Consider the following 115,343-nt stretch of genomic DNA (forward strand, 5'->3'; position numbering starts at 1 on the left):
TCCCGCTAGTCACGATTTTCGATATTCCGAACCCAAATAGGATCACTGCGGTGCTCGGAGTGTGCGTGTTGATTTTCGAGGGCGTCCAGCAATTGAACCAATACCAGCAAATTTGGACGACGTATCGCTCAACCTGTGAAGCGCTGAAACACGAAAAATATGCATTTCTCGCGCTTGCCGGCCCGTACGTTCATGCCGAGCTCCCGCTGGCAGTGCTCGCCGACCGCATCGAGGGACTGATATCACAAGAACACGCTAAATGGTTGTCGACGCAAGAGCGGGTACGCGAATCTAAATAAATTGACGGCACTTCGTGAAGTCGATCAGGCTACGCAAGAGGAATCGTCACAGGCTGCACCGCCAGGGAATGTGACATCTATGGCTGACTACCAATGTCAAAATGGCCAATGATCCCACGGTCAACCTTGCGTGTGTGAACTGGGTTGAGTGGTATTCGTAACCAATCGAAAGCGGCCGCTCGGCGGCACCAGGAAGGGGGGCGTGCGAGCGTGGGCGCCACGGCCGAGTATGAGGCAGCCGACGTGACAGTACGGAGGTCCGTTGTAGCTTGTGAGCGGTCGTCGTGCCGGCGCAGTCGCGTATGACCGAAGTGGGTCGAGAGTGCGAGTTCACCAATGCAGAAAGCTGCCGTCCGCGTGCTCAACCCTGTCGCCGTCAGCAATACGCCGCATTGCTGACGTAGAATCCAGCTCATCCCAACGACGGCTCAGGCCGAAAAGCAGCCCCGCCCAAACTCTTTCCGAGGCTCGTGGTGCAACAAATATCCGTGGTCGATATTTCAAAGCTCAGCAACCCCACCCCGTTCGCCCCCTCCGCCCCGCTAGCTAGCAACCTCACAAACACACCCTCGCCACCCGATCCCGGAACTCCAGGTAACTACTCATCACCGCACCTGGCGCCTGAACTTGCGGATAGTGCCCCACACCGGCCAACTCCGAAACATCCGGGCGCGGCACCACTTCGCGATACCGGTTGGCCATATGACTACCAGAGATGGGGTCAACCGAACCAACAATCAGCTTGAGCGGAACTCCCGTCTTCTGAAGCCCACCCACCCACCGATCCCGATGCTCAACGCGTTCCGGAATGTAATGAATCAGCTTATGCATGATTCGCTCGCCATGCTGCAGACGCAACATATCCCACATAGAATCGAGAGTTTCACTATCCAGCGGATACTCCTTCCCGAACACAGCACTCATGTTCTGAGAGAGCTTTTTCCTGTTCGTCAGCAACGACACAAGCGGCCCAATCGGCGAAAGCAAAAGCGACTGAAGCCGCACCCGTCTATGCGTCTCAGGAAAGAGGCCGCCATTGAGAAAACATACACTCCTGAGTTCCGGCCGATCGGATCGTGCGAAATCCCGAGCAATTAGCTCCTGCGCTACCGTATCACCATAGTCATGCGCCAGAATATGAAAACTGCTGACGCCGCGCAACGCCAGAAGCTCGTCGTAAATGTCGGCCTGGTCCATGATCGAGTACGTGTAATCACGCGGCTTGTCTGAGTACCCGAAGCCGATCATATCAAGGGTAAGCAATCTATAACGCTTGAGCAGGTCCGCCCAAACGGGCTCCCAGTCCCACGAGGCCGTGGGAAAGCCGTGGATCAAAAGTAGAGTCGGCGCATCCGCCCGGCCCTCTTCGCGCCAGAAGATATTCTGGCCGCGGTGGGTAAAGTACTTTCCCTTGGATTTCCGTGCGTCTGTACTTTGTGTCATGTCTCGCTGTTCCAACACACATTTGGCTACACGGGGGAGAAATGAGAAAGGGAAGATCTGCCCCCTTCTCGAAACGATAGGTCGTGTCCGTCCACGACCGCTTCGCCTACGAACGGTAACTGTCGTCAATACGGTCGAGTTTGCGGATCAGCGCCGGCCATACAAACGAACCTCCAGTGCCACCCGTCTGAGCATGCGCAGCCGACGCCGCGCCAGCCAGAATTTCCCGGTCTACATGCATCAGGTCTCCCCCCGTCTGCGCCGACAACTGGATCTGACATGAGGTTTCGAAGAGGTACATATGAAGGAAAGCGTCCGCAACGGTCTGGCCAACCGTCAGCAGACCATGGTTCCTGAGCATCAGGTAGTTTGCACTGCCAATGTCTTCCTGCAGACGCGGCTTTTCTTCATCTCGCAGCGCTACACCCTCGTAATCGTGATAACCGAGCGAGTCAAGCACGAAAGTTGACTGCTGGGAAATCGGCAACAAACCGCCCTTCTGCGCGCTGACCGCTACGCCTGCGCGAGTATGTGTGTGCAGTACACACTGCACATCCTCGCGTGCGGAGTGAATCGCGCTATGGATGACGAAACCCGCGCGGTTCACCTCAAACTCCGAATTCGACAGTCGGTTGCCTTCGGTGTCGACCATGATGAGCGACGAGGCGGTTATTTCGTCAAACATCAGCCCGTACGGATTGATCAGAAATCGATGGTCAGGCCCTGGCATCCGCGCGCTGATGCATGTGAAGATCAGATCGGTCCAGCCGTGAAGCGCCACAAGTCGATAACATGCTGCGAGGTCGCAGCGGAGTTGCCACTCGTCGGCGCTAACGGTGTTTTTCAACGATGGTATTTGCATGATGTTGGCTCCTTGGAATTGTGGAGCTCGCACTCAGAAAGAATCAGACAAGCACAACGCGGTCGCGCTTGCGGTCAACTTGACAACAGAATACAAAAACGCCTATTTGCAGACTGCAAAGTATCTTCCGTTTTCCGTGTTTTTTTGCGCGCCATTACCCTTCACTACGGCCGCATACAGATACTTTCAAGAGAGACTTTACTGACGTTCCAGAAGGACGACTGACGAACACTCTCGCACGCCTTCGGATTCCTAGGCTGGTTCGCCCGGGAAATATCGGATCTCACCGGGCGAAGCGCTCTTATCTGGGTGAGTCAGTTTTCATCCGAAGCATCACAGCGCTGGACACTACCAGGATTCCTGAGCAGCAGTAGAGTCCGTAATTGAGGCTTCCTGTTGACGTCTTGATTAGACCGATTGCGTACGGACAGATGATTCCGGCAACACCGCCCAAGCTCGTAATGATTGCGATACCGACCGCCGCCGACTCCTTGCGAAGCACCGAAGTCGCGACCGCCCAGAAGACTGGGAGCGAAGAGATCACCGCAGCCAGGGAAACGGAAATAAGTGCGACAGACGTCCACAGCATTCCTTCCGTCCAGTTGCACAGAGCGAGCGCTACGGCACCAAGCAGCACGGCGAACGCGAAGTGCCATCGACGTTCTCGCGTCCTGTCGGAGTGGCGACTGTACCCAATCATCGCCAATACTCCGCACGCATAGGGAATGATAGAGATTGAGCCGATTCGTTGCATGCCGACAGTTCCGGCCCGCTCAATCAACGACGGCATCCAGAAGCTCAGTGCATAAGCGGCGCAACTCATCGAGAAATAGAGTGCCGAGAGCCTATAGACTGCCATGCTGCGAAACGCTTCACGGTGCGAAACGCTCTCCTCTGGAACGTCGCGCGATCCCTCCGCGAGATCTCGCGTAATCGCATGTTTCTCCGCGGTGGAGAGCCATCTCGCATCTGATGGCCCATCGTCCAGCGATAGATACGAAACGATGCCCAAAAGAACACTCGGGAAGCCCTCTAGCAGAAACATCCATTGCCACCCTTGCAAGCCATGAACGCCGTTCATGTTTTGCAGAATGTAGCCCGAAACTGGACCCGAGATCATTCCCGCCGCGACTGTGGCGGCCATAAAGAAAGCGACAATGCGAGCCCGGCGGTCAGCCGGAAACCATAGCGTCGGGTAAAACAGAATACCGGGGAAGAATCCTGCTTCGAAAACGCCAAGGAAAAACCTCGCCACATAGAATTCAAGCGGACTCGCAACGAACATGGTGCTCATGGAGACGGCTCCCCAGCACAACATGATGCGAAGCATCGTTTTACGTGCTCCGATTTTCTTCAGGATCACGTTACTTGGCACTTCGAACAGCACGTATCCAACAAAAAACATGCTGGCGCCCAAACCGTATACGGCGTCCGAAAAATTAAGCTCGGATCTCATCTGTAACTGGGCGTAGCCGATGTTGATACGATCGAGGTAGGCCAGCAGATAACAGACAAAGAGCAAGGGAACAACTCTTCGAGTCACCTTCTGATACACCGTTTCCAGATCGGTTGACGAGCGTGTGCTCGGTAGTGTGACAATGTCTGACATGGTGGCGTTCGTAGCTAAAGGTGGGGCGTGTGCGGCGCGCATGGGTGAACAGCGCACCAGGCGGCGTTCGGGTTGTCTCGGCGCTCCTTTTCCGTTTCTTGAGGCAAGAGTAACGTTCGCCCGGAATCACAACTGCAAGAAAGCTTGCAAACTGGGGTTTGTCCGGCGTTGCTGCCCGTCAACCGGGAGCCGACCCGCGCCTCGCCGCCTATGACCTGACTCAGGCCACCACGCTCGCTTCATGCGAAGGCAGCCGAACTTTACTGATAGCAGCCAACGCCGCAAGACTAACAATCGCCGTGAACATCAGGTAAAAGCTGGGTGCTGCCTTGCTACCGGTTGCACTGATTAGCCAGATAACGATGGCGGGCGTAAATCCGCCGAAGACGGCCACCCCCACGTTATAGGCAATTGACATCCCCGTAGCGCGAGTCGAAACCGGAAAGCTTTCTGCCATCAGGGCAGCCAATGGCCCAAAGTAAATGGCTTTTAGCAGCCCGAGCCAACCGACCAGCGCGAATAGCGCGACCACTGAGACATGCGAGACAACATATGCGGAGGTCGGGTACCCGGTGATGAGACATAACACCGCTGCCCACGACATCTGTCTAAGGCGCCCAATCCGGTCCGACAAGTGGCCGGCGAAGGGCGTGACCACCGTCAGCACTGCTCCGGCCAAAGCGCTCGCGGCGAAGCCTGTCGATGCGTTCAGGTGCAGTTCGCGCATCGTGAACGTTGGCACATACTATAGTAGATGGTTAACGGCAGTCGATAGGGTCAATGCTCCGATCGAAACCAATAACATCGACTTCTGCCTGCGAAAGACGTCACGGATAGGAGTCCTGGTGTGTTCGGCTTTTAGATAGACCGGTCCGTCCTCAACGAAGCGGCGAAGGTACAAACCGACCGGACCAATTAAAAGCCCGAAAAAGAAAGGCAGGCGCCATCCCCAGGACGCCAGTTGGGCGGGCGTAGCAAACGCGGTGAGCGCGAAGCCGAAGACGGAAGCGAGCACCAAAGCGAGACCTTGGGTCGCAAACTGCCAACTCGAGAGGAACCCACTGCGATGCGGTGTCTGTTCAATAAGCATCGCTGTTGAAGCACCAAACTCACCGCCGGCCGAAAAGCCCTGAATCAGTCTCGCAGCGAAGATGCCGATGGGTGCAACGAGCCCGATCTTTGAATAGGTGGGAATTAGCGCGATGATCGCCGTACCCACCATCATCATTCCGACCGTGAGTAGCAACGCGGACCTGCGACCGCGCCGGTCCGCGTATGCGCCGATAATCATGCCACCTAGCGGGCGCACCAGATAAGATGCGCCGAACGAACCAAACGTCAAAAGCATCGACGCGGTTTCGCTGGTCATCGGGAAGAAGCTCTTCGCAATGAAGACGGCAAAGGATGCGAATACGAAAATGTCGTACCACTCAAGGACATTGCCGATCGAGGTCGCAACCACGATCTGCGTCAAGCTGAGACGCTTTGTTTGCATGATGGAGGCCTGATAGACGCGACGCGCAACGTAAAACGTTAAGCACGCGCCGAGCGAAGCGCTGTGTCTGGGCGAGCCCACGCCGACGCAATTTCGGCCTGGTCGTGAGATACGCTCTGTCGCTTACTTGAATCAGGCACGACATCAGTAGCTGCTGAAAACCTTCTGGATAACGGAGGAAGATGTCATGTCTCAGCACCTTTTATATAACACTATCGTCATAAGTACAGATATTATTCAGGCTTACTAATTTGGCGATTTGTAAGCCATTCCCCTAACCTCGCGTAATGTGATCCACCGCATATTTCCGCCGCGAGCGTGCTGCACGTCGTCATGCAGCCCGCCGGTACCCGTTCATCGCGGGCCGCTCGGCCGCTGGGGGAAACACGTTCCATGAACCGTCGTCATGACGGAAGAAGACGATCGAGAGTACGCCACTCGGGCGCGACGTCTCGACGCACACCGCGCATCCGCGACGCGCAGCCGTCCGGCAAATGCGGGTAACGCGTGCCGGCATCGCCGGAGTTGGTGCGAGCCACTTGTCGACGATCCAATGCAAAGACTTTTCCGCGGCATACATGTCCTTCTCCTTCGAAACTTCAGGCCCTCGGGCCTCAAATGGTTTGCAGCCTTACTTTCGCAAAACGCGATCAGGCGATACGAGCACCCGCATACGCGCCCTTCAATTCCGCTGCGACAAGCGCCTTGAACAGACGCATCAACACACGCAGCCCTGCATGCGGATGCGCGAGGCAAGTCTCGACCTGCTGGCTGCGACTCTCGCCGGACAGGCACCACGCGCAGAAATGCTCGCAATTGTTCGTCAACAGGCGATAGCGGTTTTCGCCCAGACGCGAACGAGCCCGCTGTACGGCTTCGGTGCCCATGTACTGCGCACAGGGATGAAGGCGGATGGCAATCGCGTTACCGGCGGCAAAGCAGTCCAGCGTGACTTCGACAACAGGACCGCGGCAGTGCCCCTCGGCAAATCCGGCATAGTGAACGACCTTGCCTGCGCCTGCGTAGATGCCGTGGTGTTCGTAGCCACAACGGCTCGTCACGAGATGCGCACCGAGTGGCACGTCGTGTTCGTCCGTGAACGGAATATCAGACGGGGCACCAGCCGCGCCACGCATTGCGCGTTGCCGTTCAATACGGACTTCTTGTTGTTTGCTGTTCATGGCTCGCCTCTGTGTTCCGGGTTCATGGAAGCGCCGCTTGGGGCACATATCCAACACTGTTGCGAGCTGTATTGCATCAACCGGACCAGCGCGTCCAAGTCATTGATTTCCCTAAATAATCGGCAAACGTTCGAAAACAACGGGTGTCCCTGTGTCAGCGGATGGCCAACACTTTCCGCTTGGAACTGTCGGAGGCTGCCCGGCACATCAGGAGCCCGAAGCATGCCGCCGCGTCGGCCCCGATGTGTTGGGTCGCCAACCCAGGTGCTGCCGCTAGTGTTGGCGAAGTTCCCACATTCCGCTTCGCCAGGTGCTCCGCCCCGGGCCGGCCCGAGCGAATAACTCCCGCTCAATCAAAGGCTTACAGGAAAGGGCCCGCGGCACCGCGAAGCTAGCACGTTAATTGCAACGTATCGGCCATCAACCCCGTGACCCGCGGTCGCGACTCAGCGCGACCCTTCCGGAGACTCGACATGGCTTCCATTACGATTCACGACCTTCCAGACAGCTTTGCGCTTGACCACAAGGCAATGGCGAAGATCCGCGGCGGCGACGGCGCCGGCTGGCTGTACGGCTGGATGGTGCCGTACACACCTCCCGTGTCCAGCGTGGGTCCGGCTGTCGCCAACCTGTACCAGATCACGAACAACTTCTATGCTGGACAGATGATCAACCAGTTCCAGTCGATCAATGTCAACAACACCGGAACGAACGCAAACATCAACGCTTCCCCCGACGAACGCAGCACGAACCATGCGGCGTAAATACCGTGACCTGTGCCAGCCAATTCAGATGGGTATCGTCGGCCCGCTCAGATGTGGGCCGCGTGCGCGAGCACAATGAAGACGCCTGTCTCCAGCAGCCCGAACGGGCTTGCTGGGCAGTCGCCGACGGCATGGGAGGCCATTCCGTCGGTGATCTCGCGAGCGGCTTGATTGTCGATGCGCTCAGCCGCCCATCTGCGCCCGATAACCTTGCCCGCTGCCTCGCGGACGCTAGCGAACGTCTGCTGAGTGTCAATCAACGGCTTAGGGACGAAGCCGCAAGGCGGCAGGTATCCGTAATCGGCAGCACAGTCGTTGCGCTATTCGCATGCGATAGCTACTGCGGCTATCTGTGGGCGGGCGACAGCCGACTGTATCTGTGCCGCCAGGGGCACCTGCAGCAGCTGACGCGGGATCACAGCCAGGTTGAGGAGCTCAAGGCGCTTGGCCTTCTGACCGAAGAGGAAGCGATCAATCATCCGGCCCAGCACCTGATTACCCGCGCGGTGGGCGCCACCGATCAGCTTGAACTCGACAGCAATACGATGGCAGTGGCCGACGGTGACGTGTTCCTGTTGTGCAGCGACGGGCTGAGCAACGAACTCAGTGCGCAGGAAATGCAGGTTGCGCTGACCGTGGCCGATTGTGACGTGGCCTGTAACGCATTGATCGAAGCTGCTCTCGCGCGAGGTGGCCGCGACAACATCACTGCTGTCGTGATCCGTGCCGAAGACACCTACGCCACGGACAAAACCCTCCTGAATCCGGCGCCCTAGCCTTGCAACCGGCATCAGCCGTTGTCGGGCTCCTTGTCGCGTGGCTGCCCGTTGCGATGACGGAAGTCTTTTGAATGCAGTCCATGTTTCTTGAGCAGCATCTGCAGGTGCGACCGGTTCATGTCGACACGCCGCGCCAGTTCGGCGACGGTGCCGCCCACTTCCTGAAGACCGCGTTCGAGAAACACCTTCTCGGCCTCGTCGCTGGCCGCACGTTTGGCGTCGCCGAGCGACATCAGGTTCGACACCACGCTCACAACAGGTGCGGCTGCTGGGGACGCCGAACTAGGCCGCACATCCACCGGCAAGTGCTCGATATCCGCGGTATCGCCCGCGAGGCACGAGATCCGGTAGATGACGTTGCGCAGTTCGCGGATGTTGCCGGGATAGGGATAGGTCAGCAGGAAATCGCGCAAACGCGGTGTCAATCGAACCGGACGGCGCTTCAGGATGCCGGCCGCTTCGTCGCCGAAGTACGCAAGCAGGAGCGGAATCTCATCGCGCCGTTCGCGCAGGGGCGGCAAGGTAATGTGTATCACGCTAAGCCGGTAAAACAGGTCCTCGCGAAACTTGCCCTCTTCGCTCAGGCGCCGCAGGTTACGGTTAGTCGCCGCCACGATTCGCGTGTCGACCGCAATCGTCTCGTCCGAACCCACCCGTTGGATTTCATGCGCTTCCAGCACGCGCAACAGCTTGACCTGGCCCGCGAGCGGCAGCTCGCCGATCTCGTCGAGGAAAATCGTCCCCATGTGCGCACTTTCGAACTTGCCCTTGCGATCGCCCGATGCGCCGGTGAACGCCCCCTTCCTGTGACCGAACAGCTCCGACTCCAACAGGTTCTCAGGAATCGCACCGCAATTGACCGAGATAAACGGCTTGTCCGCGCGGCTGCCGTTGGCGTGAATCACCTTCGCCATCAGTTCCTTGCCGGTACCGCTTTCACCGTCGACCAGCACCGGCAAGTCAGTAGGTGCAGCCTTCTCGGCGATTTCGAGTGATTCGAGCAGTTGCGGATTGTCGCCGAATGTCCCCTCGAAAATGAAGCTGCGCGCCAGCAACGCCTCGCGTCGCGCACCCCGTGACTGCTCGACACGCGCCGGCTCCGCCACCGCCTGCACGAAACGCTCCTTGTGCGACAGTTGCATCACCTCATCGCGCAGCGCGCTCGCCTGCCTGAGCACTTTTTCGATGTCGGCGCGCTCGAGCTTCGACGCCCAGCGCAGCATGGAACGCAGGATTTCGATCTTCTCGATTAATCCGGCGTAAGAGATGGCGGGGCTCGGGTCCTCAGCCTGATCAAGTATCTTCATCCGGCACTCAGCTGTTTCTGTACGAGCTGGTAGTACATCCCCTTGCGCTGAACCAGTTCCTCGTGACGTCCCTGTTCGACGATAGCGCCTTCGTACAGCACGAGAATCTTGTCTGCGCGCATGATCGTACTCAGGCGGTGCGCGATGATCACCGCGGTACGCCCTTTCAGAATGTCGTGCATATTGCCGAGAATATTGCTTTCGGACTGCGTATCGAGCGCCGAGGTTGCTTCGTCGAACACCAGCAGCTTCGGGTCGTGGTACAGCGCCCGCGCAATGCACAAGCGCTGGATCTGGCCGCCTGAGAGTCCAATTCCGCGCTCGCCCACCACCTGCTCGTAACCGAGCGGCATCTTGCTGATGAAGGCGTGCGCGTCCGCCATCTTTGCGACCTCTTCGATGCGACGCCGGTCCGGCGCATCGTCGCCACTTGCGATGTTGTCCGCGATAGTGCCCGAAAACAGCAGATTGGTTTGCATCACGTAGCCGATCTGCGTGCGATAACACGCCTTGTCGATCACATTGAGGTCGTAGCCGTCGACCGTCATCTTGCCCTCGTTGGGGCCGTAAAAACCAACCAGCAGCTTGGCGAGCGTCGTCTTGCCGGAGCCGCTGCGACCGACGATCGCTACGAGTTCGCCCGGCTTGATATCGAAGCTGATGTTCTCGAGCACATATTCGTTTTCGCTGCCACCGTAGCGGAAATACACACCGCTCAAGCTGATCTCGCCCTGCAGGTCCGGCAGAATCACGCGCGCGGCCAGATCTTCCGGTTTCTGTTCAGGCTCGATGTCGAGTACATCGCCCAGCCGCTCCATCGCGACGCCCGCGTCGTTGAGCATGCTCCACAAGCTGACCAGACCCATCAGCGGACCCAGCACGCTGCCCATGAACGCGTTGAAGGCGATCAGTTGGCCGATGGTCAATTCACGCGCGAGAACGAGATTCGCGCCCACCCACAGGATCGCGATGGTGGTCGCCGCATTCAGCAACTGGCTGCCGAGGCCGACCAGAATGTTGAACGCCTGCGAGCGGTACTGCACTTCGAGCGCCTTCGCGTACTTCTTTTCCCACCTGAGGCGAACCGGACGCTCCATGCCCATGCCCTTGATCGTCTCGACCCCGGCAAGCGCTTCCATCAGGAACGCTTTGGAATCCGTCGACGCGGAGAACACCTCACGCGCATAACGCTTGATCTTCGGCGTAGCGAGCGCGGTCAGCGCAACGATTGGAATCACGAAACCAATCAGAACCAGCGTCATCTTCACGTTGTACACGAACATGATCGTGAAGTAGATAAACACCATCAGCAGATTCAGCGCGGTCGTCACCGTCGATTCGGTCAGGAACGCGCGAATGGTCTGGTTCTCCTGAAAGCGCGCGAAGATATCGCCGGTTTTGCGGCTGGCGAAGAAGGAAAACGGCAACGACATCGTATGCCTGAAGAACTGCGACATCATCGCGAAGTCCATGTTGCGCACCATGAAATTCGCCAGATAGGCGCGCACTGTCGACATCAGTTGCGAAAATACATAGGCGACAATCAGCCCGGTAATCAGCAATTCGAGCAGGCTGACGTTCTGGTGCACGATGACACCGTCGAGAATGTTCTGGATGATGAGCGGTGGAATCACACCGAGCACCTGGATCACGAAGGTCGCCAGAAAGAGGTGCGCAAGAATTTTTCGGTACGGCGTCAGATATCCAACAAAGCGGATCCACGGCGAGCGCGACGCGGCCATCTGCGCCAGGTTCGGTCCGGACGTAAACAGCAGGCACGTTCCGCTCCAGCCTCGTTCGAAGTCCTCCACACTCAGCTTCCGGAAGCCGAGCGCCGGGTCGGCTATCCACACCCAGTCCTTCGAGGTGCCGTATACGATGATGTAGTGGTACCCCTCCCAGTGCACGATAAAGGGCAACTCGAAGCCGCGTAGCGACTCATAGATGCACTGCACGCCGCGCGTTGTGAAGCCGAGCGATTCGCCGGCGCGGGCCAGACTGTCCAGCGTCGCGCCCATGGTCGTCACGTTGCACAGGTCGCGCAGCTTGCCAAGCGTCATCGAGATGCCGTAGTGCCTGCAGATCATCGCGAGACAGGCCGCGCCACAATCCATCTCCTCGGCCTGCTCGACGAGCGGAAAACGCCGGATGACCTTTTCGCCGGACTCGGGTTTCGTATGCAGGTCGAGCACCACTGGGTGCTTGCGTCTTTGCTCTATGCGCTTTTGCCTTTCCAGTTCCCGTTCGGCAAAGCGGATCCGTTCTTCGAGCGCCTCGCGCAGTTTCGGATTGCGCTCCAGAATGAAGTGCACCGTCTTCTCGGGGATCACAAGAAGCCGTGTCTCGGTGTTCGCAATGACCGATACCATCTGCTCCTGACGCAGCAAACAGGCCTTCTCGCCGAAGATCTCGCCTTGCCGCAAGGTTGCCAGCACGTAATCGCTGCCCTCCTCGTGCCGCACAATGCGCACCTCACCTTGCCGGACTACGTAGAGCCGGCGATCCTCCCGTGCACCCTGCCTGAGGATCTCCTTCTCCGCACTCATCCGTTTTGCACCGACGCTGCGCACGCACTCTTCGAGTTCAACCTTGTTCAGTTTGCTGCGCAGATCGAGCAGTTGGGTGACAAAACCTCCCGCCGAACTGATTGCGACGTAGCTCGTCACGAACGCCAGCGCGTCAGGGTTGCCGGCTATCACCGGTTCGATTGCGGTACGTGGGATAAACAGCAACTCGGTCTTCGCCGATGCGCGCACCGACGACTCGTGCAGATAGTTGCGCAGCATCGCGATGTCGGCAAAGATCTCGCCCGTCTTGCGCACCCCCATGCTGATTTCTTTGCCCCGTTCTTCGGTAAAGATGCGCACCGACCCGGACTTGATCACAAACAGTCCGTCCGCGGGTTCGCCGGCATTGCATACGGTTTCGCCGAACGCGAAATGCCGGGACTCGGCATGCGCGGCCAGCCGTTCGAGTTCGTCGCGCGAAAACGGCGACAAAATCTCGACCGTCGACAGGAAGTCGACCGCGGGCGAAGCTGTCTGTGGTGCATCCATATGCTTGCGAACCTCGACGTTACCAGCGCAGGGTCTAACGCACTTCGATCACATGTTCCTGCGCCCGCGACATGAGCCACTCTTCGCGCAACAGACGCTGGATCTCGGCCTCGACGTCCTCATCGAGGGTGGCCGGATACTTCGCGGTCACCGCGAAAATCTCATAGCAGGAGCCGTCGGGTGACGCAAACGGCCCTAGCAGGTCGCCTGCTTCGGCATTGAAAATCTTCGCCTCGATCTCGGGCTTGAGCGAGCCGCGCAGCACCTTGCCAATCACGCCACCCCGCTCGCGGGTCTCTGCGATTGAATGTTCACGCGCCATCTCGGCGAAGCTGTCGGGATCGTCCTGCAGCACCGAGATCATTTCGCGCGCTTTGCCCTCGCTGTCCAGCACGACATGGCTGACCTCGATCGCGTCGAACCTCGGCGAGTTCAACGAGAAATACTCTTCCACAGCGGCGCGGCCGCCGATGGTCGAGAGCATCTTCTCCTGGTACAGGCCATCGGTGATGAAGCGCTCGAACTCGTCCAGACTCACCCCAAGCGCATCGAGGTAGTGATTCATGTCGGCCGCGCGATGCAGGCCGCGCACCCGGCGAAACTGGTCGGCGCGCGCCTGTATCTCGTCCTCGGACAGGCGCACGCCGTGTTTTTTTGCCGCGTGAACCGTGAGCTTTTCCCGCACGACCTGCTCAATCAGGCTCTCGAACTGTCCGCTCAGTTTCAGTAGACGTATGAACTCCGCGACGTCTACGACTTCATCATCGATTCGCACTATCGCGGTCATCTCTTCCGCTCCTTGAATTGAGGTCTGCGTGCTGCCTCGCGTCATCCGGCCAGCTGCCTGAACGGGTCGAGGCCGAGATCGATCAGACGCCGCTCACGCACGACGATTTCGGCATTGGCGGTCATCCCATAGCGCAACGCGTACCGGCTGCCCGCTACCTGGTAGTAGTTACGTTCGAGTGCAACCCGTCCTTCGTAGACGGGCTGCTTGTCCTGTGTGGAGGGTTTCGTCGTCGGCGAGATGTATTCCAGGGTGCCGTTGATCAACCCATAGCGCTGATACGGAAACGCATTGAACTTCAGCTTGACCGACTGGCCTTCGTGCAGAAAGGCCCGATCGCGCTCGGCAATCTCGATCTTCAGCACCGGTCTTGCATCCTTCGGCGCGATGGCCCCGAGCGGCGTGTTGGCCTGAACCTTGTCGCCGGGTTGCGTGGAAGTCACATCCGTGACGACGCCCGACACGGGCGCCACAATCAGCAGGAAATTGTCCTTGTCGATATTCTCGAAGCGAATCCGCGCGGCGGCATCCGCCACGAGGCGGGCACTCTCCAGTTCCAGCCGCACCTTGTCCTCGGCTGTGGCGATATCGCGTACTGCGGAATCGTATTGAAGCTGCAGGTTGGTGGCCTGTTCGCCGCTGGTCGCGAGTTGTGCATTCGCCTGTGCATATTGGTGACTCAACTCGAAATCCAGTTCGGAGAGCTTAGATTGAGCGACACGGTAGGCATTTTCCGCCTCCTGATAGGCGTTTTTCTTCGCTTCGACCTGAAGCTCCGCAACGCCCCCGCCACCCGGCTGCGAGAACAGGCGCACATACTTATCCTGTTCGTCGCGCGCCGCATCTCGTGCATGCCGCGCGTTGTCGAGATTGCTGCGTGCCTCATCGAGCTGCGCGCGCTGTCCTTCAGCGAGTTTGGTCGTCCCCTCGGACATGCGATTCTGGTGCAGACTGGATTCCACTTCCATCTGTTCCTTCAACGCCGCAGCCTTGCGTTCCATCAGCGCCTTCTTCTCAGGAAACTCCCGCCACTCGCGCTCGGCCTCCTCGAGCTTGAGCTGCGCCTGCAAGGCGTTGCTCGCCGCCTCAATCGCGCCGCGGGCGTTCAGGCGCGCAATCACGTCCCCCTTCGAGACCGGCTGACCCTCGGCGACGTAGAGATCCGCAAGTTCACCGTCGATGGGCGCGTAGAAGCGGCGCACCTCCGATTCGGGCGCAAGCGCGCCTTGCGCACTCACGATCACGTCCGCGCGCCCGAAAAACGACCAGAGCAGACCGGCGATCACGAGCCCGACCATAAGGAGCACGAGCGCGCGCGCAAGCCGCACTGGCTCTGCAGTCAGGATCGCGATACCTTCGGCGCTGTGATCTTCCAGCGCCTCGGAGAGCGGCTTAAGGTGAATTTCCCGCTTCACTGCCCGTGCCTCCGATCAGGGTAAGCTTGGCCCTCAGCAGGTCCGGATCCAGTACCATGCGCAACTCCTGCAGCGAACGTCGCTGCAATTCGACCTCGGCGTTGATTGAAGCCAGCAGGCTGTCCCAGTCGCCAGAATGATCTGCGTGTAACTGCGTATAGATGCGCATCCCCTGTTGAGCGTTCGACTGCGCGTCCGACAGCAATCTGGCCTGGCTGCGAAACGTAGCGGAGATGCCGGCCTCGAGCCGCTCGGCACCGCCGATCGCACCGTTCTCGCGATATTGACGCCACAGGGCCAGCGCACGCGTGAGCCAGTCCTGCGCGCGCGCCAGCGCCTTGTCGCGTATCGAGGACACGTCAGCGCCGATGGCCTGCACGAACCAGGCGTCATCGACGGGATCTAGCGCGCCGTAGAACGTCAGCAATTGCTCGTCGTAGTTCTTCGTGCCGCGCGCCTTTTGCAACGCGCCGAATTGATCGAGCACGGCCTGCTTGTGCGTCTGCTCCTGCGCGAGCACGTCGGACCATGGCGAAGGCGGCATCGACTGCAAACCGGCGAGCGCCTGCTGCCCATCGCCGCGCTGCCACGCCGCCGCGACGAGGTCGTGCTGCCGTATCACCTCATCCGAAGGAAGCTGCGTTGCGGCGAACTGCCGGTATTGTTGCTGGAATGGCGGTGTCGCAAAGTGAGCGGATTTCATCAGCGCCAGCAGGGGCCCGAGCTTTCGCGCACGCGCCTCGCCGGCGAGCGCCGCGTACTGCTGAAGATCCGCTCGCAACTGGTCCAGACCGGCAAGACGTGGGTACTTATCGGCGTAGTCGCTAAACATCGCCCGCAGCGTGTCGAAGTTTCCCCGCGGCAGCTCGGTGGCGATCGCCGCGTTCAATCGCGCAATCGCGGGCAGATATACGGAATTGTCGCTTTGTAGAGCACGCAAATGGCTCATCGCCTGCGCGTACGGCTCGGCGAACTCAGGCACGTATGACGAAATCCGGTCCAACGCATGTTGATGGGCCTGCGGGTCTGCGTTCCAGCGCGCGAGCAGATCGGTGATGCGATTCTCGTCCGCGTCCATCCGGATCGGCGCCTGCGGACCGCCCCTGCCTACGACGAAGCTTTCCAGATCACCCACCCATGCCAGTTCATCGACGAGCGGCCTTGCGTCCGCGTTGGGCTCGGCCAACGTCTTGGCACCCGCTAGCGTGGCTGCGGCATGATCGAAATTGCCTCTGCGCAATGCCGCGAGCCATTGGGGTACCGTGGCCTTCATCAGCGCTTCGCTCGCCAACGCCTGCATCTGACTATCGGAAGGGTGACGTTCAAGATCCTGGTTCGCCACCGTCACGGCATTGGAATAGTTGCCCTCCGTGAGCAGCGCCTTCACCTCACGCGGCGACGCACCTCTCATATACAGCGCAATCGAAACAACCAGCACGAGCAGCACGCCTGCGATGCCCCATCCCGCACCGCGCCGGATCGCCGCACGATCGCCGCCCGAAAACGTTCGCATCAGCTCAGCAGCGAATACGCGCCACTTGTGCCGGCTATGCGGGGGTTGGGCGTCGTGCGCGGTCGAGTCTACAACGCGGGGCGACACCGCCTCATTGACCTCATCCTCGCGCTGCATGACCTGATCAATGCAAAAGATCTCGAGAAATGAATGTGCAGCGCCGACAAAGGTGGTTTTGTCAGTATCGAGCAGTTCGTACTTGGCGGGGTCGGAAACGGATATCACTGTCACAGTAGCCTCGAGGTCTGACGCTTTGTGCAATTGCACCTTGTAGACGAAGTGATCCCCGCCGAATGCAAGAACATCGCCTTCATGTAGGGAAACTGCCGATTCGTCTAGCCTCTTACCGGCGACGAAGGTGCCATTCGTGCTGCCCAGATCCTCGATGCAGGGAACACCCTCCTTCAGAAAGATATGCGCGTGACGCCTCGAAATGTAATTGACCTGATGCGGAAAGCGCGTCTTATAGCGCGCGAACAGTTCGTCCATCTTGCTGACAAGAAATGGGAAGCTGCGCACTTCGATGGGCTGAAGCTCAAGGTCGCCGCGCTCGGGTACGAGCACCAGGGTCACAGACTGTGCGGTATAAGCCTCGGCATGCGCACGTGGTTCGATGCCAACGCGATAGCACAGCGTGCCGCCAAAACATAGTTCATCGCCGTCACGCAGGCGGTGCGGGGTTTGCCGCACGCCTGTGCCGCTGACGGACGTACCGTTCTTGCTGTCGAGATCCGCGATATAAGCGGCCCCGTGCTCGACGAAGACTCTGGCATGTCTGCGCGAAAGCGCGGAGATCAGCTCGCCAGGATAGCCGGCAAAGGGCGACTCGCCGCGGCCGACTGCAAACAGGCTATCGCCGATACGGATCGCGCCCAGCTCCGGGTGTGAGACAGGCGAGAGCACCACATCGAACTCCCGTTCGTGGGTCACCCTCAACTCTGCAATCGGAGCCTCGCCGGGATTCATTTATCTTCATCACGAAGCGTTGATCCGCTGCCACGAATGGTGCAGCGAAGGGCCGGCGAAGCGCGCGGCGCCAATGTTTTGGCGCGATGAGCCGCCGGACGGGCGATGACAAAAGAATTGTAAGACACGCATCGCGGGAGTCAATTATCGGTTTGCCGCTGCTGTTGTTTGCGCGTCGCTTGCGTGTTACCTGAGTATTTCATTAGTTTTCCTTTACTTCGACCTGTACATCGACCGCGGGCCAACCACCGCCCAGCGCCTTATAGAGCAGAACGGTATCCGAGAGAATCTGCTGATGATTAGCCAGCAGCGCGAGTTGCGCTTCGAGCAGCGTGCGCTCCGTCTCGAACACCTCGAGCTGCGAGACCACCCCTTCCTTCAACTGTGCTTCGATCTGATCAGCAACGAGGCGCAGGCGCGAGACTTCCTGCTGCAGCTCCACACGTTGCTTGCGATGCGAGTCGAGATTGACGAGCGCGTTCTCCACCTCTTCGAATGCGCCCATCACCGTGCGGCGATATTGCTGCTCGGCGACGTCCCCCTGTGCCTTGCTTGTCTTCACGTGGGCGCGCACGCCGGGATCGAAAATCGGAAAGTCGATGCTGGGCATCAGGCCATACGTGAACGCCTTCAGCAGGGAGGACAGCGCAAAGCTCGCGGTGCCGGCGTGTCCCGTCAGACTGATGGTGGGCAGTTGCGCAAGCTTCGCCTGACCGACCAGGTCATACGCTTCGAGCACGCGGAATTCCGCGGCCACGACGTCCGGCCGGCGCGCCAGCAACTGGGCGGGCAAGCCTGCGGGAACCGGTGGCAGCTGAACGCGTTGCTGCAGATGCCCGTCCGGTAGCTGAAACTCGCCCGCCGGCACGCCGACCAGCGTGGCCAGCGCATTGTTCGCGAGATCGCGTGAGCGGCGCAGCTCGAGCAACTCGTTCGTCAACCTGTTGATCTCGGCCTGCTGGCGCACGACCTGAGTTTGAGGGATCAGACCATTGCGGCTTTGGCCGTCGTAGATGGCGAGTATCTGCCGGTTGGTGTCCAGCGTCTTCTCCTGCTGTGCGATCTGGTCGTCGTACTGCAGAATCTGGAAATAGGTAATGGAGACGTTGGAGACGAGTTCCAGATAACCGGCGCGCCAATCCGCTTCCGTAGCATGAAACTCGGCCTTCTGTGCCTGCACGCCCTTCTCGACCTTGCCCCAGATGTCGATGTCCCAGTTGACCTGGGTCCCCAACATGTATTGCTGCTGGAACGGCACACCTGTGCTCTTCTGGAAGTTGCCGCCTGCGCCTGCGTCCAGGGTGGGCAGCGCGCCCGCCTGTGCCTCGCCGATCTCGGCACCTGCCACCTGAATACGTGCGGCGAGGATCTTGATGTCGAAATTGCCGGCTGTCGCCTTCGCAATCAACGAATTCAGGTATGGGTCCTGGAAGCCCTTCCACCAGTCCGGCTCGATCGTGTCGGCGGCGGATACGGCCACGCTTGTGTTAGACCACGAATCCTTCGCCGGCGTATCGGGGCGCTGGTAGGCGGGCATGCTGACATCGACACAACCGCATAGCAGTAATGCACACAGCGCCATGGCCCCCAGCACCCGCCGCGTTGTGCCGCGACGCTCGACGTCTACACCGTTACCGGACTCTTCTTGCGGCGTTGCCGCGACCGGCGTGCGATGACCCCCTGCCACACAGAACAAGGCAGACACGATTTTCTCCAGTAAGCGAGAGAGCGTATGGACAGAACGATCAGCGCCAGACGCCTTTTGATTGGCCCAGCGGCCGGGACGCGCCGGTCAGACGAAGGTGATGCTGTTATTGGCGGACTGATGTGGCGTGATGGTCGAAGACACACCCGTGTCGAAGGCCGTGTCCATACCATTGTAGTTCTGGATGTTCAGACCTTGACTGATCAGCTGCGAAGGGCTGATCGTCGCGCCGTTGCCAAATTTGAACGGGCTTGACGAGAGAAGGAGAGGCATCTCGGTGCCTGCGCCTGTCGTCACGCCGCCGCGCACGGCGCGCATCGTGTTGCTGTCGAGTTCTTCGGTGACGGCCAGGTCTGAGATCATGAGCGTGTTCATTGCGGTTCTCCGTGGGGCTGTGAGGCGCTTTGCCGATGGTGGGAGCATCTCTGTCTGCTCGCACCCAGCTTATGCATAGGCCGTGCCAATCCACCCCTGTGCTTTGGAAAAGCATCCAGGCCCTTGAAATCACGGGGTGTTCAGGAGGTAGCGACACGCTGTCGGGGGAATCGCCAGGATAGGCAAATCACGATGTGATCGGCGCCGTCCAACATGATGACTTCACAGCGTTGGCATCGCACCAACAGACAGCCCGCTCGTCGCTGATTGATGTATCTACTTGATGTAGATCGTGATCTTCTTCGAGTAGACCGGCGGAACGTGCGGTACATGCATGTAGTCGCCCATCAGTAACTGAAGCGTGTGCTTCCCGGGTGGCAGCACCAGCGTCGTCTCAGTTTCGCCCGCGCCAAAATGCAGATGGCTACGATCGGAAGGGATCTCCTGATCGAGCGGCGGCAAATCGGTATCGATCAGCAGGTGGTGGTGGCCGGTGTTCGGGTAGTTGACGCCTTTAGGCGCCACACCCATGTTGCGCAGGCCGAACCAGACGCGAAACGGCTTGCCGGCGGGCAACGTTTGTCCGTCGTTCGGGTAACCGATATAGCAGAAGGCACTGGGCGGCGACGGCGTACCAGCCGCAAAGGCTGGATTCATCAGCCAGACCATGGCGGCCAGTGCCGCGAGAGCGATTATCTTCTTCATCGTGGGTGCTCTCCGTCCTCGCAGACCGATGTATACAAAGCGGTCCTAACGTACGTAAATGGTGATCTTCTTCGAATAAACCGGGGGGACCTGCGGAACGTGGTTCTGGTCCCCAAGCAGAAGCTGCAACGTATGGGTGCCTGGCGCAAGCTCGACGCGCGCGTCAGTTTCGCCAGCGCCGTAGTGCAGGTGGTTCCGGTCGGAAGGGATCTGCTGGTCGAGCGGCGGAAGATCGGTATCGATCAACAGATGATGGTGTCCGGTGTTGGGAACGTTGACGCCCTTCGGACAGATCCCCATGCCGCGCAAGCCCATCCGCACCCAGAGCTTGCCGCCGTGAATCACGGCACCGTCGGGCGGCCAGATGATGTACTCCTCGGCACCAGGCGGAGACGGTGATTGCTGCGTGGCTGGCGCCGCAGCAGTCAGGAATATCACGGCCAGAACACTAAGCGCTGTTCTTACTGGCATGTTGCGCCTCCTCCGGGAGAGTGGCTCTCTCGCCCGCTGCCAAACCACACGCTGACCGCGCGGTCAGCAGCAGGTTCGCCAGCGGCGTGCGCATCCGCGTATCGAGGCATCTGGCAAAGCGCCCCGAACCGGACCTCGTATTTCGTCCTTTAGCTTAGGACGTAACTTCATAAAAAGATACGGACCATTCGTTAACCTTGTGACGCAGGTACTGCGTGCTATCGTTGTTTACGACTGTCGCGCTACTGCCAACACAATTCGCATGTAAGCCGCTGTGCGGTGCGTCACCGCGCCCGATGCCAGAGCGTTCGTCGTCGGATAGCGGATTCGGTACGGACAACCAGGATTTGAATATGTGGCGAAAATTCCTGTTCATGTGCATAGCCGGGGCCCTACACACGGTGTGGACGGATGCCCACGCTGTCACGCAAGTTGGCAACAGCACAATTATTCAGACGACGGCGGGCGAGCGGCGCATTGCGCTCGTCGTCGGCAATGGCGACAGCGGAGCTATCGCGCCTGACAACGCAACGAACGACGCCCGCAGCATGGGTGCGCAGCTCGTCTCGCTGGGCTTCGAAGTGAGCGTCCTGGCGGATGGAACGCCGCAACAGATGCGGCAGGCGCTAGCCGCGTTTCGCGCGCGTCTTGCGGGCGGCGGCGTCGGTCTCTTTTACTTTGCTGGACACGGTTTGCAGGTCGGCAACGAAACGATCCTGGTACCGGCGGGCATCGACGGTCGATCCCCCCCCTCTCTTCTCGTCAATGGCATCGATCTGAGCAGCGTGCTCGCAGCGATGTCTGCGCCCCGTGCCGACAAGACCAATCTGGTGATACTCGACACCTGTCTGGAAAACCCATTCCATTCCGCCGATACGGAAAAGCCGGGCTTGCCGTTGCCTGAGCAGACATTTATCGCGTACGCTACGGCCCGTGGCGGGTTTGCGGCCGACGGTATCGGCCACGGTGTCTATACGCGCGCTCTATTGCGTGCGCTCGCCCAGGCTCCGGAACGCGACATCGACGGGATGATCCGTGGCGTTGAGCGAGCCGTACGCGCCGACACCGGCGATGAGCAAAAACCCTGGGCGGTGTCGTCGCTCGACCGCGATTTTCGCTTTGCACGCTATGCAGGTGGCGACGTGACAAGCCCGGCAAGTCTGGAACTTGCCGACGCAACGATTGTCGCCCTGCATAGCCGCGGCATCATGCCGAAGGACAGCGGCGAACAATACGAACTGACGTTCTGGGATTCGATCAAGAACAGCAACTACGCAAGCGATTACGAGGCGTACCTGAAGGCCTACCCCAACGGCCGCTTCGCAGCACTCGCGAAAGCACGGATCGAGCGCTTGCAGGCCGCGGCTTCCGCGCCCGCGCCCAATGCCGCACCGGGTGCTGCGCCACTCGCACCGCCCGCCGCATCGAAGGCTCAAGCGGCCGCGGCGCCACCGGCGCACACGGTTGCACCAAGTCAACCCGCCCCCGAGCATCAGCACGCGGCTTCAGCCATGGTGGCCACACCCCAACCCACGCCCGCTCCTGCGCCCGCACCCGTAGCCACCACTCCCAAGACGCCGGACAAATCCGCAGCCAACGTCCCAGCAGCCGGCGAGAGCAAGGACTGCGCAACCTGCCCCGTGATGGTGTCACTACCCGCCGGCTCGTTCACGATGGGCAGCAATGCGGGTGATATCTCCGAGAGGCCGCCGCATCGTGTCACGATCGGCGCACCGTTTGCGATCGGCAAGTACGACGTAACCGTCGAACAATGGAATGCCTGCGTAGCCGCCAATGCCTGCCCGAAGCTCTCGGGCGAAAACGGTCCGGCCACCAACGCTCCCGCTCGCGACCTCAGTTGGGACGAGGTCCAGCAATACATCAAATGGCTCAGCAAGGTGACCGGCAAACCCTACCGCCTGCCGACTGAGGCCGAATGGGAATACGCCGCACGGGGCGGCACGGCGACGACGTACTGGTGGGGCGAGCAGATGCGCAAAGGCAACAGCAACTGCAAGGGCTGCGGCGATCCCTGGCACGACGAAAGGCCGGAAAACGTCGGAACGTTCGCAGCGAATCCCTATGGTCTGTACGACATGGGCGGCAACGTCTGGCAATGGGTGAGCGACTGCTGGCACAGCTCGTACAAGGACGCCCCCGCCGATGGCCGCGCCTGGGATTCGGCCGGCTGCGACATGCGGGTCATTCGCGGCGGCTCGTGGCGCGAAGGCGCCGACTACATGCTCGCTTCGACGCGCTTCAAGTACAGCCAGAGCGTGCGCCAGTCGCAAAACGGCTTCCGGGTTGCCAAAGATCTCAAGTGACCTGAAGCGGCGGCGAGCGATGAGCGTGACGCCGAAGAGGGCCGTGAAGCGCAGCGCTCAATGCTTGCGAGCGCGGCTGTTGATCTCGGCCACATCGGCCACGATGCGCTCCGTACCGTACTTGCCCGCAATCTGCCCAAGCCGTGTATCCAATGCGCGCAGATAATCCGCGCGCGCTTCGCTTTCCGGCCGCACTGCGCTGAACAGCGGCGCCGGCGTGATCAGCAGTACTACCAGCTCGGTCCCGAACGGTTTGGCAATCACCCAGTCCCCTGCGCTGCCAACGGTGGCCGCGTAATTCGGCGGCGCCTGGTTATCCGGTGCCCGTGGACTGGGCACCATATGCACGACGCTGCCGTCTAGCTGGTAATAGTCGATGTTGACGTACGAATCGTAGCCCGGCGTCGCCACGCTGACCACTAGCGGCTCGCCTTCGACGAGTTGCCCCTCAGGCGCCTTCACCCGAAGCGCGGCGGGGTGACCGGCCTGCCAGTTGCGGGTCCAGTATGGCGCGAAGAACTGGATGACATCGCATTTGTCTGCCGCCAGCGGTGTCACGTCGACGTTCAGCGTGCTGACGCCTGGCAGCGCATTCAGGCGATCCTTGAGCGCGGCGATGCCGTTCGCCTGCGGCACGAATCCGTGCACTTTTACCGCGTGCCCCTCGACCGACGCGGCCAGCGCAGAACATGGCATCTGCGCAAGCGCTGCGGTGACCGACGCGAGCGTCAGTGGAGGCGACGGCGGCTCCGCTGACGACGGCGCCACCGCTGACGCCAATGCCGCTTGCGGTACTGGAGTCTCCACGCGATCCGTCACCTCTTTCGAAGTTGCCGGCGCAGCCGCAATCAGCGGCGCCGATGATGCAGGCGGAGCGCCGGTGGAATTGTCCGTTGCCCGATACCACACGAATCCAAGCACGACCACGCCCAGCCCTGCGAGTGCAGCGCCCCCAGCAACCAGCATGCGTTGTTTCGTGACTCGCGGCTGCGCAGTAAATTCGGCGACGAATCGGTTGACGGTTGGCATACGCGTCTGGCGCTCAAACGAGAGCGCTGCGCGCAAGGCGCGCCATGGGCGGTTCCCCAACCCTTCGGGACGCTGCGGCTTGAGGTCGGCGCTGCGTGCCTGAGTCGCCGAGAGCCGGTTGAACGGATGATGTCCCGTCAGCAGCTCATAGACAATGCAGCCGAGCGCGTACATATCGTCGCGCGGATCGGGTTCGAGATGCTCGATCATCTCGGGGCTCGCATAGGCCGGTGTCAACGCGCCGAGCGTGCCCGGATCGAACACGGTTGCATCGCTCTCCTCTTCAGGGCGCTGAAAAACCCGGGCGATACCGAAGTCGATCACCTTGACCTCGCCCTTGTCCGTCAGCAACACATTGCCTGGCTTGAAGTCGCAGTGAACGAAACCATGCTCGTGCGCATAGGCGAGCGCATTCGCCATGCCTTTGACGATCGGCAATGCCTCGCCGTACGGCATGCCCTTGAAATTCTTGTTGCGCAACAGATGGCTGAGCGGCTTGCCGGACAGATATTCCATCGTCAGGTAGACGATCGCACCGTCCCGGTCGAAGTCGTATACGGCGACGATATTCCGGTGCGCCAGCACCTGGGCTTTCCTGGCTTCGCGCTGCAGCGCGATCAGCGACTGCGGATTGCCGCGGAACTGTACGTTGAGAACCTTGATTGCGACATGGGGCTTGCGGTCGGACGCCTCCAGCTTGCGCAGGTCAAGTGCCTTGTACACGGTGCCCATGCCGCCAACGCCGAGACACTCCTCCAGCACGAAGCGATTATTGAGCGTATCCCCGACGCCTTTGACAGACTCGGAGCCGCTGGTGGACTGAGGACCCGCAGACGTACCCGACTGCCCCACGCTTACTGCTGGTCCCCGCGGGACGCCAGCAGACGAAGCGGGATATCGGGGCATTGTCTGCACGCGGGTCTCGCCGCCGCCCAACGTCAGGTTCGTACCGGCCATCCGCTCGATCCTGCGCTGAACTTCCGCGTACACCTCCGGCGGCAGCGGCATGTGGGTATGGGCCTCGCCTAGTATCTCCAGCAGCCGCGCCGATCCCACACTGTCCTTCGTCAGCGTACTGTCGAGCTGTGCAATGAACTCATCTTGCGAGAGCCCGCCACTCTGGAATTCGCTAATCGCGTGCGCAAGGTTCGCCATTTTTGTAAAGCCACGCAGCTCCCGATAAACGTAGAAAAACCTGTCGTAAGAAGTTACATGCCCACGACCGATACTAGCCCGCACCCAAGCCTTCCGCAATTCAGGATTGCCCAACAATGTGCGCGTCGTGCAACAGGTTTCGCGCGACAGGTGTTGTGCCGCACCTGACAGAATCACCCCCTTGTGTTGGTTCCAGCCCATCACTTCCCGAGCATCGCGCCGAGCGCATCAGTGCATAGCAAAACACGTGCGAACGATGCATTGTCTATACTGTTTCGTATCAATCCCTTCTGGTCACAACATCAGGAACAGCCATGGCCTCCATCGCAATCAAGGATCTTCCCGACAGTGTCGAACTCGACAGACTGGCAATGGCCGCCATCGTGGGCGGCGCGCGAAGCGGCGCCCGTTACGGTTCGCTTCTGCAGGCGGCATCGAGCCCCGCTCGTCTTGTCGACTATCCACAAGGCTTCCCATCCGCGCGTCAACCCGTTCCGGCCGCCACTACAAAATCAGGCGTGCGACACGAATAATCATCGGCCCATTAGCCCACTTTCTGTCGAGCGGCCTCATGAATGGCCGCCCGGATGCGCGGATAAGTGCCGCAACGGCACACCACGTTCGACATCGCATCGTTGATATCCTGGTCGCTTGGCTTAGGCTTCAGCTTTAGAAGTGCGGATGCCGCCATGAGCTGGGCGCTCTGGCAATAGCCACATTGCACCACGTCGATGGTGCTCCAGGCGGCCTTGAGCGCAACGGCCTCGGCACCTTGAAGTCCTTCTATGGTGGTGATCTTGCGGCTGCCAAGATCGGAAATGACCACCTGGCACGCCACCTGCGCTGCGCCGTCTACATGCACCGTGCAAGCTCCGCACACGCCGATTCCACAGCCAAATTTGGTTCCGGTCATGCCCAGTTCGCACCGCAGCACCCAAAGCAGCGGCGTATCCGGGTCCGATTTCACCAGCACCTGTCTGCCGTTGATGTTCAGCGATAGCATGTTCTCCCCCGCCGCTCACGCGAGTTTCAATGGCAGCGTACGCAAACGCTGGCCGCTCAGTACAAAAACCGCATTGGCCACGGCCGCGGCAATGGGTGGAGTGGCGATTTCCCCCACCCCTTGGGGCTCGGCCTCACTCGGCATGATTTCGGTGTCGATGACCGGACAGTCGTCCATGTGCACGATCGGGAAGTCCGAGTAGTACTGCTGCTGTACCTGGCCGTGATCGATGGTGATCGCTTCGTACAGCGCGGCCGACAGGCCGAATACAATGCCGCCTTCCAACTGCTGGCGGATCAGATTCGGGTTCACCGGCGTACCGCAGTCGACCACGCATACCACTCGCTGCACGCGCACGCTCTTGTCCGCACCAATAGAAACCTCCGCCACTTGCGCGACGATGCTGCCAAACGCCTCGTGAAGCGCGACGCCGCGTGCGCGTGCCGCGCCGTCGGGGCCCCGCGCAAGCGGACGCCCCCAGTCCGAAAGCGCGGCGGCACGCTGCAACACGGCAAGATGGCGTGGATGATGCTGGAGCAGACTCGCACGGAAAGCCACTGGATCCTTGCGCGCGGCCGCGGCCAGTTCGTCCATGAAGCTCTCGACAAAAAACGCCTGATGAGAATGCCCCACCGAACGCCAGAAACCGACCGGAACCGGCAGTTCGACCGTAGTCTGCGCGACCCGCAGATTGGGCCATTCGTAGGCCTGATCGAACGCGCCCTCCACCGTGGTCCGGTCGATCAGAGGATCGGGCACACCGTAGTTGCGCTTGAGCGAAGCGGCAACGGCCGACTGGCTGGCCGATGTGTTTCGCCACGCCACCACCTCGCCTGCGCTATTCAGCCCGGCCTTAAAGCGCGACACGCAGGCTGGCCTGTAGAAGTCGTGCGTCATGTCTTGAGGTCGGCTCCAGAGCGTCTGCACGGGCCTGCCGTCCGCCTCGAGAGCGATAGCCGCAGCCTGCGATACATAGTCCACTTCCAACCGCCTGCCGAATGCTCCGCCGAGGAGTTGCACCTGCACGTCCACCTTGTCGGTGTCCAGGTGCAACACCTTGGCCACGTGCTTGCGCGCGAGCGCGGGGACCTGGGTGGAGACCCAGACCGTGGCGCCGTCGTCCTTGACCTGCACCGTGCAGTTGAGAGGCTCAAGCGGCGCATGCGCGAGATACGGAGCACGGTATTCGGCGCTCACGACCTGGGCAGCGGTGTTCAGCGCGCCATCGATATGGCCGCGGCTGTAGTAAACATGACCTTCCGAATGGTCCAGTGCATCTGCGAGGCTCCGCATCATGTCCGGATCGGAGACGTCGGCTGCTGCGCCGTGATTCCATTCAATCCCCAAAGCGGCTATCGCATCGAGTGCGTACATCGCAATGAAGACATTCTCGGCAATCACCGCTATGCCGCCGGTGCCGCCGTTATAGGCGTCGACCTTCAGCGTCTTGACGACACCAGGTAGTGCGCGAGCCACCGAGTCGTCAAAATGACTGACCGTTCCCCCGAGCGTTGGACACATCAGCACGCTTGCGTACAGCAACCCGTCCGGCAACGCGTCGATACCGAACCGCGCGTTCCCGTTGAGCTTGGACGGCCCATCGATGCGCCTGAGCGGCTTGCCGATCATCCTGAACTGGGCGGGGGTCTTGAGCACGACGTGAGCGTGCAGCGATTGCTGGCCGGCGAGTTCGGCCAGTTCTCCGAAACTTGCCGAGCGTCCAGACGAATGCAGCACGCGACCGCTCTCGGCGCGGCATTCGCCTGCCGGCACATGCCAATTATCGGCCGCCGCGCCGCACAACATCGCGCGTGCCCCTGCGCCGGCTTCGCGCATCGGCAGCCACAGGTCATTGATGCTGGTGGAACCGCCGGTGATCATCGTGCCGAAATCGCGCGAAATCTTGCGTGTCATCCAGACAGTCAACTCCTCGATGACACTGTGATCATCGGGGCGAAACGGCAGATCGCCGGCGACGTTATCCAGATTGTTGTAGATGCCGTCGATAGGCGACTGTTCGACCTTCACCTGTGCCCAATCGGCATCCATCTCTTCCGCCAGCAGCATGGCAGCTCCTGTATAGATGCCCTGACCCATTTCCGCTTTGCACATCATCACGGTCACGCTGTTGTCCGATGAAACCTTGACCCAGCCGTTGAGCGGCACCTGTGTGCCCTGCACCGGCAATGGCGCGGAGCCCACCAGACGCTGGCGTGGCGGTAGCGCCGACCACCCTACGACCAGTGCGCCGACAGCGCCAAGACCGCCGATCAGGAAGGTTCTGCGCTTTAGCATGAGAGGTTTCAGAGCCGGTAGGTCATCGTCGAGCAGTCCTGTTGCGGCGTTGGCTGGTGTGTGTGTACCGGCCATCAATAGAAGAACGCGCACGCCTGCGGACAATTGAAATGCGGGAGTCCAGATCGTTTTGAAAAGAACAACGCTTCCTGCAAATGGAAACGCCAATGGCACGACCAGGGGCATCCGCTAGTACCGCGAGCACCGGAATCACCTATATTAGTCTGGGCAGTGGCCCGCCGAAACCGGCATTCACACCAGGCTTGAGGTTTTCAACGCACCGCACGCTACCGGCAGAGCCCGCATAGCAACGCCACGCAGAGGTCGCCGATGCTCGTTGATCTTGTACACGATGTGCTCTATCGCATCGCCCCCGCCTGGGAAGCCGTTCTCGCACGTCACGGCCTCGACCTTCACGCGGCCGACACCGCGAGCGAACTCGCCCGGGCACTGAAGATTGACTGGACCGATCCCCTTGTCGCCGATTTGTGCCGCTCCACGTGCCGGGCCATCGAACCCGGGGACCCGGCACGCAGCCTGCTTTACCACCTGCTCGCTCGCCCAGCGGACGGGTCCGCGGCCGAAAGTGTCTCGCCCGATGAGCTGGATCTGCTGGAGAACTATCTATATTCGCGCGCGAGGCCACCCGACGACTGGCAGAAGCTGGAGATCGCGGTGCTCGCTTACCAGTATCGTCCGGCCCGCCGCACCGGCCACCAGGTGCATGCGGACACGGTGTTCTCGCGGCTGGGCATTGCCCGCAATGGCGATCGCGAGGCCAAGTTCGATTCACCTGGCCGCTGCTTTTCCCCGGATGCCGGCGACGCCGCGCATGTTCGTGTGCTGCCGGCACGCTTCGGCGCGTTCCTCGTGCGTCGCCGCCAGGGACCGCACGCGCTGGCATTGATCGAAGGCGAGCAAAGCGGCGATCATGAACGCGACTTCGTGACACCCGTCTACAAGCTGTTCCAGGGCTCTGAATGCCTGCCGGGAATCTCTGTATCGCTGTCCTTCGTCCATCGCCATGTTGGCGACAAGCTCAAACGCGCCGCGCAGGCGCGATGGGGCATTCCGGTGCCGCCTTCAGTAGACCTGAACGCGCCGCCGTTCACCATGACAAGCAGCGGCCTGGCTGCAGATACAGTGGGACTGGTGCAATCCGGCTCCGCCGTGCTGGTCATGCCCAAGCCTCTGCCGCTCATCGAGTCCGTGCAGGCCGCGACCCCTCCAGTGGATGGCTTCAAGGTTCCGCGTCAGTGGCCGTGGCCGTTTGCGTTGGTCAACCGGCGCTATACGACGATGCGTATCGTCAATTCCCTGTCCAAGCTGTTCCTCGCCCTGCTCGACGAAGTTCGACAACTCTATTTCCCGCACTTCGCACCGAACTGGCTGCGCTACCCCGAGCCCCGCAACGCGCCGGAATACATCAACATCCGTCACCCCGCGAAACGCGGCAACGGATTGGCGCCGAACATGTGCTTCCACCCGGAAACCCGTGAGAAATTCCTGGAGGGAGTCAAACACGGTGGATACGAAACCCGCTTTTTCATCGACCATTGCGCCGAGGGCGTGATCAGCGTCGCGCTGAACGAGCCGGCTGGGCTGCCCGTTCTTCCCGCCTATTCGATCGTAGCTGCGCCCGATTTCTATCCATACGCCGATCAGGTCGAGTTGCAGCGCTGGTTTCAGCAATCGCGTACCGATCCTAAATCGCAATTCAGAAATGGCGGCCCCTCGTCGCTAAGCGGCGAACGCTTGACCGCCAACCCACAACACAACGATCCGCTCACTGGGAAGCCAGCATTCCCTCGCACCGACACCACCATCTCCGTTGCATTCAGCCTCGCCGCCCGTACCGAACATCACACGAGTCCGGCGGCGCCCGAGGCGAAAATGGTTTCATTCCTGTCGGACGCTTCGTCCAATGTATTCGCGCCGGGCTGGGACGTGACCTACGCGAGCGATCGCGGCGGCATATTTCTCGCCACACATGGACTCGGCAGCCCGTTCGCCGAAGACGTCAAGCTCTGCGCGGCATCGAACAGCTTCTGGCCCGCGCTGAGCCCGGACGCCTCACGCACCTTCAATCGTGCCGACGCCCCAACCGCAATCCCGATGCTGGACGAGGAAATCGGCCTGCATCCTGAACATCCGCTGGTGCTCAAGGGCATAGCCGAGGAGTGCCGCGGATGGGATGGCGAGTATGGCCCTTATCTGACGCCAGACGGCATGGCCGAATACGCCGACATCTATCGTTCGGATTACGTATCGAATGCGCTGGCGGGCAACATGCTGTTCGGCGCCTTGCAGCACGTCGACGCTGCGGAGCTGATCCGGCGCATCAGAGCGCTACGTCACGCCGTGGCTGCTTGCGATCATGGACAGACGCCTGCCCATACCAAGTTGTGGCTCATCTCGGCACGGCGTGTCAACGACAGGCCAGCGGCTGCGCAGACCGTTTACCGTTTCCTGTTTGTGTTTCCGCTCGACCACGCTCCGCAACCGTTGCAAACCGCACCGGGCCGCTTGCGCGTGCCCTATGCGAAGGCGTTGTGTTGCGACGCGACCGCGACCGAGCGGCTGGCCCACGTTCGCACCGCCGCGCCCGGTGCCGATGCGTTGGCGCTTTATCTGCGCGAAAGGTGACGCGCGATGTGCGGCGAGTCATACGCCAAGAGTACAGAACGATGAGTAACGCCGACATCATCGTCATTGGCGACGGACCGGCCGGTTGCGCTGCGACCATTACGGCCGCGCGAGCGGGACTCGAGGTCGTCATGCTCGGCCGCGGCCGTTCGAGCGGCGCGCCGGAGTATCTCTCACGCGCGTCCCTGATGCTGCTGGCTGAGCTGGCTCCGCGTCTGTCGCGTGAAACCGGCATCTGGCTGGACCCAGAACCTTTACCGCAGTCAGGTCGCGCCCTGCTGCGCGGCAAGTTCGATCCACGCTTCAGGATCGAAGCCCTGGATGCGGGCGCCCGATACGTTCCCCTCGCGGCGGGACGCGTTGAACCGCATATAGCACGAGGCAAAATTTGTGGCGTGCATTGCGGGGCGTCATCGATCGCCAGTCCCGTCGTGATCGACGCCAGCGGATCAAACGGCTGGCTTCGCCGGGCCATGCAACTCGAAGAATCAATCGGCTCTCCAGCATTGTGGCTGGAACGTGGACTCGCCGCAGCGCACAGCCATGCACCGGACCATCACTGGCAAATTGCCCAGCAAGGGTGGTTATGGATCAATACGACCTCTGCGGGAATGATCTGGACATCCCTGTCGACCCAGCGTGATACCACCGTACATTGGCCCGATGGCGTGTGGCCCACCGGCAAAAGATGGCGCGATTGCCGCCGTTGGCGTTGCCTTCAGCAGGCAGCCGGCCCCGGCTACTTCGTATGCGGCGACGCCGCGGTGCAACTCGATCCCGCCACAGGCGACGGATTCAGATTTGCTGTCGAATCCGGCGCCTGGGCGGCATCGCTGGCGGCACAGCTTCTCCGCCACCCCGAAGGCTCCAGTGTGCTCGAGGCGTTGTACTCGGACTGGATCGTGCAGTTTTATGTGTCCCGCAAAGCAGCGCTCGCAGAATGCTACGCGAACGCCTCAATGCTCTGAACGGGATAAAGCGCGTGTAGTTACAACGCTTGCAGCGTGCAGCGTCCCCCTCCCCGAAGGGCGACACCGCACACCGCTACAGCGCGCCCGACTGATAGCCGCCGAAGTTCTCGATGCTCGGAACGCTGACATTCACGTGCTGGCTCGCATCGGTGGTCGTCACGATCGGCCCAATCTGGATACCGATGGTGGGGCTGGCAAAACCGCCGCCGCCGAACACGTTGCCGTAATTTCCGCCGACACCGGCGAGTGCGCTGCCACCACGGATAGCGGACATGTCCTTGCGGTCAAGGGTTTCGCTAGCGGGCAGATCTCTGATCATAAGGGTCGATTGCATGACTGGCTCCTGGAGATGAGCGGGTAGGTGCCACCCTCCACGAAGGGTGGCACGCGGACGTGTTACACCAACGCGCCTTGCAAGCCGCCGAAGTTCTGGACGGTGGGGATGCTCAGATTGAGATGCGAGCTTGCATCGATGGTGTTGACGGTCGCCCCGACTTGCTGGCCCGTCGTCGAGGTGACAAATCCACCGCCGCCCAGGACGTTTTGTGTGTTGCCGCCAACCACCGAGGTGGCGCTGCCGCCACGCACGGCGGACATTGCCTTGCTGTCGAGTTCTTCGGCGATGGGCAGATCTTTGATCATGAGGTTCGAGTGCATGATTGATTCCTTTGAGAGAAGATTTGATGTGGCCACCCCGTCGTGGGGTGGCACGCACATTGTTTAGATAACCAGCTGGTTGCCGCCGAAGTTCTGGAACGTCGGGATGCTCAGATTGAGATGCGAGCTTGCATCAGTCGTGTTGACGGCCGGCCCGACCTGCAGACCCGTCGTCGAGCTGACAAAGCCGCCGCCGCCGACTACGTTCTGGCTGTTGCCGCCCACGATGGAGGTTGCGCTTCCGCCACGTACGGCGGACATTGCCTTGCTGTCGAGTTCTTCGGCGATGGGCAGGTCTTTGATCATGAGAGTGGATTTCATGGTTAATACTCCTAAGGTGTTATGCAGTTTGGTTGAGGTGAGCATCTGGTCGCGCTCACACCACATAACGCATAGGGTGTGCCAGGCGAGAGGCCGGCGTGTTCAATTTGGCTTCAGCGCCTTATGGCACAAGGGAAAGGGCGTGTTGCGCCGACCTCGGGATGAGCGGCCAGGGCCTGCAGGGAGGCGGAGGGGTGTTGTGCGGGGCCAGACAGAGGGGCGAAAACAGTTCGCCGACGACAGACACCAGCCGCGAATAGCCGGTGCAACAACGGGCGGAGGGTTCGGACCGCCCGTTCGGTAATGGTTTTCGCCAGCTTCCGCGCGGAGCTAACCGCCGTACTTCTCGGTGAACTCGACCGCGCTGAGCGCGCGGAAATCGGCCAACGCAGCGTCGATTTGCGGGGGGTTCCAGTCCCACCAGGCGATCTGCTGCAACCGCTCCGCAATCTGCGGCTCTACACGAAAGCGCAGCACCCGCGCCGGTACACCAACGACAATCGCAAACGGCGGCACGTCTTTGGTCACCACAGCCCCCGACCCAACGGCCGCCCCCGTGCCAATCTTGACCCCTGGCATGACGATGGCGTTATGTCCGAGCCACACATCGTGTCCAATCACAACCCGATCCTCCGCCCGCCATTCGAAGATGCTGGCGTCGTCATCGAGCGAGAGCCCATAAGAGCGCGACCGATACGTAAAGTGATGATTGGTCGCCCGCCACGTCGGATGATTGGGCGGGTTGACACGTGCACCGGTGGCAATGTTCACGAACTTGCCGATCACCGCATGAGCGATCTGGTTGTCGCCCATCGCATAGCCGTAATCGCCCAATATGGTTTGGGCAACATGGCTGCGTGGGCCGAGATAGGTGTAGCGGCCAAAATCACTGGCTCGAACAACCGCGGTCGGATGTATCTCCGGATTTTCCGACATGACGCGGCCTTGCGTCCACGGATCTCCCCCGACGCCATGATTAATCAACATAGAAATTTCGAAGTTAAATGATGAGGGGATAAAGATAGCAGCGACTGCGCACTCACATGACGAGGCCGCGCAGCCAGGCAGACACGCGCTCGGCGCACGCGACCAGCAGGAACGTGGCAATCAGCAGAAACGACACAGTCTGGTACTGGAACAGATTCATCGCAGTCAGCAGCTGAAAGCCGATTCCGCCCGCGCCGACGAAGCCCAGCACGAGCGAGGAACGCAGATTTTCGTCGAAGCGGAACAGCCCAATGCCGAGCAGCGACGGCAACACGCCCGGCACCACCGCATGGCTCAACACCTGCAAGCGGCCGGCGCCCGTGAGCGTCAGCGCTTCGACTGGACCCATGTCCATGTCTTCGATCACTTCCGCAAACAGCCGTCCAAGCATGCCAACCGAATGGACTGCCAGTGCAAGTGCGCCCGGAAACGGTCCGAGCCCAACAGCGGTCACGAACAGCAGTGCCCATACGAGGTCGGGCACCGCGCGCGTGACGCCGATCACCGCGCGGGAAATGACATACAGGGGTTTGGCCGGCGTGACATTCGCGGCAGCCAGAATGGCCAGCGGGAAAGCCAGAATGACGCCGAACACGGTGCCAAAAATTGCCAGATCGATTGTCTCGAGCACCGGCCAGAGATTCGGCACGAACTGGTCGAACGCGGGCGGCATAGCGCGCGAAATGATGTCGGCCATCCCGTGCGCGCCCGTCACCAGATCCTGCGGACGCGCCTGAACGACTATCCACGCCTGCACGAACAGGGCCAGTGCGATAACAATCGCACACACCGTCCAGAACGACCGTGCGCCGGGCGAGCCGACCGGCGCACGCATTTCAAGAGCCTTGTTCATGAAGCCTCGTCCACGTAGAGCTGCGCGATCTGCTGACTGGAGACTTGCGATGCCGGCCGGTCGAACTCCATCTGGCCACGACGCAAACCGACCAGCCTATCGGCATAACGCGCCGCCAGTTCCGGCTGGTGCAGCACGCAGACCACTGCGAGGCCGTCTTCGGTGGCGAGGCGGCGCAACAGGCGCATGACTTCATCGGCGGCTTCGGGGTCGAGGCTCGCGACCGGTTCGTCGGCGAGTAACACGTGCGGACGTTGCGCGAGGGCTCGCGCAACCGCCACGCGCTGCGCCTGTCCGCCCGAGAGCGTGCCGGCGCGCTGGCCAGCCAGATGCAGCAGGCCGACTTCGTCCAGATACGCGCGTGCCGGTTCGATTTCCTCGCGTGGCACCCGACCCATCGCTGTCGCCAAGGTCCGGTGGCGCCCCAGCGTGCCGCAGCAAACGTTAGCCAGCACACTGCGCCGCCTGACGAGATTGGCGTTCTGGGAAATCAGCGCGAGCGGCAGACGCGCCCGGCGCAGCGCTTTGCCCGAAAGCGCGGCCAGATCGCGTCCTGCAACCTCGACCGAGCCGGCGGTCGGCCGGTTCAGTCCGACCACGCACTTCATGAAGGTCGACTTGCCGCTGCCATTGCTACCCAGCACCACGACCATCTCGCCAGCGTCCACCGAGACATTGAAATCGCGCAGCGCCGTATGACCGTTCGCATACCTCATCGTCAAGTTGTGGACGGCCAGCTTCACGCCGGGTGCGAGTGTGGTGCGCGGCGCTGTCGCGCGTGTGCTGGCCGCCGCGGCCGCGAAGGCGGCCACAGGGTCCAGCGGCAGATCGCCGGATGCGCTGAACTGGGTACTCACAGTTTTGCCAGATCGATATGGAGCGTCGCAACCAGATCGCGGATCTGGTTGTACGAAGCATCCGATTGCGGCACGGTCTTCAGTTCCGGCGTTTCGTTCGCTGCCATGAACTTCTGATCAGCCTCCGGCAATTGACGCAGGTCGAGCGAACTCAGCACGCTCGCTAAACGAGCCTTGAAATCTGCGGGCAAGTCACCGCGCACCGCGAAGGGATCGAGCGGGATGGGCTGCGATTGCCACAGGGTCACGTACGCGGCCGGATCGTATTCATTGTGCATCTTGGCGCTGGCGATTTCCTCGCTGTTCAGCTCACCCGCTTCGACCTTGTGGTTGCGCAGCGCTTCGAACGATGCCGTGTGGCTGCCCGCGTAGATTGCCTTGACGCCCTTGTCAGGGTCCACGCCGTTCTTGCTCAGGCCATAGGCTGGGAACAGATGACCCGAGGTGGAAGCCGGATCTGCGTAAGCGAACGAGTGGCCGTTGGTGTCGGCCAGCGTCTTGATGCCCGAGCCGGGCCAGGTGACGATGGACGCGTAGTAGGTGGCCGGTTTGCCTGCCTCGCCGGCGAACGTCGCAACAGCCTCGGCATGCGCGACCTGGTGTGCGAGCACGTAGCCAAGCGGGCCGAACTGGCCGAATTCGAGCTTGTTATTGCGCATCGCCTCGATCTCGGCGTTATAACTGGTTGCCACGTAAAGCTGGACAGTGCAGCCGAGCTTGTCGCCGATCATCTTGGCGAGGTCCGTATAGACCGGCAGCATGCGTTGCGCCGATTCGTACGGCTCGACGCCGAAGCGAACCACACCGTTGTTCGGACAGGCGCCCTCTGCATGTGCTGCACCGGAGGCAAGACCCGCCGCAAACGCCACGGCTGCTAAAACTTTGGATACCTTCATGTTTTCCTCAGAATAGGTTTAAAGCGTAGCGTGCGATTCAACGACGATTTCCAGCTTCCGCGCCCGCCTTCCCTGACGATGTTCGGCGCGGTCCCGCTATCCAACCTGGCGCATTCTAGAAATCACATGTGACACATCCATGTATGCATGGAGACGTCTAGATGAATCGATTTCCGTTGCCCTGCCCACGTGCCTGACCGGTGCGTGGCGTGCATCAAACGACGCGCTCACCCGCCCGCCATGTTTCGCGGGGTACGGGCAGCGCTTCATGCATCCGCACACGCACAAAGTCAGCTCGCAAACCGGGGGCTATCGCGCCACGGTCGTGCAATCCCGCTGCGCGAGCCGGTGCGGCGGAGACGGTTGTCATTGCACGCGGGAGCGTCCACCCAGCCTTATCGACGAGTTCAAACGCAGCGGTCAACAAACTCGATGGCACGTAGTCAGACGAAAGAATGTCGAGCAAGCCGGCTTGCGCGAGTTCGAGCGCCGAGACGTTGCCGGAGTGCGATCCGCCCCTCACGATATTGGGTGCACCCATGATCGTTGCGATACCGTGTTCGCGCGCGGCTTGCGCGGCAATACGGGTGGTCGGGAATTCGGCCAGCGCGACGCCTTCGGCGGCTGCCTGTTCGACATGCTCGACCACCGTATCGTCGTGGCTCGCAACCGGTATGCCGAGCTTCGCGCAGCGCGCCACGATTTCGCGGCGGTGCTGGTCTGCGTAGCGTTCCTGTCCATCGGCAAGCTCGGCCACCACGGCGGCGAAACGTTCGTCAGTCAGCTTGCCGTGACGTTCCTGCCAGCGGCGCCATTGACTCGCATCCTGCCATTGCCGCTGTCCCGGCGTGTGATCCATGACAGAAGCAAGACGCAGCAATGGATGCGCGTAGAGCGAATCGAATACTTCCACCACGTCAGGTGCCGCGATTTCGCAGCGCAGATGCAGAAAATGTTCGGCACGCAGCAATTCGCTTTCGGACAAGCGCGCGAGCGCTTGCGTGCATTGCGTCTGCAGATCGCGGTTGTGCATGTCCACGTCGGAGCGCGCACCAATTCTGAGAGAATCGAACACGGTAGTAATGCCCGCGGCCGCCACCTGCGCATCGTGAATCACAAACGCCGCGTCGATATTCCACCGCACGCCGGGGCGCGGTGCCAGATGCTTCTCAAGATTGTCCGTGTGCAGTTCGATCAGGCCGGGCAGCAGATAGTCTCCGTCCCAGTCGACGGCTTCGCGTGCGGACGTGCTGCCGCGTTCGACGTCACGGATGACGCCGTCTTCAATGCAAACGGTCCCGGCAAACTCTTCGTCTCGCGTGACGACGCGAGCGTTCCTGATCAACATCGACTGACTCCGTATACGCGTCAGCGCAACTTGGAGTTGCTGTACGACGCAGTGGTGGTGGTTGTAATTAGGGGTGGTGCGGCGCCCGGCGGCATTCCCGTCGTTTCGGAGCGCGGTTATCCTGCCCCGAATATCATCTAAACGTCTAGACGTATTGAGACGTACTACCGAGACCCGTAACGCAAACGACGCACGTCACATTTCCGTCACGTGCCTGCGCACTAAAATGCGCGGCAGTATGATCATTTGAGCGGGTGGGAATGACAACACAATGACACCGGCCGAGAAAGCGACACGGTTTTCCCCTACACTGTGCTCAACGATCCGGGGACCCGGCAGCGCCCAAATCGTCCTCCCTACCCTTCCGACGGTGAAACCATGAACGACATCCCCTACCGAAGCGCCCTCGTCATCGGAGCAGGAACCGGCATCAGCGCATCTGTGACCCGGCTCCTGCGCGCAGCCGACATTCCAGTTGTCGTCGCCGCGCGAAATATCGACAAGCTGGCGCCGCTGGTCAAGCAGACAGGCGCCATTGCCCTACCGGTGGATGCGACTGATGCCGCCCAGGTCGAGCAGCTTTTCGCGGAGACGGAGGCACGGATCGGCGCTCCGGAGATCGTGGTCTACAACGCCAGCGGCCGGGTCCGCGGCCCCATCGCGGACCTCGATCCTGCGGAGGTCGAGCATGCGGTCGCTGTCTCGGCGCTGGGTGCCTTCTATGCCGTGCAGCAGGCGGCCAGGCGAATGGTGCCGGCCGGCAAGGGCGCAATCCTGCTGACAGGCGCTACAGCCGGCGTCAAAGGTTTCGCACTCTCTGCGCCCTTCGCCATGGGCAAGTTCGCATTGCGGGGTCTCGCGCAGAGCGCGGCGCGCGAGTTGGCGCCGAAGGGCATCCATGTCGCGCATGTCGTCATCGATGGTGGCGTGCGTGCCGAGCACCGCGCCGATCCGCCGGACCGGCCGGACAGCACGCTTGACCCCGATGCCATCGCCCAATCCTATATCGACCTGCTGCGCCAGCACCGCAGCGCATGGTCGTGGGAGCTCGAGGTCAGGCCTTGGGTGGAGAACTTCTGAACCCGCCTCTACCGCGCAACCGAGGGCGGAATATTCGCATTCCGCTGTCTGCGGCGATACACGGTGTCCCGTGACGCCAGCCAGTAATACAACGGCGACGTCAGCAGGAGCCCGACGACCCAGGAGAGATCCGCACCATCGAGGTAGTGGGGAATAGGACCTGTGTACATAGGCGTGTTCATGAACGGAATCTGAACAACGATACCCACCGCATACGCAATCAGCGCCTGCGGATTGAAGCGGCCATAAATCCCACCGTCCGCCTCGAAGATGGACCGAATGTCGTACTTCCCTTTGTGGATCACATAAAAGTCGATCAGGTTAATCGCGGTCCAGGGCACGAGAACCACAAGAAGCGCGAGGACCAGATCCACCAGATTCCCGACAAAGTTCGTCGATGCCCCGATGGCCGCGTAGCAACATGCGCTAAAGATAGCGATGGAAACCACTGCACGCGCTTTCGCCGTGGGAATCCACCGATAGGCGAAGGTCTGCACCGAAGTAATCACCGCGAGCACCGCGCCGTAGAGATTCAAGGCGTTGTGGCTGATCACGCTCAACAGGAAGAGAACCAGCATCAGCGAACCGAGCGGCCCCGTAGCCTGCTTGACTGCATCCATCGTGTCGACACCAGCCGGTACTGCAAGCACCGCAACAGCGCCAAAGATAAACGCCAGCGTCGAGCCAAGACTGCAGCCAAGATAGGTCGCCCAGAATGTCGACGCGACGCCCACGTCGTTCGGCAGATAACGTGAATAGTCCGAAACATATGGCGCGAAAGCGATCTGCCAAAGCGCCGACAGTGAGACTGTGGCAAGCCAGCCGGCAATACTGAATTCGCCGCGCGTCAGAAAGTCGGCAGTAGAGACATGAGTGAGGATGTACCAGAACCCGACGAGGATACCGATTCCAAGTACCCAGGTACCAATGCGGTTCAGGATATGGATGAATCGATAACCGATGATCCCGATCAGCCCTGATCCCACTGCCCCAATCACGATGCCGATCGGAACCGGGATCGAGGATTCAATCCCGTGTACGGACTTCCCTGCCAGCACGATATTGGACGCGAAGAAACCCACGTACATCACGGCCGCTATCACGGTGACGAGCAGTGCCCCCCATGAGCCGAACTGCGCGCGGCTCTGGATCATCTGCGGGATCCCCATCTGCGGACCCTGTGCGGAATGCAACGCCATCAGGATCCCACCCACTGCCTGGCCGACGATGATGGCAACGATTGCCCACACCAGGTTCAGGTGAAACAACTGAACGCCCAGTGCTCCAGTGACGATAGGCAGTGGCGCAATATTCCCGCCGAACCACAGGGTAAACAGATCACGCACTTTACCGTGGCGATCTTCAGGCGGCACATAGCCGATTGTGTGTTTCTCGATGAACGAGGACACGTTGCCATCCGGGGTGGTCATAGGTTTGTCTCCAGTCTTGCGTGGCCGCACGCGCTTTAATGTCGGTTCAAGCATGGTGCGCTGCTCTGGCGAAGACGAAAAATACTAAAAATATTTCCCAGTCGTATGAAAAAGCTTTTCAACCGTAGCCCCTGGGAATATCTTCTTCGGGTAAGGTGCTACTCAAAATGACCGACGAAATGCGCTGTCAGGCGAGGCGCCTGCGGCCAAGCAGCAGAGGTGCCTGTGGCTTACTATACTTTGCGACAACTTCGATACTTCGTGACCACGGTGGAATCCGGCAGCGTCGCCGAAGCCTCACGCCAGCTCTTCATCGCCCAGCCCTCCATCTCCACTGCCATCAAAGCGCTGGAGGAGAGCTTCGGGGTAAAGCTATTCATCCGCCACCACGCCCAAGGGGTTTCGTTGACCCCAGGAGGGACGCGCTTCTATCACAAGGCGCAGGAACTGCTGCGGATGGCGCACGAATTCGAGCAGAATGCGCTCGCCGACAACGACATTGTCACGGGGCAAATTGACATTGGGTGCTTCGAAACGGTAGCCCCGCTCTACCTGCCGCAACTGATCGCTGGCTTTCGCGAGCTTTACCCCGGCGTGAGCATCCGCATGCGCGACGGCGAGCAACAGGATCTGGTGCAAGGCCTGACCGACGGCACCTTCGATGTGGCCTTCCTTTACGACCATGATCTGGACAGCACCATCGAAACCGAACCGCTGATGCCGCCACAGAAGCCCTATGTGCTGCTGCCGGAAAACCATAAGTTCGCCAGTCAGACCGAGGTATCCCTGCGCGATCTATGTCTTGAACCGATGATCCTGCTGGATGTGCAACCGAGCCGCACCTACTTCGTCAGCCTGTTCCACGAACTGGGTCTCACGCCCAACATCGTTTTCGGCTCACCGTCGATTGAAATGGTACGTGGCATGGTGGGTCAGGGCTTCGGCTTCTCCTTGCTGGTCACTCGTCCCTATTCCGAGTACACCTACGACGGCAAGAAGCTCGTGAGCATCGATATCACGGAGACCGTCGCGCCTTCAGGGCTTGTGAGCGCTCGACTCAAGCGTGGGCAACTGACCAAGCCGGCACAATCGTTCGTAGATTTCTGCCGTGAGCGACTCGCTCAGATCAACGAAGCATCGCAAAAGTAGAGGCTGCGCTAACTATCCTATCCGCTCTGGGACGCTAAGCGAACGCGAATGCAGTCTCGACCTTGCGCTGGTCAGCGCATTAGCGTGGGTCCGCAAGATAGTCGGCGAGGCGTATGAGCATTGCATCGCAGCCTGCCAGTTGCTCAAGCGAAACAAACTCGTCTGGCTTGTGTCCTTGATCCATGCTTCCTGGCCCGCAGACCACTGTGGGAATGCCCGCCTCGCCGAACAGTCCGCCCTCGGTGCCGAAGGCCACGGTACCAAAGTCGCTGGACCCGCTTAACAGGGCCAACAGGCGGGCCGCTTCGCTGTCGGGCGAGGTCGCCAATCCTGGGTAGGCGCTGAGCGGCTGCAGGCGAATGTCCGTGTCGTTCTGCACAGCACGCATTTTCGGCAGCAACTCGGCCTCTGCGTAGGTCTGCAGCTTATCCGACACCTGTTCGGCATTGAAGCCAGGCAGCGCACGTACCTCGAAATCGAATTCGCATTCGGCCGGCACGATGTTCAACACGCGCCCTCCTTTGATGACACCCGTCTGCACGGTCGAGAACGGTGGGTCGAATCTCTCATCGTGATGCTCAGGCTGGGCCAGCTCCGAGCCGATCTCTTCCAACCTGCCGATCAGTCGCGCCGCGTACTGGATAGCGTTGACGCCATAAGGCGCGTAGGCAGAGTGGCACGCCGCGCCCTTCACATTGCAGCGCATCGCCAGCTTGCCTTTGTGGCCCAGCACCGGTTTCAACTCAGTCGGTTCGCCAATCAGGCACAGACGCGGCTTGTGCGGACGCTGCGCCAGCGCGGCCAACATGGGTCGCACACCCAGGCATCCCACTTCCTCGTCATAGGAAAAGGCCAGATGTACCGGCATGTTTAGCGGTCGCCTGAGAAAAACGGGTACTGCCGCCAGCACCGATGCGATAAAGCCTTTCATGTCCGCAGTACCGCGACCGTACAGGCGTCCGTCTCGCTCGGTAAGGCGGAAAGGCTCCATTGTCCAGGCCTGGCCGTCCACTGGAACCACGTCGGTATGGCCGGAAAGCACAACGCCACCCCGGTCGAGAGGACCGATGGTGGCAAACAGGTTCGCCTTGGTACGTTCCGGGTTGTAGAAGAGCTCGCTCTGCACCCCGAGCTCCGCAAGGTAATCCCGGATGAAGGCGATCAGCTCGAGGTTCGAGTCCCGGCTGACCGTGGCGAAACCAATCAGCCGGTCAAGCAGTTCACGGCTCGACATCTCACTCATCTCCGGGCACTCCGTAGCTGGGCGCGGCGGTCGGATTCAACGCCCGCGTCACGTAGTCCTGCATCTGCGGCCGATAGGCCTGCCAGAGGCTATTCAGCTTGTCGATGGGGTCTTCATCCGCCCAGTCAATACGCAGATCAACGATCGGCCACGTGTGGTCATCAACGACCTTCAGCGCCGCCGAATGCACGGGTCCCGCTTCACCACCGGCCGCCATCGCCGTATACATGGCAGCGAGTAAACGTTCAGCCAGCAATCCAGGGGTATTTTCGAAGGCCTGAACCATGGCCTCAATGACCTGCACACCCGCCAGCATGTTGCCCGCGGCGACGCACTGCTCGCCAGCAACGGCGTTGTGCACGCCAAGCGCTTCTTTCCCCGTGAAAAATGCAGTGTGGCCCTGGCTATCGATCACCGTAACCTGTCGATACTGGCTCCAGCCGTTCGCGTTGAGCGCGCGCTCGAGAGCTGCCGCGGGTTCGAGCTGCTGCTCTTCGAGAAGGTCGAGGATCTGCGGGCCAAGGGCTGGCAGTGTGACGTTCTGCGTCGCCACCGCTCCCACACCTGCACGTAGCCAGGGACATCGGGCGCCCACCGAGATACTGGAAGAGCTGATCGCCACCCCAAGCTGGCCGGTCTCCGGGCAACGTCCGATGATAGAGAATGTCATGTCCTACCCCTTAGACCTGATTCGGTTTCCAGCCATCCGGGATGACCGCAACCACATCGATCTCCATCAGCCACTGCGGCTGGCCCAAGGCGGTCACAACAAGGCCTGTGGAAATGGGGAACACGCCCTTCAACCACTTGCCTACCTCCTGATACACCGCCTCGCGATAGCGCGGGTCGGTCAGATAGGTAGTGGTCTTGACGATGTGGGACAGGTCGCTACCCGCCTCCTCAAGCAGCTGTTTGACGTTCTTCATGGCCTGCTCGGCCTGGGCCTGCGGATCGCCGAGCCCGACCAGCCGGCCGTCGAAATCCGTGCCCACCTGGCCGCGCACGTAAACGGTATTGCCGGCACGCACCGCCTGGCACAGGTCGTTATTCAACGTCTGGTTCGGATAAGTATCCTTCGTGTTGAACATGCGAATGCGGGTATGGGTAGGTTGGCTCATCAATGTACCTGGATAGACAGTAGAAAAATTTACGCAAACTGCTCGGAAAGGCGGATAGCGGCCCGCCTTGCGCTATCAGTTCAAGAGATCGGCTAAATGTTGCAAATCAGGGTGTGTTCCGTCGGGCCGAGTCTTCTCGCAGACTTCTCCATGACGTTGCGACGCATCGCGATACGAAAGATATTTGTGCTGCGTGGCGATATGGTCCGCAATATGTTTGGCATCGTGCCAAACGCCCCAGATGAAACTGGAGCCACGACGCGACAGCCACGGCAGACCCAGAAAATAGACGCCAGGTTCGGTCGAAACGCCGCGCTGATGCCGCGGCTTACCCTTTGCATCCAGAGCGTTGACATTCAGCCAACTGTAGTCAACGGCATAGCCCGTTGCCCATACGATCGAGGTGACACCCGCCGCGGCCAGATCGAGTTCGAGAATGGGATGGGTCACGCATTCTGGATCCGGCAGCGTATTGCGGGCCTCGGGTTCTTCGGGAAGGTCGAGGCCATTGCGGGCAACATAGGCGTCAGCCGCATTCAACAGCGACAGATAGTTCTCATCGCCTTGAGCAAGGTTGGCTGCAATATCCGACTCGAACGTCACCACGTCGCCACTGAACGCCTTCGTCAGACCAACGAGCGTGATCCCCTGCCTGGCAAGCACCCTGAAGTCAATCGTCTGGCCACCCCGAGCGCCGCTGACCGCAATCGTGACGTGCTCCCGGCCCGGCGTAGCGACCTCCTTGTCCCATTCGCCCAGAACGCCCAGCCACCAGCAGAAGTCACGATTGCGATAGGAGCGCGGCGGGCGATCATGCGGTCCAACCGACAGGTAGACTTTCTTGCCTGCGCGCTGCAGCTCATCGGCAATCTGCACCCCTGACGAACCGGCGCCCACCACCAGAACCGCCCCTTCGGGCAATTGCTGTGGATTGCGGTATTCGGCGGAGTGGATCTGTACGATCGTGCCATCTTTGGGAGCGATCGGCGGGATAACCGGTCGTTGGAACGGCCCCGTTGCGACGACCACGCGGTTGGCCTCGATCCGGCCCTTCGAGGTTTCAACGATGAATCCCGGCCGGCCAGCGTTGCGCACCACACTCTTCACTTCCACACCGGTGCGGATGGGGGCGTTGAACTTCCTGGCATAGGCTTCAAAATAGTCCGCCACGCGTTCTTTCCCGGCGAAGGCGTCGGGATCGAGATCGTCGAACTGGAGACCCGGAAACCGGTCATGCCAGGCAGGGCCGTTGGCAACCAGCGAATCCCAGCGCCCCGTGCGCCAGCGTTCAGCAATGCGATCGCGCTCCAGGACGAGGTGGGGCACCCCGAGTTTGCTGAGATGCTCGCTCATGGCGACGCCGGCCTGACCGGCGCCTACAACAAGCGTATCAATTGACGTTTTTTCAGCTGTCATGGCTGGCTCCTCCTGAAATGCGACTCTGGTATGAGTCACATTCTGATCAGGGCCACGGATTAGCGAAATTATGATTTTTGTGGTCGCTAGCGAGCAAAAAGCTCGCTCAGAGCTGACGAATGGGCGGCGGCCAGCCAACAAGCCCCGTTGTGCGACGTTCTGAACTCGCCACCGTCTAGATATCGTCGCCTTGCCCGAGTGCCTTTTCGGATTCTTCGAGCATGCGCATGGCCGCCTTCTCCGCGTTAGCAACGTGCAATTGCGCGAGCTGTTGGGCGCATTCCGCGTCGCGTGCCCTCAGCGCTTTGTACAGCTTGTCGATTTCACGCAAACTGCTCGGCAAACGGTCCGGATGCATCAACGACGTTGCGCGCAACAGGTTGACCCGCGAATACAGGCTCGTGAGGACCTCCTTGATCAGGCCGTTGCCGCAATTGTCGAGAAGCACGTCGTACAGGGCGGTCTTGGCCTTCAACACACCCGCCTGGTTTTGCGCCTGCGCCTCGGCTCGCAATTCTTTTGCGGCCTCGCCAAAGCGCGCGATCGCCGCATCGCTCGCCAGCCGCGCAAATTCGTGAGCCGCGAACCCTTCGAGCAAACCGCGCAACGCGTACAGCTCGCTTGCCTCCTGCTTCGAGATCACCGCGACGATCGGGCCTTTATGCGGCACGCTGCGCACCAGTTTTTCCGCTTCGAGCTTGCGCAACGCTTCGCGTACCGATGTGCGGCTCACACCCAGCGTTTCACAAAGCTCGCGTTCGATCAGTCGCGCACCCGGCGCAAACCGTCCGCTCATGATCGCCTGCCGCAATACGTTCTCGACCTGGTGACGCAGCGTCTCAGGTCTGATCAGGCCCATATCCGTTGACATGATTGTCTTCCCGTCACACAAAGTGTCAGTCTGAATGATAGTTCACGGCTTGCCAATCTCTGCGTCCTGTCTAGGAATCACGCCCTGCGTACGCCGTTTGTAATGCCGCCTCGAGCAACGGCGCACCAAGTTCTGCACCGTGTATGCCTGTCGTGCTGACAATCTCCAGCATCTCCATGATTTCTTCAGCCGTTGCCCCATACCGCAGCGCATTGCGCATATGGAGCTTCAATCCCGGCACGTACAGATGCGTGGAAGAAGCGTCGAACGCGCAGTACATCAGTTCCTTCACCTTCGGACTTAAAACACCGGTTTTCCAGGGCACCGATGAAAATTCGACGTAGGCTTCGAACAGATCGGGATCGAGCTCGAGCAGACCTTCCCACGAAGGGTGCCAGTAGCCACGGTTCGTTTCGAAAGCGGCCTTCAATGCGCGCCTTCGATCGTCGAGCGGCACGGGTCCCGTCCGCAAGCCCTCTTCTTCGAGCACTTCGAGCAGCACCGGCACGCCGACGTTGCTCGTATGAATTCCAATCGTGCTCACCAGTTCGAGCACTCCCATCAATTCCTCGCGCGTGGCGCCGAACGACAACGCGCGTTGCAGATGATGCGCGACACCTGGCGCATACAGTTGGGTGGCACAGGCGTCGGCAGCAAGCGCGATAAACGCGCGGACCTTGTCGCCAAGATGGTTGTGTCGCTGCGGCACGCGCGAAAACTGCAAATAGGCAGCAACGAAGCCCGCGTCAAGACGCAGCATGCTTTCCCAGGCGGGAGACCACACGCCATGCACGCGCATGAACTCTTCCTTGATGGACTGTGCGTCGCGCGGCTGGGGTGACGGTGTGCTTGACTCATTTAAACTCATCGCATCCTTCCTGTACAAAGCGGAGATGTAGCCGGATATGGGCCAGCCGCGCGCGGCGGCTGCGCACGGCCGGCCCGGTCAGGGCAGCGCTAAACGCCTGCCGGATAATCCGCTTCCGCCACCTCTTCCTGCCAGGTCGCCTTGCCGATCGACGTCGCGATATGCACCATGTAGCTGCCGTCGCTAGCGCCATGCCAATGCCGCTCGTTGGGACCGATGAACACGATGTCGCCCTGGCGGATCGGCTGCGGCGCTTCACCTTCCCGGCAGATCCAGCCCTTCCCAGCCATGACGGTCAGCACCTGGCCTTGCTCGTGCGTATGCCAGTAGGTTCGGCCACGCGGGGCAAAAAACACGGTGTTGATCGTGACGCCGTTCGTGGTCGGCATCACGGGGTCGGCCCACACCGTGCCCGAAAACGTCTCGCCCCGAAGCTCCGACATCGCGCCGTCCGCCCTGCCGTGAAATACCTTCATGCCTGTTTCTCCTTTTAAGGTTGTCCGTCGAACAGCCGCACGCCGCCCGACACGTCGCCAATCGCATCGACGACCCGATTGCTGATCACATCGCCATAACCCAATGCCGTGCCAAGGCCGAAGCTTGCCAGTGGACCCGCGGCATTCAGCGACGTCACACCCAGTTCGCGCGCCCGGTCCACGTACAGCACCACATCCTTGGTCATCAGCTTGCCGGTGAGACCGCCTTCCAGATAATCGCCGTCGACGATTTTCGGAAAACGGTTCAACGTCGCGAAGTTGACGCCACTACTGCTGTTCAGCACCTCGAGCAGCAGATGCAAATCGAGGCCGGCCTTTTTGCCCGCGACCATCACTTCAGCGCTCGCGGCGAGGCTCACCGCGTTCAGAAAGTTATTCAGTAGCTTCGTCGTATGCCCGGTTCCGCTCGCGCCCATGTAGGCGACCTTTGCGCTAATCGGTTTGAACGCCCACTGCAGCGTCTCGACCGCACTGGCGTCGCCGCCCACCATCAACGTCAGCGTACCCTTTTCAGCGGCTGCGGCGCCGCCCGAGATGCCGGCGTCGACGTAATGGACGCCGCGTTCCGCAAACCGCTTCGCCAGCCGGATAGTCGAACTGGCGGCAGCCGTGCTCAGATCGACGACGATCTGTCCTGATCTGCAATGCGCAAGCACACCGCCCTCGCCTTCGACTACCGCCTCCACGACCTTGCTGTCCGGCAGCGACATCATCACGACGTCGGCGAACGACATGACATCGCGCAACGTGCCGGCCGGCTCGGCACCAGTCGCTGCAATACGGTCCGCGACGGTATCGAAGCCGAGCACGGCGATACCTGCATCGACGAGCCGTCTCGTCATTCGGCCGCCCATGTTGCCAAGGCCGATAAAGCCGATCCGATTCTGATTCATGAATCGCTTCCCTCCAAAGAAAACAGTTACCTTAGAAATCGACATCTTTCGTTTCCGGGCCCATGAGCGCGCCGACCATTCCGATCAGGCCTCCTACGCACAGCAGCGCAACCGAGGTCAAACGCAGTGGCATGAATGCGCTGAGCCAGTTCATATAGAACGCGTAGAACGATGGGATGATCACGGAAAGACTGAAACCGACGCCGAAGCCCGTTGCACGTACATCGGTCACGAAGCGCTCGTTGATGTACGTGACAATCACGCCCCATGGCGACGTCACGAGCACGGCGAGCACGCAGACGAGCCCGATGATGGTGGTCAACGACAAACCTTCGCCATTCGCAAGCACGTACAAAAGCGCTGCGCCGACCGTCGCAATCAGCGGGCCGACAATGACGAAGAAGCGGCGGCGCCCGATTCGCTGTGCGATCAGCCCCGAACCGATATAGCTGAAGAACAGCACGAAATAGGTGATCATCAGCGTGGACGCCATCTGAAAGCCGGACAGGTGCAGCGTTTTCACCAGCAACCCGGTTGGCAGAAAGATCGTCACGATGTTCTGCGTGAGCCAGAAGCCCGTCATCATCACCAGCACCTGCAGCAGGTTGCGTCCGCTCTTGCCGCGCAGCAGGTCAGTCAGCGGCAGTTTTTCGGCCTGGGCCGCCTTGTCGGCGGCTTCGGTCTTCCAGATTTCCGACTCTGCCACCTTGTGCACGTAATACATCGCGAGCACGCCAGCAAGCAGGGCCCCCAGTACGAACGGCACACGCCAGCCCCACTGCGCATAAGGCGAATTCATGCCATGCAGCGGAAAGAGCGCAAACATCAGCATCGCGACGAGATTGATCGTCACGTAGGCAGCGGGAAAGCCCGCGATGATGAAACCGCCGACGAAGCCGCGCTGTTCTTTCTTCGAATACTCGATTGCCAGCGGCATCGCGCCGGTGTAGCCGCCGCCCAGAAAGATGCCGTCGACGAAGCGTAGCAACACCAGCAGCCAGTAGGACACGATGCCGATCGTCTCGTATCCCGGCAGTAGCGCAATCAACAAGGTGACCACGCCGAAACCCGACACCGACCAGATGGAGGCTTTACGCCTGCCGATCCGATCCGCGATCATCCCGAACAGCAATGCGCCGACAGGCCGGCCGAGCAGTGTCGTGATGAATACGAGCGACGCCAGAATTGTCTCCGTTCCGCTCGACAGATGGGGCGGCTGAAAGAACCCCAGCACCGGCGACAACACGACGACCGGAAGGTAGATATCGAACATGTCGATAAACTCGGAAAAGAACGCACCCTTGATGGCATTGCGCCTTTTCGTTTCTATCGACTGCGCCCCTTGCGACTGAACAACGTCGTTAGCAGTTATGGTCTTCATCATTGTCTCCAGGTTTTTTGTCGGCTGATATGGGTCTGCCATGCGGTCAGGCCGTCGAGTTCTCCGCCTCGTACGCCTTGATGGCCTCTGTCGCTACGCGAAATGCGGCAAGCGCGAGAGGCGCGCCGCAATAGACAGCCGCCTGCATCAACACCGCGCGGATTTCGTCCCGCGTGACGCCGTTGCGCAATGCGCCCTTCACGTGCACCGCCAGTTCGTGATGCTGGCTCATCGCCGTCAACATGCCGAGGTTCAGCATGCTGCGTGTCTTGAAGGGCAATGTCGTATCGCCCCAGATATCGCCCCAGCAGTACTCGGTGACAAACTTCTGCATCGGCCGATTGAAGTCATCCGCATTGGCCCAAGACTTTTCCACATGGCCGGCGCCGAGCACCTCCTTGCGGTTCTCAAAGCCTTTGTCGAAGCGTTCGCTGTTATCCATCATGAAATCCTCTGTGGTTCGTGGTGGTTTCACATTCAAACCATCTTGCTGCCGGACACGCTGATTGTCCGACAATCAAAAACTGCAAAATTTTTTACGCGGGTTGGTCCGGCACGACACATGTCGTGCCTCGCCTCAGACAGCGCCATATCCAACCATCGCCTTCGTCTCGAGATACTCGCGCAAGCCCGCCTCGCCCCACTCGCGGCCGTTACCCGAGCGCTTGTAGCCGCCAAACGGTGCGCCGAAATCGGCGGGCGGATAGTTCAGGTGCACGCCGCCTGCACGCAATGCACGTCCCACTTTCCGCGCTCGCTGGATATCACCCGACTGCACATAGGCGGCGAGTCCATAGTCGGTACCGTTGGCAATCTCGACCGCGTCCTCTTCCGAGTCATACGCGATGATCGACAATACTGGTCCGAAGATTTCCTCGCGCGCAATCGTCATGTCTGGCGTCACATCCGCGAAGACCGTCGGGCGCACGTAATAGCCCCGCTCAACGCCCGCAGGCAAACCCGTGCCGCCCGTTACGAGCCGCGCCCCTTCGTCGATGCCCTTCTGGATCAACGTCTGCACGCGGTCGAACTGGTTGCGGTTGACGAGCGGTCCAAGCTGCGTGGCCGGATCGTCAGTTGGGCCGAGACGGTAGGCTTCGGCTGCACGCTTCGCGATTTGCGCGGCATCGTTCATCAGATGACGCGGTACCAGCATGCGAGTCGGAATCGAACACGACTGGCCGGAGTTTGTAAAGCATGCTGCCAGGCCACGCGTCACCGCTTCGTCGAGGTTGACGTCGTCGAGCAGGATATTCGCCGACTTGCCGCCAAGCTCCTGCGCGACGCGCTTGACCGTTTGTGCCGCCGCCTGTGCCACCTGCACGCCCGCACGGGTTGATCCGGTAAACGACACCATGTCGATGTCCGGATGAGAGGCGATCGCCGTGCCAACACCGGGACCATCGCCATTGACGAGGTTGAAAACACCCGCCGGCACCTGCGCTTCGTCGAGCACTTCGGCGAACAGCAAGGCGCTCAACGGCGAATACTCGCTGGGTTTAAGCACCATCGTGCAGCCCGCCGCGAGCGCGGGCGCGATCTTCACCACGATCTGGTTGATAGGCCAGTTCCATGGCGTGATCAGCCCGCATACGCCGATCGCCTCCAGCACGACGCGTGTGCTGCCGCGCTGCTCCTCAAAGCTAAACCGTTCGAGCACGTCGATTAACGCATTCAGATGCGCCGGCCCGCGCGCGGCTTGGCCGCTGCGAGCGAAGGTGATCGGCGCACCCATTTCGCGGCGGATCAGTTCGGCGAATTCGTCATAGCGGCGCTCATAGATTTTCAACACGCGTTTGAGCAAGGCGACGCGTTCGCGTACATCCGTTACTGACCACGCCGGAAACGCGCGACGTGCCGCAGCCACAGCCCGATCCACGTCTTGCGCGTTGCCGAGCGCGAGCCGCTCGATCGGCGCTTCGGTAGCCGGATTGATGACGTCAAAGCCGATGGTGGACGAAGGTTCGACCCATTGTCCGTCGATATAGAACTGTGCTGCATGTGACATGACAGACTCCGTTCTGTTGGTTCAGGATGCATCGCCGGACAACAGCCGATACATTTCCGTGTGGTCAGTAGCCGGTGTCGAACGCTGCGCCGCTTCGTCCCACATCGTCGTGCAGGTCACACCGAGCGTCATCGGATAGCCGACCGATTGCGCCAACGCGCGCGCGATCTTCAGATCCTTGTTCATCAACTGAAGCGCGAAGCCCGACGCAAACGTGCCGCTCAGCATGAACTGCTTGACCTTGTTCTCGGACGTATTGCTGCGGCCCGTCGACGCATTCAGCACATCAGTCATCACCTCTGCTTCGATGCCGAAACGCTGCGCGATGTGCAGCGCTTCGACGGTCGCCGCGAGGCCCGCCGCCGAGACGTAGTTGTTCAGCGCCTTCGCCGCATGGCCGGCGCCCGCGCTGCCGATATGCAGCACGCTCTTTCCCATTGCATCGAGCACCGGCTTGCAGCGTGCAAGCACCTCCGCACGGCCGCCAACCAGGATTGCCAGGGTACCGTCTTTCGCCTTCTTTACGCCGCCCGATACGGGCGCATCCAGATAGGCGAGACCGCGCTCTTCGAGCGTCGCGCCGAGCTTGCGAGAGCGCGCAGGCTCCGACGAGCTCATATCGATCACGACCGCGCCGCTCGCGAGCCGGCTCGCCCAACCTTGCGCGCCGTCCCCAAGCAGCACGGCTTCTACGATCGCCGAATTGGGCAGCATCGTAATCACGACGTCCAGCGTTGCAGCGTGTTCGGCTTGGAGGCGCTGGCCGCCAATTTGTGCGGCGAGCGTATCGGCGCGCGCAGCATCGGCATCGCCGAGGTACAGTTCGAACCCGCCGGCGGCGAGACACTGCACCATCGGCGCGCCCATCATGCCGAGTCCGATGAAGCCGATGCGTTTCGGTTGTGCCATGATAAGCGTCTCCTACTTCAAAGCCGAGAAGGCAGTCGGCGTCAGAAAGTGATTTTCGATGCGCTCGACAATCGGCCTTTCCGCTTCGGTTGCAGCGCGCTTGGCGATCCACTCCGCATCCGCCTGGAATGCGTTCCACTTCAGCTCGCGCTCCGCGAGGCTCTCCCACTTCACCATGTAGGTGAGCGTGTGATTGCTTGGGCCGATCAGCGTGGTCCAGAAGCCGATTTGTTGAATGCCGTATTTCTCGAAGAAGCCGAGCGTCGTCGTGGTAAAGCGATCGAGCAACGCGGGCAGGCGCGTGGGTGCGCAGTGGTAGATGCGCATTTCGACAATCATGTAGTACTCCGTTTCTTCAGGTTATGTATTGTTCGTCTTGTAGCGTTCAACCGGTCAGTCGGCCAGCCCTTCGCCAGACGACCAACGTTCGACGTATTTGACGAGCTCGGTCATGTCGCGCTTCGTGCCGTCCTGCATCGCCGCGTAGTTCCAGACTTGACGCGCAACACTGCCGACCCACATCGGCACGCCCAGTGCCTGGCATTCTTCGACGGCAAGGCCGATGTCCTTGCAGACGCTGCCAATGGGAAAGCCAAAATCGAAGGTGCGCGGCAATACCTGCTTCGGAAACTTGTCCAGCGTCGCGCCGTTTTTGCCGCTTCCTGCGTTGATCACTGACATCATCACCTCGGGGTCCAGGCCGCCCCGCACACCTGCAACGAAAGCCTCGGACGTAATGGCGAAGGCGGTCGACGACAGCATGTTGTTCAACAGCTTCAGCAACTGCCCTTGCCCGGGCTCTTCGCCCACGACGAACACCTTGCCGAGCACTTCGAACAACGCGCGCACCTCGTTCACTGCCGCTGGTTGGCCCGCCGCCATGATCGCGAGCGTGCCATTCTTCGCCCCTGCTGCACCGCCGCTGACCGGCGCATCGACGGTCGCGATGCCTTTGGCCAGCAGGCCGTCGGCGACTTCCTTCTCGGTGCGCGACCCCACGGTCGACAAATCGACCAGTATCTTCAGGGCGCGGCCTTCAATGAGCCCGCCATCGCCCAGTGCGACCTGCTTGAACACGGCCGGCGTCGGCAGGCTCGTGAACACGATGCGTGCGCTGTCCGCTACTTCACGAACCGACTTCGCAGTACGCGCGCCGAGCGCCGCGAGTTCAGCGACCGCCTGTTCGTCGCGGTCATACACGATCAACGCGTGACCCGCTTCGATCAGACGCCGTGCCATCGGACGTCCCATTACGCCCACACCAACAAAGCCGATTTGACTGTTTTGCTCACTGCTCGACATGATTTCCCTCATCCATGAAAGATTCTCGCCCCCGTCAGGCCCTTCACGAGGCGCGCGCCATGCGCATCAATGCGGCGGCATCGGGCTCGCGATCGAAGCGCCATAACAAATCGACAAGCGGTTGCGGCGAAACGCCCGAGCCGCCGTATGCGGCTAGTTCGCGCAGCTTCGCTGCCAGCTCCTCGTCCGCCAGCGGCGCCGCAAGGCTGCCGCGCGCGGCGTGAATCCGTCGCGATACGGACTCGCCTGAGCGCAACACGATCCTGACCTGCGCCGACTCGACGGCCCACGATGCATCGTCGATGAAATGCAAGCGGCCCGCGAACGCTTGTAGCGAGGGGGCCGCCACCGCCGCATCGCTGAATTCCGCAAGACCTGCCTTGCCGCGCGCCAGTGTCACCGCCACGGCGTGTTGTGCGCTGACCTGCGATTCGCGCCCAGAGCGCACGCCGGCCCGGTCGGTGCGCTCGCGCAGCAGCGGGTGCCCGGTCAGCTCGACACGTTCGATATCGTCGAGCGTCCAGGCGGCATCGCGGCGAAGATCGAGGCATGCATCGATGACCGGATTCAGCACCACACCGCAGGGGTATGGCTTATACGTGTTGGATGACAGCGCCCAATTGCGCCCCAGTCCAGCCGTGATCGCGCTCAGATCCGGCGCGGCAACGGTCACGTGCAGAAACCCGCGTGCACCTTCGAGCGGGGCATCGGGACCAGAAAACCCGTCAGCCGCCAGTAATGCCGACAACAGTCCATTGCGCGCCGCATTCCCGACGCCAATGCTTTTCGACATCGTGCCAAGCGTTTCGACCAGCCCCCCCGCCTGCGCCGATGCATTGCCAAGCGCCCAAACGATTTGGTGTTCGTTCAGTCCGCAGGCTTTCGCGACCGCCGCCGCAGCGCCGAATACGCCACACGTCGACGTGATATGCCAGCCGCGTTGATAATGTTCGGGCGACACTGCATTGCCGATCCGGCATTCGACCTCCACGCCGAGCGCGAACGCAAGGAGCAGCGCTTCACCGCTGATCGTCGCCGACTCCGCTTGCGCTTCGGCCAGCGCAAGCAACGGCGCCGCGACCGGTGCCGTCGGATGGATGATGGTCGGCATGTGCGTGTCGTCGAAGTCGAAGACGTTAGCGCTCATCGCGTTGAGCGCCGCTGCGTTCAGCATGTCCGTTCTTTCCCCGCGCCCAATCACGCTAGCGTTCTCATTCGCGCGGAAACGACTGTAAACGGCAACTGCCTTGTCGATCACCGGATCGCGACAGCCAGAAAGCGAAACCGCGACGTAGTTAACCAAAGCGCGCTTTGCCTCATGTCGCGCGGCGGCGGGTATGTCGGACCATTTAGTAGTCGCCACGAATCGCGCGAGTTCACGCGTAACGGTGTCTGCCGGGACTACATGCGTCGTGAAGGAATTAGCCTGCAAGCCAGCCTCCTTCAATCGGCATCAGCGCGCCGGTAATCTGGCTTGCCGCCGGGGAACATAGAAACACGATCAGTTCGCCCACATGCGCTGCATCGATCAGCTCGCCCGTAGGCTGCTTGCCTTTCAGGAATTCATGTACTGCGTCGTGGCGACTCAGTCCGCGCGCATCTATCAGATCGTTGATGCGACCGTCGATGTTCGGTGTCAGTACCGACCCTGGGCAGATCGCGTTGCATGTAATGCCCTGATTGAGCGTCTCAATGGCTACCGAACGCGTGAGCCCGAGCAACGCCGTCTTCGTCGTGACGTAATCGACGCGGTTAGCCGTCGCCCGTGCGCCATACACCGAGGTCATGTTGAAGATGCGTCCCCAACCGCGCTCGCGCATGCCGGGCAACGTCAATTGGATAGCACGAAACGCCGCCGTCAGATTCACGGCCAGTGCGCTGTGCCAGTGCTCGAGCGCGAATGATTCGATGCCGGCGAAATGCCGGACCACTGCATTGTTGATCAACACGTCAATCGATCCCAGCTGCGCGCACGCCGTTTCGACGAGCGCGTCGATGCCTTCCACCGTCGACAGATCAGCACGAACGTAACTCACGTTGACATCGAACGAAGACGCAAGTTCAGCAGTCGTTTGCTCCATACCGTGCGCCGTCTCAAGACCATGCAGGACGATATCGCAACCGCTCGCCGCGAGTGCTTTTGCCATTGCCAGGCCAAGTCCGTTCGACGAACCCGTCACGAGCACATTTTTTCCGTTTAGCGCCATGTGCGGTTTCTCTTAGCGGGGCTCGACATCGAGACGCACAATCCAGCCGTCCGTCTCGCGATCATGTGCGGGATAGCGCGAGAGCACAGCCGGATCATGACCGGGAATCACATGGTTCGGCGAGGCGGCAAGACGATGCGCGGTCTCGTAGCCTTCCAGCATGTCGCCGACGTTATAGACGACCGGAAACGGCCGATGCTGCTGCATATTCGCGTAGAAGTGCGACGCATCGGACGCCAGCACGACCCAGCCGCGCTTCGTATGCACGCGCACGACCTGCAGACCGTTCGTATGGCCGCCGACCCAATGCACGCTCAAGCCCGGCGCGACTTCCGATGCGCCGTCATGAAACTGCACGCGTCCGTCGAACAGACGGCCGACCATCGATTTCACGTCCTCCGGTTCAAACGGATGACTGAGCGCATGGTGGCACATGCAGCGGCCCGTGCAATAGGCCATCTCGCGGTCCTGAATGTGATACCGGGCGTGCGGAAATAGCGCACTGTTGCCCGCATGATCGTAGTGCATGTGGGTGATGATCACGTCCTCGACGGATGCAGCGGAGATGCCGATTTTCTGCAAGCCACGCTCTACTGAATTCGTGATCGTGCGTCCGCGCTTGTCGGCCATCATCTGATCGAAACCGGTATCGACGATGAACGTGCGCGTCTCGCCGACCACCGCCCACACGAAGTAATCGAGCGGCATCGCGACGTCATGAGAATCGCCGCCGATGAAGTTGTCGCCCGAACGGCGCTCGAAGTGCGCGTACTTGACTGCGAAAATCCGGTAGTTCTCGACTTGCGATGACATGTCTCGGGTGTCCTCGTATTGATTGAAATGCAGTTGGCGCATAGGCCCGCTTCAGCGATGCTTCAGTCTCACTGCGTCCGGCTTCATCTGACCGCCTCGGCTGCGCCGCCCTCGATCGTTTCGGGCGCCGCGCTGCCCACTTCCTGTTCAATGGCTTCGAGCGAGCGCCGTTTCGTCTCCGTGCCAATCAAGGCCACGATCAACGCTTGCGCAAGCAGTGTTCCAACTATCAGCGTCAACACACCGGCGATGCCAAACCTCATGAACGATGCCGCAACCGCATAAGGAATCCCGATGCTGACCGCGCGTCCAACGGTATTCGACAGCCCCGCTCCACGCAGCCGCAAGCGGGTCGGAAACAACTCAGGGACATAAGTCGCCACACTGAACGACGACAGCACGTAGATGCAGCACGTAATCGCAAACCCCAACGCCGTAATGGCGACAGCAGACTGCGCGAACGGATAGACGACACCGAACGCCGCGCAGATTAGCGAAAACACCACGATGCCCCATTTCCGGCCCATACGCTCGGCGAGCAGGAACGCGATCAGCGAACCAACCGGCCCCCCTGCAAACATCACGGCGGTCAGACCCAGCGAACTGGATACGCTATGCCCTTGCTTGACCAGGAACGTCGGTATCCAGCTAACGAACGCGTAATTGACCGTGAAAAGCGCAACCAGTACCGTGATGCCCGTAATCGTGCGACCCAATAGTTGCCGGGAGAACAGTTCGCGCAACCGGCCCTGCTCGTCCGAATCCACGCGACGCGGCGCCGGTTCGTTCGCATGGGTGGCGGCAGCGTCCACGCCGCATGCGGACTCGATGCGCGAAACGATCGCCGCAGCTTCGCCGACGCGGCCTCTCGACTCGAGCCAACGCGGCGACTCCGGCATCGACTTGCGCAGGAACCAGACCACCAGCGCGCCACAGCCCGCGATGGCGAACATCCAGCGCCATCCATATTGAGGGACGATCAGCCAGCCGAGAAACGTCGAAAGAAACAATGACGTGTTGATAATAAGGTTGAGAATCGTGCCGAAGCGGCCACGCCACGTGGCGGGAATGAACTCGCTTAACGTGCCGTAGCCAACGACGATCTCGGCCCCCATTCCAACACCCATGATGAGCCGGAAGAAGATGAGCCACGGCATCGACGGCGCAAACGCAGCCGCAATCGAAGCAAAGCCATAGATACCGAGGTTGAACTGATAGCAGAAGCGGCGTCCAAATCTGTCGCCAAGGACACCTGACAACCATGCTCCCGTCATCATGCCGATGAACGTTACGGAGACGAAGGCCGCGTTGAGACTGAGCGTAGATTCGCCGCTGTGAATCATGGCGGCAAGTACGGTGCCCGCGATGTAAATGTCGAACGAATCGAAGTACATGCCGGCGGCAATCAGACCGAGCGTCCGCCAATGGAATCCGGACAGCGGCAGGCCGTCCAGACGTGCTCCTACGCTTGCATAGCCCGGCATGATGGTGTCTCCGTCTATCTCGGTCTTTTGCCCGCGGGCCGTTCGCCACTCTGAATTGGGACAGCGAACCCACACGACTTGCAAATCAGTTTATACGCCTGTCATACAATCCGTCAAGAAGACGAGTTGCTTGACGTTGCCGAGGCGTTTCAAACCGGGCAGACACGGAACAGTCCGACCTCGCCCCGACTTTGGCCGCTCTCCAGCACGTTCTCCATCAATTTGTTAATCTCGCTTCGAAACCCCTATTCCCACGACGCAAGGACACAAGGAGCGTGAAGCATGAGCACTGTCGACTACGTGCCACCGAAGGTTTGGACCTGGAACAAGGAGAACGGCGGCCGCTTCGCTAGCATCAACCGCCCAATCTCGGGGCCGACGCACGACAAGGAATTGCCGGTCGGCCTGCATCCCCTCCAGCTCTATTCGCTGGCGACGCCCAACGGCGTAAAGGTCACGGTGATGCTCGAAGAGCTGCTGGCGCTTGGCCATAGCGGCGCGGAATACGACGCCTGGCTAATCAGGATCGGCGATGGCGAACAGTTCGGTAGCGGCTTCGTCAGCGTGAATCCGAACTCCAAGATTCCCGCGCTACTCGATCGCAGTGGCGCGAAGCCGATCCGGGTGTTCGAGTCGGGTTCGATTCTGATGTACCTTGCCGAGAAATTCGGCGCTTTTCTGCCGACCGAGGCCGGCGCGCGGGCCGAATGCCTCTCATGGCTGTTCTGGCAGATGGGCAGCGCACCGTATCTGGGTGGCGGCTTCGGTCACTTTTATGCGTACGCCCCCAGCAAAATCGAATATGCGATCGACCGGTTTACGATGGAGGTGAAGCGTCAGCTCGACGTCCTCGACAAGCAGCTCGCCGATAACGAATACATAGCGGGCAGTGAGTACACCATCGCCGACATGGCCATCTGGCCCTGGTACGGCGGCCTGGTGAAAGGCTGGCTCTACGAGGGGGGCGAATTCCTCTCGGTGCAAGACTATAAGCATCTGCAGCGTTGGGCCGATACGATCGGCGCACGCCCGGCCGTGCAGCGTGGACGGAAGGTCAATCGCACTTTTGGCGAGCTTTCGGACCAGCTGCACGAACGCCATGCCGCCACCGACTTCGAGACCCACACGCAGGACAAGCTAAGCGTGCAGAAATAGCCGCTGCGTGCAGCACTATCGCCTTGCGCTCGCCTGGCTTAGGATTGGGCTAAGTTGGGCTGCGCGGCCTTACATCCGCCCGACACGTCCACCGTAAGTTAACGATTTCTTCAGCTTCCATCCATGGTGTTCCCAGCAACTGGACCCCAGTATTAGCGGGGGCGATCCGGACTGCGCACAGAATTCACCAAAACACCCGGCATTGCCGTTTCGGTCAGCTACCGGCTGACCGTGTCCATACTTCTTTGCTGGAGGAATTCGACATGAAGATGTTTCGAATCGTGGTGACCTGCGCCGTCGCCCTCGTCGCCGGACACGTTTGCGCGCAAGACCAGCCTGCTCCTCCAGTTGCTGCGCAGCCCGCCCAGGACGTTGGGGGCATCTCCGACGCATCAAGAAGCGCCGCCGGAGCGCCACAAGCGATGACACGGCAACAGGTTTATCAGGACCTTGTTCACTCAGAGCAATCGGGGGAACAGACCCGGCTTTGGAATGGCCTCTATAGGGGTCAGTGACCTCACAATGGCTCGCTGAAGCGGGTCCCCTGCGCACGCGCCTGTCAATAACCTATGCGTTTTTCGATGTTGCGGAATCGCTTGCACGAATGGTAACTACGAAACCACGGATTCGTGCGGAGTTCACACAGGCGCGGCGAGCGGTCCGCCAGCGCAGCTTCGAGCCAATGAAACATTTCGTCCGGTTTTGCCAGCCTCGCGTACAACTCCGCAAACAGGAATGGTGAGGTGTAGCCGCTTTGACGCCTGGTTAGCAAGTTCTGCAAATACCATTGCAACACTGCATCGTAACCGCCAGTTGTCCAAACTGTCTGAATCGCCTCCGCTCGGGCGAACTCGTTGCAACGCGTGAGTGCGTCGACGGTCGCATCGACAGCCTCCTTGTATAAACCCTGCACTTCAAACGCCGTCGCGAGTAGCTGATAGACGAGCGGCGAGTGGTTGCTTGGTCCGCCGGCAAGATACTCCTTGATGACCTCCTCGTACCTGCCCGACTGCACAAGGCCGAATATGCGCGAGCCCTCGAATCCCAGCGGGTCGGTTTTCTCGGCACGTGCGAATTGCGCTTGGCCCTCCGCTTCCCGTCCGACCACAAGCAGCAGCCTCGCATAAAGCCGGCTGGTTTCAGCGTGATTCGGATTCAGACGCAACGCTTCCAGAAACTCCGCTTCCGCTTTGCGCCAATCCCAGTCATGAAAATAGTGCACGCCAGCCAGTGCCTGGTGGGCCTCCGGAAGATCGGCGTCGAGTTCCAACGCGCGTAGCGCCGCTTCGCGCGCTCTCGGGTAGCCCGTACGCGCGGCATAGAAACCGTGCGTAGCGGTGGCGCCATAGACGTTGGACAAACCGACATAGCCAAGCGCGTAAGTTGGATCGTGATCGATTGCAGTCTCGAAGTAACCGCGCGCGCGAATGAAGTCCTCCGCGCTAAGCCCATGGTGGTCCGCGAATCCTGCCTCGAAATGCACGCGGCGGGTCCAGTAATACCGGCCGCGCAGATAAGCGTCATGGGCACAAGGATCGATCGGCAGGCGTCGTGCGAGCATGCGACGCTGCTGCTCCGCGAGTGCGGGTGAGACTTCCCCGGCGAGCGCGGCGCCGACCTCCATCTGCATGTCCAGCGCGTCTGTTGCCAACATCTCGCGAGTGCCGCTCCAGACCTGTGTCTGATCGAAGCAGCGAACCAGTTGCGCCCGCAGGCGCACGTGCCCCCTATCCCGCGTCAAGGAGCCTTCCAGCATATAGTCGAGTCCCAGCTCATGGGCAATCTCCGCAATGCTCTTGCGGGTGTGCTGGTAACACTTGGCTGTCGTCCTCGCGATCACCAGGATCTGCTCAGGATTGAGCATGCCGAGGTTGGCGGAGGTCTCGTCTGCGAGCGCATCGCAAAAGTTGTCCAGGCACGCGTCATCGGTCTTGTTCTCGAACGGCAGCACGAGCACGCGAACCGCAGCGGGTGGCGTGGCCGGCGGCGACTGCGGAGCAAAGACTTGCAGACCCTCGAGGCGATAGCCTTTGCCCTTGACGGTCAGCAGATGCCGAGGGTTCTCGGGGTCTTCGCCAAGGGCTACGCGAATTTTGCGGATCGCCGTATTGATGCCATTGTCGGTGTCGCGAAACGCGTCTCCGCCCCACAGCGCCTTGACGATGTCTCCACGCGTCACAAGTTGCCCGCTGCGCGATGCCATCAGGATGAGCAATTCCATTGGCATGCGTTCAAGCCGGATTTGCTGGCCGCCACGGCGCAATTCGTAGCGCTCGACGTCCAGTTCAATATCCGCAATTCTCACGGGACAGGGGTTGTTCACGTGCGCTCCCGCGACGTCGATCCGTCAATTGCTCGCCAGAACGCCCCGTTTTGCGCGAGACGGTCTCATCGCAAACGACGCCACAAAGCCGAGCCCCGCACACAGCACCATGAGCAGCGCGGGAGCTGCATTCCAATGGGTTCGAGCAACCAGAATCGTAGCGGCGAGCGGAGCGGTGCCCATGGTTGCAGCCAAACCGAGATTCATTGCGCAGCCAACCCCGCTAAATCGCACGCCAATCGGAAACATTTCGGCAATCGCACACGCGAAGGTGCCGGCTGCGAACGAAGCGACCACCCCTGCCAGGAAAAACCAGATCAACAAGTCAGCTCGCTCGCGGTTGACAGCCACGTAAAAGCACGGCGCGAACAGGGCGGACAGCACGGCGCCCGTACGGTATACATAGCGTCGCGGCAACAGATCGCCGGCCTTGGCCGTGAGGAGAACGCAGGATCCGATGACAATCACATAGAGCGTCTGGGCAATTGCGATCTCACGCGGAGCATAGTTAAGCTGCCGGAGATACGCAGGCATGTAGGCGACAAAGAGCCCATTGCAGATGCCCACCAGCATGGTCGCCGCGACGCCTGTCGCAAGCGGCGCAAGATGCCAGCGAAACAGCTCGGCAAGCGGCTCCCGGTGTGCAACGCTGACCGATCCCGAATAGGCATCCGTCTCCGGCAGCGTGCGGCGCAAGACGAAACTAAGTAGCCCGATTGCACCGCCTACGAGAAAGCTTGCGCGCCATCCATACGCACTGACTTGCGCGGGGGTCAAAGCCAGTTGCAGACAAAGATTGATGCCGGCGGCAAGTAACAACGCCACGTTGACGGCGAAAAACACGATGCCGCACAAGAAGCCCTGATCGGCACGCGTGGTTTCCACGGCATAGACAATGGAGCCCGGCAATTCGCCGCCCACACAAACGCCCTGCGTCAGCCGCAAAAGCAGCAGGAGCGCGGGAGCCGCGACACTCCATGTCTGATACGAGGGGAGTACGCCAATCAGGAGCGTGGAGACGGCAGAGATCATCGCGGACGCGGCAAACACGACGCGTCGCCCGTATTTGTCGCCGAGGCGGCCGAGGAAGATACCGCCTAAGGGTCTCGAAAGGTGGCCGATAGCGAATATGACAAAGGACAGCGTCAACACCGACGCACCCAATCCCGCTGGAAAGAACGCGCGGCCGATGTCCTGCGCGAAGAACCCGTAGATGATGAAGTCGAACGTCTCGAGCGCTCCTCCAGAACTGGCGATCAGGATCGTCCGGCGCTGCCGGGCAGTCATTGGCGCATTGCGGGTCGGAAGCGCATTTTCGAGCATGTCACATCCTCAAATCGCTGGGCGCGCAACCACGGTCACCACACTTGAACAGTTTTAGTCGGCGAAAGCGTGCATGACCTGGCCCCCCTACCATCTTAGTCGCTGATCATCAGTCGAAAAGGTTTCCTTCTAGATGGAATCGGTATCAATAGCCGCGTGCTCTGCGAAAGATGGTGCCAGCGATGCTTGTTAAACGCTTAACTCGAAGTGCACGGGGGGCATATCGTTCGAATTGCCGCGGCAAATCTAGAAGCGATGCGATATGGCGATGGCACATGCAAACTGGCTGCGGCCTGATGAGGGTGCGGCGTTGAAGCCGTCACCGATCGTCGCGGTCGCATCGATGACGTTGCCGGCGCCGGCCGTGCCCAACGTCTGGCCATGCGCGCGCTGAAAGCCCAGCAGTGCGTAAAGCAAGGTGCGCTTCGACAGGCTGTACGACTCCGCCAGATTGAACTGCTGGTACTGTGCCGGGTTCGCAATGCCGTTTGCGCGGGTCGCGCGCGTGATGCTGTAGCCCGCCGCGAGGTTGGCGAACACTGTTGCACTGAAGTGCAGCACGGCGCCGACCGTATTGAAGATGGCCGTATCGCGGAACGCCGAGCCGACGCCAGCAATGTATTGAACATTTGAATAGGATGCCGATATGTCCCAATCCTGGGCGAGCGCGTAGGTGCCCGCAACGGCGATCCGCTGCTGAGCGGTCGCCGTCTGATAGCCATTGGTAAGGGCCGACACGCCAGGCTCACCGCCTGAGCTCGCGGTCGAGGCGGCTCCCCACGCACCGCCACTTGGCGTCGAGTTATTGAACCGCTCGACCCCGGCGGCGACGCCGAGCGGCCCACTCGAATACCGAAGGGCGGCGCTCCAGCTCGCCCCCTGAGTGAAACTGCCTGGCACCCCGCCGAGCGAGTACGTGCCGCTGACCGTCACGCCGTAAAACGCGGGCGACGTGTAGACAAGCGAATTGTTGACCCGGTAAATGACGTCGAGGTTATCGATATCCCCGGCGTGCCCTCCGAAATAACCGGTCAACCAGGTGGTGGGGCCATAAGGACCTACCAGCGAGTAGTACGAGGTGTATTGACGGCCCGCAGTGAGCGTGCCGTAGTCGGCATTCACCAGGCCGACGAATGCCTGTCGGCTGAACTCGCCATTCGCGAACTGCTGGGTACCGGTATTCAGGTTGAATCCGGACTCGAGTGTAAATACGGCTTGGGTGCCGCCTCCCAGATCCTCCTGCCCTCTCAGGCCCACACGATTGCCATTCCAGATGTTCTGGCCAAGCTTGACGGCAGAATGGCCATTGGCTGTCGAGCCGAGCGAGGTCTGGCTGCTCTGATAGACGATACCGGAATCGACAATCCCATACAGCGTGATACTGTTCTGCGCGAATGCGGACACGATCACGCCTGCTGTGCCGGCAACGACTAACAGCCTGGCGTAGGGAACGTTGTTTTTCATTCCGTTTCTGTTCTGGCGAAGGCCCTGCGAAACCAGGAAGCGCGCTTAGCATGATAGGCAACGTATGCGACTGGTGCGAACTGCGAGATAGGCGAATGTCGCAGGCACATGAATTGTTGTCTGAACCTGTAGTGGATAGTGCGTTCGGGTTTAGCCCCCAAATTTGAAAGCTCACCCAGCCGCGAACAACCTAGCGGCCCAATCCGCAAACACCCTCACCTTGGTGCTATATCTTCGACTAGGCGGATACGCGATATAGACCTGAATCGGCTCCGGTCGCCATCGCGCAAGAATGGGTACGAGTCTTTTTTGCTCGATGAACGGGCGAACCATGAAGTCCAAGGTGTGGACGATCCCCAAACCAGCCAGTGCAGTTGCAAGGTGCGAGTTGCTCTCGCTGACCAGAATGTCATTACGTATTCGACCCAGCGTGATCGTCTCCTCACCTCGGCGAAACATCAGGGGCTGTGTCACGCCCGTACTTGCAGAAAAGTACCCAACGACGGGCATGTCTTTATCCACGATATCCTGGGGATGTTTCGGAGTGCCGTGCTTCTCGAGATACGCGGGACTCGCACAGGTGGTCCAAGCAAGCGTCCCGATCTCATGTGTCACGAGGTTTGGGTCATCGGCTGTACTTCGAATGGCACAGTCTATGTTTTCTGCCACAAGATCCACGGTACGGTCTGTCACGCTGAGTTGAACCTGTATCTCCGGATAGCGCTCAAGAAATGCCGGCAATGCAGGAATGAGGATGCCGCTTGCAGTCGATCCACCGCTATCGACTCTCAGCACGCCACGTGGGCTCGCTTGCCCCCGGCCGAGCGTGGCCTCAATGTCATCGAGTTCGCTGAGCAGTTGCCGGGTGCGTTCATAGTACGCAGCGCCATCGGTCGTCACGCTAACCCGCCGCGTATTTCGCTCCAGCAGTTTTATGCCGAGATGGGCCTCCAGCGACTGGACCCATTTGCTCGCCGTGGCATTGGGGATATTCAGGGAAAGGGCTGCGCGCCCAAAGCCCCCTGTCTCAACAACGCGGACAAAGATACGGATTGCTTGCAAATGGTCCATGGAATCTGCCCCGTCGATTATCCACACGTATGGATAGATAAACCACGATACACCTATTTATCCGCACGGGTGTTTAAACTAAGCTGGGCTCAGTCGTCCACATAGGTGAACCAGGAACTCTGAAATGAAAACCTCTCTTTATGAAAACATCCATTCGAGCAAGCATGCGGGAAAGGTAGCACTCGTGACTGGCGGTAGCACCGGAATCGGCCTCGCCACTGCCAAGCGCCTCGCTCGCGAGGGTGCAACCGTGTTTATTACCGGTAGACGTCAGGCGGAATTGGACGCTGCGGTTGTTGAAATCGGGCACGCGGCACGTGCGATACGTGGCGACATTTCGTCGGCGGCGGACCTCAAGACCATTGTCGATACGGTGGCCGCGGAACATCAAAGGATCGACATTCTCTTTGCCAATGCGGGCGGCGGAGAGTTCGTCCCTCTCGGCGAGATCACCGAAGCACAGTTCGACAAGTACTTCGGCATCAACGTGAAAGGTACCTTGCTCACCGTGCAAAGTGCATTGCCGCTCATGCGTCCGGGTAGCGCGATCGTGATAACAGGCTCGATCGCATCGATACAAGGAACACCGGCCTTCGGTGTTTATGCCGCCACCAAGGCTGCCCTACGCTCCTTCGCCCGTACCTGGGCGTCGGATCTCAAAGGGCGCGACATCCGGGTGAACGTGGTCGCACCTGGCGTCGTCGTCACGCCTGCCTATAAGACCGAACTGAAGTTGAGTGACGACCAGATTGAATCGTATAGCAAGGAAGTTTCCGCAACCACTCCCCTCGGCCGCGTGGGTGACGCCGACGAGATCGCGAAGGCGGTTTCCTTTCTCGCGTCCGACGACGCCAGCTATATCACCGGGACGGAACTGTTCGTCGACGGCGGGCTCGCGCAGGTTTAATTTTCAGCGTTGCGCCCGACCCGGACGGTTACTGGCGAATACCCAAAGTGAAGTCACGGCGCGACCTCACGACTGTGCCGGCCACCATGCCCATCCGCGAGCCGAACGCCGTAATTCGATAACCGAGAGTGGCGCGATCTCGATACGGCTGAACGATGCCGGGGGTGCGTTCAATGCATGAATCAAAGCGGCACGGATAACCGGCGCATGGGTGACGGCGACCACACTCGCCGTCTCGTTCAGCGAATCAAGCCAGCCACTAACCCGTGCAAGAACCTGCACAAAGGACTCGCCGCCATGCGACGCCGCATCGGGATCGCGGCTCCATGTTGCGAGCTCATGCGGCGCGTCTTCCGCAACCTCTGCAAGCCGCCGGCCGCGCCACTGACCATAGTCCATATCTGCGAGTCCGGGCGCAACAAGCGCCTTAAGCCCGAGCGACTGCGCCGTATCGCGTGCGCAAGCCGCAGGACTGCTGAACGCGACCGCCTCCTTGACCGGAGGCATGCGTTCGCGCCAGGCCATGGCGTCCGCGATCCCACGCGCGTCCAATGGATCGTCGGCGGGAAACCTGCCCTGCCGCATCGCGGGCGTCGCTGCGTGGCTGACCAGCAAAACACGTGTATCCATTCTTTCCTTTCAGTTGAAAACCATGCCGGTGGCGCGCACGACACCTTGCATTTACCCGATCATGAAAGCTTAGCGCGTAGAATACGCCTTAGCGTGGAGCACGGAAGCCGGTGCAAGCCCGGCGCGGTCGCGCCACTGTAAGCGGTTCACCGTCGAACCGAAAGCCAGACCCGAGCTCCGCGTCACTTCTGCAATCCACTATTGGGGCGCGTAACCCCTGGAGAAAGTCAATCATGACTGACGCTGCATTGAATCCGGCCGCCGAGCCGACTCCCATTCCTCTGCGTGAACTGCTGCCATGGGTCATCTTTGGCGGCTTGATCATGCTGCTCGCCATCTACTTCGTGGGTGCTGAAGAGGGCGCGACATCGCTGGTCCCCGGTATGTATGTCCACGAATTCGTCCACGACGGCCGCCACCTGCTTGGCTTCCCCTGCCACTAACGCGGAGTCCATCATGGTCGGTAAATTGTTGGTACGCGGCATGCTCGCGGGCGTCGCCGCGGGTCTTCTCACGTTCAGTTTCGCCAAGCTGGTCGGCGAACCCCAAGTGGATCAGGCCATTTCCTTCGAGGAAAAGGCCGATGCGGCAAAGGGCGAACCGCCTGAGCCCGAGATCGTCAGCCGGCACACGCAGGCAGGCTTAGGTCTCTTGACCGGTGTGGTCACGTTCAGCGCCGCGGTTGGAGGTCTGTTTGCACTAACCTTCGCCTATGTGTTCGGCCGTGCCAGCAAACTGGGGGCACGACCGTTGTCTGCCTGGCTTGCGCTCGCGGCATTCATCACCCTGGTGATCGTGCCGAACATCAAATACCCTGCCAATCCACCTTCGGTGGGTGACCCCGAGACGATCGGGATGCGGACCCGCTTGTTCTTCCTCATGATCGCGATTTCGATCGCAACGATGGTGTTCTCGCTCAAGGTGCGCAAGCATGCTACTGCACGCCTGGGTCAATGGAATGCGTCGATCGTTGCGGGCATCGTGTTTGTTGTAATCATCGGTGCCGTGCAGTTGGCGCTGCCCGTGATCAACGAAGTGCCGGCGGCGTTCCCTGCGGTTCTGCTCTGGAAGTTCAGGGTCGCGGCGATCGGCATGCAAGTGATCTTGTGGACTACGATCGGCTTGCTGTTCGGCGCGCTCGCCGAGCGTGCCCAACGCCCCGCATCGACAGGCCGGATCGTCGGCAAGTCGGCTTACCTCTAAGGCAATGCAACCGCTTGCGCGGTTGCATCCTCCCTCCTCCGAAATCACATACGTCAGTAGGCATCTCGTGAAACGCCCGCAATGCAGCGGGCGTTTCACCTCACCAAGCTCGCGTCAGCAGTGCTCCAGCGCGTACGACAAGTCGGCGATCAGATCGTCGGGATGCTCCAGCCCCACAGACACGCGAATCAACCCTTCCGATACGCCCGCCTTCGCGCGTGCTTCAGCGGGCACGCCTGAATGCGTCGTCGAGGCGGGGTGACAGATCAGCGACTCCGTACCGCCAAGGCTCACGGCCGATTTGAACAGCGTCAGGCCGTTGATCAGTTTGAACGCCTGCTCGCGACCGCCGTCGAGGACGAAAGCAAACGTCGAGCCAGGCCCGGTGCATTGACGCCGGTAGACCGCCTGATACACTGGGTCTTCGATCAGTTCCGGATGCAGGACTTTCACGGGATGATACGGATTGGCCGCGAGCCACCGCGCGACGGCGCTGCCGCTGCGTGCGGCCTGCTCCATGCGCAGCACCAGCGTCTCCATGGAGCGTGTGATCATCCATGACGAATGCGGATCGAGTTGCGAGCCCAGCATGCTGCGGATAGAGCGGACTTTCGTGATCAGGCTACGGCTGCCGGTGACGCCACCCGCCACCAGATCGCTATGACCACCAATGTATTTCGTCAGCGAATACACGCTCAGGTCGATGCCCTGCTGCACCGGCTTCTGATACAGCGGACCCAGCAACGTGTTGTCGCACACCGAAAGAGGACGATAGCCGTGGCGCGTTTCGAACGCGTCGATCTCGCGGCGCAGCCCTTCCAGATCGAATAGCGCGTCCGTCGGGTTGGCCGGTGTCTCGACGTAGCACATCCGCACAGGGCCCTTTTTCGCCGCCGCTTCGAGTGCGTCGTGGATCGCCTCCACCGAAAGCCCATCCTCGATCACCTGGGATTTGATGCCCCACTCCGGCAGAAACTTTGAAATCAGCGTTTCGGTGCCGCCATAAAGTGGCACGGACTGAACCACACAGTCACCTGGGCGCAGAAATGCCAGCAGAATCGCCGCGATAGCAGACATGCCGCTCGAGGTCACGACAGCGGATTCGGAGCCATCGAGCAACGCAAGACGATCTTCGACGATCTCGAGATTCGGGTGATTAAAGCGGCTGTACACGAGGCCCGCGCTTTCGCCTTCCGGTGAAGGCTTGCGGCCTGAAACCATATCGAAGAAGTCTGCGCCGTCCTCGGCCGTGCGAAACGCAAACGTCGACGTCAAAAAGACCGGCGGTTTCACCGACCCTTCCGACAGGAAGGGATCGTAGCCGTACGACATCATCTGGGTTTCAGGGTGCAGATCGCGATCGGCAATCGTGCGCTTGTGATAGTTGCGATAGGCCATGCTTTGCTCCATGCCATGTCGTAGGGAAGGTAGAACGGTGGTTGCAGTCCCAGCGCGCATTACGCTCAAAGATGATCGCTCTTTGGACTTGCGCGCGACCATGCTACTCCTTGGCGACAATTCACAGCGAGGAGCACGACCAGAAATGACAAAGCCGGCCACCCGAAGGTGGCCGGCTTTCTTGCAAGAGGTGCCTGGTATTCAGTCCGTAATCGCTTGTAGAACTTGCGAGGCGGCGCAAGTGCCTTAGGCGGAAGCGCGCAGCTTCCTGGCAGCCGCGACCATGTTGGTCAGCGCCGGAATGACTTCTTCCCACTGACGCGTCTTCAGGCCGCAGTCCGGATTCACCCACAGGCGTTGCGCCGGAATGCGTTCAGCCGCCTTCTTCATCAGTTGAACGATGTGCTCTTCGGTCGGGATGTTCGGCGAGTGAATGTCGTACACGCCCGGTCCGATTTCGTTCGGGTAGTTGAAGTTGTCGAACGCGTCCAGCAACTCCATATCCGAGCGCGAGGTCTCGATGGTGATCACGTCCGCGTCCATATCGGCGATCGAGGCGATGATGTCGTTGAACTCCGAATAGCACATATGCGTGTGGATCTGCGTGTCGTCATCCACGCCATTGGCGGTGATACGGAACGACGTCACCGCCCAGTCCAGGTATTCCTTCCACTGCGACTTACGCAGCGGCAGGCCTTCGCGCAAGGCGGCCTCGTCGATCTGGATCACACGCACCCCGGCCTTTTCCAGGTCCAGTACTTCTTCGCGGATCGCCAGTGCGAGCTGGTAGCACGACACCGAGCGCGGCTGGTCGTCGCGCACGAAGGACCAGTTCAGAATCGTCACCGGGCCTGTCAGCATGCCCTTCATCGGCTTGCTGGTAAGCGACTGGGCGTACTTGATCCATTCGACGGTCATCGCCTTCGGGCGGCTGATGTCGCCGAACAGGATGGGCGGTTTCACGCACCGCGAGCCATACGACTGCACCCAGCCGAACTGGCTGAACGCGTAGCCATCGAGTTGTTCACCGAAGTATTCGACCATGTCGTTACGCTCGGCTTCACCGTGAACCAGCACGTCAAGACCCAGTGCTTCCTGCTCGCGCACGCTGCGTTCGATCTCGGCGCGCATCGCGGTCTTGTAACCGGCTTCGTCCAGTGCGCCGCTCTTGAACTGGCTGCGCGCATGGCGGATCTCGCCGGTCTGCGGGAACGAACCGATCGTCGTGGTCGGGTATGCCGGCAGCTTCAACAGTGCCGCTTGCCTGTCGGCGCGCGCCGGATAGGCGTTTTTGCGCTGACCCAAGCCCGGATTGATCTTCGCGAGGGCGGCTTTAACCGCTGGGTTGTTCACACGCGGCGACGCACGGCGTGCGGCAATGGCCGCAGCGTTAGCGGCCAGTTCCGCCTTGACGGCGTCGCGGCCGTTGCTCAGCGCGGTGTCCAGCACCTTCAATTCGCCGAGCTTTTGCAGCGCGAAGGCAAGCGACGAGCGGACTTCCGCATCCAGCTTCTGTTCGCTTGCCAGATCCACCGGCACGTGCAGTAGCGAGCACGACGGTGCGATCCAGAGGCGTTCGCCCAGTTGCTTCGCGACCGGTTCGAGCCAATCGAGTACGCCGTTAAGATCCGTCTTCCAGATGTTGCGGCCGTTGATCACGCCCAGCGACAGCACGCTGTCTTTCGGAAGTTGAGCGATCACCGCATCCACTTCAGCGCGGGCATTGATCGCATCCAGATGCAGGCCTTGTACCGGCAGTTCGCAAGCCAACGACAGGTTGCCCAGCAACTCGCCGAAGTACGTCGCCAGCAACAGCTTCACCTTGCTGCTCGAAAGCGCCTGGTATGCGGTCACGTACGCCTGCTGCCATTCGGCGGACAGCTCCGTGACGAGGATCGGTTCGTCGATCTGAACCCATTCGACACCTTGCGCCGCCAGCGTAGCCAGCAATTCCGCATACACCGGCAGCAGGCGCGGCAGCAGCGCCAACTTGTCGGACTCGTCCTTGGCCTTGCCGATCGCCAGATAAGTAACCGGTCCCACGATCACCGGCTTGGCCTTGACGCCTTGCGCCTTGGCCTCGGCCAGTTGTTCCAACAGGCGCGACGGATCCAGCTTGAATTCGGTGTTAGCGCTGAATTCGGGGACGATGTAGTGATAGTTCGTGTCGAACCACTTGGTCATTTCGCCGGCAGCGACGCCGCCGCAGCACGCGCTGTGGTCCTCGGCACCTTTCGCCGAGCGGCCGCGAGCCACGCGGAAATAGTTGTCGATGGCATCGCCGTGAAAGCCCTGCACGCGTTCCGGCAGGTTGCCCAGCGTGAAGCTCATGTCCAGCACCTGGTCGTAGAAGGCGAAATCGCCCACGGCAGCCAGACCCAGGTCAGCCTGGTGTGCCCAGTGACGCTGGCGCAACTGGGCGCCCAGCGCTTTCAGTTCGCCAAGCGAGGACTCGCCTTTCCAGTAGGACTCCAGCGCGAATTTCAGTTCGCGCTTCGCGCCGATACGCGGAAAGCCCAGATTGTGTGTTGTTGCCATCGTGTCGCCTTGGTTCGGTCAGGTTGCGGATGGGCAGATCGTAGCGAACACGGTTTATGAAGTAAAATGGTGTTAATTCAACGAATCATGAGTTTAGCTCATGTACCGGCATGCTTGAGAGAATTCACCTGACCATTGTCCAGGCGGTGGACAAACACGGCTCGCTCACCGCGGCGGCGGACATCCTCTGCGTAACGCAATCCGCCCTCAGCCACTCCATGAAAAAGCTGGAGCAGCAACTGGGTACGGATATCTGGTTCCGCGAGGGCCGCAGCTTGCGATTGACCCAGGCCGGTCAATACCTGCTTGCGGTTGCCAATCGCCTGCTGCCGCAACTGGATCTCGCGGAGGAACGCCTTAAGCAGTATGCGCAGGGCGAACGCGGCGCGCTGCGCATCGGGATGGAGTGCCATCCCTGCTATCAGTGGTTGCTCAAGGTGGTCTCGCCCTATCTCGCGCGCTGGCCGGACGTGGATGTCGACGTCAGGCAGAAATTCCAGTTTGGCGGCATTGGCGCCCTGTTCGGCTATGAGATCGACCTGCTCGTAACGCCGGATCCGCTCTACAAGCCAGGCTTGCGCTTCGAACCGGTGTTCGACTACGAGCAGGTGCTGGTCGTGAACCGCGAGCATCCGCTCGCCAGCGTAGAGTGTGTGAAGCCGGAGCAGCTGACGCGGGAGGTGCTGGTGACGTATCCGGTGGAGACCGACCGGCTCGACATCTACAATCAGTTTTTGATGCCGGCAGGTGTCACGCCCCGGCGCCACAAGGTGATCGAGACCACCGATATCATGCTGCAGATGGTGGAAAGCGGCCGAGGTGTCGCGGCGCTGCCCCGCTGGCTGGTTGAAGAGTATGCCGGCAAGATGAACATTGTCCCCGTGCGCCTCGGGCGAAAGGGCATCGCCAAGCAGATTTTCCTGGGTGCCCGCGAGACCGACACTGAGATTGACTACCTCAAGGGCTTTATCGAGCTGGCGCGCATGCCGGCGGCGGCCTTGATCGAATCAAAGGCAGCGCCATAAGCATCGAGCATTACCCCTGCCGATCGTCACCATAAACAATTCCGATTGTTGTTGATCTGGGCTGTGGCCGTTCCTAAGATGAATCTACCGTACGAAAAAATGATAACGCGGAGACACTGTCTATGGATGCGCATGCGAAGCCCGAACGGGCAATCAAAACGGTAGAGGATGCGATTCGTCTGGTAGAGGCGAGCGGGCTCACGCATATCAAAGTCGGTCTGTCCGACGTCGATGGCATTTTGCGCGGTAAATATCTGCGCAAGGATAAATTCCTCGGGGCGCTGCGTTCAGGTTTCGCGTTCTGCAATGTCGTACTGGGCTGGGACGTGGACGACCAGATGTACGACAACACCCACTACACCGGCTGGCATACCGCCTACCCGGACGCCATGGTGCGTATCGTCCCGGAGAGCTGCCGGCGTTTGCCTCTCGAACAGGGCGACGGCGAAGACATGTTGTTCTTCCTCGCCGAATTTGCGGAGGATGCCGAAGCAATCTGTCCGCGAGGCTTACTAAAACGCATATTGAAGCGCGCAGACGGGATGGGCTTCGAGGCTTTCTCCGCACTTGAATATGAATTCTTTATGTTCGAGGAGACGCCGCATTCGGTGCGCGAGAAGAAATACCGTGACCTGAAAAACTGGACGCCGGGCAATTTCGGTTATTCAGTGCTCCGCAGTACGGTCCAAGGCGATTTCTACCGGCAACTGCTCGATCTGTGCGAGCAGATGGACATGCCGATCGAGGGCCTGCATACCGAGACCGGTCCCGGTGTACTGGAGGCCGCACTGGCGTTCGACCGCGCGGCCGACATGGCGGACAAAGCGATATTGTTCAAGACGTTCACCAAGGCGCTGGCCCAGAAGAACAATCTGATGGCCACCTTCATGGCGAAATGGTCACATGACCACCCAGGACAGAGCGGTCATATCCACATGTCCTTGCGCGAGAAGAGCACCGGCAAGTCGGTGTTTTACGACGAAAGCCGTCCTTACAATATGAGCGCGAGGCAAGCCAGTTTCATGGCGGGCGTGCAACGCTACCTGCCCGAATTCATGTCGATGTTCGCGCAGACCGTCAATAGCTATTCACGTCTGGTACCGGGCTATTGGGCGCCGCTCGATGCAACCTGGGGCGTCGAAAATCGAACCACGGCCCTGCGCCTGATCCCGGGTTCGGAGAAATGTCAGCGCGTTGAAGTCCGCATCGGTTCGGCCGACGCCAATCCCTATATAGCATTGGCTGCCGCATTGGGCGCCGGCTTGTATGGCATCGAACAGGGCCTGAATCCGGAGCCGATCGTACAGGGCAACGCCTATACGCAGGAATTTCCAGCTCATTTGAAACTGCCCAACACCCTGTGGGATTCGGCACAGCGACTGCGCCATTCCGAAGCTGCGAAGACCTTGTTTGGCGAAGCGTTTGTCGAGCACTTTGTCGCGACGCGCGAATGGGAAGAGCGGCAGTTCCGTCGGCATGTGACCGATTGGGAACTGGCCCGCTACTTTGAAATTATCTGAGTCCAAAAAATCCAGGCTCCCTACGATGAAAGATGAACTGATTGTGATTAGCCCAATAGACGGCAGCGAAGTCGTGCGCCGCCCTTATGCGAGCGAGTCGCACATCGAGCAGACGCTACAAAACGCACAATTTGCCCAGAAGGCGTGGGCCGCAAGACCGTTGTCCGAGCGCGTGGCGCTGGTTGGCCGCGCCGTCGAACACTTTGTCGAGAACAAGGCCACCATCGCCGAAGCGATTACCCGCCAGATGGGACGGCCGTTGCGCTACACCGCCGGCGAGGTGGACGGCTTTGCCGCCCGGGCGCGCCATATGATGGCGATTGCAGAAGAGGCATTGAAGCCCGTTCAGGTGGAACCGCAAGCAGGCTTTACCCGGTTTATTTCGCGTGAACCGGTTGGCGTGCTGTTGACCATCGCGCCGTGGAACTACCCCTTGCTCACCGCCGTCAACAGTATCGTGCCGGCTTTGCTCGCGGGCAACGCGGTGATTCTTAAGCACTCCGACCAGACGCCGTTGTGTGCCGAACTCATTCACCAGGCCTTTGTTGAGGCCGGGTTGCCCGAGGGCGTATTCCAGTATCTGCATGCAGATCATGAGCGCGTGCGTCGATTGATACGCTCCGACGAGATCGGCTTTGTCTGTTTCACCGGTTCGGTGGGCGGTGGCCGTATCGTCGAGGAAGCGGCGGCCGGGCGCTTTATCGGTGTTGGGCTGGAATTGGGCGGCAATGATCCGGCCTATGTGCGAACCGATGCAAAACTTGATCACGCAGTGGAGACGCTGGTGGACGGTGCCTTCTTCAATTCGGGTCAGTCCTGCTGCGGTATCCAGAGAATTTATGTGGCCGAGCCTGTGTATCAGGATTTTGTCGAACGCGCCGTGGCGCGGACCAATCAGTATGTATTGGGTAATCCACTCGATGCGCAAACCACCTTGGGGCCGGTCGTGCGGACGGCGGCAGCCGACGGCGTGCGCGCGGTGATCGCGGAAGCCCTTGCCAAAGGCGCCAAAAATCTGATCGACGAAAGCCGATTCGGCATGTCGCGCGTCGGCACGCCTTACGTGGCGCCGGGCGTGTTCGTGAATGTCGATCACGGCATGACGCTGATGAACGATGAGTGTTTCGGACCGGTGGTCGGCATCATGCCTGTGTCCGGCGATGAACAGGCCATCGAACTGATGAACGACAGCCCCTATGGCTTGACAGCCGCCGTATTTACGAGCGACGAAGATGCCGCGCTATCAATCGGACGGCGTGTCGAAACCGGCACCTTCTTTATGAACCGCTGCGATTATCTCGACCCGGCGCTCGCCTGGACCGGGGTGAAGAATACGGGCCGAGGTGCGACCTTGTCGGTAGTCGGCTACGAGCATCTGACGCGACCCAAATCTTTTCATCTGAAAACCGGCCTTTGAGCCGCACCCCCAAAGGAATTTCGTATGTCACTTCCCTCCGTGAACTGGAACTACCCGACCGCGGTCAAGGTCGGCGCAGGCCGCATCCGCGAATTGCCGCAATGGTGTGAAAGCCTCGACATGCGCCGGCCGCTGCTGATTACCGACCCAGGTCTCGCGGCATTGCCGCTGATCGGCAGCGTGCTGGATCACTGCCGCTCCGCCGGCTTCGAATGCGGGGTGTTTCACGATATCAAGGGAAACCCGACTGGCAAGAATGTCGACGATGGCGTGGCGGCCTTCAAGGCTGGCGGTCATGACGGCGTGATCGCCTTTGGCGGCGGGTCGGCCCTCGATGCGGCCAAGGCCGTGGCGCTGATGGTTGGACAGGATCGTCCGCTGTGGGATTTCGAAGATGTCGGCGACAACTATCTGCGCGTCAACGTGGCTGGTATGGCGCCCGTTGTGGCTGTACCGACCACCGCCGGGACCGGCTCGGAAGTCGGACGGGCATCGGTGATCACCGACGACCACGCCCATGTGAAACGAATCATCTTTCACGCAAAGATGCTGCCCTCCGTCGTCATTCTCGACCCTGAGTTGACGGTGGGCCTGCCGGCAAAACTGACAGCGGCGACCGGCATGGACGCCCTGTCGCATAACCTCGAAGCCTACTGCTCGCCGTTTTATCATCCGATGGCAACGGGCATCGCGCTCGAGGGTATTCGTTTGATCAAGCAGTTTTTGCCGCGCGCAGTGAAGGATGGTCGCGATCTCGACGCTCGCCTGCAAATGCTGGTGGCGTCGAGCATGGGCGCCACCGCGTTTCAGCGAGGCCTCGGCGCGATGCATGCGCTGGCCCATCCGCTGGGCGCGTTGTATGACGCCCACCACGGCATGCTCAACGCCATCCTGATGCCGTACGTGCTCAAGGCCAATGAATCGGCCATCGCAGAGCGGATCGAATTGCTGGCGCGCTACCTTGAACTGGCGCAGCCCTCGTTTGCATCCTTCCTCGACTGGGTGCTGGCAATGCGCGATTCGCTCGGCATTCCCCATACGCTGAGTGAAATTGGCATCGACGCTCGCGACGCGGCGAAGGTCGGAGAAATGGCCGTGGTTGATGGATCCGCCGGGACCAACCCGATTCCGTTTAGTGATGCTGACTATAGTCGCATCTTCGTGACGGCAGTCGAAGGCATGTTGTAACGCCAGTTGGAACGAACCAGTGTTATTGAGGGGTTGGTGTGGCAAGAATCGGGATCGCCGGTTTTCTACATGAGACGAATACCTTTGCCGCCAGCCGGGCGCGCTTCGCCACTTTCGTCGAGGCAGATGCGTGGCCCGGTTTGCTGGTTGGCGAGGAGATGTTCGGCGCGGTCTCGGGTGTCAATCTGGCAATCGACGGTTTTATACAGGCTGCGCACAGCTCGCATCAGTTGGTGCCGCTATTGTGGGCCTCGGCCAACCCCAGCGGCCCGGTAACAGAAGACGCATTCGAAGCTATTGCCTTCATGCTCGACAGGATGATCCGTGACGCCGGTCCGCTAGACGCGCTGGTTCTCGATCTGCACGGCGCGATGGTAAGTGAGCATCTGGAGGACGGTGAGGGAGAGTTGCTCCGGCGCCTGCGGCAGAGAGTCGGCTCCGCGATGCCGATCGTCGTGGCGCTCGATTTTCACGCCAATATCACACCCGCCATGTTTGAACACGCGAGCGGCCTGCTAACGTACCGCAGCTATCCGCATGTCGATATGGCGCAGACCGGGCAGCGTGCTCAGGTGTTGCTCGACCGGTTGCTTGGCGGCAGAGTGTTGCACAAGGGCTATCGGCAACTCCCCTTTCTGATTCCCATGCCTTGGCAAAGCACCTTGAGCGAGCCGATGCGTAGTCTGGTTGCACTCGGAGAATCGCTGGCATCGGAGCAGGTTTTTGCGGCCGAGTTCGTGCCGGGTTTCCCGCTCGCCGATATTTACCATAGCGGGCCCAGCGTGATTGCCTATGGCCACGACCGGATGGCGGTCGAGCGGGCCGTCGAATCTCTGGTGCAGGCTGCGCTCGCCAGACAGGGCGATTTCGGCGGATGTCTGTATGAACCGACCGAAGCGGTCGCGCATGCAATCGAGCAGGGGCTACGAACGGGAGGCGGCACGATTATCCTGTCCGACACGCAGGATAATCCGGGCGGCGGGGGCAGCGGAGATACGACCGATATCCTGCACGAACTGCTGCGGCAAAAAGCGCAACGGGTTTGCGTCGGCGTGTTGTGCGATGCCGGCTTTGTCGAAGCGGCAACGCGTGCTGGCGTCGGCGCTGTCATCGATGTCCCGCTGGGCGCGGCTAGCGGGACGGGAGCGCCGCCGCTTCAGGCGTCGTTTGAGGTGCTTGCGCTGGGAACCGGCCGTTTCACTGGCACGGGGCCGTTCTATCTGGGCTGTCACATGGATCTCGGGGCGATGGCCCGGGTGCGGTGCGGTGGCCCGCTCGGCGTCGAGATCGTGGTGTCGAGCCGCAAACAGCAGGCTGCCGATCGAGCCATGTTCCGCCATGTCGGTGCCGAGCCGGCTGATTACCGCATTCTGGTTCTAAAGAGCTCAGTACATTTCCGGGCGGACTTTGCCGCGCTGGCGGACGAAATCCTCGTGGTGGCCGCGCCCGGCGCCAACGTTGCGGACTTACGCCAACTGCGTTACGAAAAATTGAGGCCCGGCGTCAAGCTGCTTTGAAATCAACCCAACTCAATAGAAGGCAGCAGCCAGGGCGCATTCGCGTCGATGATCGGCAGGAAGCGATCCCTTAGCAATTGCACGCTGTCCTGGGCGAGTTGCTGCGGCAGTAAGCCCAAGTCGTCTTGACGGGCGACCATGGTGAGTTCGCGGAAGAACTCCTCGCCGGGAACCGGGAACAGGCGAAACGCCTGGGAGAACTTGTTGTCCGGTGTCAGCCCCGACTGCAACAGGCACAGTGGCGTGGTGATGGTCCAGCCGGCATTGGCCATCACGAGAGACATGATCGCGAACGTGTTGTCGAGTTGCAGCCGTACCGGCGGTTGAATCCCCCACTTCTCCAACTGCGTTTCAATACTGCGGCCAATGACGGTGGTATTGCTGTAGCGAATGAAGTCGTCTCTGACCAGCAGACTGCGCAGAGAAGGAACGGATCCTTTGAAGTCGCCGGGCAAGACCAGTACGAATGGTTCGCGCAAGATGCGTTGGCGGTATAGCGAGGGGTTCTTTAACACCGGATCATCGGAAACGATGATGTCTACCCGTCTGGACAACAATGCTTCGGCATGCTGATGCGATTGGCCGGCCACCATCGACCAGTTGGAGGTGCGCTGGCGTATCGCCGCCAGCAGTTCGGCGCCGATACTCGTGGCCATGGAATCGACCAGCGCAATGCGAATATGTTTGAGCGGTTCGCCGTGAGGTGTGCGGAACTCTTGACTCAGATGCTTGGCGTCATCCAGCAGCGTACAGGCCCGGTTGTAGAACTGGCGACCCACGGGTGTCAGCATCGGAGGGCGTTGCGAGCGATCCAGCAATTGCAGATTGAGGGTTTGTTCCAGGTTCGATAGCGTTTGAGAAACTGAGGACTGTGTGAGATTGAGCCGTTGACCCGCAGCGGTCATGCCGCCGGACTCGACGACAAGCACGAAAACCTCGAGCGCCTTCAGATCGAAATTGATGCCATTTTGCATAAGACCGGCTGATTTGCCGCAGCGAGAAGTGGCCGGGAACGGGTGGCGCGTGCCACACCTCGGCGTAGTGTACCTGCAGTAAGCAGTCGTGTAAAAAGCGGGCTGGAACCTGGCGGATGGGTGTATGGCTTTATTTTTCTGCTGCCTTGGAGCGTAAGGCAGCGGGTCGGCGAAGCGGTTAGCAGCGCGAATCCCCGACGCGCTGCAGTGCTAACTTGTCTTTGTTCGCCTCAGCATCCTATTTCGACGCGGCTCGATGAGCCGACAGGACGGCACCCAGTTCTTCATCGGACAGTGCGGGCGCGTTTGTGAACGAGAACAGATCGCCCCATTGAAGCACCCATTGCGCAAGTCCGCTGGCGTCCGTTGCCTCAACAATCGCGACGCCGCTCAATTCACCGATCGTATGCCAGCGTCCTAGCAGTTTGACGTTGTCCGGGGGACGGCCACCGGTTTCCAGGAAGCGCTCGACTGCTGGATTTTGCGTTGACGGCAGCCCTTTCCATTGAACTATGAACTTCATTTCAGCCTCCATGACGGAGATGAGGACGCCGGCTCGTGGCGGCCCGACATCACTGCACACGCACAGCGTCGCAACGCTTCGACGCCCGGCGTCGTGGCATGAAGTGTCTCCTCATCCGCGCGATCAGCATGAGGCTACGGAGCGCATGAATCATCATAGTTGAGCGCGCGCAGCAGGCACGCTCTAAATACAGCCGCGAATGGCCAAGGGTTAAAGCAACACCGCCATTTCTATCATCTGACCATAGTATTGAATTTTGTCGCTGCAGAGCTCTCGTTGAACAGGTATTTGCCTTTTCGATGATGCCGAGAAATCTGCGTATTGAATTCAGCGTCCGTCATTGATCACATGTCTGCCAAGAAGGCATACATGACGCAACTTCGCATATATAGCGACTACTCTCATCAAAAATAGCATTTCCCTCCGCCAATTCCCGCATCTTCGAGTAAAGTAACAACCGGCACTCGAAAGAAAACGCACTGCCCCGGGAAACACCGCGCGGTGGAACCGCGCCGGTCCCCCTGGTTCCGCGCGACCATTCTCGAATATCATCAGAGCGCGGCGGCGCCCGCACTGCCCCCTCCACCCAGACCTTTTCCTGGACCAGAATCAGAAGATGAAAGCGGTAACTGAAGGAGCAAAAGGGTATAGACGGCTCATCCCATCGTTGACGGCCCTGGTTGAATTCGAGGCTGTTGCTCGGCTAAGCAGCTTTACGCTGGCGGCGAATGAGCTGGGAGTCACTCAAGCAGCCGTGAGCAGGCAAGTGAAATTCCTCGAGGAGTCGCTCGGCATTCGCCTTTTCCATCGCTTGCACCGTTCAATCAAACTCACGAGCGAGGGGGAGGCGCTGTACCTCGTGGTGGCGGAATCAATGCAGCGTATTGCGGGAGCGTTCGACCGACTTTCGAACGGAACCGAGCAGCAGGAACTGGTTCTTGCGACCACCGCAGCGTTTTCGCACTTTCGTGTTTTACCGCAGTTGCCAGCGCTAAAGCGCCTGCAACCCCAGTTGCAGCTTCGTTTGACTACGCAGATGTTCACCGCGGATCTGCGCCACAACGAAGTGGACATAGCCGTCCGGTACGGCAACGGAAAATGGCAAGACGGAACGTCGTCGTTGCTGTTCGACGAGGAGGTATTCCCCGTTTGTTCGCCGGCTTGGTTGCTTGCCAATGGCTCGCCACAAACACTCATGGACATTACGAAAGCGCCGCTGATTGAGTCTGATCGAACGTCCGAAGGCTGGATGGATTGGGAAGAATGGTTCCATGCGGCCGGAGCGCGACCGCCAAGATTGCACTTCGCACTGCGATGCAGTCTTTATACGGATGCGATACAAGCTGCGCTTCACGGGCAAGGAGTCGCGCTCGGCTGGCACAGGCTGGTAAGCGACCTGCTCAAGAGAGGAGAACTGGTCCGCCTCGTCGATACATCCGTCAAAGTGAGCGAGTCCTATTTTGTTGTTATCCCCCACGGTCGCACGATAACCCCGACGACAAACAGCATGATTGACTGGTTGCGCGGGGATGTGGAGTCCAGATAACGCGCGCTTCGCATAACCTGTGGTAATGCGATAGTGAGAATAAAGCGCATTGACGCCCTATTTCGTCCCTCCAATACTGGATTCGCAGCGAAGGGGCGGCAGCATCATTACGGTCCAGGCATAAAGGGGGCAACCGATGTCCGAAGTCAACTTCAAAACACACGGCCAACTGATTCGCAGTCGTCGACCAGGCCATGGTATGCCCGGCGAACTGTTCGGGCGCCAGGACGTGTTCGAGACGGACATTGATGTCTTCTTCCACAAGCACTGGATTCTGGTCGGCGTGACTGCCGACGTGCCGGAACCGGGCGACGTCTCGACCGTCGACATCGGAAAGGCATCCGTTCTCATTGTTCGCGATGACGACGAGAACATCCGGACTTATCGAAACGTTTGCCGACACCGTGGGGCGCGACTCAAGGACGCCGGGAAGTCCACGGTCGGCATGCTTGTGTGTCCTTATCACCAGTGGACCTACGACCTCGACGGTAACCTGAAACACACAACCCACATGGGCATCGATTTCGACCGCTCGTGCCGCAGCCTTTTCCCGGTGAAGACGCGCATCGTGGGCACACATATTTTCGTGTGTCTATCGGATGATGCACCCGACGACATCGCTACGCTTGAAGAGACGATGGCGCCCCGCTTCGCGCCGTACAACCTGACGGACGCCAAAATCGCCCACGAGACGGAGATCATCGAGGACGGAAACTGGAAGCTCGTGATGGAAAACAATCGCGAGTGCTATCACTGTAGTGCAACTCATCCGGAGCTGACTGCGTCTTTTCTTCCCGAGGACTTCGGATTCTGCCCGGACGGTCTGAGCGAAGAGTCGCAGCGCGCACTCGACGCTTATCACGCACGCAACGCCGCGAACGTCTCCAGTTGGGAACAGGACGGACACATCTGCAGCACGGTCGAAAAGCTGGAAGCCGATATCGCCACGGGTTTCCGGACCCAGCGTCTGGTCATCGCGGGCAATGGCGAGTCGCAAACCATGGACACCAGGGTCGCAAGCACCAGGCTGTTCGCTGACATGCAGCGTCGCGACCTCGGCGACGTGCACATGTGGACTCATAATTCGTGGACCCATGTGATGAGCGACCATGCGGTCATTTCATACGCTATTCCTCTTGCACCGGACAGGACGCTTGTGCGTACGAAATGGCTGGTCCATCAGGATGCTGTCGAGGGTGTCGATTACGACCTGCAGAAGTTGACTGAAGTATGGGTTGCCACGAATACGCAAGACGCCAGGCTGGTTGCAAACAACTACCGTGGGACTCAGGACCCGGCGTATGAGCCGGGACCGTTCTCTCCATTCACAGAAGCGTACCTGGAGCTGTTCTCGCAATGGTACGCAGCCAGACTGATTGCGCACGGCGTTTGAGTGGATTGCGATGATTCTTATGGCTGCTCTGCTGCAGCCGCGCCTGCCTGCCGGCGAGAAGAGGTGTGAGCCATTCTCACATCACCACGTTGATTCATGCGCTAGCTCGTCAGGCCGCGACTCAGCACAATCGCGCCATGAACACACTCTTTTCGGCCTCAAAGCCGCATGCCTCGCGTGCTGCAAGGCAGCGGCTCATCGCGGCAGGTGTGGTCGTCTTCACGATTCTCTCGTGGGCGGCCGCTTTCCCATTCATCCGGATTGGCCTGCAAGGCTTGTCGCCGTTACAACTGGCAGCGGCGCGTTTCGCCACCGCGGCATTGCTGGTAATCGCCTGGCTTGCGTGGAGGCGGCCGCGTCTGCCCGCATGGCGCGATGCTTTGCGCTTCATGCTGTGCGGCTTTCTCGGCATCGCACTTTATAACGCACTGCTCAACACCGGTGAGAAAAGCGTGGCGGCGGGCGCAGCCAGTTTTATCGTCAATACCTTGCCGATTTTCACGGCGGTGCTCGCGGTCGTGTTTCTCGGCGAGCGCTTCAACCGCTGGGGATGGCTCGGTTCATTGGTTAGTCTGGCCGGCATTGCCGTGATCGCGCACGGTCAGCCGGGCGGCTTGGCGCTCGGCGCGGGTAGCACGCTGATTCTCGGCGCGGCGCTGTGTTCGGCGAGCTACTTCGTGTTGCAGCGGCGCTTGATTCCCGTGTATGGAGCACTGACATGTACCGCGTACACACTGCTGGCGGGCGCGCTTCTGCTCACACCCTGGCTGCCCGGCGCGCTCGAATCTCTCGCCGGCGCGCCGCGCGGCACGTTGCCGGCGGTGTTGGTGCTCGGCGTGTTTCCCGCCGCCCTCGGGTATGCGACGTGGACCTTCGCGCTCGGTCATTTCGGCGCGGCGCGCGCGGCGAATCTTCTCTACCTGACGCCCATTGTGGCGACAGCGTTGTCGACATGGCTCACGGGCGAGCGACCAGGCATCGCGACGTTGTGCGGCGGCCTGATGGCGATTGCCGGTGTGGTGTTCGTGGCCTTGCGTGGGCGCCAGTAAGTTCGACTCAAGACGCGCGGTGAATCACCGTGCGGATGGGACGGGCTTATGCAAACAGATCGAGCCCCTGCACGAGTCGCCGCGCAAGACGAGGTTGACGCAGTTGTTCCACCCACCATTGCAGGGCGCGCCCTTCGTGATCGCCACGCCAGGCAACATAAAGTTTGTTGGGTTCACGCGGATCGACCGTATCTTTCTCAACCAGATCGCCGCGCTTGAGCAGCGACGCAACCTGGCGTTTTGGCAGCCAGCCGACACCAAGGCCGTCGCGCTGTGCCAGAATCTTCGCCCGCATGTTGGGTACGGCAAGCGACGCCTGGCCGCCAACGAGTCCGTAGGCGCGTCCGGACGTCACTCTTGACGTATCGGCAACGACGACACCACGATGCGCCGAAATGTTCTCCCGCTTGAGCGGCCCTTTGGCCGCCGCCAGCGGATGGCGCGGTGAGACCGCAAATACCCATTCCATCGCACCAAGATCGAACCAGCGCAGACCGGGTATAGCAGGCGGCTCGTTGGTAGCCCCGATGATCAGGTCGGCTCTGGCATCGCGAAGGGCCTCCCACGTACCGCCTAGTACTTCATTCGTCAGACGTAGCTTGACCCCGGATTGCAAGGTGTCAAACGTTCGAATTACCGGCATGAGCAGATCGAAATCGATGATTTCGTCGATTACGATCCACAGACGGTCCTCCCACCCACTCGCAATCTGCCGGACCCGCTGCGTCATGCGCGCCATGTCCTGCATGAGCCGCCCCGCCTCCTCCGCCAGCAGGAGCCCAGCCGGCGTAAGTTGTAACCGGTAGCGCCGGCGATCGAACAACAGCGCGTCGAAGCGGCTCTCGAGCTGGCGCGCAGCGTGCGAGACGGTCGACGGCGCCTTGCCCAGTCGAGCGGCCGCGCGCGACAGGCTCCCCGTTTCGCGAATCGCGTCCAGCAGCGCCAGTTCGTCCTCCGACAACATGTGCAACTCCATCGAACGTGTACATCGGAAAAATGGTACGGCAAATCGATGGACCGGGTCCATCATGCATCAACGAACAGCCATCGACCCAATATCGGACCTATCATGACCACGATTCTGCAAATCAACTCGGCAGCCCGCTCGCAAGGCGCTCAATCGACCCTGCTCGTCAACGAGCTGACTGAGAAGCTGCAACAATCGAATCCGGGCGCGCAAGTCGTCGTCCGTAATCTGCAAGCTGAGCCGCTGCCCCACCTCGACGATTCGATCCTCGGTGCCTTCTTCACGCCGGCGGACCAGCGGACCCCGGAACAAGCTGCTATCTCTGCCCGTAGCGAGGCGTTGATCGCCGAACTGCAAGCGGCCGACATCATTGTGATCGGCGCACCGATGTACAACTTCGGCATCTCGTCGCAACTGAAGACGTATTTCGACTTTATCTCTCGCGCCGGCATCTCGTTCCAGTACACGGCCGACGGTTCGGAAGGTTTCGTGAAGGGCAAAAAGGTCTTCGTCGTTACGGCGCGCGGCGGCAAGTATGTCGGCACCCCGGACGATACCCACACGCCGTATCTGCAAACCTTCCTCGGCTTCCTTGGCATGACCGACGTGAATTTCATCTACGCTGAAGGCCTCGCCATGGGCCCGGATGCAGCTGGAGCAGCGCTCGCTGGCGCACGCGAAGCGATCGAGGCTGCTTAACGATGAATCGGTAAGGGTCCGCCCTGCGGATTGCTACTGCTGATCGTGGCGATGCGTGTTTTGAAGGCGTACGCGTTGCCGGTCAGAAAAGACGCCACGGGAGGGTTGCCGTGGCGTTTTTAATTGTCAGCCGGCGGCGCCCGCGTCCGTCACATTGGAGTCGTCTTCACTACGTTGTGCCGGGAGCATGCCCCTCTTACGCATGACGGAGATAACATCCTCAATCATCACGTTTTCGAGCAGAGTTCGACCGTCGAGCTCACGTCGAGCATTCGTGCGGTCGATAATGCGTTGCAGATCGGAAGTCTCGGCAGCGATGAACACGGCCAGACCGTAGCCATAGCGCTCGGCGAGCGCTTTGTCGAAATAGGATTTCATGCTTTCGCTTTCGATTAACTTAACGGATCGATTTTGCCCATAGTGCTGTTATCGACCGCGCAGCTGAAAAGCTTTAGGGATGGGTGATAAACCAGCGTTCCAGCATTATGTAATAGCGCCCCCATGGCGCGCTTGCTACGCTCACTGAGCCACGCTGATCCTGCCCCGTATGCTGTTTGCACGGTTCACGAAGTTCTCACGCAACCTAAGGTAGTCTGTCGGGAACGGTTCGAGAGCGGCGGGCCAACGGATCGACTCCGCCAAGTACGACAACGGTTGTAGAAACCTGATGGAGGGTACTTACTGTGGCTACTGAGAATGGCGGTACGCTGTATGTCCTGCAGGCACGTCCACCGGCGATCATCGCCCTGTCACCGGACGGGTCACACGAGGTCGTTCTCGCGAACCTTACGCGCACGCCCGACGGCATCAAGGTCGACGCCGAAAACCAGGTGGTCTACTGGACCAACATGGGAACCGGCATCCATCTGGTCGACGGCGATCCGGATTCCGGCGCGGTTCCCCCCAACGACGGCACGATCGAAAGCGCGAAGCTCGACGGCAGCGAGCATCGTGTGCTGGTGCCTTCCGGTAAGGCCGGAACGCCCAAGGAACTCGTGCTGGACAAGGAAGGCGGTCACCTGTATTGGTGCGATCGCGAAGGCATGCGCGTCATGCGCGCGCGGCTGGACGGCACGGAGGTGACGGAACTCGTCCGTACCGGGAATTTCCCGGAGGATACCGGCGACGCGACCCGCCATTGCGTCGGCATTGTATTGGATAAGGCAAACGGGCACGTCTACTGGACGCAAAAGGGACCGCCAGATGCCGGCGAAGGGCGCATCTTCAGGGCGGGCATCGAGCTGCCGGCTGGCGCGACGCCTGATCGGCGCCCGGACATCGAATGTTTGCTGGCCGATCTGCCCGAGCCGATCGACCTCGATATCGATCACCGCGACCACATGCTTTACTGGACGGATCGCGGCGACGATACGCATGACGGCAATACCCTGAACCGGGCAAGAATCACGGCGTCCGGACTGGTAGATCGCCACGTGCTCGCCCGCGAGCTGCAAGAGGGCATTGGCGTGTCGCTGGACGCACAAGGGCGTCGCGCCTTTGTGACCGATCTGGGCGGCAACGTGCGCGAGCTGGACATCGATACCAAGGAAGAATCGCACTTCACCACCGTTGCTCATCTCGGTGTGCTGACCGGTATCGACTACGCCGACATCTGAGTCGGATCCCCGAGGACTGCCCGGGCCATATCCGGGCAGTCTTGCCATGTCGACGCCGGTCAGGACGCGTCGCCAGGCGCCACGCCCGGGAACAACGACAGCCGGAGTCCGACGAGGGCATGCAGCGCACCTTTGCGCCGCCTGTAGCCGGGCGCGCCGGGGTCGGCCGCGCAGTCAGACATGATCCGCCCGATAGCGGCATCGACTCTGGCCGCAAGTGTCGACGGTACGCTTTCGCGCTCGCCCGATTCCAGACATCGTTCATAGTGCGATCGCACCTCGGCGAGTACACGATTCAACAAGACCGGCAACTCGCCAGAAAACTTGTCCGAGAGTCTGCGCAGGTCGAGTGTATTGAGCGCAATGCGCATGTCGCGCAGGCTTTCAGTGGACGGGTGCTTGTAGTCGTCGCTCGGCGCAACGCGCGGAATAAGCTGCATAAGCCGGTCGAGCATGCGTGCGTTCAGATCGCGCTGCTGGTCGATTAGCAGATCCGTCCCGCTCAAAACGACGTCCCTCCAGCTCGACCGGGTCAGTCGTGCCGTCGCCGCATCCGTTCCGAACGGGCGGATGACCCCCGTCATCACCGACGCGAAAGTCATGCCGCCCAGCCCCGCGAGATTCGCATTCAGGAAGTTCAGGATGTTGGCGTCATAGACGTCGCCGATGCCGAGAAAGGTTGCGGCCAACAACGCCACGAGCGTCGATATCAACGCCCATTTCGGACGGGGCATCAACAGCCCAAGCGGAATAAACAGAAACGAGAAGAAAATGACCAGCACAGGGAAGTCCTGGCCACTCGGCAACACGACGAACTGATAGAACGCTGCAATGATGATGCCCATCGTCATGCACTTCAGGAAAGTAATCATCATGGGCACGGGCTCATCCAGCGCGGCGAAAAAGCAGACGCCGATAGCGCTCAACGACACTGCGGACGCACCGTCCTGCCATCCCGAAGCGATCCATATGCAGCACGAAACGAAGATGACCAGCGCCGTCGAGCCGGCGGAGAACACGGCAAGCCCCTGGTCAAGAAAAGCGGCCTGCGCGCCAAGCCGCCAATGACGAAACCGCGGCCGCCAGTGTCCGGTGCCATGAACGATGTTAAGGCGTAAGGTCCGGCAATCGACCCATAGATCGACCACCTGCCGCATGCGCCAGAGGGCGCTGGATAACAATGCCGCCTGCCATGACGTCAGTTCGTGGGGCGCCGGATCCAGTTGCGTAATACGCTTTCGCAGTAGCGGCGCCTCACGCTCGGGATCCTCGCCGAGCGGCGCCTCCATCCAGCGTCCGATGTCGCGCAGCAGTACGCCGAAGCCCGCAGGAAGGCCGGCGCCTGACTTCTGCGCGGCCTCGACCACGTCTGCAAGCGCTGCGGTGATGGGCAGTATCATTTGCATCCGGTCTTGCAGCTCCTTGCTGCGAGCGAGAATCGCCGGACTGACGTGATCGTAGGCCAACTGGCTCAACAGGAATTCGAAGCCGCGGACACTGGAGGCCATCTTCTGTCGGCTTCCGGAAACGAGCGCTCCAGCAACCCGGCCCGCCAGTGACTCTTGCACGTAAAGAGCGGCATCGCCGAACCACGAATCCGTTCGCTCGATCAATGTCGGCGCGAGCCGGCTTGGAAAGAAAACGCTGCCGACGATGCTCGCGCAGACGATGCCCAGCACGATTTCTTCGGTTCGCGCCACGGCCACATCGAAGATGCTCAACGGATCAGACAATGCCGGTAGAGCAATGACGGACAGCGAATAGCTGGCGAGCAGAAAAACGTAATTACGTGCGGCTCGCGTCGAGATCGAAATGTAGACGAACACGCCGGTCCATAGCGCGATCAGCGCACTCAACAGATATGGCGTCTCCGCGAAAGGCGGCACGAGGGCGATGGAGGCAACCGCGCCAAGCACCGTGCCGATCACGCGATAAAGCGCCTTTGACCGCGTTGCACCGACAAACGGGTTCGACACAATATAGACCGACGCCAACGCCCAGTACGGCCTCGGAAGCGAGAAGTAAAACGCGATGTAAAGCGCGAGCATCCCCGCGACGAAGGTCTTTAGCGAAAAAATCCAGTCACGCAGCGAAGGGAGATTCATCGGAGAAAATCGCTTGGGAGATCAGTCTTTCGCCCGACAGTTCGCAGTGCCTCCCCATGTCGGCCCGCAGTGGCGGTTCACGCGCCCGAAAATCACGGTTATCTTACGCTGGTGCCGGGTCTCAGTGTTGTTCCTGAGGAGACGAGCCTTTCGCATGCACCACGGCGTCTCCGGGCCGCCGGAACTGTTATTCTCTGGTCTCCCGACTGCCGCACCGTCGCATTTCACAAGCCGAACGCCTGGCATCAGGCGAGACAGGATTTCGAATGTTTGGTTTTCTGCGCAGATACTTTTCCCACGACCTCGCGATCGATCTCGGCACATCGAACACGCTGATCTACATGCGCGGCAAGGGCATTGTCCTCGATGAACCGTCGGTAGTGGCGATCCGCCAGGAAGGTGGCCCGAGTGGCAAAAAGACCATTCTGGCGGCCGGCAAGGAAGCCAAGCAGATGCTTGGCAAGGTTCCGGGCAACATCGAGGCCATCCGCCCGATGAAGGACGGCGTGATCGCCGACTTCAACATTACCGAGCAGATGATCAAACAGTTTATCCGTATGGTTCACGCACCGCGAATGTTTGCGCCGTCGCCGCGCATCATCATTTGCGTGCCGTGCGGGTCTACCCAGGTTGAACGACGTGCAATCAAGGAAGCCGCGCACAGTGCGGGGGCGTCACAGGTCTACCTGATCGAGGAGCCTATGGCCGCCGCAACGGGTGCCGGAATGCCAGTGTCAGAGGCGACCGGCTCGATGGTGGTGGATATCGGCGGCGGCACCACCGAAGTGGGTGTCATTTCGCTCGGCGGCATCGTATACAAAGGTTCTGTGCGCGTCGGTGGCGACAAATTCGACGAAGCCATCGTCAACTACATCCGCCGTAACTACGGCATGCTGATCGGTGAGCCGACTGCCGAAGCCATCAAGAAGGAAATCGGCTCCGCGTTCCCGGGGTCGGAAGTGAGGGAAATGGATGTGAAGGGCCGCAACATGTCGGAAGGCATACCGCGCAGCTTCACGATCTCCAGCAACGAGATCCTCGAAGCCCTCACCGATCCGCTGAACCAGATCGTGTCGGCGGTCAAGATCGCGCTCGAACAGACGCCGCCGGAGCTCGGTGCCGATATCGCTGAGCGCGGCATCATGCTTGCGGGCGGTGGCGCGCTGCTGCGTGATCTCGACCGGCTGCTGGCCGAAGAGACCGGTTTGCCGGTGTTTGTTGCCGAAGACCCTCTAACTTGCGTCGTGCGCGGCTCGGGCATGGCGCTCGAGCGCATGGACAAATTCGGCGGCGTCTTCTCCTATGAATGAGGGTGGCGCCGCAATCGCCTGGCGACTGACGACTGACGACTGCGGCGTCGAGGGCACTCACTGACCGCCAAATTGCTTTTTTTCGGTCAATCTGTTGGTCACGGACATCACGCCCGGAACGCCTTTGGCGATTTCCGTCACTTTGTCGATCTGCGTTGCGTCCACCACCGTGCCGTCAAGCGTCACGGCGCCGTCCTTCGCAATCACGCTGATATTGCCGGCGTCAATCTCCTTGTGCTTCACGACGGCAGCATAGACTTTGCGGCGAAGCGCGCGATTCGCCCGGCGGGCCGCCTTTATCGTCGAGGCACCCGACGCCGCCACGGACGATCCGTTCGACGCCGCGCTCGTTGCGCCGGTCTGTGACCATGCGCAAACAGATGCCAGGGCGATCAATACGCCACAGGCCGACCTGCGTGCAGTGACTGTCTTCATTGAGGTATCCAGTTGTTATGGACCGTGGGATCAGAACGTGTGACGGATGCCGATCATGGCCGCCGTGGTCGACACACCCGGCGCAACTGGCTGGCCATACACGATCGTCTGATTCAGCGTGCCGTTATTGTTGACGTACCCGATCTGTACATAGCCCAAGGTGCTCTTGGACAAGCTGTATTCGCCGCCCACCGCGAATTCATCCGAGTGATTGGCCGAATTGTTGCGGTCCTTCAGGTAATAGAAGCCCGATGTCACCCTGAAGGCCGGCGTGAACCTGTAGCCCAGACCCGCGGAGACCATCTCATAGTTGACGTGGGCACTGTTGGCAGGATTCTTCCCGATGCTGTATGACGTCGACACGGAAAAATCGTGAAACGTATACATCGCGCCCAGATAGTAAAAGCGGTTATTGTCCAGTCCGGTCGCGACGGTCGTGGCGGAAGGGTTCGCATCGTGCCCGTTGTAGTACGCGGCGGCCAGATTGAGGCCGTAGTTCGAGTACTTCAGCACGGCGGACTCGCGCGTTCCACCCTGAAGCTGGCCTGCTACGCCGCCGGGCGCATACTCTAGCGCGAAGGATGCACCATAGAACTTCGGTGACTGGTAAACCAGTGCGTTGTCGTCCCACAGTGCGCCGATTGGACCGTTTGTGCTGGAGCCCGGCCAGCCCGCGGCCTGGTTCATGCCAAGCCACGCGGTCAGGATACTGCCGAAATATTGGGCGCCCCGTACATCGGTGTCATACATCGCGTAGATCATCGGAGCGATCTGCCGCCCCGCATCCAGGGAGCCGAATGGACCCGACACGCCAATTGTGGTTTGCTGATTGAAGACCGCAGTGGCGCCCGGCGCGTCGGCCAATCCGAGCTTCCCAGTACCGCTGTTGAACGACCCCTGCAGCTTGAAGTTGATCTTGTAGCCGCCGCCGATGTCTTCAACGCCTTTGAGGCCCCAGATGCTCGAATAGACACCGCCATCCTTGAATGCGTATATCTTCCCTGTGTTCGACGCCTTTGGCGAGAACGAAGCCGCCGATGTGCTCTGATACAGCAAGCCGGCATCAAGGGCACCATAAAGCGTCACCGACGATTGCGCGTGCGCCGCACTCCCTATAGCAACCAATACGGCCGCTGCTATCCACTTCAGTTTCATTGCGTCTCCTTTACCATGTGTTGGCGCCAGCCCGATATGCGTGGCGCGATCTTTGAGTTATTTAGTATAACTAACTATTTTTAATTCTCTGCATCGTCGATCTTCAGCGGGGGATCTATCGTGATGAGTTGACGAGCTGGCGCGATCTACTAAGCCGATACCTACCGTGGGGTCGATCCGTCATATACGGGGATGTCGTTCGCACTCCCCTTCCCGCTCGAGTTTCCGTGACCGATCAGTGTCACCGCGGCCGCAGCGATGAACATCGGGATCGAAATAAGCAGAAAGTTCTGGTAGCGTGGCAGTTGCATTGCCATCAACGCTCCGAACGCGATTGGCGCGAGAATGGCACCCAGTCTTCCCACCCCGGTGACCCATCCCACGCCCGACGAGCGGATGGCGGGAGGATAGAACTGTCCGGCATACGCATAGGTAAGCATCTGGCCACCATACGTCGATGCACCAAGCAAGCCTGTCGTGACGTAAAGCCATGTGACGGGAACGTCGCTGCCCGATATCAGGATCGCCATGGAGGCGAGCAGATAGAACGAGCACAGGACCAACTTGATCGGCAAGCGATCCGCAAGCAGGCCAGCGCAAACGCCTCCCACGAGCGCGCCGACATTCAATGCGAGCAGAAGATTCAATGCCGATGCGAGGCTATAGCCAGCATTGGTCATCATCTTTGCGAGCCACGACGCCAGTCCGTAGATGACAAACACACACATGAGCGAAGCGAGCCAGAACATGATCGTGCTGGACAGACGGCCATCGCTGAACAGATGGCCGACAGAGACGTCATCTTGCGCGGGCCCCGCATTACTGCGAGCCGGGGCGACAAAAGCATCGTCGGGCCGCATTTCGAGCCGGGGATTCAGGCCACGCACAATAGCGCGCAATTCGGCGACGCGATGGGTCCTGGCCAGATAGGCGATCGACTCAGGCAGCAGTCCGACCACAAACGGAACGACGACGAGCGGCAAGGCTGCGATGAAGAATACAGACCGCCAGCCATACGCCTCTATCATCGTGCGACCAAGGAAGGCCGCCAACATTCCGCCAATCGCAAAGCCACTGAACGCCACCGTCACCATCGTCGCCCGATGCTTTCGCGGAGCAAACTCCGTGACGTGAGCCACAACGCACGGCATGACACCGCCAATTCCTATGCCGGCCACGAAACGAACAATGCCGAACAGCACGGCATCGTGAACGAAGCCCGTGCAGACCGTCACGATACTGAAGAGGACCACGCAGAACGCCATCGTCCTCCTGCGACCGACGCGGTCAGCAAGCATCCCTGCAGAAATTGCGCCGATCATCAGGCCAGCGAAACCCGCACTCACCATCATGCCTGCCTGGGCCGGAACGATGTTCAGGTCCTTCATGACGGACGGCAGGGCCGCGCCTATGATCGCCAGGTCGTAGCCGTCGGCGACGATGATCAGCGTACAGATAAGCAGGATGGTGGCATGTAAAGCGCCGAACCGTGCTTCGTCGGCAATACCGTGCACGTTCAACTGTCTCATCGTTGTCTCCTGATTTTGTTTTATGCGGCAGCGCCGCTGGACGGGCGTCTACGCCCGTGAAGGTCTGTCGAAATGCACACCCTCAGTCAACAACCGGCGAGCCCGGAAAGCCGTATAACCGGTGAGCGTTGTCCGCAAGAATTGCATTGCGGACCGCCTCGTACGGCGCCCAGTCGGCAAGGAGATCGAGCAGATCGCCGTCGTTCGGCATCGTCCCCCAATAAGCCGGATGCGGCCAGTCCGAACCCCACACGCACCGGTCAGGTGCCGCCTCGATCAAAGCCCGCGCAAAAGGCACGGTGTCCGTGTAGCCGGGCGCGTCTGAGACACGGTATGCACCTGAGAGCTTGACCCATGCGCCGTCCGCCATCAGCTTGAGCATCAGTTGCATGCCTGCTGACTGAAGTCCGTCCGACACGGCGAAGTGCCCCATGTGGTCCATGATGTATGGCACTCGCAACTTCGAAAGGCGGGACGCGACGGGTTCGAGGCGGCTCGTATCGGTAAGGAACTGCAGATGCCAGCCGAGCTCCGCGCACAACGCTTCGTAGCTGTCCAGATGATCGAGGCCGATACCACCACCGGACAACGTATTGAGACGCAAGCCCACGACACCCGCATCTTTCATTTTTAGGAACTCGCGTTCGGGCAAGTCGTGCGGAGCGACTGCAATACCGCGCAAGCGCTCGGGGTAGCGGTCGAGCATGTCCATCAATAACCGGTTGTCCGTGCCATGCACGCTTACCTGTACGAGCACGGCGAACGTCACGCCCGTTGCGTCGAGCATGTGAAAGTAGTCTTCGACCGTTGCCGGCGCCGGCGTATAACTGCGGTTTTCTATCAACGGGTAATCGGGCGGAGCGCCGATCACATGGGCATGCGTGTCGACCGCGCCCCACGGCATGCGGAAACGCGTCGGTGCGTGCGGGTTCCGGTCCGGCGCGGGACACACGGCAAACCTGTCTGGAACATTGGTGGTCATGGGTGCTTCCTTCGAAATCGTCAATCGGGATTGCCGGCTACTCACTGGTCATACTGCGGATAGCCGTTGTTTCGCTGCTCGGCTTCGAGGCGGCGCAACATGGCTGGCCACTCGAGAATGCCGTAGGAGCGGATCTTTCCTGGTTGAAAGATGCTAGACGTACGTTCGATCACTTCCGGCGACGGCATGTTGATTCTGGCGCCCGCGGCCATCAGATCCACCTGGGCCCGGCAGGACATCTCGAGCTGATAGAGCAGATTGAATGCTTCCGCAGCGCTCGGGCCGCAGGTAATGAGGCCGTGATTACGCAGGATCAGCGCGTTATGTTCTCCCAGGTTTTTGACGAGGCGCTCGCGCTCACTCAGATCGACAACCGGGCCTTCGTAGTCGTGGTAGCCGATGTGCCCATGAAACCGCATTGCATGCTGCGTGACCGGCAGCAGTCCGCACTCCATTGCCGAAACAGCCATTCCGGCGCGCGTGTGCGTGTGTATGACGCAGTTCGTTTCGGGACGCGCGGTATGGATCGCGCCATGAATCACATAACCAGCGGAATTCAGACCGTACTGTGTTTCAGGCTTCCAGATGATGTTGCCTTCAACATCGATTTTCATCAGGCTCGACGCTGTGATCTCCTTGTACGTCATCCCATACAGGTTGATGAGAAGATGCTCCGTTCCCGGAATCCGCACGGTGATATGGTTGTAGATGAGATCGCTCATCCCGTAGACGTCGATAAGCCGGTAGCAGGCCGCCAGATCGACGCGTGCCTGCCACTCTTCCGCGCTGACTTCCTCGCGAATGCTTTTGAAGTCGGTCGGATATTTGCGCTTGCGTACGTCTTCGTCGTTGGTATAGCCGGCTCGTTCACGAATTTCTTTGAAATCGGTTGGGTAGCTCATGATGTTTTTCCTCTGAATGGAAGTTGCCGGCAAGTCCGGCTCGCCCTCGTATTGCGACGTATGTCTATGAAGCTTGCGCTTCCCCTTCTGGAGCGATGCGCTCTGCCAGCGCCAATTTTCGCTGCGCTATCTTGAGAACCGCCTCATCGACCAGCAGGCCATCCACGATGATTGCGCCGCGGCCCTCTCGCTGCGCCTCCTCATACGCAGCAATCGTGCGGCGCGCAGTGGCAATTTCGTCCTGGTCGGGGCTAAATACCCGCCCGATCGGTTCGACTTGCCGCGGATGAATCGCCCATTTTCCGGTGAAGCCGAGCTTCTTGCCCGCCTGAGCAGCGCGCACCAGTCCTTCGCTATCCGCCACATCGGGGTGTACATGATCGAGGGCCTGCACGCCGGACGCGACCGCAGCGGTAACGATGCGCGAACGCACGGGCAACAGCGTCTGCTCGTCGAACGCCATGCCCGTTTGAGCAATGAAATCGCCGACGCCAAAAATCAGCGCCTGGCAGCGTCGCGACGCGCGTGCAATCGACAGCGCGTTTTCCACTCCACCCGCGCTCTCGATCAGTGCAAGCAACATCAATCCACGGCGGCCGTCGCGCAGTTCGAGCTGCCGCAGCAACTGGTCGTACACGTACAGATCTTCAGGACCCTGCACCTTCGGCACGACCACCGTATCGATTGGCAACCCCTCCAATGCGAGCAAATCGTCGAGACACCACGGCGTCTCCAGACCGTTGATACGCACGCACAATTCACGCCTACCCGGTTCAGCTCGGGCCAGCGCCCGACGCAACACCTGGCGCGCCTCATGCTTGAAGGTCGGCGCGACAGCGTCTTCGAGATCGATGACAAGCGAATCGCAGTCGATCGTCAGCGCTTTTTCCAGCAGCTTTTCGCTGCTCGCCGGCGTGACAAGCTGGCTACGGCGGCAAAAACCTGTCATTGCACGCTCCTGCGAAATTGCCGGATCAGCGTCGACGCATCCGTTTCGTCTTCGAGAGCCGCCACGCGCTGAGCGATCCGAGCGGCGTGTGCCCCGCCGAACACGGGCACGGCGAGGTCATCGAACTTGCGTCGGAGAAATGCGCCATCGCATGGCCGCGACGGTTCACCAAGCGGCTCGTCGATGCGGACCACCTGCCCGGCGAACGACAGTGCCGCTCCCATGATGGGCAACTGTCCGTCGATTACGACATAGATGGCCGAGCACAACGCTGTGACGTCCGTTGCACCGATGCGCTCATAGCTCTGCCAGTTGCAACGTCCGTCCAGCAGCGCCACCGCAACCTGAAAGTAAACGCTGAACTGCGCATCGACGATGTTGCGCGGGTCTATCTTGTTTGGGGTTGCCTCACCGACGATTTGCGCGGCTTTGGGTGACAGACGCACTTCGATCCGTGTCCCCTCGCGTAAAGCAGCCTCGATGCGCTTACGGGCATCGGTGCCGAGTCGCTCATGCAACTGCAACGCCGCTTCGATCGCGCCGTGATTGAAGCGACAGGACGGAAAGGGCTTGATTGCCGTCTCAGCCGACGGCCACCACTCACCGAGACGATCCGTGAGCGCCGACGGCGTCGCCTCGTTCGTGTATCCCGCCAGTAGTCCGTATCGCCCTTCTATCGGCGCAGCGGCGCCGAGCACGCCGGCCTGCGCAAATGCGAGCGCGAGTAACGCGTCGTGCGCGGCAAAGCCCGGATGCAGGCGCTTGTTCCACGAGCCATTCGCAAGATACTGCATGGAGCCCGCCGCTTTGCTGCCGGCGATGCCAAACGCACTGGCAAGCGTGCCGGCATCGACGCCGCGCAATCGACCCACGGCCGCCACAGCGCCGAAGATGCCGGCGACGGACGTGACGTGAAAGCCGCGATCGTAAGCGGTACTGCCCAATGCCGCGCCGATACGCGTCGCGACCTCGTAACCGACTGCCAGAGCGGCAAGCCATCGCTTCCCGGTGGCATGGGTGCGCTCAGCCTCAACCAGCGCAGCGGCGATCACCGGCGCACCGGGATGCAGGCAGCCCCATACGTTGGTATCGTCGAAATCGAGGGTATGGGCGAACGCGCCGTTGAGCAAGGCAGCCTGCAGGTACGAATATCCCTGCGCGTCGCCGACCACCGTTGCATCGTCGTTCGCGCCCTGCAACGCCATAGCACCCGCACGAAATGCAGCGCTGCTCTCCGCATTGACAGCTGCGAACGCGGCATTGCCGACGAAATCGAGCAGACAGTCCTTGAGCCGTTTGCATACGACCGACGGCACACTTTCCAATCCGGTCGTTGCTGCAAAACGTGCCAACGCGAGTGTCGCGTCGTCCGCGGATGAATCAAACATGAGACTTCTCCTTCTCCGGCCCGGCGCATTGCACGACACCGGCCGACACGAGCGTTTCGATCGTCGCGGCGTCGATGCCGAGTTCCGCCAGCACCTGAGCCGTATGCTCGCCGAGTACAGGCGGCCCCAGCTTGTTGACCGATTCGAACTCCGACGACTGCGGCGGGAAGTCGAACACCTTGACCTTGCCGACCGCGCTATCCACTTCCTTGATCAGGTCCCGCGCCTTGATGGCCGGATGATCCAGCGCTTCACCGAGGTCGTTCATGGCGCCGGCAGGAATGCCAAAAGCGTGGAAACGCTCCAGCCAGTACGCCCGCTCGCGAGTGCCGATCGCCTGGCAGATTCGTTCGTCGAGTGCGCTGCGGTTGGCGAGGCGCAATGCGTTGGTAGCAAATCGCTCGTCATCGACCATGTCCGGGCATTCGATTGCCTGACAGAACTTGCGCCACATCTCCACATGACCGCCGCCGGCAGCCACGATCACCATGCGCTCGTCTCCGCATGGATAGGGACCATACGGCGCCATCGTGTGATGATGCAGACCCACACGCTTCGGCAGCTTATTGCCGTACCAGACCATGTACGGGAAATAGCCAGTCCACGTGAGCACCGAGTCGAGCAGCGAAACCTGGATGTCCTGTCCACGCTCCGTTCGCTCGCGATGAAACAGCGCTTCAAGAATGGCAATCGTCGCGTACATGGAGCCTGCAATATCGCAGAGCGACACGGAAATTTTCGATGGCGCTTCGGGCGTGCCATTGGTCATGATGAGACCCGCCTCGCCCTGCACGATCAGATCGAGCGCCGCGCGATCACGATACGGTCCCTCCTGGCCGAAACCGGAGATGTGGCAAAAAATGATGTCCGGCTTGATCGCCTTGACCTTTTCATAATTCAGACCCCAAGCATCAACCGTACCCGGAACGAAGTTTTCGATGAGCACGTCGGCGCGCTCGATCAACTGATGGAGAATGTCGCGCCCACTCTCGCTCTTAAGGTCCAGCGCCACACTCTCCTTGCCCGGGTTGACCCATGCGTGGCCGGAACACATGCCGTGAACAATGTCGTCCCAGAAGCGAATGAGATCGCCCGTATCGGGACGTTCGATCTTGATGACGCGCGCACCCATCTGACTGAGCAGGCGCGTGGCAAAGGGTCCCGACACGCCCTGCGTCAGGTCCACGACGGTAATGCCCGACAATGCGGTGCTCATGATTGCTCTCCCATGTCATGACCGGGCATCACGGCTTCGTCCTTGTGAGCCCATGCTGAACGCTTCTTGAGACGTACCGTACGCTCGCCTTCGGCGACGGTCTTGCCATCCTGGTTAGTCGCGCTGAAGCGATAGCGCAACAAGCCGCTGTCAGGCCGGTCGTCGGTGAGTTGCAGCACCTCGCTTTTTGCGTGGAGCGTATCGCCGGTAAAGACCGGATTGGGTAAGCGCAAAGCCGTGACGCCCACATCCAGGAACGCGTTTTCACTCATATCCTGGCTTGTCAGGCCGACGACAATACCCAACGTGCACGGGCCTGCGACGATTCGCTCGGCAAACCGTCCGTCGAGCGCCTGGCGGCTATAGACCAGGTTGAAATGCGCCTCGGCCGTGTTCATCGACAGATGGGTGAGCCCATAGTTGTCGTAGTTCGTGACCGTGCGCCCCCTGGTGTGCTCGTACATTTCGCCGACGCCAAAGTCCTCGAAGTAGGTACCGTGACTCATATTCACTTCTCCCCCAGTAGTCGTCGCGCAATGACCTCACGCTGGATCTCGCTTGTGCCTTCGCCAATGGTGCAAAGACCGGAATCGCGCCAGTAACGATTAACGGGAGTCTCGACCGCGAAACCCATGCCGCCATGTATCTGTACGGCGTCGTGACAGACCTTGTGCGCCATTTCCGAGGCAAAAAGCTTGACCATGCCGGCCTCGAGATCGACGCGGCAACCCGCGTCCATCTTCCGTGCGACCATGTAGCCAAGCTGGCGAGCCGCCTCGATCTGCGTCGCCATGTCGGCCAGCTTGTGGCGGATCGCCTGGAACTGGCTGATGGGCTGGCCGAACTGGACGCGATTGCCGCTATGCTCGAGCGCTGCTTCGTATGCCGCCCGTGCGAGGCCAATGCAGCGAAACGCAAACTGCAAGCGAGCAAGCTCGTAGATCGCCATCAACTGTTTGAAAGCGACCCCTTCAATGCCACCAAGCAAATTCTCCTCAGGCACCTCATGGTCGTCGAAGAAGAGCGTGTAGCTGTGCATGCCGTGATAGCCGACTGTCTCGATCCGGCTACCTGTCAGTGTCGGCGGCACGAACTGCTCGCCGCGGGCCTTCTCGACGAGCAGCAAGCTGATGCCGCCATGCTTGCCCGCGTCCCGTCCCGTGCGGCAAAAGAGCGAGATCAGGTCCGCGCGGTTGGCGTGCGTGCACCATTGCTTCGTTCCATTAACCACATAGCGTCCATCGCGCAAGCTGGCGGTCGTCTTGATGTTCGCTGCATCCGAGCCTGCCTCCGGCTCTGTGCCTGAGTGTGCCGCCTGCAATTCGCCTGATACGATTCCAGGCAGCCATTTTTTCTTTTGCTCTGGCGTGCCGAACCGTTCAAGCAGCACGCCAAGTCCCCAGTTACGCGCAGGAAGTGCACCGGCACTGAACCAGGCTCGGCTAAGCTCCTCCGTAACGAGTGCCACAGCCCGTGCGCCGAGCCCCAGTCCACCGTACTCGGGTGAGGCGAGCACGCGGAAGAAACCCATTTCCTGCATCTTCGCCAGCAGGCTGTCCGGTATCTGCTCGCCGGCCAGATGAAGCCTCTGCGCCACCGGTGCGATTTCAGCTTCGGCGAAGTCCCGCGTTGCCTGTTGCAGCTCGCGAAGCTCATCCGTAAATTCAGTAATGCTATCTATCTTCATTTCTACTCTTCCCAATGAATCGTCTGACCTGACCCGTTAGCTGACCACCTGTTGCGGAACCGAACGCATCCGCGAGAGATTGCGCCGCCGAAATTCGATCACCGGCTCGCCGCGCTGATTGAGCGCTTTGGTATGCCATTCCACGACGCCCCAGCCGGGACGAGACTCAGTCGCCCGCCGGCTCGTCACCACCGAATGTGCGCTGATTGTGTCGCCCGGATACACGACTCGCTGGAAAATGACATCCTCGACGCCGAGGAACGGGCCGCCCGCTTCCGAGAGATCCTCGACGGAAAGTCCAACTGTCGTCGCGAACACAAACATCGGATGCACGGGGATGCCGTCATATCCGGCGGCCGCCGCATGCGGCGCGCTGAAATAGATCGGGTTGTACTGCATCGTCATCGCGCTGTATGCGGTGGCATCAGCGTCGCTGAACGTGCGGGCCCAGTGGTGGCGAAACCGTCTCCCGGGTTCGAAGTCCTCATACATCAGGCCATGTGAAATGCGTTTCGTATTCATGCTTGCTTCTCTGGAGTAGTGGTGCAAAGTTCGAGTAACTCATCGATCCGGGGCATGTCGTCGAGATTCCGGACAGCCTCGATCACGCGTTGCGAACGTTCCCGGCCAAGTGCGCGGGAAGCGTTCGCCATAAACTTTTCTTCGACTGCTTTGCGCGCAAGCGGACGTTCGGGCGTACCCAGGCTGCTTGCTTCGCGATGCTGAAGAACACGCCCGTCTTTGAGGACGATGCGGATCTCGCCGGGGAAATGTTTCGGGAAGTCGCTCTTCGGGTCGTCGACGCAATGCGTGCGCGCCGCAACTGCCAGTACGCGAGCGTCATCGAGCGGTTCGTCGTAGTACGCGGCGAGATCGACGCGTCCCTTGACGAGCGCCAACGCCACGGTGTACGGGACGCTGAACAAGGCCTCATAGACGGCGGCCGGACGGATCTTTTGCTCCCGCGGTTCGGCGACCATATGATGGAGGCCGCGGCTCAACAGGCAATCGATACGCTCGATGTTCTCGATCGCCACGTCGTGGCGCACTGCCAGAGCTGCGTCGACGAACGCGTGAATGAAGTGACAGCACGGATACGGCTTGAGCGCGATATCCGACGCATGCCAGATCTCGCCTAGCTGATGAGCAGGCAGACGCGCATCTTCGGGAACGTGTCCAACGTGAGCGGCGTAGAAGCCATGCGGCCCCTCGAAGACCGTCTCCGGCCCGAGAAATCCGGCACGGCCGAGTGAGTCCGCGACGAGTCCAGCGTGCGCAGCCCAGCCCGGATGCAGCCGCTTGAGCCAGCTCTGCCCGATCTCCAGAATGCCGCTGGCCTGACTCCCGGCCAGACCAAATGCCGAGACCAGTTCATCAGGTTTGCTGCGCCGCAACCGGGCGGACGCCGCCGCAGCAGCAAATACGCCGCATTGCGCTGTCGGATGCAAGCCACGGGCATGGAACTCGCCCGGTGCCGCGCCGGCGAGACGGCAGCCGATCTCGAGCGCGATCAGGTAGGCATCGAGTACGTGGGACCCGGATGCATGCACCGCCTGTCCAATCGCCAGCGCCGCTGCGAGCGCCGGTGCGCTAGCGTGATAGATCGCGCCGATGTGCGTGTCGTCGTAGTCGAGCCCGTGCGCGAGCGTACCGTTGACCAGCGCGGCAGAAGCCGCTGGCAATACCGCGCCCGAACCGATTGCGCGAGCATCGCCGCCGGAGCCCAGTTCGCGCGCAGCGGCAAGCACGGCGTCGCCGAATCCGAACGTAGATGACACGAGCGCCACCCCTAGCGTGTCGAGGAAGTGGTCGCGCGCAGCGTCGCGGACATTAACGGGAATCCGTGAAGCCTCGAAGTGCAAGGCGAACGCCGCGAGCGCTTGTGACTGCGTATGCCCTGCCGCTGACGGTCTGGGATGCATGATGTCTCGTCTCCTGAGCGTGACCGTTCAGAACGGGCCCGCTGTTTTCTGTACGGCGCGCGAGTTGCGCTAGCCAGTACTGGCATTCTAGGAACGGACGATTGACAGAAAAAGGCTTTTTATTCTATAAATTGATCGATGAATCCTATCAATATCGGCCCGCGCGACATCGAGGCCATTCTTGCAGTGGCGACGCACGGATCGTTTCGCGCGGCGGCTGCCGCATTGGGTATTGCACAGCCGTCGGTCTCGGCGCGCGTACGCCACGCCGAGGACGTGCTCGGCGTGAAGCTGTTTAATCGCACGACGCGCAGGGTCACGATCACCGGTCACGGCGAGCGGTTCGTCGCTCGCGCGGAGCAGGCGATGGCCGAACTCCGCATGCTTGCGCAGGAATTCAAGGACGAAGCCCGTCTCAAGCGCGGGCGGGTCGTGCTAGGCGCGACGCCGACTATCGCCGGCGCACTCCTCCCGTCCATCATTCAGCAGTTCCGCGAGCGCTGGCCGGGGATTGAAGTCGTGCTGCACGATGATCTGCTCGGTCGAGCGCTGGATCGCGTACATCTTGGAGAAATCGACTTCGCAGTGACGCCGTCTGCCGATTCGGACGATCGTTTCGATTGCGAGCCGTTGAGTGATGAGGAGTTCGTGCTTGTTGCGCCGAAGGACCACCCGCTCGTACAAACGGGCACCGTCACGATTGCTCAAGCGTCGCAGTACCCCCTGCTGACGCTGCCGCGTGAGACCGCGACGCACGGAATGCTAGCCAACGCCTACGCGGCGCAAGCACTACCCTTTCGTCCTTCGTTCGAGACCCATAACGCGATCTCGGTGTTTGCGCTCGTCAAGGCAGGATTCGGCATTACGTTCATGCCTGTCGGCATGCTTTCATTGTTTGACATGAAGGCGCTCGGCACCGCGCATGTCGCTCCCGACGGCCTCTATCGCACGGTTTCAATCACTCGGGCCAAGGGCCGTGCCATACAGCCGGCAGGCGAGGCGCTGATCGAGGCATTGCGGAAAGGATTTCAGGGCAGGAAGAAGCGAAATCGCTAGGTCAACCTGTCAGCTGACGCCCGCTTCCTCCTTCGTCTCAAACCGCAAGTACGTATCGGCAGCGACGAGACCAAACACGATATGGGACACGAAACTCGCCCAACTACGGGCGTCTGCGAACCACGGGAATATCTGGCTCATTCCATAGAAGTTGACCAGATACAAGGCGGCGCCGAAGCCCGCGCCCGCCAGCGAGGCCATTCCCACGCTCGAATCAAGGCCGAACGGCGCGATGATCGCCGCCAGAACGAGTACGAAAATGACTGACAGCACGAGGTGCGTGATCAGCCCCCCGAGAAGGATGCCGAGACCGACGCCGAAAGTCGCCGGCTCCGACAGCATGCCGTGACCCAGCGCGATCGCCGCAATCATCCTCGGTGCTCCCCACGGGCTCTGTCCGAACATCCACATGGCAACAAGTTCGAGCGCCAGGAAGATCGCTCCCGCAATACAACCGCCTATTACCGCGGCACGCCAGTCAGGTATGCGGTGAGCAAAATGGTGCGAATGCATGTGAAGTTCCATGGCACCTCCTTGACGTGGATAGACCCCGGTTCCATTAAACATTCTAGGAAATATGAAGGAAAAGACACAGCGTTGTTTGATCGGTGTCGACGGCCGTAGCCTCGCATTTGCGCTCGTCCAGCCCACGGGGCGCGGTGCTATCGTATCCCGTGCGGCCCCCCACGCGCTGGGGACAGCGCATGCGGCCGCAGTTCGGCGACCACTGGACCGCCTTGGGAGATGACTATGAGCAAACTGAGCGCCACGATCAAGCATGAATTGATGGAGATGTTGCCGCCGACGCTGTTTTTTTTCGTCATCCTTCACATTGTCGCGATCATTCGCGCGCTGATAACCCACGGCGCCGGCATCACACTTCCGACGTCCGCGTCTGTCACCATCGCTGCCCTGATTCTTGGCAAATCGGTACTACTCGCCAACCATCTGCCTTTCATCAATCGCTTTCCCGAGAAGCCACTGATCTGGAACGCAGGCTGGAAGACTGCCATTTATGCCGTGGTGGCGTTGATCGTGCATTACCTGGAGCGCCTGTACGACTACTGGAAGGAAGCGCCAGGCTTCGTTGCCGCCGACCATAAACTGCTCGTCGAACTGAATTGGGCGCATTTCTGGGCTATCCAGATTCTGCTGGTAACGTTGATCGCCAATTACTGTGTACTCGCCGAACTGGCCCGTATGATCGGCCACGACAAGTTTCGGAAAATGTTCTTCGGGCCTCTGCCTGTCAGGCCGACCGCGCAGGTCGGTGGCTAGTTGGGGATGTATCCGTAGCGGCAGCAGCGTCGTCGCCCCGAAAGCCAACAGGTGAGGACTGGCGAGCATCACATGTTTACATGTTAATTTCGTTTGCATTACAATCACCCCACTTACTTCCACGTAAGTGCACTTGTCAGTTGTTCTCGACCTGCCGCCTACCCTTGGGCGCGCAGGTCTTTTTTTTCCCGCTCGACGCAGCCAGTAGCCGGGCTGCCCCGCCGCTCCGTGCCTTGGGCCGAAACGCCTCACGCTTTCATGTTACGAAAAGCACACACTTTTTTAACTGCTCCCAAACAAATTTTGACGAAATATTTCTGCCCTGATATGTTTCCGTACACGAAATGAAAGGCAACTACAGTCCATTTGTTGGGAAGCAAGAGCAGGACGCATCACAAGCGCTTGCAGTGCATCGTTGAGGAAGATGGGAAGTAGGCAGGTACTCGAGGCCGCTCCTTTCGATGGTTGAGCGCGGCCGGGCAACACCGCCCAAGGGATCCTCGTCGGCATTGCAGAAGTGCGAGGGGCGTTTCCAATTCCTCAAACTAAGGATAACTAATTTTATATTTTTCATAAGAGTTTGGGATTCGTATTGCTCGCTTAACAGAAGAATCCTGACTTCTCACGGAAGTTGATACGTCTCGCACCAAGTCAAGTCATTTAATTAGTATACCTACTCAAATATTGAAGAAACCAGATCAACCATCTGGTTGATCGTCGTTTGGGTTTCGAGAAAAAGCGCAGCAGTCGAAGCAACGCGGTGAGGTGCCGCAAACGAAGAGGCTAGCCAGGTCTCTTCGTATAACAACTGGCGTTAGTGGCAAGAGAGAGAAACATGAGACAGAAGGCTTTAGGATCGGCCATACGAAGAATAGTTTGGGCAGAAATGGCTTTAACCGCGGTGGTAAGCAGTTCCGCGTTCGCGCAGAGCCAGCCATCAGCAGCAGGGGCTGTGGCCGCATCGTCCGCTACGGTTGCGCAAGCAAGCACGCAGGACAGTGCCACGGCGCCTGCCGCAGCTTCCAACGCGGCCGCCACATCGGGCGTCAAGCAGCTCAAGAAATTTGAAGTCACGGGTTCGCTGATCCGCACGTCGGACAAGGTTGGCAATATCGAGGTCCAAACCATAACGGCGAAAGACATCCAGCAAAGCGGCTACACTACCGTCGCCGATTTCCTGCGCGGCACCGCGGCCAACTCGGCCAGCAGCTGGTCCCAGTCCACCATGAACAGCTCGGCGCCGGGCGGAGCCGGTATCGCACTGCGCGGCCTGAGCGAAAAGTACACGCTCGTACTGGTTGACGGACAACGGGTCGCCAACTACGCGCAAGCGGTGAACTTCACCGACACCTTCTTCGACGTCAACACGATTCCGTTGAACATCGTCGATCACATTGATATCGTCAAGACGGGTGCGGTGTCGATCTACGGCTCGGATGCGATCGCCGGTGTCGTCAACATCATTACCAAGAAGAATTTCCAGGGCCTGCAGCTCGACACTCAACTGGGCAAGGCGCAGCATCCGGGCAATGGCCAGGGTAGCTTCAGCGTGCTCGGCGGTTTCGGCGACCTCAATTCCGATCGCTTCAACGTCACGGCCGCGGCAAGCTACTACCGCGACAGCGGCTCGACGCTGGCCGATCGCGACATGACGTCGTCTCAGGATTTTACGCAGTACGACGGCGGCCACGCCGCGCCGTTTGGTCCCAACCAGCAGTCGTACTGGGGCACCCCCGGTGGCAACGTGGCGCTGAGCCCCTGCCCGCCTGGCAGCAACCCAGCGGCGACGAATGGCCAATCGTGCACCTACAACGTCGCTGCCGGTACTTCCCTGACGCCGGCCGTGACGCGCCTGAACGGGAAGGTTCGCGGCACCTTCAAGCTTGACGACGACACCGAAGCGTACGCCGGCTTCTGGGTGAGCCGTGACGAAAACGTGCAGTTGCAGGGCCCCGCTTCGATCAGCAGCACGACGAACGTGTTCAACCCTGGCGCGGGCTCCGTCGCACCGCTTCCGCGCACGGTGCCGGCGTCGAATCCGTTCAACCCGTTTGGCGTGCCAACGCCGATCAACCTGACGTTCCCGAACAACGTCGGCGTGGCGGATACCGTGTCGACGTTCTGGATGGCGTCGACTGGCGTCAAGGGTTCGTTCAACACCGCGAAGCTCGGTAACTGGGACTGGTCGGCCGACTACGGTCATTCACAGAGCACCGTCGACACGACGTACTCGAACCGCCTGAACGTGGCGGGCCTCGAGAACATGCTGACGAACGGCACGTATAACTTCGCGAATCCGTCTTCGACGCCCAACGGCCTGAACGGCGTGTTCAGCGACGACAATCAGCAGGCGATTTCGAAGATCGACAGCGTGACCGCCAAGACCTCAACGGCGAATCTGTTCACGCTGCCGACGGGTAATGTTGGCCTGGGGCTCGGCACGGAATTCCGTCACGAATCGTCGGTGATCAATCCGCAGACGCTGGCGTCGCAGGGTATTACGGCACCGGCCAACGTACAGTCCGTGGATAGCTCGCGCAATGTGGCGGCGGTGTTCTATCAGGTCGATATTCCGATCCTCAGCAACCTGACGTTCACGCAAGCCTCCCGCTACGACCACTATAGTGACTTCGGTGGCGCTTTTTCGCCGAGCTTCGCACTGCGCTTCCAGCCGGTGCGCATGCTGACGACATTCGCGTCATACAGCCGCGGCTTCCGTGCGCCGACGGGCGTTGAAAACTCGCAGGCGGTCTATCTCGGCCACCAGAATCTGGTCGATCCGAACGATCCGAGCGGCGTGCCGACGAAGCACTTCACGACGGAGCAGACCACCGGCAATCCGAATCTGCAACCTGAGCACACGAAGAACTACAACATCGGCTTCCAGTTGTCGCCGGATGCGTTGACCGACATTGGCGCGGCGTTCTACAAAGTGCACATCGATGGCGTGATCGGGACTGCAGATCCAAATGCGGTGCTTCAGGCGAACGATCCGACGACGGTGGTGCGCAATCCGGATGGCACGATCCGCTATATCGTGCAGCCGTTCGTGAACCTCGGCTCGCTGGATACCGACGGCTTCGACATGAACTTCCGCAAGGCGGTTCGCACCACTTACGGTACGTTCACGCTGACGGGCGACTGGGCCTACGTATGGCACTTCAAGCTTCGCAGCCCGGGCTCCGCACCGCAGGACTTCGCCGGCAACAACCTGGCATATCTGCAACCGTTCGGCGCCAGCACGCCGCGCTGGAAGGGCAATACGACGCTGGCCTGGGATTTCCACAACCTGACCACTTCGTTGACCTGGCAATACACGGGGCCCTATACGAACGCGGTGGCGGCGGAGTTCGGAGATGGCGGAACGGGTTCCGTGGCGTCGTACAGCCAGTTCAACCTGATGGCGAGTTATCGCGGCATCAAGCACTGGACGATTTACGGCGGCGTCTCGAACCTGTTTGACAAGAAGCCGCCGTTTGACGTTGAGTGGCAGGCTACGCCGGACATCACCGGTTACGACCAGTCGCTGTACACGGACCTCGGGCGCTTCTTCCAGATCGGCGCGACGTACCGGTTTTGATGATGTAGATGAAGTATTTGTGACTGAGTCGTGAACTGTAGCGCACGCCGCTTCCTGCTCGATATACGGCAGGAAGCGGCGGCGCGACGCAAAGACCTGCAAAATACGCTGCTCAGCTACAACGTGGCCGTAACCCCGCCGTCGACATACAGGATATGTCCATTCACAAAGTTCGAAGCGCCGCTTGCCAGAAACACGGCGGCGCCGACGAGATCTTCGACATCGCCCCATCGACGCGATGGTGTGCGACCGATTAGCCAGTTGCTGAACGCCTCGTCCTTGACGAGGGCCTCGGTCAACTCTGTTTTGAAATACCCCGGACCAAGACCGTTGACCTGGATGCCGTGCTGCCCCCAGTCGATGGCCATGCCCTTCGTCAGCATCTTGACCGCGCCTTTGCTTGCCATGTAAGCAGCGATATTCGGTCGACCCAGTTCGCTCTGAACCGAGCAGATGTTGATAATCTTGCCCCGCTTGCGCTCGATCATATGGCGGGCAACCGCCTGCCCGACCAGAAACACACTGTCGACGTTCGTCTTCATGAGCTCTTCCCACTGCGCATGGGAAAACTGTTCGAGCGGCGCGCGGCGCTGCATGCCAGCGTTGTTGACCAGAATATCGATCACTCCGATCTCACGTTCGATGCGCTCAATGGCCGCCTCTACGTCGGTTGCGGACGTCACATCGAAGCGAGCCGCGTGTGCGACTGCGCCTTCGGCGTTCAGCCGGCTAACCGCCTCGGTCAGCGGCGCTTCGCGGCGGGCATTCAGAATGACCTCGGCCCCCGCGGCGGCCAGTCCTTTTGCTAGCGCGTAGCCAATCCCGGCACTTGAACCCGTGACTAAAGCACGACGTCCTGATAGATCAAACATCTGCAAAATGTTTTCCAATTCGGATCCTTATGGTTTGATCTGTCGCGATACAAAACACTTATGAGCACTCGCTCCCCGCACCGGATGCCCATAGCGCCTGCCCTCGTTTAGTCGAGTCCGCCCTGGCAGAGATATTTGATCGAAAGATAATCGTCGAGACCGTACTTCGATCCTTCGCGGCCATAGCCCGATTCTTTCACGCCGCCAAAGGGCGCAGCCGCGTTCGAGATGGCACCCTCGTTGATGCCGACGATACCCGCTTCCAGCCGGCGCGAAACGCGGTCGATTCTACGCACGTCCTGGCTGTAGAAGTACGCGGCGAGGCCAAACGGCGTGTCGTTGGCCACCCGGATGACTTCCGCTTCATCTTCGAACCGGAACAGCGGCGCGACCGGGCCAAACGTTTCCTCGCAGCTCAACTGCATTTCGCCGGTGGCATCGGCGAGGACGGTCGGCGCGTAGTAGTTGGGACCGAGTTCGGTGAGCCGCTTTCCGCCCGCTAGAACGCGTGCGCCTTTCGAAACGGCGTCGTCGATGTGACGCTCGATCTTCTCGACGGCGCGAGCGTTGATCATCGGGCCGATCTGAGCGGCAGGATCGGTGGCAGGCGCAACCTTCAGTTCTGCGACGCGTTTTGCGAGCATGTCGCTGAATTTGTCGTACACCGACGACTGCACATACACGCGATTCGGGCACACGCAGGTCTGTCCACCGTTGCGGAATTTCGACGCGAGCACACCGTCGACGGCAGCCGCCAGGTCCGCATCGTCGAACACGATAAAAGGTGCGTTGCCGCCCAGTTCGAGCGAGAGCTTCTTGAGCGTCTCCGCCGACTCGCGCGCCAGGTACTTGCCGACCGGCGTCGAACCGGTGAACGTAATCTTGCGCACCCGGCTGTCGTGCAGCCACGCGGCCACAGCCGGCACCGCGTTTTCGCGCGACGAAGCGATCAGGTTGAGCACCCCGGGCGGCACGCCCGCTTCGTGCGCGAGCATCACGAGCGCCAGCGCGGTGAGCGGCGTGTCCTCGGCTGGCTTGCCCACGACCGTACAGCCTGCGGCAAGCGCCGGGGCGATCTTGCGGGCGATCATCGCGAGCGGGAAATTCCATGGCGTAATCGCCGCGACAACACCGACCGGCTCCTTCACCGCGCTCATGCGCTTGCCACGCTGTTGCTGCGGAATCAGGTCGCCATAGATGTGCGTCGCTTCATCCGCGAACCACGCTACATACGAGGCGCCATACAGCACTTCGCCGCGCCCTTCCGCGAACGGCTTGCCTTGCTCGAGCGAGATCAGGCGGCCGAGCGGGTCGGCGTTCTCGAGCATCAGCGCGTGCCAGCGGTACAGCACGTCCGCACGCTCTTGCGGCAGCGCCTCGCGCCAGGCGGGGAAGGCCCGCGCGGCCGCGTCCACCGCGGCGCGGGCATCGGCCTCGCCGCCGTCGGCGATGGTGGCGATCACTTCCGCTGTCGCCGGATTCGTGACGTCGAAGCGCTCGCCGTCTATAGAAGCCACCCACTGACCGTCGATAAAGTGCTCGGTGCGGATCAGATCGCTCAATTCGAATTTCGTTGCCATGGTCAACTCCTTGTTCAGGCGAGCCGCTCCGCGATCGCCTTGCCCACTTCCGTGGTATTCGCCCGGCCACCGAGATCGCCGGTGCGCGGACCATCCTTCAGCACCGCTTCGATCGCGGCGAGCATGGCGTCGTGAGCCTCGCGCTCGACGCCCTGGCCATTGCCGAGGAAGTCGAGCATCATCGCAGCCGACCAGACCATCGCAATCGGATTAGCGATGTTCTTGCCGAAGATATCCGGCGCCGAACCGTGAACCGGTTCGAACAACGAAGGAAACTTGCGATCAGGATTCATATTGGCCGAGGGTGCGAGACCGATCGTGCCCGTGCAGGCGGGCCCGAGATCGGACAGAATATCGCCGAACAGATTGGTAGCCACGACCACATCGAAGCGGTCCGGATTCAGCACGAAGCGCGCGCAGAGAATGTCGATGTGCTGCTTGTCCCACGTCACATCCGGGTACTGCGCCGCAATACCGGCCGCGCATTTGTCCCACCAAGGCATGCTGATGGCGATGCCGTTGCTCTTTGTCGCCACGGTGATCTTCTTGCGCTCGCGACGCTGCGCGAGGTCGAACGCGAACTTCAGGACGCGCTCGCTGCCATGCCGCGTGAACACCGATTCCTGCAGGACGAATTCTCGCTCCGTGCCTTCGAACATCACCCCGCCCACCGACGAGTACTCGCCTTCGGTATTTTCGCGCACGATCCAGAAATCGATGTCGCCCGCCTTGCGCCCTGCGAGCGGAGACGGCACGCCGGCAAAGAGACGTGCGGGGCGCAAGTTGATGTACTGATCGAACTCGCGCCGGAACTTTAGCAGCGAACCCCACAGCGAAATATGGTCAGGAACCTTGTCCGGCCAGCCGACCGCGCCGAACAGAATCGCATCCATGGGTTGCAGTTGCGCTTTCCAGTCGTCCGGCATCATCTGGCCGTGCTTCGCGTAGTAGTCGCAGCTTGCCCACTCGATGTGCCTGAATTCCAGCGAGATGCCGAACCGCTTGCTGACAGCCTCCAGCGCCCGCAGCCCCTCGGGCATCACTTCCTTGCCGATGCCGTCTCCGGGGATGACGGCGATGCGGTACAGCTTATTCATCTGACTCTCCTCTACGGATAACGAGTTGTTCATTGAGCCGCGCGGCTAACTGCGTGGATATCGCCCTCAGGAGAGGGGAAGTCCGCAGACGCATTCTCGCTCCAACGCGAGTTTGTCGCTCGCAACAGCACTACACGGTCGCCACACGCTTCACCGTTGAGCGCTCACCGCGCTGTGTCGGCTCAATGCGCGGAGGCTGGCGGCGCGGGTTCAATGCTGTGCCGCCCAGACAGCCGAGCGGCAAGCTCAGACAGAACACACGGCCTTCACATACTTCCTGTATACGTTGCAGAATCTTCCCGGCAGTCAACAGGTTGAGCCGGCCAAGTTGATCGTCGGGGCCGAAATCGCTTTAGCTTGAATCCTCCGGCCGTGCGGGCGGCGAGCAAATGATCGACGTCGGGTTCAGCCTGATTGAGCGGGAAAGTACTTGACGCTAGTGTGGTTTGACACTGGCGAGTAACGTCGCATGGCGGGTTTCAGGCTGTGAACCTATACATACAAAGGTATGTGTCGCTCATCCGAGTTGTTCGAATTTCGAACCATGAGTTTTATAGCACCACGCGACGCGGCCAATTACTCTGATGCCTGGAGATGCGGAAAACTGGCCAAAAAGCGAGCACAATCATTACCGGTCAAACCGGCGCAATCGTCATACGGATGACACGTTTGGACCCATAATTGAATGCGCCTGGTAAAACAGGCGGATGTAAACGACCTCCCCTAACTTGACAATCACAGGTGAAAATATGGACTTGAGGAAAGTGGTAATTGGCGTTGCAGCCGCAGCCCTGCTTTCTACCGTCGCTTATGCGCAGACACCGGCATCAAGCCCCGATGCCGATGCCGCGGCTCCCGCTCAAGCTCCCCTGACAAAGAAGGCTGTGCGCCAGGCAAATCGGGCGTTCGCGAGGCGGGTCCAGCAAGCCATCTACAAAACCAAAGGTCTGGCAGACGCAGACATCGTGGTCTTCGCAAAGGCAAACACGGGCCAGGTGACGCTGGCGGGATTCATCGAGACTGAAGACCAGGATCGTCTTGCCCAGGCTGCCGCTGCCAAGGTTCAAGGGGTTACTTCGGTCACAAGCAAGCTGACGCTGCAGGAACAAGGAGGTAACTGACCGGCAAACGCCGGATTGGCGGCGATCGGACGGGCGCGATACGTGAGTCGCGCCCCCGCCTGTTAGGCGCATCGTCATTTACATCCCATCGTCCTTCGAGTCCGGCTCTCAAGACTACACCGGACTCGCGTCAGTTCGCGGAATCACGCACATGCGCGATTTGACCACCGCGCTTTCGCGCTCTGCAGCGCCAGCAAGCCAATCGAAGCGCGGCACGCCTCCCTCTCCCATCGATTTTGCCTCGTAGACAGACAGAAAACGCATCAGGCGCACCTGCCCTGTATGCAAAGTCCGGTCGAGATTCGTATCGCAACGTATCTACGGATGACGGCGATACACAGCGTTGCACTCGAGCGGCTTTCCGACACAAGCCAGATACCTCTGCGAGTTTTAATGCATCAACGCCGGAAGTAAAGGAGTCCAACCACGCAGATCCCAACGGACTGCAATTCGGGGCTCCTGGCTTCCGGAGATATTCCTGGTAGGACAAACCAAACTCCGGAGGTATCCGTCATGAAGTCGCTCATTCAAGCCGTTGTTCTCGCCGCTGCAGTCGCTGCTCCCATCGCCGCGTTCGCCCAGTCGAACGGGCCCCTGACCCGGGCACAGGTTCGCGCCGAACTGGTCCAGCTTGAACAGGCCGGCTACAACCCCGCTCGCGCTGCGGATCCGTATTACCCCGACGACATTCAGGCTGCGGAAGCGCGCGTAGCCGCACAAAACGGCGAGACCAGCGGCGTGGGCGGCATGTTGAACGGCTCCTCCGCATCGGGAAGCCCTGCCGCCTCGCATTACTCAAGCAATGCGGGCCTCAAGCCAATTTACTTCGGCCACTGAAACCAGTGGAACATGCTTGCCAGTGCGCGCCTGTCGGCACCGGCAAGACCGCCTAAAGAGTCGAATTCATCGCATAGGCCAGCAATCGCATCGGATGTCGGCTTGATCTCTTTCGTCACGCACCAGGTCCGACAGCCATACGGGCTTGGCCGC

The 115,343-nt window shown here is 60.4% G+C and carries 102 protein-coding genes, 2 pseudogenes and 1 riboswitch (1 of these 105 running past the window's edge); of the genes and pseudogenes, 29 read left to right on the plus strand and 75 right to left on the minus strand.

The genetic code is table 11. The features are described from left to right. Window positions 1-299, plus strand: partial view of a DUF4231 domain-containing protein gene (locus tag P3T40_RS01870; RefSeq protein ID WP_429265967.1) — the 3' portion only. Its footprint begins 130 nt before the window's first position; the window shows 299 of its 429 coding nt (coding positions 131-429); its start codon lies beyond the left edge, outside the window; its stop codon occupies window positions 297-299. A 555-nt stretch (window positions 300-854) separates the two neighbouring features. On the opposite strand, the gene P3T40_RS01875 is transcribed toward P3T40_RS01870, so the two are convergent. The 6 genes and pseudogenes from P3T40_RS01875 to P3T40_RS01900 all read right to left on the minus strand — a co-directional run bounded on the left by P3T40_RS01875 (window position 855) and on the right by P3T40_RS01900 (window position 6,889). After that, on the minus strand, window positions 855-1,742 hold the full coding sequence (locus tag P3T40_RS01875) for an alpha/beta fold hydrolase (protein ID WP_429265968.1): 888 nt from the start codon (window positions 1,740-1,742) through the stop codon (window positions 855-857). Between the two features lie 106 nt (window positions 1,743-1,848). Then, complete coding sequence (locus P3T40_RS01880; protein WP_429265969.1) at window positions 1,849-2,604, minus strand: class II aldolase/adducin family protein; 756 nt, start codon at window positions 2,602-2,604, stop codon at window positions 1,849-1,851. Window positions 2,605-2,905: 301 nt separating this feature from the next. Further along, window positions 2,906-4,213, minus strand: coding sequence for an MFS transporter (locus P3T40_RS01885; protein ID WP_429265970.1), 1,308 nt, complete (start codon window positions 4,211-4,213; stop codon window positions 2,906-2,908). A 220-nt stretch (window positions 4,214-4,433) separates the two neighbouring features. Further along, a pseudogene (locus P3T40_RS01890) lies at window positions 4,434-5,708 on the minus strand (MFS transporter). 331 nt (window positions 5,709-6,039) lie between these two features. Then, window positions 6,040-6,288 carry a hypothetical protein gene (locus tag P3T40_RS01895; RefSeq protein WP_429265971.1) on the minus strand — a complete coding sequence of 83 codons (249 nt, stop codon included), beginning with the start codon at window positions 6,286-6,288 and terminating at the stop codon, window positions 6,040-6,042. 70 nt (window positions 6,289-6,358) lie between these two features. Continuing rightward, window positions 6,359-6,889: a lecithin retinol acyltransferase family protein gene (locus P3T40_RS01900; protein ID WP_429265972.1), complete on the minus strand. Its 531-nt coding sequence runs from the start codon at window positions 6,887-6,889 to the stop codon at window positions 6,359-6,361. 473 nt (window positions 6,890-7,362) lie between these two features. Here P3T40_RS01900 and P3T40_RS01905 point away from each other — a divergent pair, with 473 nt between their 5' ends. Then, the gene (locus P3T40_RS01905) at window positions 7,363-7,653 is read left to right on the plus strand and encodes a hypothetical protein (protein ID WP_429265973.1); all 291 of its coding nucleotides are present in this window, start codon (window positions 7,363-7,365) and stop codon (window positions 7,651-7,653) included. Between the two features lie 5 nt (window positions 7,654-7,658). Further along, window positions 7,659-8,429, plus strand: coding sequence for a PP2C family protein-serine/threonine phosphatase (locus tag P3T40_RS01910; protein ID WP_429265974.1), 771 nt, complete (start codon window positions 7,659-7,661; stop codon window positions 8,427-8,429). A gap of 14 nt (window positions 8,430-8,443) precedes the next feature. Here P3T40_RS01910 and P3T40_RS01915 read toward each other — a convergent pair whose 3' ends face one another. From P3T40_RS01915 to P3T40_RS01955, 9 genes are all read right to left on the minus strand, one after another. Then, window positions 8,444-9,739 (minus strand): sigma-54 interaction domain-containing protein, encoded by a 1,296-nt coding sequence (locus tag P3T40_RS01915; protein ID WP_429265975.1) that lies wholly within the window; start codon window positions 9,737-9,739, stop codon window positions 8,444-8,446. After that, the gene (locus P3T40_RS01920; protein ID WP_429265976.1) at window positions 9,736-12,795 is read right to left on the minus strand and encodes a peptidase domain-containing ABC transporter; all 3,060 of its coding nucleotides are present in this window, start codon (window positions 12,793-12,795) and stop codon (window positions 9,736-9,738) included. The genes P3T40_RS01915 and P3T40_RS01920 overlap by 4 nt, the downstream gene beginning before the upstream one ends. A 34-nt stretch (window positions 12,796-12,829) precedes the next feature. Next, on the minus strand, window positions 12,830-13,582 hold the full coding sequence (locus P3T40_RS01925; protein ID WP_429265977.1) for a peptidylprolyl isomerase: 753 nt from the start codon (window positions 13,580-13,582) through the stop codon (window positions 12,830-12,832). A 41-nt stretch (window positions 13,583-13,623) separates the two neighbouring features. Next, complete coding sequence (locus tag P3T40_RS01930; protein ID WP_429265978.1) at window positions 13,624-14,997, minus strand: HlyD family efflux transporter periplasmic adaptor subunit; 1,374 nt, start codon at window positions 14,995-14,997, stop codon at window positions 13,624-13,626. Beyond that, on the minus strand, window positions 14,975-17,476 hold the full coding sequence (locus P3T40_RS01935) for an FHA domain-containing protein (RefSeq protein ID WP_429265979.1): 2,502 nt from the start codon (window positions 17,474-17,476) through the stop codon (window positions 14,975-14,977). The genes P3T40_RS01930 and P3T40_RS01935 overlap by 23 nt, the downstream gene beginning before the upstream one ends. Window positions 17,477-17,678: 202 nt before the next feature. Beyond that, window positions 17,679-19,058, minus strand: coding sequence for an efflux transporter outer membrane subunit (locus tag P3T40_RS01940; protein ID WP_429266126.1), 1,380 nt, complete (start codon window positions 19,056-19,058; stop codon window positions 17,679-17,681). 210 nt (window positions 19,059-19,268) lie between these two features. Beyond that, complete coding sequence (locus P3T40_RS01945) at window positions 19,269-19,556, minus strand: hypothetical protein (protein WP_429265980.1); 288 nt, start codon at window positions 19,554-19,556, stop codon at window positions 19,269-19,271. A gap of 276 nt (window positions 19,557-19,832) precedes the next feature. Next, on the minus strand, window positions 19,833-20,261 hold the full coding sequence (locus P3T40_RS01950) for a DUF4399 domain-containing protein (RefSeq protein ID WP_429265981.1): 429 nt from the start codon (window positions 20,259-20,261) through the stop codon (window positions 19,833-19,835). A gap of 45 nt (window positions 20,262-20,306) precedes the next feature. Beyond that, window positions 20,307-20,732, minus strand: a complete 426-nt coding sequence (locus P3T40_RS01955) for a DUF4399 domain-containing protein (protein WP_429265982.1) — start codon at window positions 20,730-20,732, stop codon at window positions 20,307-20,309. A 353-nt stretch (window positions 20,733-21,085) separates the two neighbouring features. On the opposite strand from P3T40_RS01955, the gene P3T40_RS01960 reads away from it, so the two are divergent. Continuing rightward, window positions 21,086-23,056: an SUMF1/EgtB/PvdO family nonheme iron enzyme gene (locus tag P3T40_RS01960; protein WP_429265983.1), complete on the plus strand. Its 1,971-nt coding sequence runs from the start codon at window positions 21,086-21,088 to the stop codon at window positions 23,054-23,056. A gap of 57 nt (window positions 23,057-23,113) precedes the next feature. On the opposite strand, the gene P3T40_RS01965 is transcribed toward P3T40_RS01960, so the two are convergent. Continuing rightward, window positions 23,114-25,240: a protein kinase domain-containing protein gene (locus tag P3T40_RS01965; protein ID WP_429265984.1), complete on the minus strand. Its 2,127-nt coding sequence runs from the start codon at window positions 25,238-25,240 to the stop codon at window positions 23,114-23,116. A gap of 314 nt (window positions 25,241-25,554) precedes the next feature. Between P3T40_RS01965 and P3T40_RS01970 the strand changes: the two genes are divergently transcribed. Further along, window positions 25,555-25,773 carry a hypothetical protein gene (locus P3T40_RS01970; protein WP_429265985.1) on the plus strand — a complete coding sequence of 73 codons (219 nt, stop codon included), beginning with the start codon at window positions 25,555-25,557 and terminating at the stop codon, window positions 25,771-25,773. Between the two features lie 11 nt (window positions 25,774-25,784). Here the strand turns inward: P3T40_RS01970 and P3T40_RS01975 are convergent, their stop codons facing one another. Together P3T40_RS01975 and P3T40_RS01980 are read right to left on the minus strand one after the other, a co-directional pair. Continuing rightward, the gene (locus tag P3T40_RS01975) at window positions 25,785-26,243 is read right to left on the minus strand and encodes a (2Fe-2S)-binding protein (protein WP_429265986.1); all 459 of its coding nucleotides are present in this window, start codon (window positions 26,241-26,243) and stop codon (window positions 25,785-25,787) included. A gap of 15 nt (window positions 26,244-26,258) precedes the next feature. Continuing rightward, window positions 26,259-28,538 carry a molybdopterin cofactor-binding domain-containing protein gene (locus P3T40_RS01980; protein WP_429265987.1) on the minus strand — a complete coding sequence of 760 codons (2,280 nt, stop codon included), beginning with the start codon at window positions 28,536-28,538 and terminating at the stop codon, window positions 26,259-26,261. Window positions 28,539-28,868: 330 nt separating this feature from the next. Here P3T40_RS01980 and P3T40_RS01985 point away from each other — a divergent pair, with 330 nt between their 5' ends. Then, window positions 28,869-31,184: a hypothetical protein gene (locus P3T40_RS01985; protein WP_429265988.1), complete on the plus strand. Its 2,316-nt coding sequence runs from the start codon at window positions 28,869-28,871 to the stop codon at window positions 31,182-31,184. Window positions 31,185-31,225: 41 nt separating this feature from the next. Further along, window positions 31,226-32,152 (plus strand): NAD(P)/FAD-dependent oxidoreductase, encoded by a 927-nt coding sequence (locus P3T40_RS01990; protein WP_429265989.1) that lies wholly within the window; start codon window positions 31,226-31,228, stop codon window positions 32,150-32,152. A 76-nt stretch (window positions 32,153-32,228) separates the two neighbouring features. Here P3T40_RS01990 and P3T40_RS01995 read toward each other — a convergent pair whose 3' ends face one another. The 8 genes from P3T40_RS01995 to P3T40_RS02030 all read right to left on the minus strand — a co-directional run bounded on the left by P3T40_RS01995 (window position 32,229) and on the right by P3T40_RS02030 (window position 38,074). Then, window positions 32,229-32,489, minus strand: coding sequence for a hypothetical protein (locus tag P3T40_RS01995; protein ID WP_429265990.1), 261 nt, complete (start codon window positions 32,487-32,489; stop codon window positions 32,229-32,231). A 62-nt stretch (window positions 32,490-32,551) separates the two neighbouring features. Further along, a complete protein-coding gene (locus P3T40_RS02000; protein WP_429265991.1) occupies window positions 32,552-32,812 on the minus strand; it encodes a hypothetical protein in 261 nt (86 codons plus the stop codon). A 63-nt stretch (window positions 32,813-32,875) separates the two neighbouring features. Then, the gene (locus P3T40_RS02005; RefSeq protein ID WP_429265992.1) at window positions 32,876-33,133 is read right to left on the minus strand and encodes a hypothetical protein; all 258 of its coding nucleotides are present in this window, start codon (window positions 33,131-33,133) and stop codon (window positions 32,876-32,878) included. 330 nt (window positions 33,134-33,463) lie between these two features. Beyond that, window positions 33,464-34,120, minus strand: a complete 657-nt coding sequence (locus P3T40_RS02010) for a DapH/DapD/GlmU-related protein (RefSeq protein WP_429265993.1) — start codon at window positions 34,118-34,120, stop codon at window positions 33,464-33,466. Window positions 34,121-34,172: 52 nt separating this feature from the next. After that, window positions 34,173-34,973 carry a phosphonate ABC transporter, permease protein PhnE gene (gene phnE / locus P3T40_RS02015; protein WP_429265994.1) on the minus strand — a complete coding sequence of 267 codons (801 nt, stop codon included), beginning with the start codon at window positions 34,971-34,973 and terminating at the stop codon, window positions 34,173-34,175. Beyond that, window positions 34,970-35,830 (minus strand): phosphonate ABC transporter ATP-binding protein, encoded by an 861-nt coding sequence (gene phnC / locus P3T40_RS02020; RefSeq protein ID WP_429265995.1) that lies wholly within the window; start codon window positions 35,828-35,830, stop codon window positions 34,970-34,972. Before phnC ends, phnE begins: the two co-directional genes overlap by 4 nt. Next, window positions 35,827-36,726 (minus strand): phosphate/phosphite/phosphonate ABC transporter substrate-binding protein, encoded by a 900-nt coding sequence (locus P3T40_RS02025; protein WP_429265996.1) that lies wholly within the window; start codon window positions 36,724-36,726, stop codon window positions 35,827-35,829. Before P3T40_RS02025 ends, phnC begins: the two co-directional genes overlap by 4 nt. Window positions 36,727-36,940: 214 nt before the next feature. Next, window positions 36,941-38,074, minus strand: coding sequence for an alpha-D-ribose 1-methylphosphonate 5-triphosphate diphosphatase (locus P3T40_RS02030; RefSeq protein WP_429265997.1), 1,134 nt, complete (start codon window positions 38,072-38,074; stop codon window positions 36,941-36,943). Between the two features lie 378 nt (window positions 38,075-38,452). Here P3T40_RS02030 and P3T40_RS02035 point away from each other — a divergent pair, with 378 nt between their 5' ends. Continuing rightward, complete coding sequence (locus P3T40_RS02035) at window positions 38,453-39,154, plus strand: SDR family NAD(P)-dependent oxidoreductase (protein WP_429265998.1); 702 nt, start codon at window positions 38,453-38,455, stop codon at window positions 39,152-39,154. 8 nt (window positions 39,155-39,162) lie between these two features. Here the strand turns inward: P3T40_RS02035 and P3T40_RS02040 are convergent, their stop codons facing one another. Continuing rightward, window positions 39,163-40,584, minus strand: coding sequence for a purine-cytosine permease family protein (locus P3T40_RS02040; RefSeq protein WP_429265999.1), 1,422 nt, complete (start codon window positions 40,582-40,584; stop codon window positions 39,163-39,165). 225 nt (window positions 40,585-40,809) lie between these two features. On the opposite strand from P3T40_RS02040, the gene P3T40_RS02045 reads away from it, so the two are divergent. Next, window positions 40,810-41,733 carry a LysR family transcriptional regulator gene (locus P3T40_RS02045; protein ID WP_429266000.1) on the plus strand — a complete coding sequence of 308 codons (924 nt, stop codon included), beginning with the start codon at window positions 40,810-40,812 and terminating at the stop codon, window positions 41,731-41,733. A gap of 79 nt (window positions 41,734-41,812) precedes the next feature. Here P3T40_RS02045 and argE read toward each other — a convergent pair whose 3' ends face one another. From argE to P3T40_RS02135, 18 genes are all read right to left on the minus strand, one after another. Beyond that, window positions 41,813-42,976 carry an acetylornithine deacetylase gene (argE, locus tag P3T40_RS02050; RefSeq protein WP_429266001.1) on the minus strand — a complete coding sequence of 388 codons (1,164 nt, stop codon included), beginning with the start codon at window positions 42,974-42,976 and terminating at the stop codon, window positions 41,813-41,815. Continuing rightward, window positions 42,969-43,646 carry a DUF1028 domain-containing protein gene (locus tag P3T40_RS02055; RefSeq protein ID WP_429266002.1) on the minus strand — a complete coding sequence of 226 codons (678 nt, stop codon included), beginning with the start codon at window positions 43,644-43,646 and terminating at the stop codon, window positions 42,969-42,971. Before P3T40_RS02055 ends, argE begins: the two co-directional genes overlap by 8 nt. Window positions 43,647-43,656: 10 nt before the next feature. Continuing rightward, window positions 43,657-44,094 carry a RidA family protein gene (locus tag P3T40_RS02060; RefSeq protein ID WP_429266003.1) on the minus strand — a complete coding sequence of 146 codons (438 nt, stop codon included), beginning with the start codon at window positions 44,092-44,094 and terminating at the stop codon, window positions 43,657-43,659. A gap of 75 nt (window positions 44,095-44,169) precedes the next feature. Continuing rightward, on the minus strand, window positions 44,170-45,510 hold the full coding sequence (locus tag P3T40_RS02065; RefSeq protein WP_429266004.1) for a flavin-containing monooxygenase: 1,341 nt from the start codon (window positions 45,508-45,510) through the stop codon (window positions 44,170-44,172). A gap of 175 nt (window positions 45,511-45,685) precedes the next feature. After that, window positions 45,686-46,381: a GntR family transcriptional regulator gene (locus tag P3T40_RS02070; RefSeq protein ID WP_429266005.1), complete on the minus strand. Its 696-nt coding sequence runs from the start codon at window positions 46,379-46,381 to the stop codon at window positions 45,686-45,688. 70 nt (window positions 46,382-46,451) lie between these two features. After that, on the minus strand, window positions 46,452-47,249 hold the full coding sequence (locus tag P3T40_RS02075; protein ID WP_429266006.1) for a carboxymuconolactone decarboxylase family protein: 798 nt from the start codon (window positions 47,247-47,249) through the stop codon (window positions 46,452-46,454). Between the two features lie 89 nt (window positions 47,250-47,338). After that, window positions 47,339-47,725, minus strand: coding sequence for a cupin domain-containing protein (locus P3T40_RS02080; RefSeq protein ID WP_429266007.1), 387 nt, complete (start codon window positions 47,723-47,725; stop codon window positions 47,339-47,341). Between the two features lie 14 nt (window positions 47,726-47,739). Further along, window positions 47,740-48,639 carry an NAD(P)-dependent oxidoreductase gene (locus P3T40_RS02085; protein ID WP_429266008.1) on the minus strand — a complete coding sequence of 300 codons (900 nt, stop codon included), beginning with the start codon at window positions 48,637-48,639 and terminating at the stop codon, window positions 47,740-47,742. 31 nt (window positions 48,640-48,670) lie between these two features. Further along, window positions 48,671-50,020: an MFS transporter gene (locus P3T40_RS02090; protein WP_429266009.1), complete on the minus strand. Its 1,350-nt coding sequence runs from the start codon at window positions 50,018-50,020 to the stop codon at window positions 48,671-48,673. Window positions 50,021-50,066: 46 nt separating this feature from the next. Further along, a complete protein-coding gene (locus P3T40_RS02095; protein WP_429266010.1) occupies window positions 50,067-50,462 on the minus strand; it encodes a carboxymuconolactone decarboxylase family protein in 396 nt (131 codons plus the stop codon). A 135-nt stretch (window positions 50,463-50,597) separates the two neighbouring features. Continuing rightward, window positions 50,598-52,028, minus strand: coding sequence for an aldehyde dehydrogenase family protein (locus tag P3T40_RS02100; protein WP_429266011.1), 1,431 nt, complete (start codon window positions 52,026-52,028; stop codon window positions 50,598-50,600). A 21-nt stretch (window positions 52,029-52,049) separates the two neighbouring features. Further along, window positions 52,050-52,937 carry an NAD(P)-dependent oxidoreductase gene (locus P3T40_RS02105; RefSeq protein WP_429266012.1) on the minus strand — a complete coding sequence of 296 codons (888 nt, stop codon included), beginning with the start codon at window positions 52,935-52,937 and terminating at the stop codon, window positions 52,050-52,052. 12 nt (window positions 52,938-52,949) lie between these two features. Next, window positions 52,950-53,276 carry an NIPSNAP family protein gene (locus P3T40_RS02110; RefSeq protein ID WP_429266013.1) on the minus strand — a complete coding sequence of 109 codons (327 nt, stop codon included), beginning with the start codon at window positions 53,274-53,276 and terminating at the stop codon, window positions 52,950-52,952. A gap of 54 nt (window positions 53,277-53,330) precedes the next feature. Then, the gene (locus P3T40_RS02115; RefSeq protein WP_429266014.1) at window positions 53,331-54,251 is read right to left on the minus strand and encodes an NAD(P)-dependent oxidoreductase; all 921 of its coding nucleotides are present in this window, start codon (window positions 54,249-54,251) and stop codon (window positions 53,331-53,333) included. A gap of 31 nt (window positions 54,252-54,282) precedes the next feature. Further along, window positions 54,283-55,671, minus strand: coding sequence for an MmgE/PrpD family protein (locus tag P3T40_RS02120; RefSeq protein WP_429266015.1), 1,389 nt, complete (start codon window positions 55,669-55,671; stop codon window positions 54,283-54,285). Next, a complete protein-coding gene (locus P3T40_RS02125; RefSeq protein WP_429266016.1) occupies window positions 55,661-56,446 on the minus strand; it encodes an SDR family oxidoreductase in 786 nt (261 codons plus the stop codon). The genes P3T40_RS02120 and P3T40_RS02125 overlap by 11 nt, the downstream gene beginning before the upstream one ends. 12 nt (window positions 56,447-56,458) lie before the next feature. Continuing rightward, on the minus strand, window positions 56,459-57,259 hold the full coding sequence (locus P3T40_RS02130) for an N-acyl homoserine lactonase family protein (RefSeq protein WP_429266017.1): 801 nt from the start codon (window positions 57,257-57,259) through the stop codon (window positions 56,459-56,461). An 83-nt stretch (window positions 57,260-57,342) separates the two neighbouring features. Then, the gene (locus P3T40_RS02135; protein WP_429266018.1) at window positions 57,343-58,743 is read right to left on the minus strand and encodes an MFS transporter; all 1,401 of its coding nucleotides are present in this window, start codon (window positions 58,741-58,743) and stop codon (window positions 57,343-57,345) included. A 282-nt stretch (window positions 58,744-59,025) separates the two neighbouring features. Between P3T40_RS02135 and yghU the strand changes: the two genes are divergently transcribed. Further along, entirely contained in the window at window positions 59,026-59,898 is an 873-nt protein-coding gene (gene yghU, locus P3T40_RS02140) for a glutathione-dependent disulfide-bond oxidoreductase (protein ID WP_429266019.1), read from the plus strand. A gap of 559 nt (window positions 59,899-60,457) precedes the next feature. On the opposite strand, the gene P3T40_RS02145 is transcribed toward yghU, so the two are convergent. From P3T40_RS02145 to P3T40_RS02160, 4 genes are all read right to left on the minus strand, one after another. Continuing rightward, window positions 60,458-62,221 (minus strand): winged helix-turn-helix domain-containing protein, encoded by a 1,764-nt coding sequence (locus P3T40_RS02145; protein WP_429266020.1) that lies wholly within the window; start codon window positions 62,219-62,221, stop codon window positions 60,458-60,460. 24 nt (window positions 62,222-62,245) lie between these two features. Then, window positions 62,246-63,544 carry an MFS transporter gene (locus P3T40_RS02150; protein ID WP_429266021.1) on the minus strand — a complete coding sequence of 433 codons (1,299 nt, stop codon included), beginning with the start codon at window positions 63,542-63,544 and terminating at the stop codon, window positions 62,246-62,248. A 246-nt stretch (window positions 63,545-63,790) separates the two neighbouring features. Continuing rightward, the gene (locus P3T40_RS02155) at window positions 63,791-65,008 is read right to left on the minus strand and encodes a porin (RefSeq protein WP_429266022.1); all 1,218 of its coding nucleotides are present in this window, start codon (window positions 65,006-65,008) and stop codon (window positions 63,791-63,793) included. Between the two features lie 171 nt (window positions 65,009-65,179). Next, entirely contained in the window at window positions 65,180-66,079 is a 900-nt protein-coding gene (locus tag P3T40_RS02160) for a LysR substrate-binding domain-containing protein (protein WP_429266023.1), read from the minus strand. A gap of 124 nt (window positions 66,080-66,203) precedes the next feature. Here P3T40_RS02160 and P3T40_RS02165 point away from each other — a divergent pair, with 124 nt between their 5' ends. After that, window positions 66,204-66,986, plus strand: coding sequence for an SDR family NAD(P)-dependent oxidoreductase (locus P3T40_RS02165; RefSeq protein WP_429266024.1), 783 nt, complete (start codon window positions 66,204-66,206; stop codon window positions 66,984-66,986). A gap of 66 nt (window positions 66,987-67,052) precedes the next feature. Here P3T40_RS02165 and P3T40_RS02170 read toward each other — a convergent pair whose 3' ends face one another. Beyond that, window positions 67,053-67,616, minus strand: a complete 564-nt coding sequence (locus P3T40_RS02170) for a histidine phosphatase family protein (protein ID WP_429266025.1) — start codon at window positions 67,614-67,616, stop codon at window positions 67,053-67,055. A 62-nt stretch (window positions 67,617-67,678) separates the two neighbouring features. Further along, window positions 67,679-67,810: riboswitch (cobalamin riboswitch) on the plus strand. Between the two features lie 39 nt (window positions 67,811-67,849). On the opposite strand from P3T40_RS02170, the gene P3T40_RS02175 reads away from it, so the two are divergent. Both P3T40_RS02175 and P3T40_RS02180 read left to right on the plus strand, forming a co-directional pair. Next, window positions 67,850-68,059, plus strand: coding sequence for a CbtB domain-containing protein (locus tag P3T40_RS02175; RefSeq protein WP_429266026.1), 210 nt, complete (start codon window positions 67,850-67,852; stop codon window positions 68,057-68,059). A gap of 13 nt (window positions 68,060-68,072) precedes the next feature. Further along, complete coding sequence (locus P3T40_RS02180) at window positions 68,073-68,819, plus strand: CbtA family protein (RefSeq protein WP_429266027.1); 747 nt, start codon at window positions 68,073-68,075, stop codon at window positions 68,817-68,819. A gap of 114 nt (window positions 68,820-68,933) precedes the next feature. Here the strand turns inward: P3T40_RS02180 and P3T40_RS02185 are convergent, their stop codons facing one another. Together P3T40_RS02185 and metE are read right to left on the minus strand one after the other, a co-directional pair. Further along, the gene (locus P3T40_RS02185) at window positions 68,934-70,217 is read right to left on the minus strand and encodes a cystathionine gamma-synthase family protein (protein ID WP_429266028.1); all 1,284 of its coding nucleotides are present in this window, start codon (window positions 70,215-70,217) and stop codon (window positions 68,934-68,936) included. A gap of 246 nt (window positions 70,218-70,463) precedes the next feature. Next, window positions 70,464-72,755, minus strand: a complete 2,292-nt coding sequence (gene metE, locus P3T40_RS02190; protein WP_429266029.1) for a 5-methyltetrahydropteroyltriglutamate--homocysteine S-methyltransferase — start codon at window positions 72,753-72,755, stop codon at window positions 70,464-70,466. A 110-nt stretch (window positions 72,756-72,865) separates the two neighbouring features. On the opposite strand from metE, the gene P3T40_RS02195 reads away from it, so the two are divergent. The 5 genes from P3T40_RS02195 to P3T40_RS02215 all read left to right on the plus strand — a co-directional run bounded on the left by P3T40_RS02195 (window position 72,866) and on the right by P3T40_RS02215 (window position 79,422). After that, window positions 72,866-73,780, plus strand: coding sequence for a LysR substrate-binding domain-containing protein (locus tag P3T40_RS02195; protein WP_429266030.1), 915 nt, complete (start codon window positions 72,866-72,868; stop codon window positions 73,778-73,780). A gap of 122 nt (window positions 73,781-73,902) precedes the next feature. Continuing rightward, window positions 73,903-75,300 (plus strand): glutamine synthetase family protein, encoded by a 1,398-nt coding sequence (locus P3T40_RS02200; RefSeq protein WP_429266031.1) that lies wholly within the window; start codon window positions 73,903-73,905, stop codon window positions 75,298-75,300. Between the two features lie 25 nt (window positions 75,301-75,325). Beyond that, window positions 75,326-76,717: an aldehyde dehydrogenase family protein gene (locus tag P3T40_RS02205; RefSeq protein WP_429266032.1), complete on the plus strand. Its 1,392-nt coding sequence runs from the start codon at window positions 75,326-75,328 to the stop codon at window positions 76,715-76,717. 24 nt (window positions 76,718-76,741) lie between these two features. Next, window positions 76,742-77,905: an iron-containing alcohol dehydrogenase gene (locus P3T40_RS02210; protein WP_429266033.1), complete on the plus strand. Its 1,164-nt coding sequence runs from the start codon at window positions 76,742-76,744 to the stop codon at window positions 77,903-77,905. Between the two features lie 38 nt (window positions 77,906-77,943). After that, a complete protein-coding gene (locus P3T40_RS02215) occupies window positions 77,944-79,422 on the plus strand; it encodes a M81 family metallopeptidase (RefSeq protein ID WP_429266034.1) in 1,479 nt (492 codons plus the stop codon). 2 nt (window positions 79,423-79,424) lie between these two features. Here P3T40_RS02215 and P3T40_RS02220 read toward each other — a convergent pair whose 3' ends face one another. Both P3T40_RS02220 and P3T40_RS02225 read right to left on the minus strand, forming a co-directional pair. Continuing rightward, on the minus strand, window positions 79,425-80,396 hold the full coding sequence (locus P3T40_RS02220) for a LysR family transcriptional regulator (RefSeq protein WP_429266035.1): 972 nt from the start codon (window positions 80,394-80,396) through the stop codon (window positions 79,425-79,427). Between the two features lie 238 nt (window positions 80,397-80,634). Further along, window positions 80,635-80,919 carry a DUF3303 domain-containing protein gene (locus P3T40_RS02225; protein ID WP_429266036.1) on the minus strand — a complete coding sequence of 95 codons (285 nt, stop codon included), beginning with the start codon at window positions 80,917-80,919 and terminating at the stop codon, window positions 80,635-80,637. Window positions 80,920-81,535: 616 nt separating this feature from the next. On the opposite strand from P3T40_RS02225, the gene P3T40_RS02230 reads away from it, so the two are divergent. From P3T40_RS02230 to P3T40_RS02240, 3 genes are all read left to right on the plus strand, one after another. Then, on the plus strand, window positions 81,536-82,465 hold the full coding sequence (locus P3T40_RS02230) for a LysR substrate-binding domain-containing protein (RefSeq protein ID WP_429266037.1): 930 nt from the start codon (window positions 81,536-81,538) through the stop codon (window positions 82,463-82,465). 136 nt (window positions 82,466-82,601) lie between these two features. After that, the gene (locus tag P3T40_RS02235; protein WP_429266038.1) at window positions 82,602-83,858 is read left to right on the plus strand and encodes an aromatic ring-hydroxylating oxygenase subunit alpha; all 1,257 of its coding nucleotides are present in this window, start codon (window positions 82,602-82,604) and stop codon (window positions 83,856-83,858) included. A gap of 137 nt (window positions 83,859-83,995) precedes the next feature. Next, window positions 83,996-84,907 (plus strand): DMT family transporter, encoded by a 912-nt coding sequence (locus tag P3T40_RS02240; RefSeq protein WP_429266039.1) that lies wholly within the window; start codon window positions 83,996-83,998, stop codon window positions 84,905-84,907. A 46-nt stretch (window positions 84,908-84,953) separates the two neighbouring features. Here the strand turns inward: P3T40_RS02240 and P3T40_RS02245 are convergent, their stop codons facing one another. Then, the gene (locus tag P3T40_RS02245; protein ID WP_429266040.1) at window positions 84,954-85,871 is read right to left on the minus strand and encodes a LysR family transcriptional regulator; all 918 of its coding nucleotides are present in this window, start codon (window positions 85,869-85,871) and stop codon (window positions 84,954-84,956) included. Window positions 85,872-85,976: 105 nt separating this feature from the next. On the opposite strand from P3T40_RS02245, the gene P3T40_RS02250 reads away from it, so the two are divergent. Next, entirely contained in the window at window positions 85,977-86,573 is a 597-nt protein-coding gene (locus P3T40_RS02250; protein ID WP_429266041.1) for an FMN-dependent NADH-azoreductase, read from the plus strand. A 126-nt stretch (window positions 86,574-86,699) separates the two neighbouring features. Here P3T40_RS02250 and P3T40_RS02255 read toward each other — a convergent pair whose 3' ends face one another. After that, on the minus strand, window positions 86,700-86,951 hold the full coding sequence (locus P3T40_RS02255; protein ID WP_429266042.1) for a hypothetical protein: 252 nt from the start codon (window positions 86,949-86,951) through the stop codon (window positions 86,700-86,702). Between the two features lie 305 nt (window positions 86,952-87,256). Between P3T40_RS02255 and P3T40_RS02260 the strand changes: the two genes are divergently transcribed. After that, the gene (locus P3T40_RS02260; RefSeq protein ID WP_429266043.1) at window positions 87,257-88,189 is read left to right on the plus strand and encodes a hypothetical protein; all 933 of its coding nucleotides are present in this window, start codon (window positions 87,257-87,259) and stop codon (window positions 88,187-88,189) included. Window positions 88,190-88,248: 59 nt separating this feature from the next. Here the strand turns inward: P3T40_RS02260 and P3T40_RS02265 are convergent, their stop codons facing one another. After that, on the minus strand, window positions 88,249-90,294 hold the full coding sequence (locus P3T40_RS02265) for an FUSC family protein (RefSeq protein WP_429266044.1): 2,046 nt from the start codon (window positions 90,292-90,294) through the stop codon (window positions 88,249-88,251). A 266-nt stretch (window positions 90,295-90,560) separates the two neighbouring features. Between P3T40_RS02265 and P3T40_RS02270 the strand changes: the two genes are divergently transcribed. Then, on the plus strand, window positions 90,561-91,604 hold the full coding sequence (locus tag P3T40_RS02270; protein ID WP_429266045.1) for a rod shape-determining protein: 1,044 nt from the start codon (window positions 90,561-90,563) through the stop codon (window positions 91,602-91,604). A 57-nt stretch (window positions 91,605-91,661) separates the two neighbouring features. On the opposite strand, the gene P3T40_RS02275 is transcribed toward P3T40_RS02270, so the two are convergent. The 12 genes from P3T40_RS02275 to P3T40_RS02330 form a co-directional block, all read right to left on the minus strand. Then, entirely contained in the window at window positions 91,662-92,039 is a 378-nt protein-coding gene (locus P3T40_RS02275; protein ID WP_429266046.1) for a BON domain-containing protein, read from the minus strand. A 30-nt stretch (window positions 92,040-92,069) separates the two neighbouring features. Further along, entirely contained in the window at window positions 92,070-93,194 is a 1,125-nt protein-coding gene (locus P3T40_RS02280) for a porin (protein WP_429266047.1), read from the minus strand. Between the two features lie 161 nt (window positions 93,195-93,355). Continuing rightward, on the minus strand, window positions 93,356-94,723 hold the full coding sequence (locus tag P3T40_RS02285) for an MFS transporter (RefSeq protein ID WP_429266048.1): 1,368 nt from the start codon (window positions 94,721-94,723) through the stop codon (window positions 93,356-93,358). Between the two features lie 82 nt (window positions 94,724-94,805). Next, window positions 94,806-95,705, minus strand: a complete 900-nt coding sequence (locus P3T40_RS02290; protein ID WP_429266049.1) for an amidohydrolase family protein — start codon at window positions 95,703-95,705, stop codon at window positions 94,806-94,808. 41 nt (window positions 95,706-95,746) lie between these two features. Continuing rightward, window positions 95,747-96,607 (minus strand): class II aldolase/adducin family protein, encoded by an 861-nt coding sequence (locus P3T40_RS02295; protein WP_429266050.1) that lies wholly within the window; start codon window positions 96,605-96,607, stop codon window positions 95,747-95,749. A 64-nt stretch (window positions 96,608-96,671) separates the two neighbouring features. Then, window positions 96,672-97,556, minus strand: coding sequence for an HpcH/HpaI aldolase/citrate lyase family protein (locus P3T40_RS02300; protein WP_429266051.1), 885 nt, complete (start codon window positions 97,554-97,556; stop codon window positions 96,672-96,674). Then, on the minus strand, window positions 97,553-98,944 hold the full coding sequence (locus P3T40_RS02305; protein WP_429266052.1) for an MmgE/PrpD family protein: 1,392 nt from the start codon (window positions 98,942-98,944) through the stop codon (window positions 97,553-97,555). The genes P3T40_RS02300 and P3T40_RS02305 overlap by 4 nt, the downstream gene beginning before the upstream one ends. Next, complete coding sequence (locus tag P3T40_RS02310; RefSeq protein WP_429266053.1) at window positions 98,937-100,160, minus strand: CaiB/BaiF CoA transferase family protein; 1,224 nt, start codon at window positions 100,158-100,160, stop codon at window positions 98,937-98,939. Before P3T40_RS02310 ends, P3T40_RS02305 begins: the two co-directional genes overlap by 8 nt. Beyond that, the gene (locus tag P3T40_RS02315) at window positions 100,157-100,666 is read right to left on the minus strand and encodes a MaoC family dehydratase (protein ID WP_429266054.1); all 510 of its coding nucleotides are present in this window, start codon (window positions 100,664-100,666) and stop codon (window positions 100,157-100,159) included. Before P3T40_RS02315 ends, P3T40_RS02310 begins: the two co-directional genes overlap by 4 nt. Before the next feature lie 2 nt (window positions 100,667-100,668). After that, window positions 100,669-101,847 (minus strand): acyl-CoA dehydrogenase family protein, encoded by a 1,179-nt coding sequence (locus tag P3T40_RS02320; RefSeq protein ID WP_429266055.1) that lies wholly within the window; start codon window positions 101,845-101,847, stop codon window positions 100,669-100,671. Between the two features lie 36 nt (window positions 101,848-101,883). Further along, entirely contained in the window at window positions 101,884-102,369 is a 486-nt protein-coding gene (locus P3T40_RS02325) for a MaoC family dehydratase (RefSeq protein ID WP_429266056.1), read from the minus strand. After that, window positions 102,366-103,769: an MmgE/PrpD family protein gene (locus P3T40_RS02330; protein WP_429266057.1), complete on the minus strand. Its 1,404-nt coding sequence runs from the start codon at window positions 103,767-103,769 to the stop codon at window positions 102,366-102,368. The genes P3T40_RS02325 and P3T40_RS02330 overlap by 4 nt, the downstream gene beginning before the upstream one ends. A 138-nt stretch (window positions 103,770-103,907) precedes the next feature. Between P3T40_RS02330 and P3T40_RS02335 the strand changes: the two genes are divergently transcribed. Then, the gene (locus P3T40_RS02335) at window positions 103,908-104,825 is read left to right on the plus strand and encodes a LysR family transcriptional regulator (protein WP_429266058.1); all 918 of its coding nucleotides are present in this window, start codon (window positions 103,908-103,910) and stop codon (window positions 104,823-104,825) included. 9 nt (window positions 104,826-104,834) lie between these two features. On the opposite strand, the gene P3T40_RS02340 is transcribed toward P3T40_RS02335, so the two are convergent. Beyond that, complete coding sequence (locus P3T40_RS02340; protein WP_429266059.1) at window positions 104,835-105,350, minus strand: hypothetical protein; 516 nt, start codon at window positions 105,348-105,350, stop codon at window positions 104,835-104,837. Between the two features lie 225 nt (window positions 105,351-105,575). Between P3T40_RS02340 and P3T40_RS02345 the strand changes: the two genes are divergently transcribed. Both P3T40_RS02345 and P3T40_RS02350 read left to right on the plus strand, forming a co-directional pair. Continuing rightward, a complete protein-coding gene (locus P3T40_RS02345; RefSeq protein WP_429266060.1) occupies window positions 105,576-106,103 on the plus strand; it encodes a hypothetical protein in 528 nt (175 codons plus the stop codon). 835 nt (window positions 106,104-106,938) lie between these two features. Then, window positions 106,939-109,683 carry a TonB-dependent receptor gene (locus P3T40_RS02350; RefSeq protein WP_429266061.1) on the plus strand — a complete coding sequence of 915 codons (2,745 nt, stop codon included), beginning with the start codon at window positions 106,939-106,941 and terminating at the stop codon, window positions 109,681-109,683. A 116-nt stretch (window positions 109,684-109,799) separates the two neighbouring features. On the opposite strand, the gene P3T40_RS02355 is transcribed toward P3T40_RS02350, so the two are convergent. From P3T40_RS02355 to P3T40_RS02370, 4 genes and pseudogenes are all read right to left on the minus strand, one after another. Then, the gene (locus tag P3T40_RS02355) at window positions 109,800-110,555 is read right to left on the minus strand and encodes a glucose 1-dehydrogenase (RefSeq protein ID WP_429266062.1); all 756 of its coding nucleotides are present in this window, start codon (window positions 110,553-110,555) and stop codon (window positions 109,800-109,802) included. Between the two features lie 107 nt (window positions 110,556-110,662). Next, window positions 110,663-112,135, minus strand: coding sequence for an NAD-dependent succinate-semialdehyde dehydrogenase (locus P3T40_RS02360; RefSeq protein ID WP_429266063.1), 1,473 nt, complete (start codon window positions 112,133-112,135; stop codon window positions 110,663-110,665). Window positions 112,136-112,149: 14 nt separating this feature from the next. Beyond that, on the minus strand, window positions 112,150-113,232 hold the full coding sequence (locus P3T40_RS02365; protein ID WP_429266064.1) for a tartrate dehydrogenase: 1,083 nt from the start codon (window positions 113,230-113,232) through the stop codon (window positions 112,150-112,152). 172 nt (window positions 113,233-113,404) lie between these two features. Beyond that, window positions 113,405-113,581, minus strand: a pseudogene (locus tag P3T40_RS02370) (cyclase family protein); the annotation flags it as partial. 400 nt (window positions 113,582-113,981) lie between these two features. Here P3T40_RS02370 and P3T40_RS02375 point away from each other — a divergent pair. Next, on the plus strand, window positions 113,982-114,353 hold the full coding sequence (locus tag P3T40_RS02375) for a BON domain-containing protein (RefSeq protein WP_429266065.1): 372 nt from the start codon (window positions 113,982-113,984) through the stop codon (window positions 114,351-114,353). Between the two features lie 114 nt (window positions 114,354-114,467). Here P3T40_RS02375 and P3T40_RS02380 read toward each other — a convergent pair whose 3' ends face one another. After that, window positions 114,468-114,617: a hypothetical protein gene (locus tag P3T40_RS02380; protein ID WP_429266066.1), complete on the minus strand. Its 150-nt coding sequence runs from the start codon at window positions 114,615-114,617 to the stop codon at window positions 114,468-114,470. 249 nt (window positions 114,618-114,866) lie between these two features. Here P3T40_RS02380 and P3T40_RS02385 point away from each other — a divergent pair, with 249 nt between their 5' ends. Continuing rightward, window positions 114,867-115,190, plus strand: coding sequence for a DUF4148 domain-containing protein (locus tag P3T40_RS02385; RefSeq protein ID WP_429266067.1), 324 nt, complete (start codon window positions 114,867-114,869; stop codon window positions 115,188-115,190). Window positions 115,191-115,343 lie beyond the last annotated feature (153 nt).

It is taken from the genome of Paraburkholderia sp. EB58 (assembly GCF_050436665.1).
In the GTDB taxonomy this organism is placed as follows: Bacteria; Pseudomonadota; Gammaproteobacteria; order Burkholderiales; family Burkholderiaceae; genus Paraburkholderia.

Excerpts from the sequence above, each read along its gene's own strand:
- P3T40_RS01875 (WP_429265968.1), bottom strand. The coding sequence starts at position 1,742 with ATGACACAAAGTACAGACGCACGGAAATCCAAGGGAAAGTACTTTACC.
- P3T40_RS01880 (WP_429265969.1), bottom strand. The coding sequence starts at position 2,604 with ATGCAAATACCATCGTTGAAAAACACCGTTAGCGCCGACGAGTGGCAA.
- P3T40_RS01885 (WP_429265970.1), bottom strand. The coding sequence starts at position 4,213 with ATGTCAGACATTGTCACACTACCGAGCACACGCTCGTCAACCGATCTG.
- P3T40_RS01895 (WP_429265971.1), bottom strand. The coding sequence starts at position 6,288 with ATGTATGCCGCGGAAAAGTCTTTGCATTGGATCGTCGACAAGTGGCTC.
- P3T40_RS01900 (WP_429265972.1), bottom strand. The coding sequence starts at position 6,889 with ATGAACAGCAAACAACAAGAAGTCCGTATTGAACGGCAACGCGCAATG.
- P3T40_RS01905 (WP_429265973.1), top strand. The coding sequence starts at position 7,363 with ATGGCTTCCATTACGATTCACGACCTTCCAGACAGCTTTGCGCTTGAC.
- P3T40_RS01915 (WP_429265975.1), bottom strand. The coding sequence starts at position 9,739 with ATGAAGATACTTGATCAGGCTGAGGACCCGAGCCCCGCCATCTCTTAC.
- P3T40_RS01920 (WP_429265976.1), bottom strand. The coding sequence starts at position 12,795 with ATGGATGCACCACAGACAGCTTCGCCCGCGGTCGACTTCCTGTCGACG.
- P3T40_RS01925 (WP_429265977.1), bottom strand. The coding sequence starts at position 13,582 with ATGACCGCGATAGTGCGAATCGATGATGAAGTCGTAGACGTCGCGGAG.
- P3T40_RS01935 (WP_429265979.1), bottom strand. The coding sequence starts at position 17,476 with ATGAATCCCGGCGAGGCTCCGATTGCAGAGTTGAGGGTGACCCACGAA.
- P3T40_RS01940 (WP_429266126.1), bottom strand. The coding sequence starts at position 19,058 with ATGGCGCTGTGTGCATTACTGCTATGCGGTTGTGTCGATGTCAGCATG.
- P3T40_RS01945 (WP_429265980.1), bottom strand. The coding sequence starts at position 19,556 with ATGAACACGCTCATGATCTCAGACCTGGCCGTCACCGAAGAACTCGAC.
- P3T40_RS01950 (WP_429265981.1), bottom strand. The coding sequence starts at position 20,261 with ATGAAGAAGATAATCGCTCTCGCGGCACTGGCCGCCATGGTCTGGCTG.
- P3T40_RS01955 (WP_429265982.1), bottom strand. The coding sequence starts at position 20,732 with ATGCCAGTAAGAACAGCGCTTAGTGTTCTGGCCGTGATATTCCTGACT.
- P3T40_RS01960 (WP_429265983.1), top strand. The coding sequence starts at position 21,086 with ATGTGGCGAAAATTCCTGTTCATGTGCATAGCCGGGGCCCTACACACG.
- P3T40_RS01965 (WP_429265984.1), bottom strand. The coding sequence starts at position 25,240 with ATGGCGAACCTTGCGCACGCGATTAGCGAATTCCAGAGTGGCGGGCTC.
- P3T40_RS01970 (WP_429265985.1), top strand. The coding sequence starts at position 25,555 with ATGGCCTCCATCGCAATCAAGGATCTTCCCGACAGTGTCGAACTCGAC.
- P3T40_RS01975 (WP_429265986.1), bottom strand. The coding sequence starts at position 26,243 with ATGCTATCGCTGAACATCAACGGCAGACAGGTGCTGGTGAAATCGGAC.
- P3T40_RS01980 (WP_429265987.1), bottom strand. The coding sequence starts at position 28,538 with ATGCTAAAGCGCAGAACCTTCCTGATCGGCGGTCTTGGCGCTGTCGGC.
- P3T40_RS01985 (WP_429265988.1), top strand. The coding sequence starts at position 28,869 with ATGCTCGTTGATCTTGTACACGATGTGCTCTATCGCATCGCCCCCGCC.
- P3T40_RS01990 (WP_429265989.1), top strand. The coding sequence starts at position 31,226 with ATGAGTAACGCCGACATCATCGTCATTGGCGACGGACCGGCCGGTTGC.
- P3T40_RS01995 (WP_429265990.1), bottom strand. The coding sequence starts at position 32,489 with ATGCAATCGACCCTTATGATCAGAGATCTGCCCGCTAGCGAAACCCTT.
- P3T40_RS02000 (WP_429265991.1), bottom strand. The coding sequence starts at position 32,812 with ATGCACTCGAACCTCATGATCAAAGATCTGCCCATCGCCGAAGAACTC.
- P3T40_RS02005 (WP_429265992.1), bottom strand. The coding sequence starts at position 33,133 with ATGAAATCCACTCTCATGATCAAAGACCTGCCCATCGCCGAAGAACTC.
- P3T40_RS02010 (WP_429265993.1), bottom strand. The coding sequence starts at position 34,120 with ATGTTGATTAATCATGGCGTCGGGGGAGATCCGTGGACGCAAGGCCGC.
- phnE (WP_429265994.1), bottom strand. The coding sequence starts at position 34,973 with ATGAACAAGGCTCTTGAAATGCGTGCGCCGGTCGGCTCGCCCGGCGCA.
- P3T40_RS02025 (WP_429265996.1), bottom strand. The coding sequence starts at position 36,726 with ATGAAGGTATCCAAAGTTTTAGCAGCCGTGGCGTTTGCGGCGGGTCTT.
- P3T40_RS02030 (WP_429265997.1), bottom strand. The coding sequence starts at position 38,074 with ATGTTGATCAGGAACGCTCGCGTCGTCACGCGAGACGAAGAGTTTGCC.
- P3T40_RS02035 (WP_429265998.1), top strand. The coding sequence starts at position 38,453 with ATGAACGACATCCCCTACCGAAGCGCCCTCGTCATCGGAGCAGGAACC.
- P3T40_RS02040 (WP_429265999.1), bottom strand. The coding sequence starts at position 40,584 with ATGACCACCCCGGATGGCAACGTGTCCTCGTTCATCGAGAAACACACA.
- argE (WP_429266001.1), bottom strand. The coding sequence starts at position 42,976 with ATGAGTGAGATGTCGAGCCGTGAACTGCTTGACCGGCTGATTGGTTTC.
- P3T40_RS02055 (WP_429266002.1), bottom strand. The coding sequence starts at position 43,646 with ATGACATTCTCTATCATCGGACGTTGCCCGGAGACCGGCCAGCTTGGG.
- P3T40_RS02060 (WP_429266003.1), bottom strand. The coding sequence starts at position 44,094 with ATGAGCCAACCTACCCATACCCGCATTCGCATGTTCAACACGAAGGAT.
- P3T40_RS02065 (WP_429266004.1), bottom strand. The coding sequence starts at position 45,510 with ATGACAGCTGAAAAAACGTCAATTGATACGCTTGTTGTAGGCGCCGGT.
- P3T40_RS02070 (WP_429266005.1), bottom strand. The coding sequence starts at position 46,381 with ATGTCAACGGATATGGGCCTGATCAGACCTGAGACGCTGCGTCACCAG.
- P3T40_RS02075 (WP_429266006.1), bottom strand. The coding sequence starts at position 47,249 with ATGAGTTTAAATGAGTCAAGCACACCGTCACCCCAGCCGCGCGACGCA.
- P3T40_RS02080 (WP_429266007.1), bottom strand. The coding sequence starts at position 47,725 with ATGAAGGTATTTCACGGCAGGGCGGACGGCGCGATGTCGGAGCTTCGG.
- P3T40_RS02085 (WP_429266008.1), bottom strand. The coding sequence starts at position 48,639 with ATGAATCAGAATCGGATCGGCTTTATCGGCCTTGGCAACATGGGCGGC.
- P3T40_RS02090 (WP_429266009.1), bottom strand. The coding sequence starts at position 50,020 with ATGAAGACCATAACTGCTAACGACGTTGTTCAGTCGCAAGGGGCGCAG.
- P3T40_RS02095 (WP_429266010.1), bottom strand. The coding sequence starts at position 50,462 with ATGGATAACAGCGAACGCTTCGACAAAGGCTTTGAGAACCGCAAGGAG.
- P3T40_RS02100 (WP_429266011.1), bottom strand. The coding sequence starts at position 52,028 with ATGTCACATGCAGCACAGTTCTATATCGACGGACAATGGGTCGAACCT.
- P3T40_RS02105 (WP_429266012.1), bottom strand. The coding sequence starts at position 52,937 with ATGGCACAACCGAAACGCATCGGCTTCATCGGACTCGGCATGATGGGC.
- P3T40_RS02110 (WP_429266013.1), bottom strand. The coding sequence starts at position 53,276 with ATGATTGTCGAAATGCGCATCTACCACTGCGCACCCACGCGCCTGCCC.
- P3T40_RS02115 (WP_429266014.1), bottom strand. The coding sequence starts at position 54,251 with ATGAGGGAAATCATGTCGAGCAGTGAGCAAAACAGTCAAATCGGCTTT.
- P3T40_RS02125 (WP_429266016.1), bottom strand. The coding sequence starts at position 56,446 with ATGGCGCTAAACGGAAAAAATGTGCTCGTGACGGGTTCGTCGAACGGA.
- P3T40_RS02130 (WP_429266017.1), bottom strand. The coding sequence starts at position 57,259 with ATGTCATCGCAAGTCGAGAACTACCGGATTTTCGCAGTCAAGTACGCG.
- P3T40_RS02135 (WP_429266018.1), bottom strand. The coding sequence starts at position 58,743 with ATGCCGGGCTATGCAAGCGTAGGAGCACGTCTGGACGGCCTGCCGCTG.
- yghU (WP_429266019.1), top strand. The coding sequence starts at position 59,026 with ATGAGCACTGTCGACTACGTGCCACCGAAGGTTTGGACCTGGAACAAG.
- P3T40_RS02150 (WP_429266021.1), bottom strand. The coding sequence starts at position 63,544 with ATGCTCGAAAATGCGCTTCCGACCCGCAATGCGCCAATGACTGCCCGG.
- P3T40_RS02155 (WP_429266022.1), bottom strand. The coding sequence starts at position 65,008 with ATGAAAAACAACGTTCCCTACGCCAGGCTGTTAGTCGTTGCCGGCACA.
- P3T40_RS02160 (WP_429266023.1), bottom strand. The coding sequence starts at position 66,079 with ATGGACCATTTGCAAGCAATCCGTATCTTTGTCCGCGTTGTTGAGACA.
- P3T40_RS02165 (WP_429266024.1), top strand. The coding sequence starts at position 66,204 with ATGAAAACCTCTCTTTATGAAAACATCCATTCGAGCAAGCATGCGGGA.
- P3T40_RS02170 (WP_429266025.1), bottom strand. The coding sequence starts at position 67,616 with ATGGATACACGTGTTTTGCTGGTCAGCCACGCAGCGACGCCCGCGATG.
- P3T40_RS02175 (WP_429266026.1), top strand. The coding sequence starts at position 67,850 with ATGACTGACGCTGCATTGAATCCGGCCGCCGAGCCGACTCCCATTCCT.
- P3T40_RS02180 (WP_429266027.1), top strand. The coding sequence starts at position 68,073 with ATGGTCGGTAAATTGTTGGTACGCGGCATGCTCGCGGGCGTCGCCGCG.
- P3T40_RS02185 (WP_429266028.1), bottom strand. The coding sequence starts at position 70,217 with ATGGCCTATCGCAACTATCACAAGCGCACGATTGCCGATCGCGATCTG.
- metE (WP_429266029.1), bottom strand. The coding sequence starts at position 72,755 with ATGGCAACAACACACAATCTGGGCTTTCCGCGTATCGGCGCGAAGCGC.
- P3T40_RS02195 (WP_429266030.1), top strand. The coding sequence starts at position 72,866 with ATGCTTGAGAGAATTCACCTGACCATTGTCCAGGCGGTGGACAAACAC.
- P3T40_RS02200 (WP_429266031.1), top strand. The coding sequence starts at position 73,903 with ATGGATGCGCATGCGAAGCCCGAACGGGCAATCAAAACGGTAGAGGAT.
- P3T40_RS02205 (WP_429266032.1), top strand. The coding sequence starts at position 75,326 with ATGAAAGATGAACTGATTGTGATTAGCCCAATAGACGGCAGCGAAGTC.
- P3T40_RS02210 (WP_429266033.1), top strand. The coding sequence starts at position 76,742 with ATGTCACTTCCCTCCGTGAACTGGAACTACCCGACCGCGGTCAAGGTC.
- P3T40_RS02220 (WP_429266035.1), bottom strand. The coding sequence starts at position 80,396 with ATGCAAAATGGCATCAATTTCGATCTGAAGGCGCTCGAGGTTTTCGTG.
- P3T40_RS02225 (WP_429266036.1), bottom strand. The coding sequence starts at position 80,919 with ATGAAGTTCATAGTTCAATGGAAAGGGCTGCCGTCAACGCAAAATCCA.
- P3T40_RS02230 (WP_429266037.1), top strand. The coding sequence starts at position 81,536 with ATGAAAGCGGTAACTGAAGGAGCAAAAGGGTATAGACGGCTCATCCCA.
- P3T40_RS02235 (WP_429266038.1), top strand. The coding sequence starts at position 82,602 with ATGTCCGAAGTCAACTTCAAAACACACGGCCAACTGATTCGCAGTCGT.
- P3T40_RS02240 (WP_429266039.1), top strand. The coding sequence starts at position 83,996 with ATGAACACACTCTTTTCGGCCTCAAAGCCGCATGCCTCGCGTGCTGCA.
- P3T40_RS02245 (WP_429266040.1), bottom strand. The coding sequence starts at position 85,871 with ATGTTGTCGGAGGACGAACTGGCGCTGCTGGACGCGATTCGCGAAACG.
- P3T40_RS02250 (WP_429266041.1), top strand. The coding sequence starts at position 85,977 with ATGACCACGATTCTGCAAATCAACTCGGCAGCCCGCTCGCAAGGCGCT.
- P3T40_RS02255 (WP_429266042.1), bottom strand. The coding sequence starts at position 86,951 with ATGAAATCCTATTTCGACAAAGCGCTCGCCGAGCGCTATGGCTACGGT.
- P3T40_RS02265 (WP_429266044.1), bottom strand. The coding sequence starts at position 90,294 with ATGAATCTCCCTTCGCTGCGTGACTGGATTTTTTCGCTAAAGACCTTC.
- P3T40_RS02270 (WP_429266045.1), top strand. The coding sequence starts at position 90,561 with ATGTTTGGTTTTCTGCGCAGATACTTTTCCCACGACCTCGCGATCGAT.
- P3T40_RS02275 (WP_429266046.1), bottom strand. The coding sequence starts at position 92,039 with ATGAAGACAGTCACTGCACGCAGGTCGGCCTGTGGCGTATTGATCGCC.
- P3T40_RS02280 (WP_429266047.1), bottom strand. The coding sequence starts at position 93,194 with ATGAAACTGAAGTGGATAGCAGCGGCCGTATTGGTTGCTATAGGGAGT.
- P3T40_RS02285 (WP_429266048.1), bottom strand. The coding sequence starts at position 94,723 with ATGAGACAGTTGAACGTGCACGGTATTGCCGACGAAGCACGGTTCGGC.
- P3T40_RS02290 (WP_429266049.1), bottom strand. The coding sequence starts at position 95,705 with ATGACCACCAATGTTCCAGACAGGTTTGCCGTGTGTCCCGCGCCGGAC.
- P3T40_RS02295 (WP_429266050.1), bottom strand. The coding sequence starts at position 96,607 with ATGAGCTACCCAACCGATTTCAAAGAAATTCGTGAACGAGCCGGCTAT.
- P3T40_RS02300 (WP_429266051.1), bottom strand. The coding sequence starts at position 97,556 with ATGACAGGTTTTTGCCGCCGTAGCCAGCTTGTCACGCCGGCGAGCAGC.
- P3T40_RS02305 (WP_429266052.1), bottom strand. The coding sequence starts at position 98,944 with ATGTTTGATTCATCCGCGGACGACGCGACACTCGCGTTGGCACGTTTT.
- P3T40_RS02310 (WP_429266053.1), bottom strand. The coding sequence starts at position 100,160 with ATGAGCACCGCATTGTCGGGCATTACCGTCGTGGACCTGACGCAGGGC.
- P3T40_RS02315 (WP_429266054.1), bottom strand. The coding sequence starts at position 100,666 with ATGAGTCACGGTACCTACTTCGAGGACTTTGGCGTCGGCGAAATGTAC.
- P3T40_RS02320 (WP_429266055.1), bottom strand. The coding sequence starts at position 101,847 with ATGAAGATAGATAGCATTACTGAATTTACGGATGAGCTTCGCGAGCTG.
- P3T40_RS02325 (WP_429266056.1), bottom strand. The coding sequence starts at position 102,369 with ATGAATACGAAACGCATTTCACATGGCCTGATGTATGAGGACTTCGAA.
- P3T40_RS02330 (WP_429266057.1), bottom strand. The coding sequence starts at position 103,769 with ATGCATCCCAGACCGTCAGCGGCAGGGCATACGCAGTCACAAGCGCTC.
- P3T40_RS02335 (WP_429266058.1), top strand. The coding sequence starts at position 103,908 with ATGAATCCTATCAATATCGGCCCGCGCGACATCGAGGCCATTCTTGCA.
- P3T40_RS02340 (WP_429266059.1), bottom strand. The coding sequence starts at position 105,350 with ATGGAACTTCACATGCATTCGCACCATTTTGCTCACCGCATACCTGAC.
- P3T40_RS02345 (WP_429266060.1), top strand. The coding sequence starts at position 105,576 with ATGAGCAAACTGAGCGCCACGATCAAGCATGAATTGATGGAGATGTTG.
- P3T40_RS02350 (WP_429266061.1), top strand. The coding sequence starts at position 106,939 with ATGAGACAGAAGGCTTTAGGATCGGCCATACGAAGAATAGTTTGGGCA.
- P3T40_RS02355 (WP_429266062.1), bottom strand. The coding sequence starts at position 110,555 with ATGTTTGATCTATCAGGACGTCGTGCTTTAGTCACGGGTTCAAGTGCC.
- P3T40_RS02360 (WP_429266063.1), bottom strand. The coding sequence starts at position 112,135 with ATGGCAACGAAATTCGAATTGAGCGATCTGATCCGCACCGAGCACTTT.
- P3T40_RS02365 (WP_429266064.1), bottom strand. The coding sequence starts at position 113,232 with ATGAATAAGCTGTACCGCATCGCCGTCATCCCCGGAGACGGCATCGGC.
- P3T40_RS02375 (WP_429266065.1), top strand. The coding sequence starts at position 113,982 with ATGGACTTGAGGAAAGTGGTAATTGGCGTTGCAGCCGCAGCCCTGCTT.
- P3T40_RS02380 (WP_429266066.1), bottom strand. The coding sequence starts at position 114,617 with ATGCGTTTTCTGTCTGTCTACGAGGCAAAATCGATGGGAGAGGGAGGC.
- P3T40_RS02385 (WP_429266067.1), top strand. The coding sequence starts at position 114,867 with ATGAAGTCGCTCATTCAAGCCGTTGTTCTCGCCGCTGCAGTCGCTGCT.